At 69.6% G+C, this 115,343-nt stretch carries 94 protein-coding genes, 2 rRNA genes, 3 pseudogenes and 1 riboswitch (2 of these 100 cut by a window edge); of the genes and pseudogenes, 66 read left to right on the top strand and 33 right to left on the bottom strand.

The genetic code is table 11. The features are described from left to right. The 8 genes from MIC98_RS02125 to MIC98_RS02090 form a co-directional block, all read left to right on the top strand. Positions 1-633, top strand: partial view of a phospholipase D family protein gene (locus MIC98_RS02125; protein WP_239735153.1) — the final stretch only. 1,329 nt of this gene lie to the left of the window's left edge; only the last 633 of its 1,962 coding nucleotides appear in the window; its start codon lies off the left edge, out of view; it ends in the stop codon at positions 631-633. 80 nt (positions 634-713) lie between these two features. Next, positions 714-926, top strand: a complete 213-nt coding sequence (locus tag MIC98_RS02120) for a DUF2945 domain-containing protein (RefSeq protein WP_057639526.1) — start codon at positions 714-716, stop codon at positions 924-926. 1 nt (position 927) lies between these two features. Further along, positions 928-1,479 (top strand): DUF488 domain-containing protein, encoded by a 552-nt coding sequence (locus MIC98_RS02115; protein ID WP_239735152.1) that lies wholly within the window; start codon positions 928-930, stop codon positions 1,477-1,479. A gap of 201 nt (positions 1,480-1,680) precedes the next feature. Beyond that, positions 1,681-2,100, top strand: a complete 420-nt coding sequence (locus tag MIC98_RS02110) for a hotdog fold thioesterase (protein WP_057639528.1) — start codon at positions 1,681-1,683, stop codon at positions 2,098-2,100. Positions 2,101-2,174: 74 nt separating this feature from the next. After that, positions 2,175-2,966 (top strand): lysophospholipid acyltransferase family protein, encoded by a 792-nt coding sequence (locus MIC98_RS02105; protein WP_057639529.1) that lies wholly within the window; start codon positions 2,175-2,177, stop codon positions 2,964-2,966. Between the two features lie 57 nt (positions 2,967-3,023). After that, entirely contained in the window at positions 3,024-4,010 is a 987-nt protein-coding gene (locus MIC98_RS02100; protein ID WP_239737998.1) for an alpha/beta fold hydrolase, read from the top strand. A 98-nt stretch (positions 4,011-4,108) separates the two neighbouring features. Next, on the top strand, positions 4,109-6,178 hold the full coding sequence (locus tag MIC98_RS02095) for a tetratricopeptide repeat protein (protein WP_239735151.1): 2,070 nt from the start codon (positions 4,109-4,111) through the stop codon (positions 6,176-6,178). A gap of 16 nt (positions 6,179-6,194) precedes the next feature. After that, positions 6,195-6,827, top strand: a complete 633-nt coding sequence (locus MIC98_RS02090; protein ID WP_239735150.1) for a YbhB/YbcL family Raf kinase inhibitor-like protein — start codon at positions 6,195-6,197, stop codon at positions 6,825-6,827. On the opposite strand, the gene MIC98_RS02085 is transcribed toward MIC98_RS02090, so the two are convergent. Continuing rightward, entirely contained in the window at positions 6,817-8,220 is a 1,404-nt protein-coding gene (locus tag MIC98_RS02085) for a hypothetical protein (protein ID WP_239735149.1), read from the bottom strand. The genes MIC98_RS02090 and MIC98_RS02085 overlap by 11 nt on opposite strands. A gap of 159 nt (positions 8,221-8,379) precedes the next feature. On the opposite strand from MIC98_RS02085, the gene bioF reads away from it, so the two are divergent. The 3 genes from bioF to bioC are packed head-to-tail and all read left to right on the top strand — an operon-like array spanning position 8,380 to position 11,283. Next, the gene (bioF, locus tag MIC98_RS02080) at positions 8,380-9,591 is read left to right on the top strand and encodes an 8-amino-7-oxononanoate synthase (protein WP_057639531.1); all 1,212 of its coding nucleotides are present in this window, start codon (positions 8,380-8,382) and stop codon (positions 9,589-9,591) included. Positions 9,592-9,601: 10 nt separating this feature from the next. Further along, complete coding sequence (gene bioH / locus MIC98_RS02075; protein ID WP_239735148.1) at positions 9,602-10,369, top strand: pimeloyl-ACP methyl ester esterase BioH; 768 nt, start codon at positions 9,602-9,604, stop codon at positions 10,367-10,369. A gap of 26 nt (positions 10,370-10,395) precedes the next feature. After that, positions 10,396-11,283, top strand: coding sequence for a malonyl-ACP O-methyltransferase BioC (gene bioC, locus MIC98_RS02070; protein ID WP_057639533.1), 888 nt, complete (start codon positions 10,396-10,398; stop codon positions 11,281-11,283). 74 nt (positions 11,284-11,357) lie between these two features. Here bioC and MIC98_RS02065 read toward each other — a convergent pair whose 3' ends face one another. Genes MIC98_RS02065 through MIC98_RS02055 form a run of 3 tightly spaced genes read right to left on the bottom strand, consistent with a single transcriptional unit; the run spans position 11,358 to position 13,375 of the window. Next, complete coding sequence (locus MIC98_RS02065; RefSeq protein WP_239735147.1) at positions 11,358-11,786, bottom strand: ketosteroid isomerase-related protein; 429 nt, start codon at positions 11,784-11,786, stop codon at positions 11,358-11,360. Positions 11,787-11,810: 24 nt separating this feature from the next. Continuing rightward, positions 11,811-12,428: a YdcF family protein gene (locus MIC98_RS02060; RefSeq protein WP_239735146.1), complete on the bottom strand. Its 618-nt coding sequence runs from the start codon at positions 12,426-12,428 to the stop codon at positions 11,811-11,813. Then, positions 12,413-13,375, bottom strand: a complete 963-nt coding sequence (locus MIC98_RS02055; RefSeq protein WP_239735145.1) for a pyridoxal-phosphate dependent enzyme — start codon at positions 13,373-13,375, stop codon at positions 12,413-12,415. Before MIC98_RS02055 ends, MIC98_RS02060 begins: the two co-directional genes overlap by 16 nt. 120 nt (positions 13,376-13,495) lie before the next feature. On the opposite strand from MIC98_RS02055, the gene MIC98_RS02050 reads away from it, so the two are divergent. Then, a complete protein-coding gene (locus MIC98_RS02050) occupies positions 13,496-14,035 on the top strand; it encodes a hypothetical protein (RefSeq protein ID WP_239735144.1) in 540 nt (179 codons plus the stop codon). A 500-nt stretch (positions 14,036-14,535) separates the two neighbouring features. Then, positions 14,536-16,425: a tRNA uridine-5-carboxymethylaminomethyl(34) synthesis enzyme MnmG gene (mnmG, locus tag MIC98_RS02045; RefSeq protein ID WP_239735143.1), complete on the top strand. Its 1,890-nt coding sequence runs from the start codon at positions 14,536-14,538 to the stop codon at positions 16,423-16,425. A gap of 117 nt (positions 16,426-16,542) precedes the next feature. On the opposite strand, the gene MIC98_RS02040 is transcribed toward mnmG, so the two are convergent. Then, on the bottom strand, positions 16,543-17,181 hold the full coding sequence (locus MIC98_RS02040) for a tetratricopeptide repeat protein (protein ID WP_239735142.1): 639 nt from the start codon (positions 17,179-17,181) through the stop codon (positions 16,543-16,545). 169 nt (positions 17,182-17,350) lie between these two features. On the opposite strand from MIC98_RS02040, the gene MIC98_RS02035 reads away from it, so the two are divergent. From MIC98_RS02035 to MIC98_RS02025, 3 genes are all read left to right on the top strand, one after another. Further along, on the top strand, positions 17,351-21,076 hold the full coding sequence (locus MIC98_RS02035) for an indolepyruvate ferredoxin oxidoreductase family protein (protein ID WP_239735141.1): 3,726 nt from the start codon (positions 17,351-17,353) through the stop codon (positions 21,074-21,076). 133 nt (positions 21,077-21,209) lie between these two features. Beyond that, the gene (locus MIC98_RS02030) at positions 21,210-21,476 is read left to right on the top strand and encodes a helix-turn-helix domain-containing protein (protein WP_345772169.1); all 267 of its coding nucleotides are present in this window, start codon (positions 21,210-21,212) and stop codon (positions 21,474-21,476) included. Positions 21,477-21,479: 3 nt separating this feature from the next. Then, entirely contained in the window at positions 21,480-22,805 is a 1,326-nt protein-coding gene (locus MIC98_RS02025; RefSeq protein ID WP_239735139.1) for a type II toxin-antitoxin system HipA family toxin, read from the top strand. 93 nt (positions 22,806-22,898) lie between these two features. On the opposite strand, the gene MIC98_RS02020 is transcribed toward MIC98_RS02025, so the two are convergent. After that, positions 22,899-23,540 carry a DUF938 domain-containing protein gene (locus MIC98_RS02020; protein ID WP_239735138.1) on the bottom strand — a complete coding sequence of 214 codons (642 nt, stop codon included), beginning with the start codon at positions 23,538-23,540 and terminating at the stop codon, positions 22,899-22,901. A gap of 148 nt (positions 23,541-23,688) precedes the next feature. Between MIC98_RS02020 and MIC98_RS02015 the strand changes: the two genes are divergently transcribed. Continuing rightward, the gene (locus MIC98_RS02015; RefSeq protein ID WP_239735137.1) at positions 23,689-25,317 is read left to right on the top strand and encodes a TldD/PmbA family protein; all 1,629 of its coding nucleotides are present in this window, start codon (positions 23,689-23,691) and stop codon (positions 25,315-25,317) included. 223 nt (positions 25,318-25,540) lie between these two features. Here the strand turns inward: MIC98_RS02015 and MIC98_RS02010 are convergent, their stop codons facing one another. After that, positions 25,541-26,314, bottom strand: coding sequence for an SDR family oxidoreductase (locus MIC98_RS02010; protein WP_239735136.1), 774 nt, complete (start codon positions 26,312-26,314; stop codon positions 25,541-25,543). A 105-nt stretch (positions 26,315-26,419) separates the two neighbouring features. Between MIC98_RS02010 and MIC98_RS02005 the strand changes: the two genes are divergently transcribed. The 9 genes from MIC98_RS02005 to MIC98_RS01965 all read left to right on the top strand — a co-directional run bounded on the left by MIC98_RS02005 (position 26,420) and on the right by MIC98_RS01965 (position 38,392). Beyond that, entirely contained in the window at positions 26,420-27,322 is a 903-nt protein-coding gene (locus MIC98_RS02005) for a LysR family transcriptional regulator (RefSeq protein ID WP_239735135.1), read from the top strand. Positions 27,323-27,524: 202 nt separating this feature from the next. Further along, positions 27,525-29,159, top strand: coding sequence for a TldD/PmbA family protein (locus MIC98_RS02000; protein WP_239735134.1), 1,635 nt, complete (start codon positions 27,525-27,527; stop codon positions 29,157-29,159). A 21-nt stretch (positions 29,160-29,180) separates the two neighbouring features. Continuing rightward, complete coding sequence (locus MIC98_RS01995; protein ID WP_239735133.1) at positions 29,181-30,515, top strand: TldD/PmbA family protein; 1,335 nt, start codon at positions 29,181-29,183, stop codon at positions 30,513-30,515. 220 nt (positions 30,516-30,735) lie between these two features. After that, positions 30,736-31,452 (top strand): DUF4159 domain-containing protein, encoded by a 717-nt coding sequence (locus tag MIC98_RS01990; protein ID WP_239737996.1) that lies wholly within the window; start codon positions 30,736-30,738, stop codon positions 31,450-31,452. Between the two features lie 15 nt (positions 31,453-31,467). Beyond that, the gene (locus tag MIC98_RS01985; protein WP_239735132.1) at positions 31,468-32,451 is read left to right on the top strand and encodes a MoxR family ATPase; all 984 of its coding nucleotides are present in this window, start codon (positions 31,468-31,470) and stop codon (positions 32,449-32,451) included. Between the two features lie 19 nt (positions 32,452-32,470). Next, entirely contained in the window at positions 32,471-33,373 is a 903-nt protein-coding gene (locus MIC98_RS01980; RefSeq protein WP_239735131.1) for a DUF58 domain-containing protein, read from the top strand. Further along, positions 33,370-34,518, top strand: a complete 1,149-nt coding sequence (locus tag MIC98_RS01975) for a BatA domain-containing protein (protein WP_239735130.1) — start codon at positions 33,370-33,372, stop codon at positions 34,516-34,518. Before MIC98_RS01980 ends, MIC98_RS01975 begins: the two co-directional genes overlap by 4 nt. Then, the gene (locus MIC98_RS01970) at positions 34,494-36,641 is read left to right on the top strand and encodes a DUF4175 domain-containing protein (RefSeq protein ID WP_239735129.1); all 2,148 of its coding nucleotides are present in this window, start codon (positions 34,494-34,496) and stop codon (positions 36,639-36,641) included. Before MIC98_RS01975 ends, MIC98_RS01970 begins: the two co-directional genes overlap by 25 nt. Continuing rightward, on the top strand, positions 36,638-38,392 hold the full coding sequence (locus tag MIC98_RS01965) for a carboxypeptidase regulatory-like domain-containing protein (RefSeq protein ID WP_239735128.1): 1,755 nt from the start codon (positions 36,638-36,640) through the stop codon (positions 38,390-38,392). Before MIC98_RS01970 ends, MIC98_RS01965 begins: the two co-directional genes overlap by 4 nt. On the opposite strand, the gene MIC98_RS01960 is transcribed toward MIC98_RS01965, so the two are convergent. From MIC98_RS01960 to acs, 8 genes and pseudogenes are all read right to left on the bottom strand, one after another. Continuing rightward, on the bottom strand, positions 38,371-39,003 hold the full coding sequence (locus tag MIC98_RS01960) for a PIN domain-containing protein (RefSeq protein ID WP_239735127.1): 633 nt from the start codon (positions 39,001-39,003) through the stop codon (positions 38,371-38,373). The genes MIC98_RS01965 and MIC98_RS01960 overlap by 22 nt on opposite strands. A 104-nt stretch (positions 39,004-39,107) precedes the next feature. Further along, positions 39,108-39,659: a manganese efflux pump MntP family protein gene (locus tag MIC98_RS01955; protein WP_239735126.1), complete on the bottom strand. Its 552-nt coding sequence runs from the start codon at positions 39,657-39,659 to the stop codon at positions 39,108-39,110. Between the two features lie 238 nt (positions 39,660-39,897). Beyond that, on the bottom strand, positions 39,898-41,358 hold the full coding sequence (locus MIC98_RS01950) for an AAA family ATPase (RefSeq protein ID WP_239737994.1): 1,461 nt from the start codon (positions 41,356-41,358) through the stop codon (positions 39,898-39,900). A 171-nt stretch (positions 41,359-41,529) separates the two neighbouring features. Beyond that, positions 41,530-41,769: pseudogene (locus tag MIC98_RS01945) on the bottom strand (biotin/lipoyl-containing protein); the annotation flags it as partial. 369 nt (positions 41,770-42,138) lie between these two features. Then, a pseudogene (locus MIC98_RS01940) lies at positions 42,139-42,588 on the bottom strand (right-handed parallel beta-helix repeat-containing protein); the annotation flags it as partial. Between the two features lie 510 nt (positions 42,589-43,098). Beyond that, positions 43,099-43,686, bottom strand: coding sequence for a manganese efflux pump MntP family protein (locus MIC98_RS01935; protein WP_239735125.1), 588 nt, complete (start codon positions 43,684-43,686; stop codon positions 43,099-43,101). A gap of 12 nt (positions 43,687-43,698) precedes the next feature. Beyond that, positions 43,699-43,861: riboswitch (yybP-ykoY riboswitch) on the bottom strand. Between the two features lie 279 nt (positions 43,862-44,140). Further along, entirely contained in the window at positions 44,141-44,806 is a 666-nt protein-coding gene (locus MIC98_RS01930) for a response regulator transcription factor (RefSeq protein ID WP_239735124.1), read from the bottom strand. 272 nt (positions 44,807-45,078) lie between these two features. Then, positions 45,079-47,022, bottom strand: a complete 1,944-nt coding sequence (gene acs, locus MIC98_RS01925; protein ID WP_239735123.1) for an acetate--CoA ligase — start codon at positions 47,020-47,022, stop codon at positions 45,079-45,081. A gap of 239 nt (positions 47,023-47,261) precedes the next feature. Here acs and MIC98_RS01920 point away from each other — a divergent pair, with 239 nt between their 5' ends. The 3 genes from MIC98_RS01920 to MIC98_RS01910 all read left to right on the top strand — a co-directional run bounded on the left by MIC98_RS01920 (position 47,262) and on the right by MIC98_RS01910 (position 50,837). Continuing rightward, complete coding sequence (locus MIC98_RS01920; RefSeq protein WP_239735122.1) at positions 47,262-48,656, top strand: DcaP family trimeric outer membrane transporter; 1,395 nt, start codon at positions 47,262-47,264, stop codon at positions 48,654-48,656. Positions 48,657-48,798: 142 nt separating this feature from the next. Then, on the top strand, positions 48,799-49,116 hold the full coding sequence (locus tag MIC98_RS01915; RefSeq protein WP_057639546.1) for a DUF485 domain-containing protein: 318 nt from the start codon (positions 48,799-48,801) through the stop codon (positions 49,114-49,116). After that, positions 49,113-50,837 carry a cation acetate symporter gene (locus tag MIC98_RS01910; protein WP_239735121.1) on the top strand — a complete coding sequence of 575 codons (1,725 nt, stop codon included), beginning with the start codon at positions 49,113-49,115 and terminating at the stop codon, positions 50,835-50,837. The genes MIC98_RS01915 and MIC98_RS01910 overlap by 4 nt, the downstream gene beginning before the upstream one ends. Before the next feature lie 53 nt (positions 50,838-50,890). Here the strand turns inward: MIC98_RS01910 and MIC98_RS01905 are convergent, their stop codons facing one another. Continuing rightward, positions 50,891-51,619, bottom strand: a complete 729-nt coding sequence (locus tag MIC98_RS01905; RefSeq protein ID WP_239735120.1) for an AraC family transcriptional regulator — start codon at positions 51,617-51,619, stop codon at positions 50,891-50,893. A gap of 150 nt (positions 51,620-51,769) precedes the next feature. On the opposite strand from MIC98_RS01905, the gene MIC98_RS01900 reads away from it, so the two are divergent. From MIC98_RS01900 to MIC98_RS01860, 9 genes and pseudogenes are all read left to right on the top strand, one after another. Further along, positions 51,770-52,714, top strand: a complete 945-nt coding sequence (locus MIC98_RS01900; protein WP_239735119.1) for a proline racemase family protein — start codon at positions 51,770-51,772, stop codon at positions 52,712-52,714. Then, positions 52,711-53,829: an FAD-dependent oxidoreductase gene (locus tag MIC98_RS01895; protein ID WP_239735118.1), complete on the top strand. Its 1,119-nt coding sequence runs from the start codon at positions 52,711-52,713 to the stop codon at positions 53,827-53,829. The genes MIC98_RS01900 and MIC98_RS01895 overlap by 4 nt, the downstream gene beginning before the upstream one ends. After that, positions 53,826-54,068 carry a (2Fe-2S)-binding protein gene (locus tag MIC98_RS01890; protein ID WP_239735117.1) on the top strand — a complete coding sequence of 81 codons (243 nt, stop codon included), beginning with the start codon at positions 53,826-53,828 and terminating at the stop codon, positions 54,066-54,068. Before MIC98_RS01895 ends, MIC98_RS01890 begins: the two co-directional genes overlap by 4 nt. Further along, positions 54,065-55,369 (top strand): FAD/NAD(P)-binding oxidoreductase, encoded by a 1,305-nt coding sequence (locus MIC98_RS01885; protein WP_239735116.1) that lies wholly within the window; start codon positions 54,065-54,067, stop codon positions 55,367-55,369. Before MIC98_RS01890 ends, MIC98_RS01885 begins: the two co-directional genes overlap by 4 nt. Then, entirely contained in the window at positions 55,366-56,268 is a 903-nt protein-coding gene (locus tag MIC98_RS01880) for a dihydrodipicolinate synthase family protein (RefSeq protein WP_239735115.1), read from the top strand. Before MIC98_RS01885 ends, MIC98_RS01880 begins: the two co-directional genes overlap by 4 nt. Before the next feature lies 1 nt (position 56,269). Beyond that, positions 56,270-57,862, top strand: coding sequence for an aldehyde dehydrogenase family protein (locus MIC98_RS01875; RefSeq protein ID WP_239735114.1), 1,593 nt, complete (start codon positions 56,270-56,272; stop codon positions 57,860-57,862). After that, positions 57,859-59,067 (top strand): Xaa-Pro peptidase family protein, encoded by a 1,209-nt coding sequence (locus MIC98_RS01870; protein ID WP_239735113.1) that lies wholly within the window; start codon positions 57,859-57,861, stop codon positions 59,065-59,067. The genes MIC98_RS01875 and MIC98_RS01870 overlap by 4 nt, the downstream gene beginning before the upstream one ends. 196 nt (positions 59,068-59,263) lie before the next feature. Next, positions 59,264-61,609 (top strand): S9 family peptidase, encoded by a 2,346-nt coding sequence (locus tag MIC98_RS01865; protein ID WP_239735112.1) that lies wholly within the window; start codon positions 59,264-59,266, stop codon positions 61,607-61,609. Positions 61,610-61,716: 107 nt separating this feature from the next. After that, positions 61,717-62,262 (top strand): annotated as a pseudogene (locus MIC98_RS01860) (proline racemase family protein); the annotation flags it as partial. Here the strand turns inward: MIC98_RS01860 and MIC98_RS01855 are convergent. From MIC98_RS01855 to MIC98_RS01825, 7 genes are all read right to left on the bottom strand, one after another. Further along, positions 62,237-65,026, bottom strand: coding sequence for a TonB-dependent receptor (locus tag MIC98_RS01855; protein WP_239735110.1), 2,790 nt, complete (start codon positions 65,024-65,026; stop codon positions 62,237-62,239). The pseudogene MIC98_RS01860 and the gene MIC98_RS01855 sit on opposite strands and share 26 nt — an antisense overlap. A 271-nt stretch (positions 65,027-65,297) precedes the next feature. Then, on the bottom strand, positions 65,298-66,095 hold the full coding sequence (locus tag MIC98_RS01850) for a class I SAM-dependent methyltransferase (RefSeq protein WP_239735109.1): 798 nt from the start codon (positions 66,093-66,095) through the stop codon (positions 65,298-65,300). Then, positions 66,092-66,868 (bottom strand): ABC transporter ATP-binding protein, encoded by a 777-nt coding sequence (locus MIC98_RS01845; RefSeq protein ID WP_239735108.1) that lies wholly within the window; start codon positions 66,866-66,868, stop codon positions 66,092-66,094. The genes MIC98_RS01850 and MIC98_RS01845 overlap by 4 nt, the downstream gene beginning before the upstream one ends. Continuing rightward, entirely contained in the window at positions 66,865-67,884 is a 1,020-nt protein-coding gene (locus MIC98_RS01840; protein ID WP_239735107.1) for an iron ABC transporter permease, read from the bottom strand. Before MIC98_RS01840 ends, MIC98_RS01845 begins: the two co-directional genes overlap by 4 nt. Further along, positions 67,881-68,921, bottom strand: a complete 1,041-nt coding sequence (locus tag MIC98_RS01835) for an ABC transporter substrate-binding protein (protein ID WP_239735106.1) — start codon at positions 68,919-68,921, stop codon at positions 67,881-67,883. Before MIC98_RS01835 ends, MIC98_RS01840 begins: the two co-directional genes overlap by 4 nt. Further along, positions 68,918-69,463, bottom strand: coding sequence for a DUF2478 domain-containing protein (locus tag MIC98_RS01830; RefSeq protein ID WP_239735105.1), 546 nt, complete (start codon positions 69,461-69,463; stop codon positions 68,918-68,920). The genes MIC98_RS01835 and MIC98_RS01830 overlap by 4 nt, the downstream gene beginning before the upstream one ends. 2 nt (positions 69,464-69,465) lie before the next feature. Further along, positions 69,466-71,454, bottom strand: coding sequence for a TonB-dependent receptor (locus tag MIC98_RS01825; protein ID WP_239735104.1), 1,989 nt, complete (start codon positions 71,452-71,454; stop codon positions 69,466-69,468). 188 nt (positions 71,455-71,642) lie between these two features. On the opposite strand from MIC98_RS01825, the gene MIC98_RS01820 reads away from it, so the two are divergent. Next, a complete protein-coding gene (locus tag MIC98_RS01820; RefSeq protein WP_239735103.1) occupies positions 71,643-72,458 on the top strand; it encodes a TOBE domain-containing protein in 816 nt (271 codons plus the stop codon). A 74-nt stretch (positions 72,459-72,532) separates the two neighbouring features. Beyond that, positions 72,533-72,862 (top strand): hypothetical protein, encoded by a 330-nt coding sequence (locus MIC98_RS01815; RefSeq protein ID WP_057639561.1) that lies wholly within the window; start codon positions 72,533-72,535, stop codon positions 72,860-72,862. Here MIC98_RS01815 and MIC98_RS01810 read toward each other — a convergent pair. After that, positions 72,856-73,260, bottom strand: a complete 405-nt coding sequence (locus MIC98_RS01810; RefSeq protein WP_345772144.1) for a ribonucleotide reductase subunit alpha — start codon at positions 73,258-73,260, stop codon at positions 72,856-72,858. The two genes, MIC98_RS01815 and MIC98_RS01810, sit on opposite strands and share 7 nt — an antisense overlap. A 168-nt stretch (positions 73,261-73,428) precedes the next feature. Between MIC98_RS01810 and moaA the strand changes: the two genes are divergently transcribed. The 18 genes from moaA to xth all read left to right on the top strand — a co-directional run bounded on the left by moaA (position 73,429) and on the right by xth (position 91,989). After that, positions 73,429-74,409 carry a GTP 3',8-cyclase MoaA gene (gene moaA, locus MIC98_RS01805; RefSeq protein WP_239735101.1) on the top strand — a complete coding sequence of 327 codons (981 nt, stop codon included), beginning with the start codon at positions 73,429-73,431 and terminating at the stop codon, positions 74,407-74,409. An 8-nt stretch (positions 74,410-74,417) separates the two neighbouring features. Continuing rightward, complete coding sequence (moaCB, locus tag MIC98_RS01800) at positions 74,418-75,425, top strand: bifunctional molybdenum cofactor biosynthesis protein MoaC/MoaB (protein ID WP_239737992.1); 1,008 nt, start codon at positions 74,418-74,420, stop codon at positions 75,423-75,425. After that, the gene (gene glp / locus MIC98_RS01795) at positions 75,422-76,678 is read left to right on the top strand and encodes a gephyrin-like molybdotransferase Glp (protein ID WP_239735100.1); all 1,257 of its coding nucleotides are present in this window, start codon (positions 75,422-75,424) and stop codon (positions 76,676-76,678) included. The genes moaCB and glp overlap by 4 nt, the downstream gene beginning before the upstream one ends. Next, positions 76,675-76,935 carry a MoaD/ThiS family protein gene (locus MIC98_RS01790; protein WP_239735099.1) on the top strand — a complete coding sequence of 87 codons (261 nt, stop codon included), beginning with the start codon at positions 76,675-76,677 and terminating at the stop codon, positions 76,933-76,935. The genes glp and MIC98_RS01790 overlap by 4 nt, the downstream gene beginning before the upstream one ends. Before the next feature lies 1 nt (position 76,936). Then, positions 76,937-77,437 carry a molybdenum cofactor biosynthesis protein MoaE gene (locus MIC98_RS01785; RefSeq protein WP_239735098.1) on the top strand — a complete coding sequence of 167 codons (501 nt, stop codon included), beginning with the start codon at positions 76,937-76,939 and terminating at the stop codon, positions 77,435-77,437. Beyond that, entirely contained in the window at positions 77,415-77,987 is a 573-nt protein-coding gene (locus tag MIC98_RS01780; protein ID WP_239735097.1) for a molybdenum cofactor guanylyltransferase, read from the top strand. The genes MIC98_RS01785 and MIC98_RS01780 overlap by 23 nt, the downstream gene beginning before the upstream one ends. Then, positions 77,984-78,340: a hypothetical protein gene (locus MIC98_RS01775; RefSeq protein WP_239735096.1), complete on the top strand. Its 357-nt coding sequence runs from the start codon at positions 77,984-77,986 to the stop codon at positions 78,338-78,340. Before MIC98_RS01780 ends, MIC98_RS01775 begins: the two co-directional genes overlap by 4 nt. A gap of 144 nt (positions 78,341-78,484) precedes the next feature. Then, positions 78,485-79,903 (top strand): NarK family nitrate/nitrite MFS transporter, encoded by a 1,419-nt coding sequence (locus tag MIC98_RS01770; RefSeq protein ID WP_239735095.1) that lies wholly within the window; start codon positions 78,485-78,487, stop codon positions 79,901-79,903. Positions 79,904-79,973: 70 nt separating this feature from the next. Next, the gene (locus tag MIC98_RS01765; protein ID WP_239735094.1) at positions 79,974-83,717 is read left to right on the top strand and encodes a nitrate reductase subunit alpha; all 3,744 of its coding nucleotides are present in this window, start codon (positions 79,974-79,976) and stop codon (positions 83,715-83,717) included. Beyond that, positions 83,717-85,261 carry a nitrate reductase subunit beta gene (narH, locus tag MIC98_RS01760; RefSeq protein ID WP_057639569.1) on the top strand — a complete coding sequence of 515 codons (1,545 nt, stop codon included), beginning with the start codon at positions 83,717-83,719 and terminating at the stop codon, positions 85,259-85,261. The genes MIC98_RS01765 and narH overlap by 1 nt, the downstream gene beginning before the upstream one ends. Beyond that, positions 85,258-85,938, top strand: a complete 681-nt coding sequence (gene narJ, locus MIC98_RS01755; protein ID WP_239735093.1) for a nitrate reductase molybdenum cofactor assembly chaperone — start codon at positions 85,258-85,260, stop codon at positions 85,936-85,938. Before narH ends, narJ begins: the two co-directional genes overlap by 4 nt. Continuing rightward, on the top strand, positions 85,935-86,642 hold the full coding sequence (gene narI / locus MIC98_RS01750) for a respiratory nitrate reductase subunit gamma (RefSeq protein ID WP_239735092.1): 708 nt from the start codon (positions 85,935-85,937) through the stop codon (positions 86,640-86,642). Before narJ ends, narI begins: the two co-directional genes overlap by 4 nt. A 3-nt stretch (positions 86,643-86,645) precedes the next feature. After that, entirely contained in the window at positions 86,646-87,539 is an 894-nt protein-coding gene (locus tag MIC98_RS01745; protein ID WP_239735091.1) for a peptidylprolyl isomerase, read from the top strand. A 25-nt stretch (positions 87,540-87,564) separates the two neighbouring features. Next, the gene (locus tag MIC98_RS01740; RefSeq protein ID WP_057639573.1) at positions 87,565-88,896 is read left to right on the top strand and encodes a nitrate/nitrite transporter; all 1,332 of its coding nucleotides are present in this window, start codon (positions 87,565-87,567) and stop codon (positions 88,894-88,896) included. A gap of 181 nt (positions 88,897-89,077) precedes the next feature. Beyond that, positions 89,078-89,818, top strand: a complete 741-nt coding sequence (gene modA, locus MIC98_RS01735) for a molybdate ABC transporter substrate-binding protein (protein WP_239735090.1) — start codon at positions 89,078-89,080, stop codon at positions 89,816-89,818. Next, complete coding sequence (gene modB, locus MIC98_RS01730; protein ID WP_239735089.1) at positions 89,818-90,504, top strand: molybdate ABC transporter permease subunit; 687 nt, start codon at positions 89,818-89,820, stop codon at positions 90,502-90,504. The genes modA and modB overlap by 1 nt, the downstream gene beginning before the upstream one ends. Then, a complete protein-coding gene (locus tag MIC98_RS01725; protein ID WP_239735088.1) occupies positions 90,494-91,159 on the top strand; it encodes an ATP-binding cassette domain-containing protein in 666 nt (221 codons plus the stop codon). The genes modB and MIC98_RS01725 overlap by 11 nt, the downstream gene beginning before the upstream one ends. Before the next feature lie 53 nt (positions 91,160-91,212). After that, positions 91,213-91,989 carry an exodeoxyribonuclease III gene (xth, locus tag MIC98_RS01720; protein ID WP_239735087.1) on the top strand — a complete coding sequence of 259 codons (777 nt, stop codon included), beginning with the start codon at positions 91,213-91,215 and terminating at the stop codon, positions 91,987-91,989. Between the two features lie 84 nt (positions 91,990-92,073). On the opposite strand, the gene MIC98_RS01715 is transcribed toward xth, so the two are convergent. Continuing rightward, entirely contained in the window at positions 92,074-92,328 is a 255-nt protein-coding gene (locus MIC98_RS01715; RefSeq protein WP_057639598.1) for a GlsB/YeaQ/YmgE family stress response membrane protein, read from the bottom strand. Positions 92,329-92,436: 108 nt separating this feature from the next. Here MIC98_RS01715 and MIC98_RS01710 point away from each other — a divergent pair, with 108 nt between their 5' ends. Continuing rightward, on the top strand, positions 92,437-93,024 hold the full coding sequence (locus MIC98_RS01710; RefSeq protein ID WP_239737989.1) for a 4'-phosphopantetheinyl transferase superfamily protein: 588 nt from the start codon (positions 92,437-92,439) through the stop codon (positions 93,022-93,024). A 261-nt stretch (positions 93,025-93,285) separates the two neighbouring features. On the opposite strand, the gene MIC98_RS01705 is transcribed toward MIC98_RS01710, so the two are convergent. Together MIC98_RS01705 and tmk are read right to left on the bottom strand one after the other, a co-directional pair. Beyond that, positions 93,286-95,205, bottom strand: coding sequence for a peptidase M61 (locus MIC98_RS01705; RefSeq protein WP_239735086.1), 1,920 nt, complete (start codon positions 95,203-95,205; stop codon positions 93,286-93,288). Between the two features lie 101 nt (positions 95,206-95,306). Further along, on the bottom strand, positions 95,307-95,987 hold the full coding sequence (tmk, locus tag MIC98_RS01700; RefSeq protein ID WP_057639599.1) for a dTMP kinase: 681 nt from the start codon (positions 95,985-95,987) through the stop codon (positions 95,307-95,309). Between the two features lie 222 nt (positions 95,988-96,209). Between tmk and MIC98_RS01695 the strand changes: the two genes are divergently transcribed. After that, entirely contained in the window at positions 96,210-97,385 is a 1,176-nt protein-coding gene (locus MIC98_RS01695; RefSeq protein WP_239735085.1) for a DUF3667 domain-containing protein, read from the top strand. 42 nt (positions 97,386-97,427) lie between these two features. On the opposite strand, the gene MIC98_RS01690 is transcribed toward MIC98_RS01695, so the two are convergent. Continuing rightward, positions 97,428-97,880: a hypothetical protein gene (locus MIC98_RS01690; protein ID WP_239737988.1), complete on the bottom strand. Its 453-nt coding sequence runs from the start codon at positions 97,878-97,880 to the stop codon at positions 97,428-97,430. Between the two features lie 157 nt (positions 97,881-98,037). Between MIC98_RS01690 and MIC98_RS01685 the strand changes: the two genes are divergently transcribed. Together MIC98_RS01685 and MIC98_RS01680 are read left to right on the top strand one after the other, a co-directional pair. Beyond that, positions 98,038-100,524: a DEAD/DEAH box helicase gene (locus tag MIC98_RS01685; protein WP_239735084.1), complete on the top strand. Its 2,487-nt coding sequence runs from the start codon at positions 98,038-98,040 to the stop codon at positions 100,522-100,524. After that, the gene (locus tag MIC98_RS01680) at positions 100,521-101,594 is read left to right on the top strand and encodes a ribonuclease H-like domain-containing protein (RefSeq protein ID WP_239735083.1); all 1,074 of its coding nucleotides are present in this window, start codon (positions 100,521-100,523) and stop codon (positions 101,592-101,594) included. Before MIC98_RS01685 ends, MIC98_RS01680 begins: the two co-directional genes overlap by 4 nt. Before the next feature lie 303 nt (positions 101,595-101,897). Here MIC98_RS01680 and MIC98_RS01675 read toward each other — a convergent pair whose 3' ends face one another. The 3 genes from MIC98_RS01675 to MIC98_RS01665 all read right to left on the bottom strand — a co-directional run bounded on the left by MIC98_RS01675 (position 101,898) and on the right by MIC98_RS01665 (position 105,300). Continuing rightward, the gene (locus MIC98_RS01675; RefSeq protein WP_239735082.1) at positions 101,898-103,697 is read right to left on the bottom strand and encodes a M56 family metallopeptidase; all 1,800 of its coding nucleotides are present in this window, start codon (positions 103,695-103,697) and stop codon (positions 101,898-101,900) included. Positions 103,698-103,700: 3 nt separating this feature from the next. Next, positions 103,701-104,099 (bottom strand): BlaI/MecI/CopY family transcriptional regulator, encoded by a 399-nt coding sequence (locus tag MIC98_RS01670; RefSeq protein WP_211258141.1) that lies wholly within the window; start codon positions 104,097-104,099, stop codon positions 103,701-103,703. A gap of 85 nt (positions 104,100-104,184) precedes the next feature. Further along, positions 104,185-105,300 carry a saccharopine dehydrogenase NADP-binding domain-containing protein gene (locus MIC98_RS01665; RefSeq protein ID WP_057639583.1) on the bottom strand — a complete coding sequence of 372 codons (1,116 nt, stop codon included), beginning with the start codon at positions 105,298-105,300 and terminating at the stop codon, positions 104,185-104,187. A 163-nt stretch (positions 105,301-105,463) separates the two neighbouring features. Here MIC98_RS01665 and MIC98_RS01660 point away from each other — a divergent pair, with 163 nt between their 5' ends. From MIC98_RS01660 to MIC98_RS01645, 4 genes are all read left to right on the top strand, one after another. Beyond that, positions 105,464-105,814 (top strand): I78 family peptidase inhibitor, encoded by a 351-nt coding sequence (locus MIC98_RS01660; protein ID WP_057639603.1) that lies wholly within the window; start codon positions 105,464-105,466, stop codon positions 105,812-105,814. Between the two features lie 226 nt (positions 105,815-106,040). Further along, positions 106,041-110,495 (top strand): glutamate synthase large subunit, encoded by a 4,455-nt coding sequence (gene gltB, locus MIC98_RS01655; RefSeq protein ID WP_239735081.1) that lies wholly within the window; start codon positions 106,041-106,043, stop codon positions 110,493-110,495. 115 nt (positions 110,496-110,610) lie between these two features. Next, complete coding sequence (locus MIC98_RS01650) at positions 110,611-112,056, top strand: FAD-dependent oxidoreductase (protein ID WP_239735080.1); 1,446 nt, start codon at positions 110,611-110,613, stop codon at positions 112,054-112,056. A 213-nt stretch (positions 112,057-112,269) separates the two neighbouring features. After that, the gene (locus MIC98_RS01645) at positions 112,270-113,145 is read left to right on the top strand and encodes a methylglyoxal synthase (RefSeq protein WP_239735079.1); all 876 of its coding nucleotides are present in this window, start codon (positions 112,270-112,272) and stop codon (positions 113,143-113,145) included. Between the two features lie 263 nt (positions 113,146-113,408). Here the strand turns inward: MIC98_RS01645 and rrf are convergent. Further along, positions 113,409-113,523, bottom strand: a 5S ribosomal RNA gene (gene rrf / locus MIC98_RS01640). A gap of 113 nt (positions 113,524-113,636) precedes the next feature. Then, positions 113,637-115,343 (bottom strand): 23S ribosomal RNA (locus MIC98_RS01635); it runs 1,172 nt beyond the window's last position.

Here is a 115,343-nt window from a genome sequence, read left to right as displayed (position 1 = left end):
AACCCGTTGCTGGGCGCCAGCGCCGCCGGCAGCAACGCCCGCGGCAGCGCCCGCCCGCCCGCCGGCAACGAGATCGAGCGCGAGGTGCTGCGTACCGAGACCCGGCCCTCGTTCCTCGGCAGCAAGGCGGTCAACCGCCCGCTGCCGGTGACGCGCGAGGGCGCGCGCATGGGCCTGCACGCCAAGTCGCTGGTGGTGGACCGTCGCATCGGCGTGGTCGGCACCCACAACTTCGACCCGCGCAGCGAGAACTACAACACCGAAGGCGCGGTGATCATCGACGATCCCGCCTTCGCCGAAGCGCTGGCGCAGAGCATCCTGCGCGACACCCGCCCGGAAAACGCCTGGGTGGTGGCACCACGGCAGAAGCCGCCGGTCCTGTCGGGCCTGAACTACAGCCTCGGCAAGGCCTCCGAGGCGCTGCCGGTGCTGGATTTCTGGCCGTGGCGCTACGCCACCAACTACGAGTTCCGCCCCGGCCCCGACTGCCCGGCGCCGCTGCCGCGCCAATCCCCGGACTTCCACCGCTGCTACGTGGCGGTGGGCGATTTCCCGGAAGTGGCGGTCGGCCCGAAATGGCTGCTGGTGCGGATGCTGACCGCCTTCGGCGCCGGGCTGGTACCGATCCTGTAGATGCCGCCGGCGCGGCATGCACGACGCGTGGACGGCGGCCGCGCTGCAATGGCCGCACCGTCCGCAACCGGAGACCCGTCATGCCCCACGCCTTCAAGGTCGGCGACCACGTCCGCTGGAATTCCGAGGCCGGCCACGTCAGCGGCCACATCACCAAGGTCCACACCCGCGACACCGAGTACAAAGGGCACATGCGCCGCTGCAGCCCGGACGACCCGCAGTACGAGATCCGCAGCGACCGCACCGAGCACGTCGCCATGCACCGCGGCGCGGTGCTGGAGAAGATCGGCTGAGATGGGCGACGCCGCCACCCTCTGGACCATCGGCCATTCCACCCGCGGCTGGGAGGAGTTCCTCGCCCTGCTGGCGACGCAGCGCATCGAGGCGATCGCCGACGTGCGCCGCTTTCCCGGCTCGCGCCGCTACCCGTGGTTCACCGGCGAAACGATGGCCGCGAACCTGCCGGCCGCCGGCATCGACTACCTGTGGCTGCCGCAACTGGGCGGCCGCCGCCGCGTGCAGCCGGGCTCGCCGAACGGCGGCTGGCGCAACGCCTCGTTCCAGGGTTATGCCGACCACCTGTACAGCGCCGAGTTCGCCGAAGGCCTGGAGCAGCTGCTGCAGCTGGCCGTCCGCCGCCGCACCGCAGTGATGTGCGCCGAAGCGGTGTGGTGGCGCTGCCACCGCCGCCTGATCGCCGACGTGCTGACCGAACGCAGCATCCCGGTCCTGCACATCCTCGACGCCGGCCACGTGCAGCCGCACGTGCTGACCGGGAACGCGCGGATGGTCGATGGCCAGCTTGTCTACCCGCCCGAACAGCAGGATCTGTTCGGCGCAAAATGATTGCTCTTCCTGCGTTTCCACTCGGGACAAGGTGCCCCAGGAGAGCGGAGCACTCCCGTAGAGCGGGGCTTGCCCCGCTGAAGCCTTTTCGGTGGAGCTCCAGCGGGGCAAGCCCCGCTCTACAAGAGCCGCACACCCTGCAAGGACACCAGATCAGCCCGCAGCTATAAACTGCCGCTTTCTCCAGCATCCATTCCACACATGGCCTTCCGCGCCCCGGTCTCCCTCGAAGCACTCAACCGCCTCAGCCAAGGCACCCTGATCGAACACCTCGGCATCGTCTTCACCGGCGCCGGCGACGACTGGCTGCAGGCCACCATGCCGGTGGACCCGCGCACCCGCCAGCCCTACGGCCTGCTGCACGGCGGCGCCTCGGTGGTGCTGGCCGAAACCCTCGGCAGCAGCGCCGGCAACCTGTGCGTGGACACCACCACCCACATCTGCGTCGGGCTGGAGATCAACGCCAATCACCTGCGCGCGACCCGTACCGGCACCGTCACCGGCACCGCCCGCGCCGTGCACGTCGGCCGCACCACCCAGGTCTGGGACATCCGCATCGAGAACGAGGCCGGCAAGCCGGTCTGCGTCTCGCGGCTGACGCTGGCGGTAGTGCCGGCCTGACACTGCATGGCGCCGTGCGGAAACGCTTCTCATCCAGCTGGCGGAAGCCGGACCGCATCCGGTATCGTGCGCGGATGACTTCCCCCCGTCCCGCCCGCCAGGGCCGCGTGGCGCGTGCCTTCCGCTACCTGTACCGCGTGCCGCTGCTGCTGGTCCACGTCCTCGTGTTCCTGCCGTTGATCCTGCTGCTGATGGCACCGCCGTTCGGCCGCCTCGGCGCGGCGGCCGACCCGCTGGAACACAAGGTCGTGCGCTGGTGGTCGGGCGGGCTGATGTGGATCTTCGGCTTCCGCCTGCAGCGCCGCGGCCAGCCGCTGCCGGGGGCGGTGCTGTTCGTCGCCAACCACGTCGGCTGGGTCGACATCAGCATGATCCACAGCCAGAAGATGGTCGGCTTCGTCGCCAAGCGCGAGATCGCCAGCTGGCCGCTGGTCGGCTGGGTGGCCAGCCGCGGCCACACCATCTACCACCAGCGCGGCAACACCGAGTCGCTGGACGGGGTGATGGGGGAAATGGCCAAGCGCCTGCGCGAAGGCCGGCCGGTGGCGGTGTTCCCGGAAGGCCGCACCCGTGGCGGCCACGAGGTCGGCCCGTTCCACGCGCGCATCTTCCAGGCCGCGGTGGAAACCGGGGTGCCGGTGCAGCCGGTGGCGCTGCGCTACGGCGTGCGCGGCGACGCGCAGACGATGGTGGCGTTCGCGCCGGGCGAAAGCTTCGCCGGCAACTTCCTGCGCCTGCTCGGTGAGCCGGCGCGCCGCGCCGAGGTGCACTTCCTCGCCCCCATCGGCAGCCACGACGGCGAAGGCCGCCGCCACATCGCCGAAACCGCGCGCGCGCGCATCGTGGCGGTGATGGAGGGCGCGTGAGGCGATGGCGGTGGTCCGCGCCATTTCCCGCACGCATCGCCCGGCATGGCCGCCATGCTGAGCGCCGCCCAGTACCGACCGCCGCGCTGGCTGCGCAACCCGCACCTGCAGTCGATGCTGGCCTCCAGCAGCGTGCGCCTGCGCCGCGGCCAGCGGCTGCTGGCCGGCAGCGGCGCAACCACCCGTGAACTGATCCTCGGCGGCGGCGACGACGTGCGCCTGCAGGCCTGGCACAGCCACGTGCCTGGCACCGCCCCGGTCGGGCTGGCGCTGCTGCTGCACGGCTGGGAGGGCAGCGCCGAATCCAGCTACATGCGCATGGCCGCCGCGCGCCTGCTCGGGCAGGGCTTCGACGTGGTGCGGCTGAACTTCCGCGACCACGGCAACACTCACCACCTCAACCCCGGCATCTTCCACTCCTGCCGCATCGGCGAGGTGGTGCATGCCGCCGCCGACGTGGCCAGCCGCTTCCCCGGCCTGCCGATGGTGGCCGCCGGCTACTCGCTGGGCGGCAACTTCGTGCTGCGCCTGGCCCTGCACGCGCCGGACGCCGGCGTGCCGCTGCGGCACGTCGCCTCGGTCTGTCCGGTGCTGGACCCGGCGGTGACGATGGAGAGCATCGAGCGCGGCCCGGCGATGTACGACTGGTATTTCCGCCGCAAATGGACCGGCTCGCTGCGGCGCAAGCGCGCGCTGTTCCCGGAGCTGGCCGACTGCGACGACGACGTGCTGAAGCTGGACATCCGCGCGCTGACCGGCTGGCTGGTGAACCGGCATACCGACTTCGCCAGCCTGCAGGACTATTTCGACGGCTACTCCATCGCCGGCCAGCGGCTGGCCGGGCTGCAGGTGCCGGCCAGCATCCTGATGGCGCAGGACGACCCGGTGATCCCGTTCGCCACCTTCGAGCATTGGCAGCTGCCGGCGCACGCGCAACTGGAAACCGCGCGCTGGGGCGGGCACTGCGGCTTCCTCGAGAACCTGCGCGGCGACGGCTTTTCCGAACGCTGGGTGGCGCAGCGGCTGGCCGCGGCCATCGCGTAGGGGCGGGGCCTGCCCCGCCCGTGCACATCGCCGCCGAGGGCATGCGGAGCAAGCTCCGCATCTACAATGCGTGTTTTGTGCTCTCACGCCGGACCACCATGCAAGACACCCTCATCCAAGCCCTGCGCCGCAACGCCACCGACGAGGCCGTGGCCACCGCCCGGCAGTGGGTCGCCGCTGAACCGCAGCAGCCGCAGGCCCACCGCTGGCTGGCGCTGGCGCTGCAACAGCATGGCGACGTCGACGCCGCACAGGCCAGCCTGGAACAGGCACTGGCGCTGGCGCCGGACGATGCCGCCCTGCACCTGCAGCACGCCGGCCTGCTGCTGGCGCAGCGCCAGCTCGACGCCGCCGGTGCCGCGCTGGACCGCACCACCGCGCTCAACCCCAACGAATTTTCCGCCTACCTGATGCAGGCGCACCTGGCGCTGGCGCGCGAGGACATCGACGAGGCCGAACGCCTCGGCCGCCTCGCCGCGCGGGTGCAGCCGGACAGCCCCGAGCTGGGCGCGGTCGAAGGCATGGTCGCGCTGCGCCGCGGCGACGTGGACCGCGCGCTGGCGGTGCTGTCGGCCGCCAGCCAGCGCCTGCCCGACGACCCGCGCGTGCTCTACGCGCTGGGCTTCGCCTATCTCGGCAAGGGCATGCTGGCCTTCGCCGAGCAGGCGTTCCGCCGCGTCCTCGAACTGAACCCGGCCAACCACGCCCTGCACGGCCTGCTGGTGCAGCTGGCGCTGCGCCAGGGCCATACCGACCGGGCCGCCGAGGCCATGCGCCAGGTGCTGGCCACGCCACAGGGCGACAACCCCGGCATGCACCGGCTGGCCGGCGAACTGGAACTGGCCTCGGGCCAGCCGCTGCAGGCGCTGGAACACCTGCGCCCGCTGCTCGCGCAGCTGCCCGGCGACCGCGCAACCCTGCAACTGCTGCTGCTCGCGTGGCAGCGACTGGGCCGCGACGAGGAAGCGCGCAGCGAGCTGGACGCCGCCCTTGCCAACCATCCGCAACTGCACGACCTGTGGCTGTCGCGGCTGGCGGTAGCCGCGGTCGGCAGCGACGAAGCAGTGGACGTGGTCGAACGCTGGCTGGCGGCGATGCCCGAACACATCCCGGCGCTGGAAGCGCGCATGCGCCTGCACGACATGAAGGACGAAGCCGACGACGCCGAAACCGTGGCCAAGCACATCGTCGCGCTGGAACCGGGCCGCGCCAGCGGCGAGCAGCGCATCGTCGAAGCCCTGCTGGCACGCGACCCGGCCGCCGCCATCGCCCACGTGCAGGCCCTGCTCGACAACGCCCCGGCCGCGGCGAAGCCGGCATTGCGCGGCTGGCTGGGCGCGGTGCAGGACCGTGCCGGCGAACCGGCGGCGGCGCTGGCCACCTGGCTGCAGCAGCATGCCGACCAGGCCCCCGCGCGGCTGCCGCTGCCGCCGCAGGCCAAGGCCCCGGGCGAATGGCCGGCGCTGGGCGAAGTGGCGCAGGACAACCAAGTGCGGCCGATGTTCGTCTGGGGCGCCCCCGGCTCCGGCGTCGAGCGCGTGGTCAGGGCGATGGCCGCGGCCAGCCCGGTGCTGCGCGGCGACCGCTTCGGCCCCACCCCGCCGGACGACGCCTTCCAGAATTTCAACACCCTGCAGCGCCTGTCCGACGGCAGCCTCGATGCCGCCCAGCTCGTGCAACAGTGGCGCGACGGCCTGCCGGCGCGCGGCATCGCCGACGCCAACGTCATCGACTGGCTGCTGTGGTGGGACAACGCCCTGCTGTGGGCGCTGCGCCCGCAGCTGCCGGAAGGCCGGCTGGTGGTGGCGCTGCGCGACCCGCGCGACATGCTGGTGGAATGGCTGGCGCTGGGCGCCCCGGCGCCGCTGGCGCTGGCCTCGGCCGACGAAGCCGCGCGCTGGCTGGCGCGCGCGCTGGAACAGGTGGCCGACCTGCACGAACAGGACCTTTACCCGCTGCTGATCCTGCACACCGACGCCGCGGCCAACGACCCGGCGGCAATGGCCGCGCTGCTGGAACAGGCCTTCGGCCTGCGCTTCCCGGTGGCGCGCAGCCTTGGCCCGACCACCATCGCGGCCGGCCACTGGCGCCGTTTCGCGCAGGTGCTGGCCGCCGAATTCGCCAAGCTGACCCCGGTCGCGGTGCGGCTGGGCTACCCCGAGGCCTGACCCGCAGGAGGACATGATGAAACTGAGCAGCCAGAGTTTCGGCAACGGCCAGCCGATCCCGGCCGAATTCGCCGCCGGCGGCAGCGACGGCTTCGCCGGCAACCGCAACCCGCAGCTGGCGTGGAGCGAGGTGCCCGAAGGCACCCGCTCGTTCGCGCTGGTCTGCGTGGACCCGGACGCACCGACCGTGCCGGAGCTGGTCGGCCGCGACGACGTGAGCATCCCGCTCGACCAGCCGCGCGGCCACTTCATCCACTGGGTGATGGTGGACATCCCCGCGGCACTGCGCGAACTGGCCGCGGGCAGCTGCAGCGACGGCTTCAGCGCGCGCGGCAAGCAGCCGCCACCCGGCCCGGCCGGCGCCCGCCAGGGTTTGAACGACTACACCGGCTGGTTCGCCGCCGACCCGGACCTGTCCGGCAGCTACCGCGGCTACGACGGCCCGTACCCGCCGTTCAACGACGAGCGCGTGCACCGCTACTTCTTCCGCCTGTACGCGCTGGACGTCGAACGGCTGCCGCTGCAAGGCGACTTCACCGCCGCCGACGCCCACCGCGCCATGCACGGCCACGTGCTGGCCGAAGCGGCGATCCACGGCAGTTACACGCTGAACCCCGCGCTGGGCGACGGTTCCTCCGTCACGGCTTGACCGAAGGCGGCCGCCAATGCCAGCGGCCGGTCTCGTCGATCACCAGGCAGTGCCGCGCGCTGGCGGGGCATCGCGTTGCCACCCGGATATCGCCGGGGGCAATGCCAAGGCGCCACGCAAGCCCCGCTTGCCCCAGGGCGTAGAAGCGGTGTTCGTCGCGTATGGCGACGTGCATCGGCGCCGGCACCGGCTGGCGTTCGAGGTCCTGCAGCAACGATTCGGCCCAGCGTGCGCGGCCGATCAGGCCGGGATGGTCCAGCCGGCGGCTGCCCTCCACCGCGATCCACGAAGAAAGTGCGATCAGGGCGGCGACCACGAGCACCTGCGCATCGTCGGCGACGCAACGCGCCAGCGCGATCACCGGGAAGATGGCGGCGATGGCAGCGTAATAGGCGTAACTGTTCCACGAGAACAGGAAGTACGGCCCATAGGCGAGCCCGGCGAACACGGCCACCGCAACCCACTGCCGGCGCAGCAGCCGCGACCGGCCACGCCACGACGCGATGCCCCAGGCAGCCAGCATGGGCAGCGCGGTGGCGGCAATCCAGGCCAGGGCCTGCATCCGGTCGCCGGTGAGCACCATGCGCAGCGCTTCGCGCGGCACGTTCGACATCCAGGCCACGAAGGAAAGCATGTTGCGGACGAGATTGCCGCCCACGGTCAGCTCGTAGGCCGTGTCGGCATCGGTGGTGAAACGTGCGCGCAGGACGAGCCATGCGGCCACCACGCCGACACAGGCCAGCCACGCCACGAGCGCGCCTCGACCAGGCCGGCCCGCACCGACGAACCACGCCACGACAAGCATCAACCCCGGCGTCAGCGCCGCCGATTCCTTGCTCAGCAGGCCCAGTGCCAGCAGGACCGGCGTCGATGCCAGCAACAGGGCGCGGCGTACCGGCGCCGCGTCGCGGGCACTTGCCCAGGCGGCCAGCAGCAAGGTGGTGAACAGCGCCAGCATGGCGTTGTTGGCGGCGGCGGCCCAATGCAGGGGCAGCAGGTGCATTGCCAGTGCGGCGTACACGCTGCCGGCGATGGCCGCGATGCGGCCGGCATGCGGCCAGCGGCAGGCACGCGCCAGGCGGAACCCGAACAGCGCCACGCCCAGGCTGGCGGCCATGTGCAGGACCAGGCTCACCACGTGCGCGGAATGGACGTTGCCGCCCAGTACCGCCTCGACCCAGCGCCAGTAGCCTTCCTGCGACAACGGCCGCCAGAACAGCAGCGGCGAGGTCGGCCAGAAATCCGACCACCACGGCATGCCCGCGGCATTGGTCGCGCGGGCAGCCAGCAGGAAGACGTAGTCGTCGCCCCAGAATGGCGTCTTCAACGCCGGCAGCCACATCGCCAGCGCGGATACGGCCAGCAGGGCCACCGCCCCCCAGGGAAGAAGCATGCTGTTTCTCGCGTGGTGGTTCATGGCTGGCAGGCACGGGTCCGGGAGGCGCGGCATCGTACCAGCCGGGGATGGTCCCTCCACCGGAAACCCCGCCCCGCAAGCGGTTCCGCCTGCAACCGGTTAACCTAACGGGCCGTCCACCCCGCCACCGACGTCATGGCCCGTCCCGACCTCCACGACCGCATCCAGAACCAGCGCCGCCTGCGCGAGGCGCAGGGACGCGTGCGCGTGCGCCGCACCGTGGGCCGCCGCGACGGCGTGCGCGTGGAAGTCGACGGCAAATGGCTGGCCGGGTTCTGCAGCAACGACTACCTGGGCCTGTCGCAGCAGTTCGAGGTGACCGCCGCGCTGCAGGACGCCGCCTCGCGCGAAGGCGCCGGCGGCACCGCCTCGCACCTGGTCTGCGGCCACCATGCGCTGCACGAACAACTGGAGCGGGAAATGGCCGACTGGCTCGGCTACCCGCGCGCGCTGCTGTTCGACAGCGGCTTCATGGCCAACCTCGCCGTGCAGCAGGCGCTGCTGTCCGAGGACAACGACGTCTGCGTGCAGGACCGGCTCAACCACGCCAGCCTGCTCGACGCCACCCGGCTGGCCGGCTGCCGCCTGCGCCGCTACCCGCACCTGGACAGCGAGGGCGCGATGCGCCAGCTGAAGAACGCCGCCGACGGCGCGGCCATGCTCGCCACCGACGGCGTGTTCAGCATGGACGGCGACATCGCCCCGCTGCGCTCGCTGTCGCTGGTGGCGCGCATGCAGCAGGCGCTGTTCTACGTCGACGACGCCCACGGCGTCGGCGTGGTCGGCGAACACGGCCGCGGCAGCGTCGCCGACGCCGGGCTGGGCGTGAACGAAGTACCGCTGCAGCTGGCCACGCTGGGCAAGGCGCTGGGCAGCCACGGCGCGGTGGTGCTGGGCGAGGAAAACCTGATCCGGCACCTGGCCGAGACCGCGCGCCCCTACATCTACACCACCGCGCTGCCGCCGGCACAGGCCGCGGCCTCGCTGGCGGCGGTGAAGCTGGCGCGCCGCGACCACTGGCGCCGCGACAAGCTCACCGAGCTGGTCGCCGTCTTCCGCGAGCGCGCGCGCCACCACGGGCTGGAACTGATGCCCTCGTCCACCCCGATCCAGCCGCTGCTGTGTAGCGACGACGCGACGGCGGTGGCGCTGGCCACCGCGCTGGAGCAATCCGGCTACCTGGTCGGCGCGATCCGCCCGCCCACCGTCCCCGAAGGCAAGTCGCGGCTGCGCATCACCCTGTCGGCGCTGCACGGCGCCGAGCAGGTCCGGGCGCTGGTCGACGCCATCGCCCGTGCGCGCGACCTGCTGGCCTACGAGCAATCGCTCAACACCGCCAACGCCTGAGCGGAACGCCATGCACATCCACGTCACCGGCCGTGGCCCGGCACTGGTCCTGATCCACGGCTGGGCGCTGCACGGCGGCATCTTCGCGCCGCTGGTCGAACGACTGTCGCCGCGGTTCCAACTGCACGTCGTCGACCTGCCCGGCCACGGTTTCAGCCGCGACGACGCCACCCCGCTGCGCCTGCCGTACCTGGTCAACGCCATCGCCGCGGCCACGCCGCCGGCGGTGTGGTGCGGCTGGTCGCTGGGCGGGCTGGTGGCACTGCACGCGGCGGCGACGCTGCCGCAGGTGCGCGGACTGGCGATGCTGGCCGCCACGCCGCGCTTCGTCCGCGACGACAGCTGGCCCGACGCGGTCGAGCGCAGCGTGTTCGAGCAGTTCGGCCACGACCTGGAACAGGACTACCGTGGCACGCTGGAACGCTTCCTCGCGCTCGACGTGATGGGCTCGCAGCACGCGCGCAGCGAACTGCGGGCGCTGCGCGACGCCCTGGTCGAGCGTGGCGAGCCGGCCCCGCGCGCCCTGCACGAAGGCCTGTCCCTGCTGGAGCGCGGCGACCTGCGCGGCGCACTGCCCACCCTGCGCAAGCCGGGCCTGTGGATCGGCGGCCAGCGCGACCGGCTGGTGCCGGCCAGGGCCATGCACACCGCCGCCGCACTGGCACCGGCCGACCTGCACGTCGCGCACACCATCGACGGCGGTGGCCATGCGCCCTTCCTCGGCCATGCCGACCACGTGGCCGAACTGCTGCACGCCTTCGTCGACCGCTGCTCCTGAATCCCGCTCCACGCCGCCAGACCGCCATGCCCTCCCTGTTCGACCGCAAGCACGTCCGCCGCGCGTTCTCGCGCTCCGCCGCCAGCTACCACGCCGCCGCCGCGCTGCAGCAGGAAGTGGCCAGGCGCCTGCTGGAATCGCTGGACTACCTGGACGACAAGCAGCCGCAGGTGGTGCTCGACGTCGGCAGCGGCCCGGCGCATGCCAGCGCGACGATGAAGAAACGCTGGCCGAAGGCGCAGGTGATCGCGCTCGACCTCGCCCTGCCGATGCTGGCCGAAGCCAAGAAGCAGGCCGGCTGGTGGCGGCCGTTCTCACGCCTGTGCGCCGACGCGCGCGCGCTGCCGCTGGCCGACAACAGCGTCGACCTGATCCACAGCAACCTGTGCCTGCAATGGGTGGAAGACCTGCCGGCGGTGTTCGCCGGGTTCCGCCGCGTGCTCAAGCCCGGCGGCCTGCTGCTGTGCTCCACCTTCGGCCCGGACACGCTGATGGAGCTGCGCGAAGCCTTCGCGCAGGCCGACGACCGCGCGCACGTCAGCCACTTCGCGGCCATCGCCCAGTTCGGCGACGCGCTGATGATGGCCGGCTTCCGCGACCCGGTGCTGGACCGCGACCTGTTCACCCTCACCTACGACGACCTGCCGGCGCTGATGCGCGAGCTGAAGGCGCTGGGCGCCACCAACGCGATGAACGAGCGCCGCCGCACCCTCACCGGCCGCGGCCGCCTCGCCGCCGCGAGCCGCGCCTACGACGCCATGCGCCGGCCCGACGGCAAGTTGCCGAGCAGCTGGGAAGTCATCTACGCCCACGCCTGGGCGCCGGAACCGGGCGCCCCGATCCGCGAGCACGGCCACGACGTCGCCGCGGTGCCGGTGTCGGCGATCCCGATCCGCCGCAAGAACCCCTCGTAGGCGCGCACCTTGGTGCGCGAGAGGCTTTCCCAGCAATGCCCCCTCGCGCACCAAGGTGCGCGCCTACGGGCAGCTCAGCCGCCGACCTGCGCGATCCAGTCCTGCAGGTTGTAGTAGTTGCTGACCCGCGCGATCGCGCCGTCGCGGACCTCGAAGAACGCGCCGCCGGGCAGCACGTAGCGCTGGCCATTGGCCGGCGGCAGCCCCTCGTCGGTGTGGTGGTACTGGCCATGCACCACGTATTCGGCGGCCACCCGCGTGCCGTCGTCGCTGGCCATCACCACCACGTCGTGCAATTGCTCGCGGTAGCTGGCCTGCATGCGCCGCAGGAACGCGGCGAACGCCTCGCGGCCGGTTTCGCGCGTGCCTTGGTTCAGGTCGTGCGCGACGTCGTGGGAAAGACAGCGCAGCATCCCGTCCCAATCGCCACGGTTGAAGGCGGTGTAGTAGTCGTCGACGAGGGCGGCGGCCCGTTGTCGGGCGGAGGAAGCGTCGTGGTTCATGCGGTTTTCCAGAGGTGGCGCGGCTCAGCTACCGCGGACGAACAGGTCGCGGTGGAAGAAGTAGATTTCCTGCGCGAGGAAGCGCCAGCTGGTGTGGAAGCTGCGGAAGCGCGTGCTCGGCGTGGAGCTGGCCAGCGCGTCGATGCCCAGCTCGTCGGACAGGCGCAGCGCGCGCGCCATGTGCAGCGGATCGCTGACCAGGATTACCCGGTGCATGCCGTGCGCCTCCATCAGCCGCTTGGCCTCGATCAGGTTCTGGCGGGTGGTGCGCGAGCGGCTTTCGATCAGGATGTCCCGCGCGGGGACGTCCTGCTTCAGCGCATAACGGCGTGCCACCTGCGATTCGGAGAAGCGCGCGCCGGCGCCGCCGAAGCCGCCGGTGAAGATCAGCTTGGGCGCATAACCCTGCCGGTACAGGTCCAGGCCGTGGCGGATGCGCTCCTCGAACACCGGCGACGGCTTGGCGTCGTAGGCGGCGGCGCCGAGCACGATAATCGCGTCGGCCGGCGCGGCCTGGTCGCGGTCGCCCACCCAGATGATCCATGCCGCCACGCCCAGCAGCCACAGCAGCAGCAGCACGAGCAGCCGCCACAGCCAGCCGAATACGCCGCGCGAACGCCTGCGGCTCATGCGCCGGCCCACGGCAGCACGTCCAAATCGACGTTGCCGCCGGACAGGACCACGCCCACGTTGCGCCCGGCGAAGCGCTGCGGCTGTGCGAGGATGGCCGCCAGCACCGTCGCCGACGATGGTTCCACCACCTGCTTGAGCACCTGCCACAGCAGCCGCATCGCCGCCACGGTGGCGGCATCGTCCACGGTGACGACCGTGGCGGCGCCATCGAGCAGCGCGAAGTTGGGCGCGCCCAGCGCCGCGCGCAGGCCGTCGCACACCGTATCCGGCACGAACTCCACCTGCCGCGCGTGCGCGGCCAGCGAGCGCGCGGCGTCGGCCGCACCGGCTGGTTCGGCCAGCACCAGTTCGCACCCCGGCCGTGCCTGCCGCAACGCCAGCAGCGTGCCCGCCGCCAGCCCGCCGCCGCCGACCGGCGCCACCACCACGTCCAGCGGCGCGCCGGCCTGTCGCAGCAGTTCCAGTGTCGCCGTGCCCTGCCCGGCGATCACCGCGGCATCGGCATAGGGGTGGACCAGCGTCGCCCCGGTTTCCGCCTGCACCCGCGCGCACTCGGCCTCGCGCGCGGCCTGGTTCGGCGCGCAGCGCCACAGCGTGGCGCCGTGGCGGGCGATGTTGGCCAGCTTGGCCGCCACCGCGCCCTCGGGCACCACCACGTGGCAGGGAATGCCGCGCGAACGCGCCGCCAGCGCCAGCGCCGCGCCGTGGTTGCCGGAGGAATGGGTGACCACGCCGCGCGCGGCGTGCGCCTCGTCCAGCAGCCACACCGCGTTGCAGGCGCCGCGGAACTTGAAGGCGCCGCCACGCTGCAGGTGTTCGGCCTTGAAATGCAGGCGGGCGCCGGCCAGCGCGTCCAGTTCGCGCGAACGCAGCACCGGGGTGACCGTGGCGTGGGGCGCGATGCGGGCGGCAGCGGCCAGTACGTCGGCCGTGCCTGGCAAGGTGAGTTCAGGCATGGGGAAAGGTTAACGTAGGCCCGCCATGTCGGACCATCGCACCGCGACCGCGGGAAAGTTAAGGGCCGATTCAACGCACGGGCCGGAAGCTGCCCACATACCTTGATTGGGGGGATCTCCATGAAAACACGCCTGATCCTTTCGGCCGGCCTGCTGCTGGGCCTGTCCGGCTGCGCCACCTACGATTACGTCGGCGGCGGCTCCGGCGGTTATTACCACGGTTCCCCGCAGGTGCAGCGCACCTATCCCTACGGCTATCCGTATGGCGCCTATGGTTACGGAGCCTATGGCTATGGCGGCTATTACGGTGGTTATGGCAGCTACGGGTACCCGTACCCGGTCTACCGTCCGCCGCATCGCCCGCCCCACAACGGGCATCGTCCGCCGTCGCAGGGCAACGGCCATGTCCCACCGCGCCCCGGCAACGGGCAACCGCCGCACCCGCCGCCGGCCAACGGCAGCGGCAAGGCGCCGTGGCGCGACCTGGACCGGCTGCAGCGGCCGCAGCCGCGCCCGGGCAAGACCGAGTCGCGGCCGGTACGGCGGCCGGTGCCGCAGGCGGTGGCCCCGGCGCGCCCGGTGGTGCCGCAGCGCGCGGCACCCGAGCGACGGCCGTCACAAACCCGCAGCAGCCGCAACGTGCGCCAAGTGGAGCCTTGAAACACTTGCATTTGCGGAAAATACAGGCATCCTCTGCAGGACCCGGTGACCGATCACGTCATCAACTGACGCGGATCGGCATCACCTGAAACTTTCCATGTCGATGTCCGTCGGGAAATCTGGATCCCCCCTGTTCCGGCCCTGCCGGACATCGGCGCCTACGAAGAACGAAGCCCCGGCCAAGCCGGGGCTTCGTTCTTTCCGCAGTGCGGGCAACACCGCCGGTGGCAATGGCTCCCCGCGGTTTCCGCAAAGAAAAGGCCGACGAGTCCTGCGACCGTCGGCCCATGCTTCCCCGTTGTGCGCGTCGGCCGGCCCCTGTTCCAATTCCAGCCGCATGCGCTCGCAGCGCATTGCCACAACGGGTGCAAGGTAGTTAGCTGCACATGACGTGCCAACTTTAGGGCGCGATTGCCGATGGCGGTAAAATCACCACGCCGTCATCACCGCGCATCGCATGCCCGTGACGACGGATTTCACACTTTCGATTCCCCACGCCCATGAACGACTCCTTCCATCGCCACGACGTCATCGTCATCGGCGGCGGCCACGCCGGTACCGAGGCCGCGCTGGCCGCGGCACGCGCCGGCGCGCGCACCCTGCTGCTGACCCACAACGTCGAGACCATCGGCGCGATGAGCTGCAACCCGGCCATCGGCGGCATCGGCAAGGGCCACCTGGTCAAGGAGATCGACGCGCTGGGCGGGGCGATGGCGCACGCCGCCGACCTGGCCGGCATCCAGTGGCGCACGCTCAACGCCAGCAAGGGCCCGGCGGTGCGCGCCACCCGCTGCCAGGCCGACCGCAACCTGTACCGCATGGCGATCCGCCGCATCGTCGAGGCGCAGCCGAACCTCACCGTGTTCCAGGCAGCGGTCGATGACCTGCTGATCGAGGGCGATGCGGTGCGAGGCGTCGTCACCCAGACCGGGCTGAGCTTCCACGCCCCGGCCGTGGTGCTGACCGCCGGCACCTTCCTCGCCGGCAAGATCCACATCGGCCAGACCCAGTACACCGCAGGGCGCATGGGCGACCCGCCGGCGACCACGCTGGCCGCGCGCCTGCGCGAGCGCCCGTTCGCGATCGACCGGCTCAAGACCGGCACGCCGCCACGCATCGACGGCCGCTCGCTGGACTATTCGATGATGGAGGAACAGCCCGGCGACGATCCGCTGCCGGTGATGTCCTTCATCGGCGACGTGGCCGAGCACCCGCGCCAGGTGAGCTGCTGGATCACCCATACCAGCGAACGTACCCACGAGGTGATCCGCAACGCGCTGCACCGTTCGCCGCTGTATTCCGGGCAGATCGAGGGCATTGGCCCGCGCTACTGCCCGTCGATCGAGGACAAGGTGGTGCGCTTCGCCGAGAAGGCCAGCCACCAGATCTTCGTCGAACCCGAAGGGCTGGACGTGGTGGAGATCTACCCCAACGGCATCTCCACCTCCCTGCCGTTCGACGTGCAGCTGGAGCTGGTGCGCAGCATCCGCGGCTTCGAGCACGCGCACATCACCCGCCCCGGCTATGCCATCGAATACGACTTCTTCGACCCGCGCGGGCTGAAGGCCACGCTGGAAACCCGGCAGGTCGCCGGCCTGTTCTTCGCCGGCCAGATCAACGGCACCACCGGCTACGAGGAAGCCGGCGCACAGGGGCTGCTGGCCGGCCTCAACGCCGCGCGCCTCGTGCAGGGCAGGGACGGCTGGTGCCCGCGCCGCGACGAGGCCTACATCGGCGTGCTGGTCGACGACCTGATCACCCACGGCACCAACGAGCCGTACCGCATGTTCACCAGCCGCGCCGAGTACCGGCTGCAGCTGCGCGAGGACAATGCCGACGCACGCCTGACTCCGATCGGCCGTGAGATGGGGTTGGTCGATGACCGCCGCTGGGACGCGTTCTCGCGCAAGCAGGCCGCCGTGGCCGTCGAAACCGAACGCCTGCGCAGCCTGTGGGCGACGCCGGCCAACGCGCTCGGCCGCGAGGTACAGGAAGCCACCGGCGTGGCCGTAAGCCGCGAAACCAACGTGCTCGACCTGATCAAGCGCCCGGAACTGGATTACGCCAAGCTGATGCAGGTGCCCTCGCTCGGCCCCGGCGTGGACGATGCGAAAGTCGCCGAGCAGGTGGAAATCGGCATCAAATATGCTGGCTACCTCGGCCGCCAGCGTGAGGAAATCGAACGCCAGCAGCGCCACGAAAACACGGCGATCGCCGAAGGCTTCGACTTCGCCGCCGTGCGCGGCCTGTCCGCCGAGGTACTGCAGAAGCTCGAGCGCGCGCGCCCGCAGACCATCGGCCAGGCCCAGCGCATCCCGGGCATGACCCCCGCGGCCATCTCGCTATTGCTGGTGCATCTGGAACGCGCGCGGCGCGGCAAGGTGGCCTGAGCCACGGCCTGCGTTCATTGCGGCGGCAGCCGGTACAGGCGATTTTCCATTCTGGATTGGATTCCCGTGGAACCCCGAATGCCGACGTGTCGCCTCACGCGCGGCACGCCATGCGGATCACGGCCAGGCCGGTGGGTTGGCCGCCCACGCCTGCTGCACTTCCGCCAGCGTGGCGCGCTCTTCGTCCTTCCATTCCGGCAGCAGCTGCGGGAAGCGCGCGGCATCGTTCCATTGCTGCGGCTCGGTACGCGCCGCCGCGGCATACCAGGCGATGGCTTCATCGCGGCGGCCCAGTTTCCACAGCGCCAATGCCAGCGTCGGCGGCACCCAGCCGGCGTTGCCGCGCACGCCCTCGGCGGCGATGCCCCAGTGCGCGAGGGCGGCCTGGGCGTCACCGCTGCGGTACAGGTCCCAGCCCTGGTTCCAGTGGATGCTGCGCGCCTGGATGGAGTTGGCCGATACCGACGACAGTGCCTCGCCGTAGAGCTGGGTGCCCAGTTCGGCGCGGCCTTCCGCATAGGCGATCCCGGCCAGCTGCACGGTGGCATCGGCGCCCTTGCGGCTGCGTTCGCGCAGTTTCATCAGCTGGTCGACCAGCCCGTCCTGCTCCGGTGGCAGGGCCTGGACCGGCTTGGCGGCCATGTCCTCGTCGAAATAGAACTCGGCGATCTTCGGCAGGTTCTGCGCCTGCGCCGACGACAAGAACAGGCTCGCCAGCAGCGCCAGGCCGGCAGCCACGGACTTCGTTGTACCCATACCCCACTTCCCCATCATTGAAGCTGTTGCCAAGCCAGCGATCCTAACGGTTCGGCGCACGGACCGCGACTTTGCCGGAATATCGCCGAAATCCGCACTGTTACAATCGCCAGCCGCGCGCCGCCCCGGTGCGGCTGCGGATGCCAGCCGTTCCTGCTTTGGGCCAGCCATGACCAGTACCGCCGAACTCACCTCGCCCGCCTCCGCCAACGATCCGTTGCTCGGGGTGCGCGACCGCGACTACACGCTGGAGCACAAGTACACCCGCATCGACGGCCGCATCTACCTGAGCGGGGTGCAGGCGCTGGTGCGGCTGCCGCTGATGCAGCAGCAGCGCGACCTCGCCGCGGGGCTGAATACCGCCGGTTTCGTCAGTGGCTACCGCGGCAGCCCGCTGGGCGGTTTCGACCTGGAGCTGTGGCGCGCGCGCAAGCACTTGGACGCGGCGAAGGTGAAGTTCGTGCCCGGCCTCAACGAGGACCTGGGCGCGACGATGGTGTGGGGCACGCAGCAGGCCAACCTGTTCCCCGGCGCGAACGTCGATGGCGTGTTCGGCATGTGGTACGGCAAGGGCCCGGGCGTTGACCGCTGCGGCGACGTGTTCAAGCACGCCAACGCCGCCGGCACCTCGAAGCACGGTGGCGTGCTGGCGCTGGCCGCCGACGACCATGCCTGCCGCAGCTCGACACTGCCGCATGGCAGCGAGGAGGAGTTCGTCAGCGCGATGATGCCGGTGCTGAACCCGGCCGGCGTGCAGGACATCCTCGACATGGGCCTGGTGGGTTGGGCGATGAGCCGCTATACCGGGCGCTGGATCGGCTTCAAGACGATTGCCGAGACGGTGGAATCCTCGGCCTCGGTGGACGTCAACCCGTTCGCCCGCCAGATCATTCTGCCGGAAGATTTCGACATGCCGGCCGCCGGCCTCAACATCCGCTGGCCGGACCCGCCGATGGAGCAGGAAATGCGCCTGCACCGTTACGCGGTGAAGGCGGCGCAGGCCTTCGCCCGCGCCAACGGCATCGACAGGCTGGTGATGGATTCGCCGCGCGCGCGGCTGGGCATCGTCACCACCGGCAAGAGCTACCTGGACGTGTTGCAGGCGCTGGAATACCTCGGCCTCGATGCGCAGGCCTGCGCCGAGATCGGCATCCGCGTCTACAAAGTCGGCATGACCTGGCCGCTGGAGCCGCAGGGCATCGGCGCATTCGCACGCGGGCTGGAAGACATCGTCGTGGTGGAGGAGAAGAAGGCCTTCATCGAGCGGCAGATGAAGGAATACTTCTACAACTGGCCGGCCAACTGGGGCGCGCGCCCGTCCATCGTCGGCAAGTACGACGAGCAGGGCGAGTGGATCCTGCCTTCGACCGGCGAACTGACCCCGGCCACCATCGCCGGCGTGATCGGCCGCCGCGTCCAGCGCCTGCTTCAATCCAGCTCGATCAATACCGAGTCGATCGAACAGCGCCTGCGCTGGATGGACGAGAAGGAAGCGGAAATGGCGCTGCCGCGCGCGCAGTTCCCGCGCGTGCCGCACTACTGCTCCGGCTGCCCGCACAACACCTCGACCAAGGTGCCGGAAGGTTCGCGGGCGATGGCCGGCATCGGTTGCCATTACATGGTGACGTGGATGGACCGCGATACCGACACCTTCACCCACATGGGCGGCGAAGGCGTTACGTGGGCGGGGCAGGCCGCATTCACCGACACCGAGCACGTGTTCCAGAACCTCGGCGACGGCACCTATTTCCACAGCGGTTCGCTGGCGATCCGCCAGGCCATCGCCGCCGGCGTCAACATCACCTACAAGATCCTCTACAACGATGCGGTGGCGATGACCGGCGGCCAACCCGTCGATGGCACGCTGACAGTGCCGCAGATCGCACACCAGATGCGCTCGGAGGGCGTGCACACCATCGTGCTGCTGTCCGACGACGTGACCAAGTGGAAGCGGCGCCGCCACGAATTTCCGGGCGAGGTCGAGTTCCACGACCGCGCCGAACTGGATGCCGTGCAGCAGAAGCTGCGCAAGGTGAAGGGCACCAGCATCCTCATCTACGAACAAACCTGCGCCACCGAAAAGCGCCGCCGCCGCAAGCGCGGCAAGCTGGTCGACCCACCCAAGCGCACGATGATCAACTCGCTGGTCTGCGAAGGTTGCGGCGATTGCGGCGAAAAGAGCTTCTGCGTGTCGGTGCTGCCGAAGGAAACCGAGTTCGGGCGCAAGCGCGAGATCGACCAGTCCAACTGCAACAAGGATTTCACCTGTACCACCGGCTTCTGCCCGAGCTTCGTCACCGTGCATGGCGGCCAGTTGCGCAAGGGCAAGAAGAGCGATGCAGCCAGCCTGCTCGACAACCTGCCCAACCCGGTATTCCGCAGCGATCTGTCGCAGCCGTGGAACATCCTGATCACCGGCGTCGGCGGCACCGGCGTGGTCACCATCGGCGCGCTGCTCGGCATGGCCGGGCACCTGGAAGGCAAGGGCGCGACCGTGCTCGACCAGACCGGGCTCGCGCAGAAGGGCGGCGCGGTCACCACGCATATCCGCATCGCCAATACGCCGGCCGACATCCACGCCGTGCGCATCGCCGCCGGCGAGGCCGACCTGGTGCTGGGCTGCGACATGGTGGTGGTCAACGACTACTGGGCGCTGTCCAAGGTGCGCGGCGAGCGCTCGCAGGTGGTGCTCAACACCTACGAGGCGATGCCCGGCACCTTCACCACCCGCCCGGACATGCAGTTCCCAGCCGCCGACATCATCGCCGGGGTGAAGGTGGCGCTGGGCGGGCGCGATCCGATCCTGCTCGATGCCACCCAGCTCGCCACCGCGCTGCTCGGCGACGCGCTGGCCACCAACCTGTTCATCCTCGGCTTCGCATGGCAGCAGGGCTTGGTGCCGCTGTCGCTGGAAGCGCTGATGCGCGCCATCGAGCTCAACGGCGCGGCCATCGAAATGAACCAGCGCGCGTTCGCGTGGGGCCGGTTGACCGCCATCGACCCGCAGGCCGTGCAGCAGGCCGCCGGGCTGGTGCGCAACGCGTCCACCGAGGCCGAGCGCACGCCCGGTGCGTTGCAGGAACTGCCACCGGGCGACTGGGAAGGCAGCGAGGCCGGCGCGCCGTCGGCACCGCGCAATCCGGGCAACGAGCCGGAAGTGCGCGGCCTGCCTTCCAACGACGCACGGCCGGGCGACGTCACCTTCGCCACGCTGGACGACGCGCGCCTGTCGCGCTCGCTGGACGAACTGATCGCCCGCCGCAGCGCGTTCCTGATCGACTACCAGGACGCCGCCTACGCCACCCGCTACCGCCAACTGGTGGATGCCGTGCGCAAGGCCGAGCAGCGCGTCGCACCAGGCAGCACCGCGCTGACCGAGGCGGTGGCGCGCTACTTCTTCAAGCTGATGGCCTACAAGGACGAGTACGAGGTGGCCCGCCTCTACACCAGCGGCGACTTCCTCAAGCAGGTGCAGCAGAAGTTCGACGGCGACTACAAGGTGCGCTTCCACCTCGCACCGCCGCTGTTTGCCAAGCGCGACGAACACGGGCAGTTGCAGAAGAAGGAATACGGCCCGTGGATGTTCAAGGCCTTCGGCCTGCTGGCGAAGCTGAAGTTCCTGCGCGGCGGCCGCTTCGACGTGTTCGGCTACACCGAGGAACGATGCGGCGAACGCCAGTTGATCGCCGACTACGAGCGGACCATGCACGAGTTGCTGGCCGCGCTCGACGCCAACCGGCTGCCGCTGGCGGTGGAGATCGCCAGCATCCCCGAGCACATCCGCGGCTACGGCCACGTCAAGGAACGGCACCTGCACGAGGCCAAGGTGCGCGAGGCAGCGTTGCTGGCAACGTGGCGCAACCCGAAGGCGCTGCATATCGTGCAGGCGGCTTGAAACGTCAGGCATGGCAACCCATACATTGCATTTCGCAAATGCAATGTATGGGTTGCATATTGGAGTTGAAACCCATCGGTTGCATCTGCCGCCGGCAAGGCATACGTTGCCAAGTCACTGCCGGGGTACCGATATGGAACGCATGACATCCACCGCATTTACCATCCGCACAGCCCGGCAACTGGGTCCACTGATGCGTGCCTTCCGCAAGCAGGCCGGGCTCAGTCAGGCCCAACTGGCCGAGCGCCTCGGTATTTCCCGCCAAGCCATCACCGCCCTGGAGCGCGCGCCGGAGTCCGCCACCTTCGAGCGGTTGATGCGGGTATGGGCCGAACTGGGGCTGGCCGTCTCCCTGCAACCGGACCTGCGCGTCGCCTCTCCGCCAGCGCTGGAGTGGTAAGCCATGCCCGAACTGCGGGTCTGGATGAATGGTGTGGAAGTCGCCATCTGGCAGGACGAACCGCGCGCCGGTTCGCGCTTGACCTACCTCCCCGCATGGCTGGAATCCCCGTTGCCGCGCCCCTTGTCGCTGTCGCTGCCACTGTTGCCGGCCGGCGAAAGCCACCGCGGCCAAGCGGTCGCCGATTACTTCGACAACCTGTTGCCCGACAACGGCGCCATCCGCAACCGCATCCGTGACCGGTTCGGCACGCGCTCCACCGGCGCCTTCGATCTGTTGCAGGCCATCGGCCGCGATTGCGTTGGCGCGGTGCAGTTGCTTCCGCCCGGCTGCGCCCCTGACGATCTCCACGAAATCCGCTGCCGACCGCTGAGCGATGCACAGGTCGGTGGGTTGCTGCGCAACGTCACCACGACCGCACTGCCGGGGGAGCGCACGCGCGACGAGGACGAGTTCCGCATTTCCATCGCCGGCGCGCAGGAAAAAGCCGGCCTGCTGCGGCACCGCGAGCAGTGGTGCATTCCCACCGGCAGCACGCCCAGCACCCACATCTTCAAACTGCCGCTGGGACTGGTCGGCAACATGCGCGCCGACATGCAGTCGTCGGTCGAAAACGAATGGCTGTGCATGCAGCTGCTGGCCGCGTTCGATATTCCCGTCGCCAACACCTCGATCGGCCAATTCGGCGACCAGCGTGCGTTGATCGTGGAACGCTTCGATCGCCGGCTGGCCCGCAACGGCCACTGGTGGCTGCGGCTGCCGCAGGAGGACATGTGCCAGGTCTTCGGCCTGCCCTCGTCACGCAAATACGAAAGCGATGGCGGCCCCGGCATCGTGCAGATCATGGAACTGCTGCGGCAATCGGAGCAGCCGGAAGACCGCGCCACCTTCTTCAAGACCCAGTTGCTGTTCTGGATGCTGGCGGCCACCGACGGACACGCCAAGAACTTCAGCATCCACATCGAAGCGGCCGGCCGCTTCCGGCTGACGCCGATCTACGACGTGCTTTCGGTCCATCCGATCCTCGGCCGCGGCCCGGGCCAGCTTGACCCGCACGATGCAGCACTGGCGATGGCGGTTGCCGGCAAGAAGCGCCATCGCAAGCTCGTGCAGATCCGCCGCCGCCATTGGAACGAAACCGCACGCGCCTGCGGCATCGCCGAAGGCGCCGAACCGTGGATCGCGCAACTGCTGGAACAGGTGGAACCGGCCATTGCCACGGTACGCGCACGCTTGCCGCCCGGCTTCCCCGATGCGGTGGCAACGCCCATTTTCAATGGCCTGCAAACGTCGGCCGAACGATTGGCGGCAATGCCTGCCGACACCTGAACTTCGGTGCCGCGGCGAAAATCCCGCCAAGCGTGGTTCAGCTTCACCTTGAGCTCGGAGAGTGCTGGCCATCCTTGCCCAACTGTTCCGGTATCAGGAATGCATGCGCTGCCACACCAGCGTGCGGTTGTTGGCCGGCATCGCTACGTCCTCGCGCAGCGCCAGCCCCTGCATGCGGGCCAGCGTATCCACCGCCTCGAAATCGCGGATGCCCGAATGCGGGTCGCGCGCCTTCAACCAGCCATCGAACGCGCGGTTGCTGTCGCTGCTGAAATCGCCGCCGTAGTTGAACGGCCCATAGGCAATGAACAGGGCGCCCGGCGCCATCAGCGACGACAGCCCGGCGAACAGCGCCTGCACGCTGTCCCAGCCCATGATGTGCAGGGTATTGGCGGTGAACACCGCATCGAAGCCGGCCACGCCATCGGCCTGCGGCAAGGCCGGCAACGGCTGCAGGCCCGGCACCGTGGCGGGTACGGCCTGCAGCTCCAGCGGCGGCGGCGTGTTCGGCAGCGCGGCTTCGTCCAGCCAGCGGCCGATGCCGGGCAGGTTGTCGCGGTGATCGCTGGCCTGCCAGCGCAGCCACGGCATCGCCGCGGCGAAATGCACCGCATGCTGGCCGGTGCCACTGCCGATCTCCAGCACGTTGCGGGCAGTGCCGAGGTGCCGTTGCAGCACCGCCAGGATCGGCTCGCGGTTGCGGTCGCAGGATTCGGCGTAGGGTTTTCCGGTCATCGCGGCGGCTTTTTCGGGATCGGCCGATTGTGCGCCAGCATCGATTCATGCCACGCATGACGATGGTCACTTGTACCAATGCCGCGCGGCGACCGAGATTCGGAAGCTTCCGTGCGATGCCGGCATCGCCCTGTTCATGGAGCCCCGCATGCAACGCCGCCAGTTCCTCGCACTCTCCGGCCTCGGCCTGGCCGGGATGATGCTGCCCAATGCCCGCCTGATTGCCGCCGAAGAATTGCTGACCCCGGCCGACGTGGCGAAGAAAAAGGCGCTGGCCGATACCGTGCTGGCGCTGGCCAGGCGCGGCGGTGCCAGCTACTGCGACGTGCGCATCGGCCGCTACCTCAACCAGGCCATCATCACCCGCGAAGACAAGGTCCAGAACGTCACCAACAGCGAGTCGGCCGGCGTCGGCATCCGCGTCATCGTCGATGGCGCATGGGGCTTCGCCGCCAGCAACCAGCCCGGCGAACAAGGCGTTGCGGCGGCAGTGGCGCAGGCACTGGCCATCGCCCGTGCGAACGCGAAGGTCCAGACCCGGCCCGTGCAACTGGCCCCCACCCCCGGTGTTGGTGAAGTGCAGTGGCGCACGCCGATCCGCCGCAACGCGATGGCGGTACCGGTCAAGGACAAGGTGGAACTGCTGCTGTCGATCAACGCCGCCGCACTCGGCGCCGGTGCCAGCTTCATCAACTCGCAGCTGTTCCTGGTCAACGAGCAGAAGTACTTCGCCTCCAGCGACGGCTCGTGGATCGACCAGGACGTGCACCGCATCTGGCTGCCGTTCACCGCCACCGCCATCGACACCGCCAGCGGCAGGTTCCGCACCCGCAACGGGCTGTCCGCGCCCGCCGGCATGGGCTGGGAATTCCTCGATGGCGACGCCGCCGGCAAGCATCACCTGCCCGGCGGCGTGGTCGGCTACGGCCACTCCTACGACCCGGTGGAAGATGCCATCGCCGCCGCCAGGCAGGCACGCGAAAAACTGGCCGCGCCATCGGTGAAGCCGGGCAAGTACGACCTGGTGCTCGATCCGTCCAACCTGTTCCTGACCATCCACGAAAGCGTCGGCCACCCGCTGGAACTGGACCGCGTGCTCGGCTACGAGGCCAACTACGCCGGCACCAGCTTCGCCACGCTGGACAAGCGCGACGCCGGTTTCCGCTGGGGCAGCGGCATCGTCAACTTCACCGCCGACAAGACCGAACCGTACAGCCTCGGCGCGGTGGGCTACGACGACGAGGGCGTGAAGTGCCGGCGCTGGGATCTGGTGAAGGACGGCATCCTGGTCAACTACCAGGCCACCCGCGACGAGGTGCACATCCTCGGCGAGAACGCCTCGCACGGCTGCAGCTATGCCGATTCGTGGAGCAACGTGCAGTTCCAGCGCATGGCCAACGTGTCGCTGGCGCCGGGCAGGCAACCGTTGACGCCGGCACAGATGGTCAAGGACGTGGAGAACGGCATCTACATCCACGGCCGCGGTTCGTATTCCATCGACCAGCAACGCTACAACGCGCAGTTCGGCGGGCAGCTTTGCTACCAGATCAAAAATGGCGAAATCACCGGCATGGTCGAGGATGCCGCCTACCAGATCCGCACGCCGGAATTCTGGAATGCGTGCAGTGCGATCTGCGACGAACGCGATTTCCGCCTCGGCGGCTCGTTCTTCGACGGCAAGGGCCAGCCGGGGCAGGTATCGGCGGTATCGCACGGGTCGGCGACGACGCGGTTCGACGGGGTGAACATCATCAACACCGCCCGCAGCCTCGGCTGATGCGTGAAGCCCCTCTCCCTGTGGGAGAGGGGTTGGGGTGAGGGTACGGGGCGAAGCCCTCGCGATGTTTAACTACACGATGCTTCGCCCGAACCCTCATCCGCCCCTTCGGGGCACCTGCATTCGGCGCATCCTTGCGCCTCACCCTTCGGGCGGCTTCGCCGTGCAACCCGGCACTCCTGCCGGGTTGTCTCCCGAAGGAAGAAGGGAAAGAACAGGAACCTCAGCGCGTGGTGTAGCCGCCATTGACCAGGATCGTCTGCCCGGTCATCCACCAGCCTTCGGACACCAGGAAGCGCACCCACGGCACGATGTCCGCGATGTCGGTCAGGCCGGTGCGCGAAAATGGCGACAGCGCCGCAGCGGTCTTGTGGTACGCCACCGCGTCGGCACCTTCGGCCGGGTAGAAGAACGGCGTGTCCATCGGCCCCGGGCCGATCGCGGTGACCGAGATGCCACGCTCGCCGAACTCCTTGGCCGCCGCGCGCGTGTAGTGCTCCACCGCCGCCTTGGTGCCGGCATAGCTGGAATAGAACGGGGTGAACGCACCCAGCAGCGAAGTCACCAGCGTGCAGACCCTGCCGTTGTCGGCCAGGTTGCGCCCGGCCTCCTTGAGGAAGAAGAACGCGGCCTTGTTGTTCACCGCATCCATTTCGTCGAACTCGGCTTCGCTGATCTGCGTCATCGGCTTCTTCAGCACCTTGCCGACGGTGTTGACGGCGATGTCGATGTGGCCCAGCGCCTGTTTGGCATCGGCGAACAACCGCTCCACCGCCGCCGCCGAGGTCAGGTCGGCCTGGAACAGATGGGCGTTCGCGCCAGCGGCGCGCACCGCGACGGCGGTGGCTTCGGCCTCGGTGTGGGTGGCGTCGCTGTTGTAGTGGATGGCGATGCCGGCGGCGCCCTGCGCGGCAAGGTCACGGGCGAGCAGGCCGCCAAGGTTCTTGGCCCCGCCGGCGATGAGGACGGTCTTGCCGTGGATGCGGTGGTCGGTCATGGCGAACTCCTGTGGTCGTGGAAGGTCCACAAAGGCTATCGACTTGAATTTTCGGATAAAGCCGGCGATTTTGACTTCACTTGTCGGAATTACCGGACAATCCTGATGGACCGCATCGAGCTGTGCCGCGTCTTCGTCCGCGTGGTGGACTGCGGCGGCTTCACCCGCGCCGCCGATCAACTGAACCTGCCCCGCTCCACCGTCTCCGAGGCGGTGCGCACGCTGGAGCAGCGGCTGGGCACGCGCCTGCTCCACCGCACCACCCGGCAGGTCAGCCCGACCCAGGACGGCTTGCTGTTCCACGCCCGCTGCCAGCAGTTGATCGCCGACATGGACGAGGCCGAGCAGTTGTTCCGGCAATCACCCCGCGCCCTGAGCGGCCGCTTGAAGGTGGACGTGCCCGGCCGCATCGGCCGCTTGATCGTGGCCCCGGCGCTGCCAGCCTTCCTCGACGCCCATCCGCAGATCGACGTCGAACTGGGCATGACCGACCGCAGCATCGACCTGGTCGAGGACGGCGTGGACTGCGCGCTGCGGGTGGGCCCGTTGCAGGATTCGCGGCTGGTGGCGCGCGGCGTCGGCCAGCTGCCGCTGCTCAACGTGGCCAGCCCGGCTTACCTGCAACGCCACGGCCTGCCAACGCACCCGTCGCAGTTGGCCGCGCATTGGGGCGTGCTGTACGCCTCGCCCGGCAGCGGCCGGGTGGAAGCATGGGAATGGCGCGAGAACGGCGTGCTGCGCGGCCAGACTCTGCGCGGGCGCGTCACCGTCAACAATGCCGAAGCCTATATCGCCTGCTGCCTGGCCGGACTGGGACTGATCCAGATCCCGGCCTACGACGTGCGCCGCGAACTGGCCGATGGCAACTTGCTGGAGGCGATGCCAGCCCACCGCGCCGACCCGCTGCCGATGAACCTGCTGTTCCCGCACCGGCGGCATCCCTCGCAACGACTGCGGGTGTTCGTGGATTGGTTGCAGGGCGTGCTGGAAGCGGCGGTCCGTGCGTAGGTGCCGGGCTTGCCCGGCACGCGGCTTTGCCGGGAAAACCCTATGCGGGCAAGCCCCGCATCTACGTGAGGAGCCTGAAAAGCCACCCGCCCATGCCTAAAGTCACTACCGCTGCAAACGCGCCGCCGCAAAAATCGAATGGTTCGCAAAGCATCGCGAAGACATCGTCGTTCGTTGCCGTACCCGCAACCGGAGAGCAGCCTTGCAAAGACGTGACTTCCTTGCCCTGACCGGGCTCACCGCCGGCGGCCTGCTGGTGCCGTCGTTCTTCGGCAAGGCCATCGCCGCCGAGCAACTGCTGACCGTGATCGACCCGGCGTTGAAGAAGCGCCTGGCCGACGATGCGATGAACGCGGCCCGCGCGGCCGGTGCCAGCTACTGCGACGTGCGCATCGGCCGCTACCTGCGCCAGTTCGTCATCACCCGCGAAGACCGGGTGCAGAACGTGGTCAATACCGAATCCACCGGTACCGGCATCCGCGTCATCGTCAATGGCGCCTGGGGCTTCGCCGCCACCAACGACCTCAGCCCGGCCGGCGTGGTCAAGGCCGCGCAGCAGGCCGCCGCCATCGCCAAGGCCAACGCGAAGATCCAGACCGCGCCGGTGCAGCTGGCCAAGGCACCGGGCTACGGCGAGGTGAGCTGGCGCACGCCGATCAGGAAGAACGCGATGGAGGTGCCGATCAAGGACAAGGCCGACCTGCTGCTGGGCGTGAACGCCGCCGCGTTGGCCGCCGGCGCCAGCTTCGTCAACTCGATGCTGTTCCTGGTCAACGAGCAGAAGTATTTCGCCTCCACCGACGGCTCCTACATCGACCAGGATGTGCACCGCATCTGGGCGCCGATGACGGTGACCGCCATCGACAAGGCCAGCGGCAAGTTCCGCACCCGCGGCGGGTTGTCGGCGCCGATGGGCATGGGCTTCGAGTACCTGGATGGCGACGCTTCCGGCAAGACCGTGCTGCCCAACGGCGTGACCGTCTACGGCATGTCCTACGACATGCGCGAGGATGCCGTCGCCGCCGCGAAACATGCGCAGGAGAAGCTCACCGCCGCCTCGGTCAAGCCGGGCAAGTACGACCTGGTGCTGGACCCCTCGCACACCTGGCTGACCATCCACGAATCGGTCGGCCATCCGCTGGAGCTGGACCGCGTGCTCGGCTACGAGGCCAACTACGCCGGCACCAGCTTCGCCACGCTGGACAAGCGCGAGCAGCATTTCCAGTACGGCAGCGACAAGGTCAACATCTTCGCCGACAAGCTGCAGCCCGGTTCGCTGGGTGCGGTCGGTTACGACGACGAGGGCGTGAAGACCAAGCAGTGGCCGTTGATCGCCGACGGCAAGCTGGTCGATTACCAGGCCATCCGCGACCAGGCCCATATCCTCGGCAAGGCCGAATCGGACGGTTGCTGCTACGCCGACTCGTGGTCCAGCGTGCAGTTCCAGCGCATGGCCAACGTGTCGATGGCGCCGGGCAAGGCGCCGTTGAGCGTGGCCGAGCTGGTCAAGGACGTGGAGAACGGCATCTACATCATCGGCGACGGCTCGTTCTCGATCGACCAGCAGCGCTACAACGCGCAGTTCGGCGGCCAGCTGTTCTACGAGATCAAGGACGGCCAGATCACCCGCATGCTCGAGGACGTGGCCTACCAGATCCGCACGCCGGAATTCTGGAACGCGTGCAGCGCCGTGGCCGACGAACGCGATTACCGCATGGGCGGTTCGTTCTTCGACGGCAAGGGCCAGCCGGGCCAGGTCTCGGCGGTGTCGCACGGCTCGTCCACCGCCCGTTTCGACGGCATCAACGTCATCAATACCGCGCGCAGCCTCGGCTGACCGTCCAAGGAGTTCCGAGCAATGAGCATCTTCACCGAACAGGAAGCCAAGGCCATCCTGGACAAGGTCATCGCACTGTCCACCGCCGACGAGTGCAGCGCCACGCTGGCCGGCTCCATCGACGGCAACATCCGCTTCGCGCTGAACAACGTCTCCACCAGCGGCATGGTCGACAACACCGAACTGGCCGTGCAGGTCGCCTTCGGCAAACGCGTGGGCACCGCCTCGATCAACGAGTTCGACGACGCCTCGCTGGAGCGCGTGGTGCGCCGCGCCGAGGACCTGGCCAGGCTGGCACCGGAAAACCCGGAGTTCATGCCCATCATCGGCAAGCAGGCGTACAAGCCCAGCCCGACCTTCAGCGAATCCACCGCCGCCATCGACCCGGATTTCCGCGCGCAGGTCGCCGCCGATTCCATCACCCCGTGCCGCGGCAACGGGTTGGTCGCCGCCGGCTTCCTCGAGGACAGCCGCGGCTTCGTCGCCATCGCCAACAGCAACGGCAACTTCGCCTACCAGCGCACCACCTCGTTCGACTACACCTGCACCGTGCGCACCGAAGACGGGCGCGGCTCGGGCTGGGTGGGCCGCAACCTGAAGGACGCGGCCGACTTCAAGGCCGGGCAGGAAATCGAGATCGCCAAGCGCAAGGCCATCGAATCGGCCGAGGCCAAGGCGCTGGAGCCGGGCAAGTACACGGTGATCCTGGAGCCGGCCGCGGCCGCCGGCCTGATCAGCTTCATGATGAACTTCTTCGACGCGCGCAGCGCCGATGAAGGCCGCAGCTTTTTGTCGAAGAAGGGCGGCGGCAACAAGCTCGGCGAGCAGGTCTATGACCCGCAGGTCAACCTGTACGCCGACCCGTGGCACGCCGAAGCGCCGGTGCTGCCGTGGGACGGCGAAGGCCAGCCGCGCGAGCGTATGGCCATCATCGAGAACGGCAAGGTGGTGAACCTGAACTACTCGCGCTACTGGGCGCAGAAGCAGGGCAAGACCGCCAACGCGCGGCCGGGCAACCTGCTGATGAGCGGCGGCAGCAAGTCCATCGCCGAGTTGGTGCGCGGCACGCAGAAGGGCATCCTGCTCACCCGCACCTGGTACATCCGCATGGTCGACCCGCAGACCGTGCTGCTGACCGGCCTGACCCGCGACGGCACCTTCTACATCGAGAACGGCCAGATCAAGCACCCGGTGAAGAACTTCCGCTTCAACGAATCACCGGTGATCATGCTCAACAACATCGACGAGCTCGGCAAGCCGGTGCGCGTGGCCGGCGACGAATCCAGCTACGTGATGATGATCCCGCCGATGCGGTTGCGGGATTTCACCTTCACTTCGTTGTCGGACGCGGTGTAACTTGCCTTTCCCTTCTCCCATCGGGAGACAGCCCGGCAGGATTGCCGGGCTGCACGGCGCAGCCGCCCGAAGGGTGAGGCACAGGATGTGCCGAATGCAGGTGCCCCGAAGGGCGGATGAGGGGCGAACGGAGTCCATGATGCTTGAACCTTCATGACTCCATCGCCCCTCACCCCAACCCCTCTCCCGTTGGGAGAGGGGCTTTCAGAGACTCTTGGCTTTGCTCCACTCCCGGCTAACGCGCGCGCAATTCCTGCACCTGCTGCTGGGCGGCACGGCAGCCGCCCTGTTGCCTTCGCCCGCACGCGCGCAAGCCAGCCGCTACGACTTCTGGTTCACGCGGCTGAAGTACGACTCCGGCGACTGGGACGTGGACGCGCGCATGCCGTCCAACCTGATCACCTCGCTGATCGACTACACCACGCTGCGCGTCGACCCCACCGAACACGTCATCGCCCTGTCCGACCCGAAGATGCTGCACGCGCCGTTCTGCTACCTGGCCGGGCACAAGCTGGTCGATTTCAACCCGGACGAGCGCCGCAACTTCGAGCGCTACGTGCGCAACGGCGGCTTCGTGTTCGTCGATGACTGCAACCACGACATCGACGGCCTGTTCGCCACTTCGTTCGAGGCGCAGATGCGCAGCATCTTCGGCGCCAACGCACTGAAGAAACTGCCGAACAACCACGCCCTCTACAACAGTTTCTTCAAGTTCCCAGAAGGCCCGCCGGCCACCACGTTCGAGTTGAACGGCTGGGGCGACGACCTCGTGCACGACTACCTCAAGGGCATCGAGATCGATGGCCGCCTCGGCCTGCTCTACAGCAACAAGGACTACGGCTGCGAATGGGACTACGACTGGCGCAACAAACGCTTCCTCGCCGAGGACAACACCAAGCTCGGCGTGAACATCGTGATCTACGCACTGACGCATTGACCCACTGGTGAGCGCATGAACATCCCCAACCCCGATTCGCTGCTACCCCGCCTCGATGAACTGCGCGCCGCGCTGGCGCAGGCGGTGGTCGGCCAGCAGCAGGTGGTCGAACAACTGCTGATCGGCCTGCTCGCCGGCGGCCACTGCCTGCTCGAAGGCGCGCCCGGCCTCGGCAAGACCTTGCTGGTGCGCTCGCTCGGGCAGGCGCTGGAACTGCAATTCCGCCGCGTGCAGTTCACGCCCGACCTGATGCCCAGCGACATCCTCGGCACCGAACTGCTGGAGGAGGACCACGGCACCGGCAAGCGCGCGTTCCGCTTCCAGCAGGGGCCGATCTTCACCAACCTGCTGCTGGCCGACGAACTCAACCGCACGCCACCGAAGACGCAGGCCGCGCTGCTGGAAGCGATGCAGGAGCGCACCGTCAGCTATGCCGGCACCACCTACGCGCTGCCCTCGCCGTTCTTCGTACTCGCCACGCAGAACCCGATCGAACAGGCCGGCACCTACCCGCTGCCGGAGGCGCAGCTCGACCGTTTCCTGCTGCATGTGCGCGTCGATTACCCCAGCGAGGCCGAGGAGCGCGACATCCTCGCGCAGACCACCGGCAGCGCGAACGGCAGCGTGCCCAAGGTGATGGACGCCGACGTGGTGCTGGCCCTGCAAACCCTGGTGCGCGACGTGCATGTAGGCGCGGATCTGCTGACATGGATCACGCGGCTTGTACGCGCCAGCCGCCCCGGCGATGGCGCGCCAAGCGAAGTGAACCACTGGGTCAAATTGGGAGCAGGCCCGCGCGCCGGGCAATCGCTGGTGCTGGCATCGAAGGCGCGTGCCCTGCTGCACGGCCGCTTCGCCGCCACCCGCGAGGACGTGCAGGCGCTGGCCGCGCCGGTGATGCGCCACCGCCTGCTGCTGTCCTTCGCCGCCGAAGCCGAGCAGAAGAACGCCGACGACGTGATCGCCGCGCTGCTGCGCGCGGTGCCGTATCCAGCCTGATCCACACCCTGCGCTCGCCTTGGCCGCTACCGCGCCACCGCTGATTCCACCCGACGTGCGCAGCCGCCTGCGCGGCCTGCGACTGTTGCCGCAACGGGCCAGCGGCAACCACGGCATCGGCATGCACGCCAGCCGCAGCCGCGGCGCCGGGCTGGAGTTCGCGCAATACCGCGCCTACGAGCCCGGCGACGAACTGCGCCAGATCGACTGGAAGCTCTACGCGCGCTCGGACCGTTTCTTCGTGCGCGAATCCGAACGCGAAAGCCCGCTGACGGTATGGCTGCTGCTCGACGCCACCGCGTCGATGCAGCAAGCCGACCGGGCGCGCCGCGACTGGACGCGCCTGCATGCCGCCAAGGCGCTGGCCGCCTGCATCGCCGAGCTGGCACTGCAACAGGGCGACGCCTTCGGCCTGATCGCGCTCAACGGCGACGGCGTGCAGTTGGTTCCCGCCGGTAACGGCCCACGCCAGCGTGACCGCCTGCACCTGCAACTGCAGGCCTTGCAGGCGCACGGCCAATGGCCCGCGCAGGAACGCCTTGCGCCAATATGGGAACGCATCACCGGCAACGACATGGTGGTGATGATCGGCGATGGCTTCGACGAGGCCGGCATCGCACTGGCCGAACGACTAGCGAAAGCCGGGCGCGACGTCGTGCACCTGCAACTGCTCACCGTCGAAGAACGCGACTTCCCGTTCCGCGACGGCCACCGCTTCCGCGACCCAGAAACCGGCGACGAACTGCTGGGCGACGGCGCGGCGATACGCGCCGACTACCTCGCCCGCTTCAATGATGCCCAGCGCAGGCTGGATGCACGCCTGCAAGCCGCCGGCATCCGCCACGACACCACCTGCCTCGACGAACCCATCGACGCGCCCTTGCAGCGGCTGTTCGCACGCCGGGGAGGCGGCGGCGCATGAGCCTCGTATGGTTGTTTCCAGCGGGCCTTGCCGCATTGGCGGCCTTGCTGCTGCCGCTGCTGCTCCACCTTGCACGCCGCGACGAACAGCAACGCATCGACTTCGCCGCGCTGCGCTGGCTGTCGGCCAAGCCACGCCCGCGCCGCCGCATCCGTTTCGACGAATGGCCGCTGCTGCTGGTGCGCCTGCTGCTGCTCGCCTTGCTGGCGGCGCTGCTGGCGCGACCGGCCTTGCATGGCATCGAAGACAACACGCCGCGCGTGGCCGTCGCGCCGGGCATGGACGCAGCCACCGCACGCGGCGCGATCACTTCCGGCGAAGCGCAATGGCTGTGGCTGGCCCCCGGCTTCCCTGCACTGGATGCGCCACCGCCTTCGCCATCGCAACCCATCGCCAGCCTGTTGCGCGAACTGGACGCGACGCTGCCGCCGCAAGCGCCGCTCACCGTGGTCGTGCCGTCGCTGCTGGACGGACTGGACGCACAGCGCCCGCAGTTGTCGCGTGCGGTGCGCTGGCAGGTGGTCGAAACCAAGCCACTGGCAACCACCGCCACCGCAGCCGCACCGCCGCACCTGCACATCCGCCATGACGACGCCGGCAGCGCCGCCCTGCCGTGGCTGCGCGCCGTGGCCCTTGCATGGAACCCGGCCGCGCCGGCGGACATCGCCGACGACGGCCAGCCCTTCGGTAACGATGGCGACGTGCATCTCTGGCTCTCGGCCAAGCCCGTGCCGCAGGCCGCGCAGGCATGGGCGCGCAACGGCGGCCAGCTGCTGGTGGATGCGCGCACGCCGGCAAGCGAGAGCGCGCAGCGCTTGCCGCTGTGGCGGGACGACGCCGGCAACGCCGTCATCGAACAGGTGGGCGACGACAACGGCCAATGGCTGCGCTGGGCCGCACCGCTGCAACCGGCCACGATGCCGGCGCTGCTCGATGCCGGTTTCCCGCAACGCCTGCGCGACCTGCTGCAACCGCCGCCGGCTCCTGTACGCGCAGCGGCCACCGCCATGCAGCCGACTACCGGCGCTGCCGCATGGCCGCAACCGCTGCGCGAACTCGCGCCGTGGCTGGTCGTCGCCATCGCCCTGCTGTTCCTGCTGGAACGCTGGCTGGCCAGCGCATGCCGACGCAGGAGGCCGGCGTGAGCACCGGGGCACTGCTGCGCAGCGCGCGCCGCCGGACATGGCTGATCGCCGTGACCGGCGGCATGCCGGTCGCCGCCGCGCTCGGCCTGCTCGCCATGCGCGTGGCCGGTTTCGATGCCGGCAGCGTGGCGCTCACCCTCGCCCTGCTGGCCGTGGCCGGTGTCGCCACCTGGCGTGCGCGACGCCTCGGCACGCGTTGGCTGATCGCGCGGTTGAACGCGCACCCGCACCTGGAAGACAGCGCCGACCTGCTGTTTGCCAAACCGGCAATGCTCAACCCGTTGCAGCAGCGCCAGCGCGCGCGCGTCGAACAACGCCTGCGCGAATCACCGCCCGACCTGCGCCCGCGCTGGCCGTGGCCATGCCTGCTGGCCTGCTTCGGCCTTGCCTTGCTGATCGCCGCCGCGGCGCTGCTCTGGCCGCGCACCGCGGCCACGCCATCGACACGTGGCGGCGACACCGCAACGCCGGCCGCCGCCAAAGCACCGGCAGTACGTGGCACGCACCTGCAGATAACGCCGCCGGCCTACACCGGCCAGCCCACGAGCAGCGGCGACGCGCTCGACGCACGCGCCCTGCAAGGCAGCCACCTGCACTGGCAACTGCACTTCTCGCCGCAGCCACGGCGCGCATGGCTGCAATTCCACGATGGCCGGCAACTGCCGCTGCAACGCGAGGGCGAGCACTGGCAAGCCAGCGAAACCCTGCAACGCCCGGGGCTGTATCGCATCGCCAGCGAACCGGCATTGGCCGATGCCGGCCGCGCCTACCGGCTGGACGTGGTGGCCGACAAACCGCCGCAGGTGAAAGTGCTCGAACCGGCGCAGACCTTGACGCAAGCCGCGCCGCGGCAACGGCAATGGCAGCTGCGCTTCGAGGCCAGCGACGATTTCGGCGTGAGCGCCACCGCCACGCTCGACCTCACCACCGCCAAGGGCAGCGGCGAGAACATCGACTTCCAGCAACGCCAGTTGACCCTGGCCGGCAGCGGCCCGGCCACCGCGCGGCGCTTCGCCCATGCCGCCGACCTGGCCGCGCTGGGCATCGACCCGGGCGATGAAGTGGTCGCCCGCCTCACGGTGCGCGACAACCGCGCGCCGCAACCGCAGGAAGCGCGCAGCCCCGGCCTGATCCTGCGCCTGCCCAGCGAGCAGGAGATACAGACCAGCGACCTCGAAGGCGCGATCAAGAAGGTGATGCCGGCCTATTTCCGCAGCCAGCGGCAGATCATCATCGATGCCGAGGCCCTGCTGAAACAGCGCAACGCGCTCGACGCCGACACCTTCGCCAAGCGCTCGGACGCCATCGGCGTGGACCAGCGCATCCTGCGCCTGCGCTACGGCCAGTTCCTCGGCGAGGAAGCCGAAGGCGGGGCGAAACCGCCGCCGACCAGCGATGCGCATGACAGCAAGGACGAGGACGACGGCGACCACGCGCATGACGACGGCCACGACCACGGCGGCACGGCCGGAGGCGAGACGGTGTTCGGCAGCGCCACCGACGTGCTGGCCGAATACGGCCACACCCACGACCACGCCGAAGCCGCCACCCTGCTCGACCCGCAGACCCGCGCCATCCTCAAGGCCGCGCTCGACCAGATGTGGCAGTCCGAAGGCGAACTGCGCCAGGCTCACCCCGACAAGGCACTGCCGTTTGCGTACAAGGCGCTCGGCTTCATCAAGCAGGTGCAGCAGGCCGAACGCATCTACCTGGCGCGGCTGGGCCCGCAACTGCCGCCCATCGACATGGCCCGGCGCATGACTGGCAAGCGCGACGGCCTGGGCAACCGCGGCCTGCGCCTGCCGCCACGCGACGCCGGCGACGCCACGCCCGCGCGCGCATGGCAGGCGCTGGCGACGAGGGACGCGCCGGTCGACCTGGACATCCTGTCGCGCTGGCTCGACGCGCACCCGCAGGCCGTGCCCGATCCGCTCGACGTCGCCGCCGCCATCGACGAACTGCGCCGGCAACCCGATTGCCAGGCCTGCCGGCAACGCCTGCGCGAACAGCTGTGGCCGGCGCTGCAACGCCCCCTCGCCCCCCCGGCCCGCCGTGACGCCGCCGATGCGCTGGGCCGCCGTTACCTGGACGCACTGGCCGCGCCACGGGAGAACCCGCGATGACCTGGCTGCCCGCCGCCCTCATCGCGCTGGCCGTGCTGCTGGCGAGCCTGCGCTTCTGCCAGCCGCCGCGCCCACCGGCCATGCGCCTGTCGGCGTTGCTGGCGTTGCAGGCCATCGCCGCCGCCCTGCTCTGGTTGGCGCTGTCCCCGCCGCCGCAGCCCATGCCGGCGGCCACGCTGGTCATCGCCACTGCCGACGCCACGGCGGCGGAGCTGTCGGCGCTTCCGGCCGCCACCCGCTTGCGATTGCCGGAAGCGCCGGCGCTGGCTGACGCGGCCCCGGTGCCCGACCTGGCCACCGCGTTGCGCCGGCACCCGGGCACGCGCGAACTCGTCATCGTCGGCCAGGGCCTGCCGGCGCGCGACCGCGGCGTCGCCCTGCCCGCGCTGCGCTTCCAGCCCGCCGCCGCGCCCCGCGGACTGGTCGAACTGCAAGCGCCGCCCGTGCTCGCCCCCGGCGCGCGCTTTGCAGTCGGCACGCGCGTGCAGGGCCTGCCGCAGGCGCGGGTGGAACTGCTCGACCCGGCCGGCCACCGCGTCGCCCTCGCCACGCCCGGCGACGATGGCCGCGTGCGCCTGGGCGCCAGCGCGCGCGACGCTGGCGACGTCGCCTTCACCCTGCGCGCGCTCGACGCCGACGGCAAGGTGCTCGACCGGTTGCCGGTACCGGTGCGCGTGCAGGCCGTTCCCTCTCCCGCGCTGCGCCTGCTCGCCGGCGCGCCGGGGCCGGAACTGAAATACCTGCAACGCTGGGCCGCCGACACCGGCGCGCGCCTGCAGACCGGCATCAGCCTCGGTGGTGGCGTGCAGTTGGGCGATGCACCACCAGCGCTGGATGCGGCCAGCCTCGCCAAGCTCGACCTGCTGCTGCTCGACGAACGCCGCCTGTCCGCCTTGTCGTCCGCGCAACGCACGGCCATTGCCGCCGCGATGCGCGACGGCTTGGGCGTGTTGCTGCGCATGACCGGCCCGCTCGACGGCAACGCGCGCCGCGCCCTGCGCGAATGGGGGCTGGAAACGCGCGGCGGCGAACGCAGCGCCACGGTGCAACTGCGCGACGCCGCGCCCGCGGTGGAGGACGGTGCGACGCCGACGGCGCCGAGCGTCGAGCGTTTCGACCTGGCCTTCGCCGGCAACGACGTGGCGCCGCTGCTGCATGCCGCCAACGGCAGCGCCATCGGCGGCTGGCGCGCTATCGGCCAGGGCCGCCTCGGCGTACTGCCCATCGCCGACAGCTACACGATGGTGTTGGCCGGCCACACCGACGCGCACGCCGAACTGTGGAACGCGGTGCTGTCGACAGTGGCGCGGCCACTGCCGGTGTCACCGCTGCGGCAGCTGCCCGCCTGGGCATGGGCCGGCGAACGCAGCGCATTGTGCGGCCTGCCCACCGGCAGCGAAGCGATCGCGCCGGACGGTACCCGCAGCACCTTGCTGCCAGACCCGCATGCCAACCAATGCAGCGGCTGGTGGCCACAGGCAGCCGGCTGGCACCGCATCGTCGCCGGCGACGACAGCGCCGGCGTGCTGGTCATCGACCCGGCCGACGCGCGCGCCCTGCACGCCCAAGCCACCCGCGATGCCACGCTGGCACTGCATGCTTCCGGCGATGCTGGTCATCGAGCCACACGGCCCTTACCCGGCCCACGCTGGCCGTGGCTGCTGGCCTTCGTGCTGATGGCGTCCCTGCTGTGGTGGCTGGAGCGGCGTCCAATGCCCTCAGGCATCCCTCACGCCTTGGGAAAGGCATAGGAAACCGAGGTTCCCGATATTTTCACGCACCCGGTTTGGACCAATGCCTTGATCAACTGCGCGAGGTCAGCACTATCCAATTTCTTCTGGAACATGGAATCCAACGTCGTTTCCAGCGTTTTCACCTTGACTGGACGGGTCATCTTCGCAAGCCGCTCCATTGCCAACTGCAGCCGTCCATCTTCTTCTGGAGGTTTAGCGGGAGCAAAACAGGGCATCCGTGCTATCGAGCTGGAACGGCAGGAAAAAATCTTGCTTGCCTTCAGATGCTTGACCAGTGGATCAAAACCGGTGTCCTTGGAAATGACATGGAAAAAGCCGCGTGGGTCGGCTTCTGCCAGTCTTCCTATGTAGTAGGCGATATGGAAATCCGCCGCATTCGGCCCATTTCCGGAAATCTTCACGTACTCGGCGTGCCGCCCCATACGCTGTAACGAAGCTGCCACCTCAAACGGAATCCTGGTCTGGTTGGCGCCAACGAACACGATCACCCGAAACTCCGGGCGCTCCAGCTGGGCCAGCGATTCAGGCTGCACGTTCTCATAGTCGATAAGCACGTAATTGATACGTGCAACAACCTCCGCAACCTCGTTTTCAGCCTGCAACTTCATTCCCGAGCATTTCCCCATTACAGCTGGAGCGAGATTACCCACAAACCAAGCGGGCTTGCCAGTCAAGCACAAGGCCGCTCGACCAAGGCGGACAAAGCTGTCCTTCAAGCCGCGCCTTGCAGGTGCTCGTAAAGGATGCCCGCGCCGACCAGGATCAGGATCACCCCGCCGGCGATCTCCGCGCGCTTGCCGACCAATGCGCCCAGCGCGCGGCCGAGCATGATGCCCAGCGTCACCATCACCAGCGTGCACAGGTCGATGACCAGCGCCACCACGCCGATGTGCACGTCGAGGAAGGCCAGGCTCACGCCAATGGCGGCCGCGTCGATGCTGGTGGCCAGGCCGGTGGCGGCCAAGGTCCAGAAGCGGTGGTGTTTCCGGCCATCTTCCGGCGCCTGTTCGGCGGCGCCCTCCGGCTCCGGGCGCAGGCCGGCCACGATCATGTGCACGCCCAGCGCGCCGAGCAGGGTGAAGGCGATCCAGTGGTCGAACGCCTCCACGTAGCGGGCGGCGGCGCGGCCCAGCAGCCAGCCCAGCAATGGGGTGAACGCCTCGATGGCGCCGAAGATCAGCCCGGCGCGCAGGGCGTCGGGCAGGCGCGGGCGGCGCATCGCCGCACCCTTGCCGATGGCCGCGGCAAAGGCATCGGTGGACATGGCCAAGCCGACGCGGCTATCGCGTGCTGACCAAGCCGGTGAGCCGGCCTCGCAGCGCGCGTTCCTCACTGCACTGCGGTAGCCGCCGCGAGTGGGTTCAGGTCGAGGTTACATAGGTATCGGCGGTGAGCGTCATGCATGCAGCGGCAGGTCGGGGATTTGCATTCATCCATGCCTGTTCCATGTGCGATCTGGCTGAAGGCGTAGCTCCATCTGCGGGACTCAACGGACAGCCAGCTCAACGCAGGTCGTCGGCTTCGATCAGGCTGGCCTGTGCCGACTCGTTTGCGGCGAGGCGCTCGGCTTGGCGCTCGATCGCGCGCTCGAACACCTGGCGAACCGCACGCGCGTTACCAAAGTACCCGTCGCGGTTGTGGTGCAGCATCGCCATCAGTTTGGCGGCGGCGTCCCGTGCCGCGTCGGTCAGCACGAAGCCGGCGTCCTCGAAGAACCTGAGCAGGATTCCCGCCAATTCTTCGGGGCTGTAGTCGTCGAACTCCACCATGCGGGTGAAGCGCGAGGCCAGCCCGGGGTTGGAGGCGATGAAACCCTGCATTTGCGTGGTGTAGCCGGCGACCACTACGCACAGTCGCTCGCGATGATCCTCCATCGCCTTGAGCAAAGTATCAATGGCCTCCTGGCCGAAATCCTGCCCGCCGCCCTGCGACAGCGCATAGGCCTCATCGACGAACAGCACGCCGTCGAGTGCCTCGCGCACTACCTCCTGTGTCTTGAGCGCGGTCTGGCCGACGTAACCGGCAACCAGGCCACTGCGATCCACTTCCACCACATGCCCCTTGCGCAGCAATCCCAGAGCGGTGTAGATCTCGCCGATCAGCCGGGCCACGGTGGTCTTGCCGGTACCCGGGTTACCGCTGAATACCAGGTGCAGCGACACCGACTGCGCCCTGCCGCCCTCGCTGAGGCGTCGCTGGTTGGCCCTGACCAAGCTGACCAACTTGCGCACTTCGGACTTCACCCCTTCCAGTCCGATCATCTGCTCCAGCCGGCGCATCGGCCCGTCGAGGTCGTTGGCCGTCGCCGCGGATGCGCCGCCGGGGATGTCTTCCTCCAGCAGTTCGGTAGCGTCGGCATCGGCCTGCCCGGCCAGGCGCTCAGCTTGTTTCTCCAGGATCTCCTCGAACAGCCGCCGGATTACGCGTGCATTGCCGAAGTTGCGGTCGCGGGTGCGGTGCATCTCGTTCACCACCCGCGTGATCTTCTCGCGCGCGCTGGGGGACGCCCTGAAGTGGTGCGTCTGCAATTGCCGATCGAGGATCGCCAGCAGGGCGGCAGGATCGTAGTCGCCGAATTCCACGTAGCGGGTGAAGCGTGATTCCAGGCCCGGGTTGGATGCCACGAAGCGGCGCATCTGCGCGGTGTATCCGGCCACGATCACCGCGAAGCGGTCGCGCCGATCTTCCATTGCCTTGAGCAGGGTGTCGATGGCCTCCTGACCGAAGCTGTCCTCGCCTTCGGACAGGGTGTAGGCCTCGTCGATGAACAGGATTCCGCCCTCCGCGCGTTCCACCGCCTCTTGGGTTTGCGGCGCGGTCTGGCCGACATAGCCGGCAACTAGCTGGCCGCGGTCAACCTCGACCACGTGGCCCTTGTCGAGCAGGCCGAGTTGGTGGTAGATCCGGCCGACCAGCCGCGCCACGGTGGTCTTGCCGGTGCCAGGGTTGCCGGTGAACACCATGTGCAACGACACCGGCGGCACCGGCAGCCCCTGTGCGCGGCGTCGTTCCTGCACCTTCACCAGATTCACCAGCTTGCGGATCTCGGCCTTGACCCCGTCCAAGCCGATCAGGGCATCGAGCTCGGCCAGTGCGTCGCCGTCGTTAGCCGGTGACGGTACCGCCGGCACGGCGGCGCCCACCTGAATCCGTGCCAGTACCTGGCCGCTGGCCACGCTGTCGCCTTCCTCGAACGCCAGCGATTCCAGCACGCCATCGGCCGGGGAAGGCACCTCCAGCACGACTTTGTCGGTTTCCAGATCGACCAGCACCTCGCCCGAGCGAACCGCGTCGCCGGCACGCCTGTGCCAGGTGGCGATCTCGCACTGATCAACGCCGTCCGGCAGGGCTGGAACCTGTACCTCGTGTAGCATTGAGCGTTGTCTGCCGGCCGCCTGAACCACCCGGCCGGTGTTCCCTGCCTCCACCTGCACTTCGCCGAACACCTTGATCGCGCCGTCCGGGCGGCAGTCGATCAGCTTGGCCGACGCATCGGAGTCGCACAGCACGTCGTTGGGACGGTTGTCCCGGAAGGTGCATCCGGTGAGCACGACCGCGCCGCCGTCCTGGGTCTCGACCGCGTTGTCGTCACAACCGGCGAAGCCGCAGTCGCCGGCCTCGACGCGCGACCCGTTCACCACGTACAGGCCCGACGACGGCGTGCCCTCGACATTGCAGCGGTGCAGTTCGCCGCGCGCCTGCTCGCCGAAGTGCATGGCCGGGCAACTGTCCCCGCCACAGGCGGAGAACCGGCAATCCTCGGCCTGCAAGGTGGCACCGGCATCGACCACGAACGCATTGCCCGTGGTCTCCTGGATCGTGGTCGCGCGCATCGACAGGCGGCTGCCAACTCCCGACACCTGCACCGCGGGATCGGTACAGGCGCTGATGTCGCTGTCGGCCAAGGTGCACTTGACACCCTTGTCGATCAGCACCGCACCCTTGACCGCTTTGAACCGGCACTTGCCGATGCCCACCGTGGCCCTTTCCGAGGCCGCCACCGCCGGCAGCCGGACTTGCTCGAACACACAGTTGTCCACCGCCAGCGGCGTCTCGCGTGCGAGGATGCCGTTGCCGTTGAGTTGCCAGAACCGGCAGGCGCGGATCGCCAGCCCACTTGCCTGCTTGGCGTACACCCCGGTGCCATCGCCCGTCAGCACGCACTGCTCCAAATTCAGCCCGGCATGCGGCATCACATTGATGATCGCACCGTCCGCCCCGGGCGGCATGGTCACGGTGAGATTGCGCAAGATTGCCGGAGCGGCGATGATCAGCCGGCTGATGATGAAGGTGTCGTTGGAGGCCGATGCGGCGCGCAGAACCACCGCCTTGTCGATCCGGCTGGCGGGATGGGCGTGCCGGCCTGGGGGCAACACGATCTCGTCCCCCGGTTGGGCTTTTACCAGCGCGCTGGACAGGCTGAGTCCGCCGAAAAATCCCGTCTTGACCTCGATCACCGCCATACGCGAGAGCCTCCCCCTGAGCATGGATCGCCCGTCGCCGTGGACGACGGGAAAGGCCCTGACGTTATCACAATGGTTGCGGTGCAAATCCCGTGAGGCTGGTTATATCTCCGGCCATTTAATGATGATGGCGGACGCCAGCGGAGCTGGCTCCGCTATCGTGGGAGCTGACAGGGGGTGTCATGTCGGTTGGGGTAGATCGGAGTCATATCCACGGCACTTGCTTCGGGCCGTGAGGCGCTATGTCGCAGCTTGCAGGTGTTCGTAGAGGATGCCGCTGCCGACCAGGATCAGGATCACCCCGCCGGCGATCTCCGCGCGCTTGCCGACCAATGCGCCCAGCGCGCGGCCGAGCATGATGCCCAGCGTCACCATCACCAGCGTGCACAGGCCGATGACCAGCGCCACCACGCCGATGTGCACGTCGAGGAAGGCCAGGCTCACGCCAATGGCGGCCGCGTCGATGCTGGTGGCCAGGCCGGTGGCGGCCAAGGTCCAGAAGCGGTGGTGTTTCCGGCCATCTTCCGGCGCCTGTTCGGCGGCGCCCTCCGGCTCCGGACGCAGGCCGGCCACGATCATGTGCACGCCCAGCGCGCCGAGCAGGGTGAAGGCGATCCAGTGGTCGAACGCCTCCACGTAGCGGGCGGCGGCGCGGCCCAGCAGCCAGCCCAGCAATGGGGTGAACGCCTCGATGGCGCCGAAGATCAGCCCGGCGCGCAGGGCGTCGGGCAGGCGCGGGCGGCGCATCGCCGCACCCTTGCCGATGGCCGCGGCAAAGGCATCGGTGGACATGGCCAGGCCGATCAGGAGGATGGAGAGCGGGGACATTCGCAGGACTCGCAGGCCGGGCGGACGACGCATACGGCATGCGCACACGCCCAACCTGTCGTTGCGCGCGCATGCCGCTGGTCTCGCCAACCGGGTCTGGCTGCCCGCGCCACGGCGCAATGGCCGAGTGTGTTGACGCGGGCGCTTCCGATACCGGAAGCAGGCTACTCCCCAAGGGAGCGCGGATTCTAGCAGCCTTCGCCATCGTCCGTAGGAGCGCACCTTGGTGCGCGATGAAGCTTTCCCGGTGAAGCCCCATCGCGCACCAAGGTGCGCTCCTACGGGGGGGATGGGTTGAGCACAGCGAAGCCCAACGTCACGCGGGACCCGCATGGTGGTGGCGGATGCCGGTCGTTGGTCGGCACCGCCGTTCTGCCGCATGAAGCCCGGCGGCGCTGCGCGCCGTCACCCGGCCAACGGTCGGGCGCCACCAAAGCAGGTGGGTTGGCGAGGATCAGTCCTCTTCCGGCGGCAGGACGATGCCGTCGTCGTCGATCGCCAGCTTGCCGGCCATCAGCACCGCCTGGGTGCGGTTGGTGACGCCGAGCTTGCGCAGGATGGCGGTGACGTGGGCCTTGATGGTGGCCTCGGATACGCCCAGGTCGTAGGCGATCTGCTTGTTCAGGCGGCCCGCGCCCAGCATCTGCAGGACGCGGAACTGCTGCGGGGTGAGTTCGCGCAGGCGCTGGCCGACTTCGCGTTCTTCATGGTCGGTCGGCGGCACGTTGTGCGCTTCGGCCGGGGCCCAACGTTCGCCGTCGAGGATGGTGCCCAGCGCCTGGCCGATGGTGTCCGAGTCGGCCGACTTGGGGATGAAGCCGAACGCGCCGTGGTCGAGCGCACGGCGCATCACCGTGGCCTCCTCGCGTGCGGACACCACCACGATCGGCAGCTGCGGATGCAGCGAACGCAGGTGTACCAGCGCATTGAAACCCTGCGCGCCGGGCATGTTCAGGTCCATCAGCACCAGGTCGGCGTCGGGGTGCTGCTCGGCCAGCGCGTACAGCGCTTCCACGCTGTCCGCCTCCAGCAGGGTCACGCCGGGAATCACCCGCTGCACCGCACCGCGCAGCGCTTCGCGGAACAGCGGGTGGTCGTCGGCGATCAGCAGGGTGGGCATGGAATCGAGAGTCGGAAATGTCGAAGTACTGCCGAAGCCCCTCTCCCTCCGGGGTGAGAGGGGCAGTTTGCGAACCACCGGTTCGCTGCCCCATGAACGCCCTTGCGCCAGCGCAAGGGCCGGGGCGCGGAGCGGGGGTTGGGGTGAGGGTACGGGGCGAAGCCCTCGCAGTGTTCACTCCACGAGGCTTCGCCCGTACCCTCATCCGCCCCTTCGGGGCACCTTCTCCCGAAGGGAGAAGGAAAAGCAGCGCGGCCGCAGCGTTCCCCGCCTCACCGCACCTTGCGTTCGTCCACCAGCGAAGCCACCACCGACGGGTCGGCCAGAGTCGAGGTATCGCCGAGCTGGTCCGGGGCGTTCTCGGCGATCTTGCGCAGGATGCGGCGCATGATCTTGCCCGAGCGGGTCTTAGGCAGGCCCGGCGCCCACTGCAGGTGGTCGGGGGTGGCGGTGGGGCCGATGACCTTGCGCACCCAGGCGATCAGTTCCTTCTGCAGTTCATCGCTGGGCGTTTCCTCGGCCACCAGGGTGACATAGGCATAGATGCCCTGGCCCTTGATGTCGTGCGGGAAGCCGACCACCGCGGCCTCGGCCACCTTCGGGTGCAGCACCAGCGCGCTTTCCACCTCGGCGGTGCCGATGCGGTGGCCGGAGACGTTGATGACGTCGTCGACGCGGCCGGTGATCCAGTAATAGCCGTCTTCATCGCGGCGGCAGCCGTCGCCGCTGAAGTAGTAGCCGGGGTAGGTGCGGAAATAGGTGTCGATGAAGCGCTGGTGGTCGCCGTAGACGGTGCGCATCTGCCCCGGCCACGAGTCGCACAGCACCAGGTTGCCCTCGGCCGCGCCTTCCAGGATCTCGCCCTCGGCGCTGACCAGCGCCGGCTGCACGCCGAAGAACGGCAGCGTCGCCGAGCCGGGCTTGAGGTCGATGGCGCCCGGCAGCGGCGAGATCAGGATGCCGCCGGTCTCGGTCTGCCACCAGGTATCGACCACCGGGCAGCGCGCGTCGCCGACCACGTCGTAGTACCAGCGCCACGCCTCCGGGTTGATCGGCTCGCCGACGCTGCCGAGCAGGCGCAGGCTCTTGCGCGAGGTGCGCTTGACCGGCTCCTCGCCCTCGCGCATCAACGCGCGGATCGCGGTGGGCGCGGTGTAGAAGATGGTGACCTGGTGCTTGTCGATCACTTCCCAGAAGCGCGAGACGTTCGGGTAGTTCGGCACGCCCTCGAACATCACCGAGGTGGCGCCGTTGGCCAGCGGGCCGTAGACGATGTAGCTGTGGCCGGTGACCCAGCCGACGTCGGCGGTGCACCAGTAGATGTCGTCCTCGCGCAGGTCGAACACCGCCTCGTGGGTGTAGGCCGAGAACAGCAGGTAGCCGGCGCTGGTGTGCAGCACGCCCTTGGGCTTGCCGGTGGAGCCGGAGGTGTAGAGGATGAACAGCGGGTCCTCGGCGTTCATGCGTTCGGGCTCGCACTGCGCCGGCTGGCCGTCGACCACGTCGTGGAACCAGCGGTCGCGCGGGGCCTGCATGTCCACCGACGAGCCGGTGTGGCGCACCACCAGCACGGTTTCGACGGTATTGGTGCCGGGCAGCTTCAGCGCGGCATCGACGTTGGCCTTCAGCGGCACCTTCTTGCCGCCGCGCAGGCCCTCGTCGGCGGTGATGATCAGCTTGCTGCCGCAGTCGGCGACGCGGTCGGCGATGGAGTTGGCGGCGAAACCGCCGAACACCACCGAGTGGATCGCGCCGATGCGCGCGCAGGCCAGCATCGCCACCGCGGCATCGACGATCATCGGCAGGTAGATGGTGACGCGGTCGCCCTTGGCCACGCCGAGGTTGCGCAGCGCGTTGCCGAGCTTGCACACGCGCTCGTGCAGTTCGCGGTAGGTCACCTTCTGCGCCGGCGCGTCGGGGCTGTCCGGCTCGAACAGGATCGCGGTCTTGTCGCCGCGGGTGGCCAGCTGGCGGTCCAGGCAGTTGACGCTGACGTTGAGCTCGCCGTCCTCGAACCACTTGATGCGGAAGTCGTCCAGCTTGTAGCTGACGTTCCTCACTCGGGTCGGCTTGACGTACCAGTCCAGGCGCTCGGCGGCCTTGCCCCAGAAGGCGTCGGGGTTCTCCACCGACTCGCGGTACAGCTTCTGGTAGGTGGACGTGTCGATCCGCGACGTGGCGGCGAACTGCGGGTCGACGGGATAGAGATCAGCCATGACAACACCCTCACCTTTGCACTTGTAACCAATGGGGGAGCCGCATCGCGCGATGCGGCCGGTACTTCCCAAGTGTGCCGCATCCACCCCCGGTCGCGCTGCCCGCGGCGTTAGACGATGGTCGAATGCGGCCATTCCTTCGACTAATGGCGAATAGCCGCCCGCCACGCAGGCCGCGCACCCTGCCGGGAGCCGTGCACCGACGCGGCCATCGACGCCAGCCGGAGAGAGGCAGAGCAATGAACAGACACACCACCCAGATGGTCCGTCGCCCACTTGCCGCCGCGTTGTTCGTGGCGTTGCTTGCGCCGGGCATGGCCTTGGCCGACACGGCGAAGGAAAAGGCGCTGGAGGCCCGCGTGGCCGAACTGGAGCGGCAGGTACAACTGCTGCTGACCACCCAGCAGCAGCAACAGGGCAGCATCGCGCAGACGCAGAGCGAAGTGCAGCAGGCACGCGCCGAGCAGGCAGCCATCGCCGCGGCCGCACCGGCGCTGCCGGCCGGCAAGCAGCCGATCCAGGCCACCAGCATCACCCCCGGCGCGGCGCCGGGCACCACCTTCAAGTTCGGCGGCTTCATCAAGGCCGACTTCCTCGCCACCCGCACCGGCGACGGCCAGTTGGCCGACGACGCCACCGGCCGCGCCCTGTACCTGCCCGGGCAGACCCCGGTGCACGGCGCCGGTGGCTCAGGCCAGGCCTCGGACGTGGACTACAACGCGCACGCCAAGTTCTCGCGCTTCAACCTCGGCGTGGACCACGTCACCGAGGGCGGCGACAAGGCCGGCGCGATGGTGGAGATGGACTTCTTCGGCAACGCGCTGGGCAACCAGAGCGCCACCAACACCTACGGCGTCACCCTGCGCCATGCCTACATGTACTGGAACAACTGGCTGGCCGGCCAGACCTGGTCCAACTTCATGGACGTGGCCGCGCTGCCCGAGGCGGTGGATTTCGTCGGCCCCACCGACGGCGTGATCTTCGTGCGCCAGACGCAGGTGCGCTACACCAACGGCGGCTTCAGCGTGGCGCTGGAAAACCCGGAAACCACGCTGGTCGGCGCGGCCAATTCCGACCGCGGCGCGCTGCCCGACCTGACCGCGCGCTACGGCTGGAAGGGCGACTGGGGCACGTTCGGCGTGGCCGGCCTGCTGCGCCAGCTGAAGGTGGACAACCAGGCCACCGGCGCCGACGCCAGCAAGATGGCCGGCGGCCTGACCCTGGGCGGCAAGTGGGTGATAGGCGGCAGCGACAGCCTGCACTACCAGCTCACCGGCGGCGAGGGCATTTCCCGCTACATCGGCCTGGGCATCACCGGCGACAGCGCCTACGACGCCATCCGCGACGAACTGGACCCGACCGGGGTGGTCGCCGCCTACGTCGGCTGGCGCCATGCGTTCACGCCGAAGCTGCGCACCAACCTGATCTACGCGCGCAGCGACTACGACAACAACGCCGCGCTGACCGGCAACCTGGTGACCAAGAGCGTGCAGTCGATCCGCGGCAACGTGTTCTACACGCCGATGCCCAAGGTCGATATCGGCGCCGAGCTGATGTACGGCGTGCGCGAGATCGAGGACGGCCGCAAGGGCGACATCAGCCGCCTGCAGTTCACCACCAAGTACAGCTTCTGACGCATCCGCCGCCGGCGCCCCCGCGGCGCCGGCGTTGCAGCACCTCCCTACCCCCACGGGGAGCACTTCATGCCGCCGCCCGCGCACGCGTTGCGCCGTGACGGCCCGTTTCCAACGACTGTTCCTGTTCGGAGGACCCCGAATGAATGCTTCCACCGACCCCCGCGTCGAGCGGATCGCCAACCACCCGGCCTACCAGCGCCTGCGCCGCAGCCGCAACCGCCTGGGCTGGGTGCTGACCGTGCTGATGCTGCTGGCCTACTACGGCTACATCGGCCTGATCGCCTTCGACAAGGCGTTCCTGGCCACCCCGCTCTCCGCCGGCAGCATGACCACCATCGGCATCCCGATCGCGATCGGGTTGATGGTGTTCACCATCGCCATCACCGGCATCTACGTGCGCCGCGCCAACAAGGAGTTCGACCAGTTGACCCACCAGATCGTGGAGGACGTGCAATGAGCCGCTCCCCCCTGCTCCGCTCCGGCGCACTGCTGGCCCTGCTCGCCGCCAGCGGCGCCGCGCTGGCGGCCGGCGGCGACATCGGCCAGACCGTGCGCCAGCCGACCAACTGGACCGCGATCATCATGTTCGCCGCGTTCGTGTTGGCCACCCTGGGCATCACCAAGTGGGCCGCCACGCGCACCAAGTCGGCGTCGGACTTCTACACCGCCGGCGGCGGCATCACCGGCTTCCAGAACGGCCTGGCGATCGCCGGCGACTACATGTCGGCAGCCTCGTTCCTGGGCATCACCGCGGCGGTGATGACCAACGGCTACGACGGCCTGATCTACGCCATCGGCTTCCTCGTCGGCTGGCCGATCCTGACCTTCCTGATGGCCGAGCGGCTGCGCAACCTCGGCCGCTTCACCTTCGCCGACGTCGCCGGCTACCGCTTCCAGCCCAAGCCCATCCGCCTGTTCGCCGCCTCCGGCACGCTGGTGGTGGTGCTGTTCTACCTGATCGCGCAGATGGTCGGCGCCGGTGCGCTGATCAAGCTGCTGTTCGGCCTGGACTACTGGATCGCGGTGGTGCTGGTCGGCGTGCTGATGATGGTCTACGTGCTGTTCGGCGGCATGACCGCGACCACCTGGGTGCAGATCATCAAGGCCTGCCTGCTGCTGTTCGGCGTGACCTTCATGGCGCTGATGGTGATGTGGAAGTTCGGCTTCAGCTTCGAGAAGCTGTTCGCCACCGCGGTGCAGGTCAAGACCCAGATCGCGGCCAACGCCGGCAAGGAGGCGGGCGAGGCGGCCAGCGCCGGCCTGTCGATCATGGGCCCGGGCGGCTTCGTCAAGGACCCGATCTCGGCGATCTCCTTCGGCATGGCGCTGATGTTCGGCACCGCCGGCCTGCCGCACATCCTGATGCGCTTCTTCACCGTCCCCGATGCCAAGCAGGCGCGCAAGTCGGTGTTCTGGGCCACCACCTGGATCGGCTACTTCTACATCCTGATCTTCATCATCGGCTTCGGCGCCATCGCCCTGGTGCTGAGCAATCCGGCCTACGCCGACCCGGCCACCGGCGCCATCCAGGGCGGGCCGAACATGGCCGCGGTGCTGGTCGGCAAGGCGGTGGGCGGCAACATCTTCATGGGCTTCATCTCCGCGGTGGCCTTCGCCACCATCCTGGCGGTGGTCGCCGGCCTGACCCTGTCCGGCGCCTCGGCGGTGTCGCACGACCTGTACGCGACGATGATCATGAAGGGCAAGCCGCCGGCAGGCTCGGAGCTGCGCGTGTCGCGCATCACCACCGTGGCGCTGGGCGTGATCGCGGTGCTGCTGGGCATCGCCTTCGAGAAGCAGAACGTGGCCTTCATGGTGTCGCTGGCCTTCGCCATCGCCGCCTCGGCCAACTTCCCGGTGCTGTTCCTGTCGCTGCTGTGGAAGGACTGCACCACCCGCGGCGCGGTGATCGGCGGCTTCCTCGGCCTGGCCTCGTCGCTGGTGCTGACCCTGCTGTCGCCGTCGGTATGGGAAGCCACGCTGGGCAACCCGGCCGGCAGCGCGCCGTTCCCGTACACCAGCCCGGCGCTGTTCTCGATGACCTTGGCCTTCGTCGCCATCTGGCTGTTCTCGATCACCGACAAGAGCCGCAACGCGCAGGCCGAACGCGCCGCCTACCCGGCGCAGCAGGTGCGCGCCGAAACCGGCATCGGTGCCAGCAAGGCGTCCGGGCACTGAACCCGGCCACCGCATGACGACGGGAAACGCCGGCCATTGGCCGGCGTTTCCTTTCATGGCGCCGGGTCGACGCCGTCGAACACGCCGTCCAGGCCACGGTATTCGCTGGGAGTCATGCCCACGGTGGCCTTGAACTGGCGCGCGAACGCGCTCTGGTCGCTGAAACCGCAGCGCTGGCCGATGCCGGCGATGCTGCCGTCGCCGCGCAGCAGGCGCATCGCCATCTCGATGCGCAGCTTGATCAGGTATTGCTGCGGGGTGACCTGGAACACGTGGCGGAAGTGGCGTTCCAGCTGTGCCAGCGAGATGCCGGCCAGCTCGGCCAGCTGCGGGGTGCGCGGGTTCTCGCCGGAATGCTCCTGCATGTAGTTCACCACCCGTTCGAGCTGGGCATAGGCGGAGTGCCGGCTGTTGGGCCGGCCGAGGTCGCGCGACACACCGATCAGGCCGCTGATGCGGCCATCGTCGAACAACGGCCGCTTCAGCGTCAGGCACCAGCCGGGGCGGCGGTTCGGGTACAGGTGCACTTCCAGCCGGTCGGCGATGGGCGTGCCGGCCAGCACCTGCCGGTCCTGCTGCAGGTAGCGGTTGCCCAGCGGCGGCGGGAACACCTCCAGCGGCGAACGGCCGATCACCTCGCCACGCCGCTTCCTGCCCAGCCGCTGCACCAGGGTGACATTGCAGTGCGTGTAGCGGCCCTCGCGGTCCTTGACGAAGAACACGGTGTCCGGCAACGCGTCGAACAGGTGCTGCACTTCGCTGGAAGAATGCTGTGCGTCCATTGGCGTCGTCCTCGCGCTGGCGGCCGTCGGCGTGGCTGCGGCCGATGCTAGCGCATGCCTCCGGGCGCAGACGGCGTTGTGCCGACTTCCGCATCGGTACGGCGGCGCGGCCGCTATTCGGCCCCGCGGCGGCGGTGGGAGCATGGCCGCATGCACCGGATAGACGTCATCGATTCGCATACCGCAGGCGAACCCACGCGGGTCGTACTCGGCGGGTTCCCCGACCTCGGCGGCGGCAGCCTGCGCCAGCGCCGCGAGCGGCTGCTGCGCGATTTCGACCCGTGGCGCGCGGCACTGGCCTGCGAGCCGCGCGGCTCAGACACGATGGTCGGCGCGCTGCTGCTGCCCGCCGACGACCCCGCGGCCTGCACCGGGGTGATCTTCTTCAACAACGTCGGCTGCCTGGGCATGTGCGGCCACGGCACCATCGGCGTGGTGCGCACGCTGGCCGAGCTGGGCCGCATCGCGCCCGGTGCGCACCGCATCGAGACGCCGGTGGGCACGGTCGGCGTGGAGCTGTTCGACGATGGCCGGGTGGCGGTGGACAACGTCGAGAGCTGGCGCCACCGGCACGACGTCGCGGTCGAAGTGCCCGGCCACGGCACGGTGCGCGGCGACGTGGCCTGGGGCGGCAACTGGTTCTTCATCACCGGCGCCGCGCCGTGCGCGCTCACCCTGGACAACCAGCGCCCGCTCACCGCCTATGCCGAAGCGATACGGCAGGCATTGGAGCGCGATGGCATCGCCGGTGCCGACGGCGCCATCGACCATGTGGAGATCAACGCGATCGCGCCGGACGGCAGCGGCCAGGCGCGCAACTTCGTGTTGTGCCCGGGCCTGGCCTACGACCGCTCGCCCTGCGGCACCGGCACCAGCGCGAAGCTGGCCTGCCTGGCCGCCGACGGCACGCTGGCCGAAGGCGCGCCGTGGGTGCAACAGGGCATCCTCGGCAGCCGTTTCGAGGCGTCGTACCGGCGCAGCGGGCGCGGCATCCTGCCGCGCATCGTCGGCCAGGCTTGGATCACCGCGCGCGCGACCCTGCTGATCGACCCGGCCGATCCCTTCGCCTGGGGCATCGGCGGCAGCCGGCCGTGATCCACCGCAGCCGCCACGACCTGATCGTCATCGGCGCCGGCATCGTCGGCGCCGCCTGCGTCGAGGCCGCGGTCGCGGCCGGGCTGCGGGTGGCGCTGGTCGAGGCCGGCGCCATCGGCGGTGGCGCCAGCGCCGCGGCGATGGGGCACCTGGTGGCGATGGACGGCGACCCGCACGAACTGGCGCTGTGCGCGCATTCGCTGCGGCTGTGGCAGCGCTGGGCGGGCTGGCCGGAAAGCGAGTACCGGCGCTGCGGCACCTTGTGGATTGCGCGCGAGGAAGGCGAACTGCAAGGCATCGGCGCGCGTATCGACGTGCTGGCGGCGGCCGGCGTGCAGGCCGAGGCCGTGGATGCGGCTGGCCTGTACGCGCTGGAACCGCAGCTCGCCCCCGGCATGCGCGGCGGCATGCACGTGCCCGGCGACGCCGTGGCATACCCGCCGCGCGTGGCATGGCGACTGGTCCGCGAGGCGCAGCAGGCCGGGGCCAAGGTGTTCGCCGGCAGCCGCGCCGAAACGCTGGTCGATGGCGGCGTGCGCTTGGCCGACGGCCGCGTGTTGTCCGGGCCGGTGCTGGTCGCCACCGGCGCGGCCCTGCCGCAGCTGCTGCCGGAACTGCCGATGCGCGCGCGCAAGGGCCAGCTGCTCGTCACCGAGCGCCACGCGCCGCTGCTGCGCCACCAGCTGATCGAGATGGGCTACGCCGCGGCCGCGCACGGCAGCGACGCGGCCAGCGTGTCGTTCAACGTGCAGCCGCGTCCCAACGGCCAGTTGCTGATCGGTTCCTCGCGCGAGTACGGCGCCACCGGCACGGACATCTCCCTGCCGCTGCTGCAACGCATGCTGCAACGGGCCATCGCCTTCGTGCCGGCGCTGCGCGAAGTCCGCGCGCTGCGCAGCTGGTGCGGTTTCCGCCCGGCCACCGCCGACGGCCTGCCCTACCTGGGCGCGGTACCCGGCCGCCGCGACGTATGGGTGGCCGCCGGCCACGAGGGCCTTGGCATCACCGCCGCGCCGGGCAGTGCGCAGTTGGTGATCGATGCCTTCCTCGGCCGCGCACCGGCACTGCCGTTGGCACCCTACCTGCCACAGCGGGCGATGCGGGGCGGCGCATGAACACCATCGCGCTGCTGGTCGACGGCCTGCGCGTGGATGTGCCCGAAGGCGCCACCGTGGCCGCCGCGGTTGCCCGCAGCGGCCACGCTTTCCGCCGTTCCAGCGGCGGCGAGCCGCGCGCACCGCTGTGCGGCATGGGCGCGTGCTTCGAATGCCGGGTCAGCATCGACCACGTGGCACACCTGCGCGCCTGCATGGTGCTGGCGCGGCCGGGCATGCGGGTGGAGACGCAGCAATGAAGCAAAAGCGTTTCGACCTGCTGGTGGTGGGTGCGGGGCCGGCCGGGCTGGCCGCCGCGCATGCCGCGGCCCGGCGCGGGGCGAAGGTCGGGCTGGTGGACGCGCAACCGCGCGCCGGCGGCCAGGTATGGCGGCACGACCTGCGCTTCGGCGTACCGGCGATGGCGCGGGCGCAGATCGACGGCCTGCACGGCGCCGGCATCGAATGGCTGGCCGGGCACGAAATGGTGCTGGCCGACGACCACGTGGTGGTCGCCGCGCATGCCGACGGCGCGGTGGCGCTGCACTGGCGCACGCTGGTGCTCGCCACCGGCGCGCGCGAACTGCTGCTGCCGTTCCCCGGCTGGACCCTGCCCGGCGTGACCGGCGCCGGCGGCCTGCAGGCGCTGGCCAAGCAGGGCTGGCCGGTGGCCGGCAAGCGCGTGGTGGTGGCCGGCAGCGGCCCGCTGCTGCTGGCGGCGGCGGCCACGCTCCGGCGCCACGGCGCGCACGTACTGGGCATCCACGAACAGGTGCAGGTCCGCACGCTGCACGCCTTCGCACGCAGGCTGTGGCGCTGGCCGGCGCGGCTGGCGCAGGCGGCGGCGCTGCGTGCGCGTCTGCTCGGCGTGCCCTGGCATACCGGCAGCATGGTGCTGGCGGCGCACGGCGACACCATGCTGCGCGCCATCGAGCTGGACCGCGGCGATGGCCGCGAACGCATCGCCTGCGACCTGCTCGCGGTGGGCTGGGGGCTGGTGCCGAACGTCGAACCGGCACGCCTGCTCGGCTGCGAACTGGATACATCGCCGACCCATCCGGTAGTGCGCGCGGACCGACGCCTGTGCAGCAGCCGGCCCGGCATCCACGCCGCCGGCGAGGCCCTCGGCATCGGCGGGCGCGATTGCGCGCGCATCGAGGGCGCGATGGCGGCCTGCTTCGCGCTGGGCGACGAGCGTGGTGGCGAGGCGCTGCGCGCGCGCCGTGATCACGAGCGCGCCTATGCCGCATTGCTGCACGAATGCTTTGCCACTAGCGCGCGCGCCCGCGCGCTGGCGGCGCCCGACACACTGGTCTGCCGCTGCGAGGACGTGCCGTTGTCGGCGGTGCAGGCGCACGCCGACCCGCGCCAGCTGCGGCTGGTCACGCGCTGCGGCATGGGCGCCTGCCAGGGCCGGATCTGCGGCGCCGCGCTGCGCGAACTGCAGCTGGCTTCGCCGTCCCTCTCCCCCACCGCGGTACGGCCGCCGCTGGCCCCGGTCACGCTGGCGGCACTGGCCGATGATCCCTCCGACGAACCCGAACAAGGTACAGACAGATGAGCAATGCAGGTTTCTGGCGCGGCGTGCTGCCGGCCATCACCACGCCCTTCACCGCCGACGGTGCAGTTGACCATGCGTTCCTGGCCGAGCACGCCAGGCGGCTGGTCGATGCCGGCTGCAGCGGCATCGTGCCGCTGGGCTCGCTCGGCGAAAGCGCCACGCTGGCCTTCGACGAGAAGATCGCCATCGTGCGCACGCTGGTCGCGGCGGTGGGCGGGCGCGTGCCGGTGGTGGCCGGCATCGCCGCACTGTCCACCGCCGAGGGCATTGCACTGGCGCAGGCGGTCAAGGATGCCGGCGCCGGCGGGGTGATGGTGCTGCCGCCGTACGTGTACTCCAGCGACCGCCACGAGATGGACGCCTACATCCGCGCCATCCTCGCCGCCACCGACCTGCCGGCGCTGCTCTACAACAATCCCATCGCCTACAAGACCGACTTCACCCCCGCGCAGATCGCGCGGTTCGCCGCCGAGTTCCCGCACGTGCAGGCGGTCAAGGAATCCTCCGGCGACGTGCGCCGCTTTGCCGCCATCCGCGAGCTGATCGGCGACCGCCTGGTGCTGATGGTGGGTATCGACGACGCCATCGTCGAAGGCATCGCGATGGGCGCCGAGGGCTGGATCGCCGGCACCGTCAACGCTTTCCCGGAAGAAGCCGTGCAGTTGTTCGAGCAGGCACGCAGCGGTGGCTACGCGGCCGCGCGCGAACTGTACGAGTGGTCGCTGCCGCTGCTGCGGATGGATACGGTTCCCAAGTTCGTGCAACTGATAAAGCTGATGCAGGAGCGCGTCGGGCTGGGCAGCGAGCGCGTACGCGCCCCGCGGCTGGTGGTGGAAGGTGCCGAGCGCGAACAGGCGCTGGCAGTAATCGACCACGCCATCGCTGCCCGGAAGCGCTGAGGTGAATACGGTCGCGCCGTTGCTCATCGCCGGCCAGTGGCAGGCCGCAAAGGACAGCACGGGCAGTTTCCGTGCGTTCGACCCGGCCAGCGCTGAGGCCATCGGGCCGGTGTTCCCGCGCAGCGGCGTGGCCGACGTGGAACAGGCGCTGGCGGCCGCCAGCGCCGCTGCACCCCAACTGGCCGCCACCGACCCGGAATGCATCGCCGCCTTCCTCGACGCCTATGCGGCGGCTCTGGAAGCCGACGCCGAGACGCTGGTGCAGCTGGCACATGCGGAAACCGGCCTGCCGGCAACGCCGCGCCTGCGCGGCAACGAACTGCCACGCACCTGCAACCAGCTGCGCCAGGCCGCCGCCGCCGCGCGCAACCGCAGCTGGACCCAACCGGTGATCGACACCGCCGCCGGCCTGCGCACGCACCACGCGCCGCTGGGCAAGCCGGTGCTGGTGTTCGGGCCGAACAACTTCCCGTTCGCCTTCAATGCCGTGTCCGGTGGCGACTTCGCCGCGGCCATCGCCGCGCGCAACCCGGTCATCGCCAAGGCGCACCCGGCGCACCCGGCCACCAGCCGACGCCTGGCCGAACATGCGCGGCGCGCCGCCGACACCGCCGGCCTGCCAGCGGCCACGGTGCAGTTGCTGTACGACGTCGAACCGGCACTGGGCCTGCGTCTGGCCGGTGACGCGCGGCTGGGCGCAATCGCCTTCACTGGCAGCCGCGCGGGCGGCCTGGCCTTGAAACAGGCCGCCGATGCCGCCGGCATTCCCTTCTTCGGCGAGCTGTCCAGCCTCAACCCGGTGTTCCTGCTGCCCGGTGCGCTGGCCGAGCGCGGGCCGGCGTTGGCCGAGGAGTTCAGCGGCTCGTGCCTGCTCGGCAGCGGCCAGTTCTGCACCAATCCCGGGCTGGTGATCGTGCCGGAAGGCGCGGCCGGCGATGCCTTCGTCGCCGACGTGCAGGCGCGCTTCGCCGCGACCGCGCCGCTGCCGCTGTTGTCGCAGGGCGTGCTGGCATCGCTGCGTAAGGCCATTACGGCGCTGCGTGAGGCCGGTGCGCAGCTGCTGTGCGGTGGCGAAGCGGGCGACACCGGCTTCCGCCATGCACCCACGTTGTTGACGGTTGCCGCGCAGGATTTCCTCGCCAACCCGCAGGGCTTCCAGCACGAGGCCTTCGGCCCGTGCAGCCTGTTGGTGCGCGTGGCCGATGTCGCGCGGATGCAGGCGCTGGCCGCCACCCTGGAAGGCCAGCTCACCGGCACGCTGTATCGCGCCGCCGATGGCAGCGACGACGATGCTTGGCAGGCGCTGGCCGCCACGCTGCGCCCGCGCGTGGGCCGGCTGATCGCCAACCGCATGCCCACCGGCGTGCTGGTCAGCCCGGCGCAGCAGCATGGCGGCCCATTCCCGGCCTCGACCCAGCCCGGCTTCACCGCCGTCGGCCTGCCGGCGGCGATCCTGCGCTTCACCGCGTTGCAGGCCTACGACAACGTGCCCGACGCACTGCTGCCGCCCGAACTGCGTGACCGCAACCCCGGTGGCCTGCTGCGCTGCATCGACCGGCAATGGACCACCGCCGACATCGGAGCCGGCGCATGACCACGCAGATCGGACACCTCACCCTGGAACAGGCCCGCGCGCAGCCTGCCGCGACATTGCCGAACCGCCCCGCCCCGATATCCGCGGACGAATACGCCGCGCGCCTGGCACATGCGCGCCGCCTGATGCGCGACGCCGGCGCGGATGCGCTGCTGGTCACCGCCGGCATGTCGTTGCGTTGGTTCACCGGCATCGGCTGGGGCGCAAGCGAGCGTCTGGTGGGGCTGCTGCTGACGCAGCACGGCGAGCCGCTGCTGATCGCGCCGAACTTCGAGGAAGGTTCGCTGGACGCGGTGCTGCGCATTGCCGCCGGCAAGCGCCTGTGGGAGGAACACGAAGACCCGCATGCGCTGGTGGCCGGTGCCATGCGCGAACGTGGCGCGAAGACGCTGGCGCTCGACCCCGAGGCCGCCTTCCGCATCCACACCGGGCTGGCCGCGCATCTGGGCGCGGGCGCGATCAGCAATGCCACGTCGATCATCGATGGCTGCCGCATGTGCAAGAGCGCCGCCGAACTGGCGCTGATGCAGCATGCCTGCGACATCACCTTGCAGGTGCAAAAGCTGGCCGCCGGCATCGCCCGCGAAGGCATCGGTACCGACGAACTGGTGCGTTTCATCGACGAGGCGCATCGCGCGCTCGGCGCGGACGGTGGTTCGACGTTCTGCATCGTGCAGTTCGGCCATGCCACCGCATTCCCGCACGGCATCCCCGGCGTGCAGCACCTGCGCAAGGGCGAACTGGTGTTGATCGACACCGGTTGCAGCGTGGACGGCTACAACTCCGACGTGACCCGCACCTGGATCTTCGGCGAGGCGAACGCGGAGCAGTTGCACATCTGGAACCTGGAGCGCGCCGCGCAGCAAGCCGCGTTCGATGCGGTGCGCCCCGGCGTTGCCTGCGAAGCCGTCGATCAGGCCGCGCGCGATGTATTGGAAGCCGCCGGCCTCGGCCCCGATTACCGCCTGCCCGGCCTGCCGCACCGCACCGGCCACGGCTGCGGGTTGGCGATCCACGAGGCGCCCTACCTGGTGCGCGGCAACCGCCTGCCGCTGGCGCCGGGCATGTGCTGCAGCAACGAACCGATGATCGTGGTGCCGGGCCGGTTCGGCGTGCGCCTGGAGGACCACTTCCATGTCACCGCCGCCGGCGCCCGGTGGTTCACGCCACCGTCCGTCGCCATCGACCAGCCATTCGCCGATTGACGTGCACCTGCGCGCGAACAGCCACGGAGCCCCTCTCCCTCCAGCCGAAACCGCACGGTTTGCATGCCATTGGGGAGCGGGCAAGGCGAAGCATCCGCACGCCGGCTCCACAGCGCATTGCCGCACCCTCATCCGCCCTCCGGGCACCTTCTCCCGAAGGGAGAAGGACAGAGCAGGACACCAGGGGAAACGACGCATGTTCCATTTCGCAGCTATCCGCCGCCATGCCTTCGCCTGCCTGTTGGCGCTTTCCTGCGCCGCCATGCCGGCAGCGGCGCAATCCTCCCCGCCCCCCGCACCGGACGAGGCCGCCTACCGGCGTTCGCTGCAGTTGCGCGAGCAGTGGATGTACCTGACCACGGGACTGGCCGGCCCCGTCACCTGGACCGACGGCGAGCGCTACCGCTACCGGCGCACCGCGCCGGGCGGCTTCGAGTTCGTGATGCGCCGGGTGGGACAGGCGCAGGCCGAGGCCGCGTTCGACCAGGCGCGGCTGGCCACGGCACTGTCGCCGCTGCTCGGCCGCGACGTGGAGGGGCGGCGCCTGCCATTTTCCGACTACGAGATCGACAAGGACGGCAGGGCGCTGCGTGCCTGGGTGGACGACGGCTGGGTACGCTGCGAGCTGGCTGGCGAGTACCGCTGCGCGCGCTGGAGCGCGTCGGGCCCGTCGCCGCGGCCACGCGGCTGGGGCGTGGTGCGCGATCTCTCGGTGGCGGCCGACGCCACGCCGCAGCGTTCACCGGACGGGCGCATGGAAGCCTTCGTGCGCGACGGCAGCGTGCTGCTGCGCACGCTGGCCGACGGCAGCAGCAGGGTGCTGGCGCGCGATGGCGCCGACAACGATTTCTACGACCCCGAAAGCATCGTCTGGTCGCCCGATTCCAGCCGCTTCGTGGTGCTGCGGGTAAAGCCGGGCGATGCGCGCCGGGTAACGCGGGTGGAGACCTCGCCGCGCGACCAGCTGCAACCACGCGTGCGCACCCAGCTCTATCCCAAGCCGGGCGATGCGGTGGACATCGACCGCCCGGTGATCTTCGAGGTCGCCACTGGCCGCCGTATCGACGTGCCGACCACACTGTTCGCCAACCCCTACGAGATCAGCCCGCCGCAGTTCCGTGCCGATGGCCGCACGCTGGCGTTCCGCTACACCGAACGCGGCTTCCAGCGGGTGCGCCTGATCGAGGTGGACGCGCACACCGGCGCGGCACGCAGCGTGGTGGAGGAGCACAGCGACACCTTCGTCAACAGCTGGTGGCACCGCGCCGATTTCCACGACGTGGACAAGCGCGGCGAGCAGATCGTCTGGCAGTCCGAGCGCGATGGCTGGAACCACCTGTACATGGTCGATGGCCGCAGTGGCCGCCTGCGCCAGCTCACCCGTGGCCCGTGGGTGGTACGGCAGATCGTCCAGGTGGATGAAAAGAACCGGCAGGTCTGGTTCTCCGCCAATGGCCGCGAGCCGGGCGACCCCTACATACAGCATTTCTACCGGGTGAACTTCGACGGCAGCGACCTGCGCCACATGACGCCGGGCGATGGCTGGCACGAACTGAGCCTGTCGCCGGACATGAACCATTACGTCGACACGTACTCGCGCCTGGACCAACCGAACATCACCGAGCTGCGCGACGCGCGCGATGGCCGCCTGCTGCAGACGCTGGAACGCGGCGACGCCAGTGCGTTGTTCGCCGCCGGCTACCGCGCGCCGGAAACCTTCACCGCCCCGGGCCGCGACGGCAAAACCCCCATCGTCGGCCTGATCGTGCGGCCTTCCGATTACGACGCAGCGCGCAGGTACCCGGTGATCGAAAGCATCTACGCCGGCCCGCACGATGCGCACGTGCAGAAGAAGTTCTGGCCGTTCGACAACCAGTCCAGCAACGAGCGCCTGATCGGCGCGCAGGCGCTGGCCGACCTTGGCTTCATCGTCGTGCAGATCGACGGCATGGGCACGATGAACCGCTCCAAGGCCTTCCACGACGTGGCCTGGAAGAACCTCGGCGACGCCGGCTTCCCCGACCGCATCGCCTGGCACAAGGCGTTGGCCGCGCGCGATGCCTCGTATGACATCAGCGGCGGCGTGGGCATTTATGGCGCATCGGCGGGCGGGCAGAACGCGCTCAACGCGCTGCAGTTCCACCCGGAGTTCTACACCGTGGCGGTGGCCTACAACGGCTGCTACGACAACCGCATGGACAAGCTGAGCTGGAACGAGCAGTGGATGGGCTGGCCGGTGGATGAGAGCTATGCGCACGCCTCCGGGGTGGACAACGCGGACAAGCTGCGCGGCCACCTGCTGCTGATCGTCGGCGAGCAGGACGAGAACGTCGACCCTACCTCCACGTATCAGGTAGCCGATGCGCTGATCCGCGCCGGCAAGGACTTCGACCTGCTCGCCGTACCCGGCACCGGCCACGGCGTCGGCCGCTCGCAGGAGCCGATCGACTACATCCAGCGCCGCAAGTTCGATTTCTTCGTGCGCCACCTGATGAAGCAGCAGACGCCGGACTGGAACGCGCGCGGCGCAGGCAAGCCATGACCGGCTACAGCCGCCAGCCGCGCACCGTCGATTGCATGCCGGCGGTGAGCCGCTGCGCGTGCTGCTGACCGGGCTGCCGCCCTCGCCGGCGGGCATGGTGCCAAAAGCGCGCGTGGCTGCGCGCGCAGCATGACGACATCCGCCGCTTCCTGATGCTGGAGCCGCGCGGGCATGCCGGCATGTACGGCGCCTGCCTGTTTCCGCCGGGCACGCCGGGCACGGATTCCGGCGTGATCTTCCTGCACGACGAAGGCTACGAGGTGATCGCCGCCGGCCAGCGCGAGGCCTGCCAGTCGCATGGCACCTACCGCATGCTGTCCTGCGCGCAGACGGTGCGCGCAGGCAAGGTGGACGTGCATGCCGAGCCCGTGGTCGAAGCCGATGGCAGCGCGGTGGTACGGGTGGATGCGCGCTTCGCGCGCCTGCCGTCGCGGCGCCGCTTCATCGCCCGCGAGCGCAGCCTGCGCGAGGGCGCCAGCGTGCCGGCGGGGCTGTACGGGGAAGTGCCGGCAACGGCTGGAACCCTGCGTTCACGGCATCTCGCAGCAGCGTTTCCGCGCAATGGCATGACGGAGAGACAGCCCCGGTTTCCCGGGGCCGCCTCTCGCCCAGATGCACTTGCGTTGCTTACTTCAGCTTGTACTCCAGCGTGAGGAAGTACTCCCTGCCCGCCGGGTTGTACTTGCTGATGTCGGCATACGGCCACCACTTCTCCGAATCCACCATGTTCGGCTTGCGGTCGAGCAGGTTGGCCACGCTGAGGCCGGCCCACAGCGCGTCGCCGAAGCGCCAGCCCAGCGACAGGTTGGCGGTGGTCCAGGCCGGCATGCGCTTGTAGGTATCGGCCCAGCGTTCCGGCGAGCTGCCCAGGCGGTTGATGTGCAGGTTGGCGTTGAACCTGTCCAGCGCCCAGCTGATGGTGCCGTAGCTGCGGGTGCGGAACTCGTTGTTCCACTGCGCATCGCGGATGTCGGTGACCTCGTCTTCCGGCAGGTAGCGTTCCAGCGTCTTCAGGATGTGGGTGTAACCGAAGCGGAAGGCGAAGTCGCCGTAGGGCGTGCCCTCGTACCTGCTGTTCCAGGTGAAATCGAAGCCGTCCTGCTGGCGCATGCCGGTGTTGAACGGGCTGGTGATCGCCGAAGTCACGCGGTCCTTGTTGTTGCGGGTCACGCGCGACAGCATTTCCCGGCACTTGGGTGAATTGATGTCCACGGTTTCGCCGGCGGCATTGAAGCCGAGCTGGCACTCCGCGGCGTACTGCACCACGGTGTAGGCACCGATCACGCCCACCTGGTCCTCCAGGTAAATGCGGAAGCCGTCCAGCGTGAACGAATGGTGCTTGCCGAGCTGCGCCACCATGCCGATGCTGTTGGTGTAGCCGGTTTCCTCGCGCAGGTCCGGGTCGCCTTCCGAATACTGGCGGATCGAGCCGGTGCCGTATTTCTCGCCGCAACCCTGCCAGCTTTCACCCGCCTTGATGCCCTCGGTCTGCACGCAGGTCAGGAAGTCGGTGGCGCTGGTGTAGGACGAGCTGCGCTCGGCGAACATCACGTGCATGTCCGGCGCGCGGAACGAGGTGGCACGCGAGACGCGGAACATCAGCGCGTCGATCGGCTTCCATGTCAGGCCCACCTGGTAGGTGCTGGCGCCACCGACGCTGGAGGCGTCGTCGTAGAAGTCGTAGCGTGCGGCGACCTTTGCATCCACCTGGCCGATGGCCGAATCGGCGCTGGCCAGCGGAATCGCCAATTCGCCGCCGCCGGCGTAGCGGTTGCGCCTGCCTTGGCCGCGAATGCCGCTCCAGCCGTAGATTTCGCCATCCACCGTGGCCTGGTCGGTGAGGAAGCTGTAGGTGTCATGGCTGACTTCCAGCACGGCGGCAAAGTTCAGCGGGCCGGCCGGTAGTTGCAGCATCTCGCCGCTGATGTCGGCGCTCAGCGATTGCGAGGTGGAGCGTCCCTTGCCAACCGACGTGCGCGCGGCGCTGGCCAGCATTTCCGGCGTGATTGCACCGAAATAATCCAGACCCCCGGGCAACAGATTGGCATCCAGCGAGTCACGGCTCACGGTCAGCCAGCGGTCCGGGGCCCACGGCTGCGCCCAATCGGTGCCCTTCTCGCCGAACAGCAGGCCCATCATGGTCTGGTCGTCGAAGCGCACCACCGAATCGGTGTAGCGGTAGGTGCCGTAGGTGTAGCCGATGTTGTAGTCCAACCTGCCCAGCGGGCCGCTCAGGCTGGTGCTGAAGACATGGCTGGTTTCGTTGAAGTGCTGGTTGCTGGTGGGCGTTTCGAAATCGCGGAACGAGCGCCAGACCTGGCGCGAGCCGTACCACTCGGAATCAAGGTCGTTGGCATCCTCCAGCACGTCGTAGTCCACGCCGTAGCTGTAGCGGTACAGGCCGGCATCGGCCTTGGAGCGCGAGGACATCAGGTTGGCCTGGAGGCGATGCGCGCCGAAGTCGTGGGTCAGGTTGGCGAAGCCGAAGAGGCGCTCGCGCCCATTGCGCACGGTGTAGGTGTCGAAGATGTTGTCGCCGCAGTATTTCTCGCTGCCGGGGCCGGCCCAGCCCGGGCGCACCGCTTCATAGCCCAGCGCGTCACAGCGGCTGCCGAGGTCCAGCAGGCCCCAGCCACCCGGCGCGCCACGGTCCCAGAACGACATCACCTGCTCGGCGCCGCGGTAGTCGGGGTCGGGCGACTTCGACGGATCGGAGAACCATTCGCGCTGGTTGCCGCGGATCGGCTCGCGCTTGTCCCATTCCAGCCCGTAGCTGAGGTGGGTGTCGCCGTGCGAGAACCCGGAGGACACGGTGAAGTTGTCGGAGCGGCCACCGCCGTGGACGGTGTCGCCATAACGATACTTGAAGGTGGTTTCGTCGATGTCGTCCTTCAGGATCACGTTGACCACGCCGGCCACCGCATCGGAACCGTAGATGGCCGAGGCACCGCCGGTCAGCACTTCCACGCGCTCCACGGCGGAGGAGGGGATCATCGCCAGGTTGATGATGTTGCCGGAGATGTTGCCGGCCGGCTTGGGCATCAACGGCATGCGCTTGCCGTTGAGCAGCACCAGCGTGTAACCCGGGCCGAAACCACGCAGGTTCAGCGCCTGCGCATTGGCATTGAAGTTGTTGGTGTTCTCCTCACCGATGAATATGCCGGTATTCACGCTGAGGTTGGACAGCGCGTCGTACAGCGTGGCGTAGCCCTGTTTGCTCAGGTCTTCCGCCGTGAACAGCTGGATCGGATCGACGGTTTCAACGTCGGTGCGCTTGATGCGCGAGCCGGTGACTTCCACCTTGTCCAGCGAAGTGGTGGTGCCGCCGGCCGCGGTTTCCTGCGCCATCGCCAGCGATGGCAGCAGCGCCGCGGCAATGGCGGCGGCGATGATGCTGCGTGTGCGTGAACCCCTCATGCTTCCTCCCCGAAGTATGCCGGCCGCGCGCGCGGCGGAGGCCGCACCGCGGGTGATGGCGCAATGACGCCACCGACATGGTGTTGGGCATGCGCGGGCGCAGATAGCACGAAACGCCGGCGACCGATGCGGAACTCCGCACAGCGCGGGCAGCGCCCGCGCGGGGAGCTGCGGCAACGGATTTCCCGCCGCTGGCAACGGCAATGCATCGATCGTTTGCAGCGATGCGGCGGTGGGCGTCAACCACGCCGCGCGTGGCGGGTGCCCGCGCTCAGCCCGTGGTTTCCCACCAGATGAAGGCCCAGCGTCGGGTGGGGGCCAGCCCGAGCCGGTTGTCGGGCGAGGCCGCATGCCAGGTGCGTACCGACTGCTGTTCCGCCGGCGTGAGTCCGCCGAACAGCGACTCGACCTGCTGCAGCAGTTCCTCCGCATCCCTTTCGCGGTCGGGCAGCGACAGCGGCAGGTAATCGACGCGTGGTTCGCGGCCCATGTCCAGCAGCAGGTTGATCGGGTAGCGGTGGTCCGGCATCAGTATCCACGCGCGGCCCAGCAGCGCGGCCAGTTCGGTGACGCCGGCGCGCGGGCCGGTGGCGAAGGCGATGCAGGCGCGCCGGCGGGCGTGCGCGTCCAGCTTCGCCAGCGCCTGCGCCAGGTCCGGCACCATCAGCGAGCGCGAGGCGATGGCCACGTCGCAGCGCGGCACCGCGCTCCAGTCGTCGTCCCAGGCCAGCTGCCACGGCTGGATGTTGTCGATGCCGTCGCGGGCGATCGCTGCGCGCAGGCCATCGAGCATGCCGGGGCTGTAGTCCAGCGCATGCACCTGCCGCACCCGCGCGGCGATGGGCAGGCTGAGCAGGCCGGGGCCGCAGCCGACGTCGAGCACGCTGTCCACGCCGCGCAGGTCCAGCCGCGCGAGGAAGGCGTCGCTGTAGTCGTCGTGGCGGCGCTTCCAGCCCGATTGCGCCGCGCGCGCGTCCCACGCGCTGGCCGGCTTGGGCGTGTAGCCACAGGCCTGCAGGTGCTGGCGGTAACGGGCGGCGTGGTCGATCGGCGGGGGCAAGGCGGTCATCGGAGGGTTCCGGCAACGGGAAGGGCGGCGGCGATGCGCGCGGCATCCACGCTGTACAAGGCTGCCAGCCGTTCGGGCGTGGCGACGTCATGCGCGGGCCCCAGCGCCTGCAGGCTGCCGCCCGCCATCAGCGCGATGCGGTCGGCCACCTGCAGGGCGTGCTGCGGCTGGTGGGTGGACAGCAGCACGCCGATACCGCGCCCGGCCAGCGCGCGCACGGTGTCGAGGATGCGCAACTGGTTGCCGAAGTCGAGGCTGGCGGTGGGTTCGTCCATCACCAGCACCCGCGCCTGCTGGGCCAGCGCCCGCGCGACCAGCACCAGTTGCCGTTCGCCGCCGCTGAGGGTATCGACCGTGCGTGCGGACAACGCAGCGATGCCTAATTCGTGCAGGCAGGCGTCGGCGATCTCCTCGTCGGCGCGGCCGGGCATGGCCAGCAGGCCCAGGTGCGCGGCGCGGCCCATCGCCACCAGCTCGCGCACGCGCCAGGCGAACGGCAACGGCGCGGCCTGCGGCACGTAGCCGAGCAGGCGCGCGCGCTGCGCGCGGTCGTGGACGCGCAACGGCCGGCCATGCAGCCGCACCTCGCCGGCCACCGCCGGCAGCAGGCCGAGCAGGGTGCGGAACAGCGTGGTCTTGCCGCAGCCATTGGGGCCGAGCAGGCACACCACTTCGCCGGCCTGCACCGACAGCGCCAAGGGCGCGCCCAGCGCGACGCCGGCATGGCCGATGGCCAGCCCGTGCGCTTCCAGCAAAGGGACCGCGGCGTTCATGCGCGGCCCCCGCTGCGGGCCAGTACCAGCAGGAAGCACGGCACGCCGACGAAGGCGGTGAGGATGCCCAGCGGCAGTTCGATCGGCGCCAACGTGCGCGCCAGCGTGTCGGCGGCCAGCAGGAAGCTGGCGCCGAGCAGCAGGCTGGCCGGCAGCAACCGGCGGAAGTCGGCGCCGACCAGCAGGCGCGCGATGTGCGGCACCACCAGCCCGACCCAGCCGATGATGCCGGCCAGCGACACCGCCGCCGCCGTGCACAGCGTGGCCGCGGCGATCAGCGTCCAGCGCAGCGGCACGACCGCCACGCCGAGCGCGGCGGCCTCCTCGTCGCCGAGGGCCAGCAGGTTCACCCGCCAGCGCAGCAGCACCAGCGGCAGCAGCCCGGCCAGCAGCAGCGGCGCGGTGATGTGCAGGTCGTCGGCCACCACCGCGTTGAGGCCGCCGAGCAGCCAGAAGGTGATCGACGGCAGCTGCGTATACGGATCGGCCAGCAGCTTGAGCAGCGAGATGCCGGCGCCAAGCAGGGCCGACACCGCCACGCCGGCCAGCACCAGCACCAATACCGGCTCGTGCCGGCGCACCAGCGCGGCGACCAGGCACACCAGCCCCACCGCCGCCAGCCCGCCGGCGAAGGCGAAACCCTGCACCAGCAGCATCGGCAGGCCGAGGAACAGCGCCAGCGAGGCGCCCAGCCCGGCGCCGGCGGAGACGCCGAGGATGTCCGGCGACACCAGCGGGTTGCGGAACATCGCCTGGTAGGCGGCGCCGGCCACCGACAGCACCGCGCCGATCAGCACCGCCGCCAGCACCCGCGGCAGGCGGATGTGCCACAGCGCCGCATGCACCGTCGGCGGGACCGGTTCGCCGATGCCGAACAGCTGGGATCCCAACGCCTGCAACAGCATCGCCGGCCGCACCGGGAACTGGCCGACCGCGAAAGCCAGCAGCAGCATCGCCAGCAGCAGGCCCCAGCCACCGGCGTGCCAGAGCCAGCGCGGCACCGCGCCGGCTCTCACCGCCCGCGCTCCAGTGCAGCTACGGTGCGGGCCGGCAAACGCGAGCCCCACAGCAGGCGGTGCAGCGCTTCGATGCGGGCATGCAGCGCGCCCGGCGCCAGCGCCGGCACCGCGCCCGGGTGCAGCCGCGCCAGCAGCCACGCCAGCCCCGGCAGGCGGTTGATGCCCGGCGGGCCGTCGAGCCAGCCGAACGGCAGGGTCGGCGCGCAGTGCAGGCGTCCGCTGCGCACCGCCCGCAGGCTGCGCCAGCGCGGGTCCTGCGGTGCGCTGGCGGCGAAGGCCGCGTCCTGGGTCAGGATCACGTCCGGGTCCCATGCCAGCAGCTGTTCCAGCGACACCCGCGCCAGGCCGCCGTTGCCGGCGGCGGCGGCGACGTTGCGGCCGCCGCAGAATTCGATGACCTCGGTGTTGATCGAACCGGCCAGGCCGCTTTCCAGGCCATCGCCGCCACGGCCGTAATAGACCGTCGGCCGGGCATCGGCCGGGCGCGCGGCCAGCACTTCGCGGACCAGCGCCAGCTGGGCCTCGGCGGCCTGCGCCAGCGCTTCGCCGCGCGCGGCCACGCCGAGCAGCCGGCCGACGTGGCGCAGCTGGGCCGGGTGGTCGGGCAGGCGCCCGGCCACCAGTTCGATGGGAATGCCGGTCTGTCGCCAGACCCGTTCGGCGGAGGAGCGGTAGTTGGCGTCGAAATCGCCGGCGTCCAGCACCAGGTCCGGCTGCATCGCCAGCAGCCGTTCCAGGCTCACCGTGCTGCCCCGCCCCGCCAGCCGGCCGACCACCGGCAACGCGCGCAACGGCGCGGGCAGCAGCGCCAGTGCCTCGGGCGAAACCCGCATCGGCCAGCCCAGCAGGCGTTCGGGCGCCAGCGCGGCGATCAGCACCGCGGCCGGGGCACCGGCGGCGAATACCCGCTTGGGCGTGTCCGCGGGCGCGCCCAGGCGCAGCACGCGCTGCGCCGGCATCGCGCGCACCAGGCCACTGCCCGCCGCCAGCAACGGGGCCAGCGCCAGCGCCTGCAACAGCGCGCGGCGCTTCATGCCGCCGCTCCCGGCGTGGCGCGGCAGGCGTCCCACCACTGTTGCAGGGCTGCGTCGCGGGGCGGCAGTTCCAGTGCCTGCCCGCCGGTGAAATCGCGCCACGCGGCCAAGTAGCGCGTGTTCACCACGGTGAGCAGCGGGATGCCGGCCAGCATCAGCGCCAGCAGTTCGTCGGCCATGCCCTGCCCGGTCGATTCCAGCGTGCCGAAACGGTTGGCGATGGCCAGTTCGGCCGGCTCCCGCAATGCCCGCCGCAGCACCCCGCTGGCATCGGCGATGCCGCGCGGGTCCAGGTTGCAGCCGCAGGCGGCCGGCCCCAGCGCCTGGCTGATCGGGTAGCGCGAGGCGGGGTCGGCCACGTCCACCAGCACCATGCGCTTGCCGTTGGGCGCGGGCTCGTGCGGCAGCGCCACCAGCCCGCGCACGCGGTGGCCGGCGGCCAGCTGCCGCGCGGCGAAGGCGGCCAGCACCGCGTCCGGATCCGGTTCCTCGCCGGCTTCGTGGACCAGCGCGGCGATGCGCGCGGGGACGGGCTCGGCCATGCTCAGAACCTCCAGTTGGCGTTGACGAACCAGGTGCGGCCCGGCATCGGGTAGCCGTCGGCCAGTTCATACCACTTGTCGCCGACGTTGCGGACGCCCAGGTCCAGGCCCAGCCCGTCGCGCGGCATCCAGCTCGCCTTCACGCCCACCGCGCCGAAGCCGGGCAGGTCGCGCACCGGGGTGGCGGCGTTGGCGTAGCTGGCCTTGCGGCCCTGCTCGGCCTCCAGCGTGGCCTGCAGGCGCAGCTGCGGCAGCGCGGCCCAGCCCAGCGCCAGGAACAGGCGCTGGCGCGGGCTGTCCAGCAGGGCCACGTCGCGGTTTTCCAGGTTGGTGCGGCGCAGCCAGGCGTAGCTGCCCTGCAGGTCCCAGCCTTCGCCCAGTTGCTGTTGCAGGCCCAGTTCGACGCCGACATGGCGGGCACGGCCGATGTTCTGCGCGCGGTTGCAGGTGCTGCCGCCGCAGGCGTCGGAGGCGACCACCTCGTTCTGGATCAGGTCGTCGATCAGGCTGTGGAACACCACCGCCTGCACCTGCGCGCCTTCCCACCAGCGGCCGCGCAGGCCGAGTTCGAGGTGGGTGGCGTGCTCCGGCGCAAGATCCGGGTTGGGCAGCGCCGCGCCCATGCGCGCCGAATAGCGGTCCTTGATGGTCGGGAAGCGGGTGCGGCGCGCGGCGCTGGCGTACCACTGCCGGTCCGGCGCCAGCTGCTGCACGTATTCGAGCACGGCGTTGGTGGCGTCGGCGCTGCCGGTGGGCCAGTAGTAGACCCGCCTGGCCTCGCGGCGGTCGTGGCCGAGGCCGAAGCGCAGGTGCGAGGCGGCGGTCAGCGCGAAGCGGTCCTCCACCGCCACCGAGGTGGTGACGTCGCGGTAGTCCTTGGTCGGCGCGTTCGGGTTGCGGTCGCTGTGGCGGTCGTCCTTGTAGTGGAGGGCCAGTTGCAGCGCGTGGCGCTCCAGCGCGGTGCTGGCCAAGGTCACCGAGCCGCCGACGGTGCGGTCGTCGTAGACGCTGGGGAAGCTGGTGTTGTTCAGCTCGGTGGCGTAGCTGCCGTCGGTGTAGGCCTCCAGGCCGTTGCCGTAGGTGTCGCGATAGACGCGGGTGCGCAGCGTGGCGTGCGCGCCCAGCCGGGTGTTGCCGATGAAGTACAGGCTGTCCTTGTCCCACCACGGCCAGCGCCAGTAGCGGATGCCGCTGCCTGCGGTGCCGGTATAGACCGGGTTGCCCTTCTCCCCGTCCTGGCGGGCGTAGCCGATGGCGTACTCGTCGCCCTCGCGCGGGGTGTAGCCGAGCTTGAACGACAGGCGGCGGTCGTCGCGGTCGGCGTTGCGGCGCGCGTCGCCGGTGTCGGTGGGCGTGGCCTTGTGGTCGCGGAAACCGTCGGGCAGCGGGAACTCGTCGGCCTTCAGCTGCGACCAGCCGAGCTGGTAGTACCAGTCGCCCCGGCGGCCGCCGAGGTTCGCCGCGGCCTTGCGCTCGCCGCCATCGGCGATGCCCAGCCGCAGGTTGCCCTCGAACGGGCGCTCGGGGCGGCGGCTGACCAGGTTGATCGCGCCACCGAGGATGTTCGGCCCGTACAGCAGCGAGGCGCCGCCGCTGGCGACCTGGACCTGCGCCAGGTCGAAGGTGGTGAAGCGGCCGAAGTCCACGTAGCCGTCGTAGGGGACGTACAGCGGGACGCCGTCGAGGAACACCGGCACCTGCCGCGGGTCGAAGCCGCGCAGGTAGAGCATGTCCTCGTTGCGCGAATTGCGCGCCAGGCTCGCGCCGGGCAGCACGACGACCGCCTCGCCGACGGTGTCGAGGTCCAGCTGCCGGATGCGCGCGGCGTCCAGCGCGCGCTCGGCGACGGTGGTCGAGCTGCCGCGCTCGGCATGGACGTCGACGCTGCCCAGGGTGAACACCGGCGTGGTGGAAGGCGGGGCGTCGGCGGCGAGGGCCGGCAGCGGCAGGAACAGCGCGGACAGGGGCAGAACGAAACGGCGGGTACGCATCATGGCGGTCCTCGGGTTCGTTATATCCGGAATGATATAGCGGTGGGCATGGCCGGCAGTCGCACCGGCCCGGCTGCGGATTCTTGGGCCGCCCGCGCCCGGCGTCCTTGATGGAAATCAAACGTGGCCTGCGGGGGTGCCGCCGTACACTGCCTGCCCTTGCAGCGTGACGGACGAGCAACCGCGACATGGCCGATTCCCCCGCACCCGCCCCCATCGAGCCCCACGGCCACCTGTGGCTGAGCGTGGCCGGGCAGAGCCTGGGCGGCCGCGGCCGCTTCGCGCTGCTGGGCCTGATCGACGCCTGCGGCTCGATCAGCCAGGCCGCCAAGCGCATGGGCATGACCTACAAGAACGCGTGGGACGCGGTGGACGCGATGAACACCGCCGCCGGCGAACCGCTGGTCGCGCGCACCGTGGGCGGGCGTGGCGGCGGCGGTGCGCAACTCACCGAGCGCGGCCGCCAGCTGATCCGCCATTTCGAGCAGCTCGAACGCGAGCACCGGCTGTTCCTGCACACCCTCCAGTCCCGGCCGGGGCTGGGGGACGACTTGGCCCTGATACGGAGGATCGGCATGGTCACCAGCGCGCGCAACCAGTTCCACGGGCACGTCCGCGGCATCGTGGCGGGCGCGGTCAACGACGAGGTTCTGCTGGAAGTGGCACCGGGGTTGCAGGTCGTGGCCACCATCACCCACGACAGCGTGCGCAGCCTCGGGCTGGAGGTGGGGACGCCGGCCTTTGCGCTGGTCAAGGCGTCGTCGGTGATCGTCGCCAGCGACGTGGAGGGCGCGCGTTACTCCGCGCGCAACCGCTTCGCCGGCACGGTCGCCCGCATCAGCCAGGGCGCGGTCAACGACGAAATCGTCGTGGACGTGGGCAATGCCTGCAGCATGGTGGCGATCATCACCCGGGAGAGCACGCGGGCGCTGGGGCTGGAACCGGGGGCCGCGGCCACGGTCCTGTTCAAGGCCTCCAGCGTCATCGTCGGCGTACCCCACTGAGCCGCGCGGCGCGGTTTGACCAGCCTGTCCATTCGGCGCAAGCTCTTCCAAGGCACACCCCGAGAGCGAGAACCATGAACGCCGCGACTTCGATGAGCGCACCGGACGGCAAGTCCCCGCCCTCGCACCTGTGGCGCGTGTTCTGGCTGCAGGGCGTGATCCCCAGCAACCTGCTGTGGGCGGCGGCGTTGTGGGCGCTGGCGCAGGGCCGGACCGAGCTGCTGCTGGGCCTGTTCGCGGCGCTGCTGCTCTACACCGGCTGGATCATCCCGGCCGTGTGGCGCGCCGCGCCCGGCGCGCGCAACCCCAACTACGGCGTGGCCGCGCGCGGCCTGACCGTGGCCTGGGGCCTGAACACCGTGCTGGTGGTGTTCTTCCTGACCCTGCAACTGGTCGCTCAGTAGAACTGCACCGGGTCGCCGGCACGGTCGAAGGCGGCGAAACGGCTGACCTGCCCGTCGTTGATCGCATTGACCATCAGCCGCAGCGGCTGGGCCGCCTCGTCGGCGGACGGGGCGACGCCGGCGCGGCCTTCCAGCGCGGCGACGAACACCAGGTCCCACGACTGGCCGGTACCGGCTGATTCGGCCGCCAGCGCGGTGAACGAGGCGACCTCGTCCGGCGCCTTGTCCACGCACAACACCGGCGCCAGCGTGCCGCCCTCGCCCGCGGCATGGCGCGCGTGCTGGTCGCTGCTGGGGGACTCGGGAAGCTCGGCGCGCACGAACACGAACAGCAGGCGCTGCGGCTCCGGCTGTTGCCCGGCCGCGCGCAGCAGCCCATCGAAATCGCTCAGCATCATGGCATCGTCACGGAACGGGAATACGGGGTTGGCATGCTGCCACACCTGCCCGGCGGGTGATTGATCCAGGTCATGTCGGCGCCGATGCGCGGCGGGTAGGCTGGCAACCCATTGACGCAAGTGGGAGTATCCCGGCGTACCGGGCCAGTGGAAGACGGTGGAACAGCCATGAGCCAACTCACCGATGGCTTCGGTCGCAGCTTCCCTTACCTGCGGCTGTCGCTCACCGAGGCATGCAACTTCCGTTGCAGCTACTGCCTGCCCGACGGTTACCACGCCGACGGGCGGCCGCGCTTCCTTGCCGTGGATGAAATCGCCCGGCTGGTGCGCGCCTTCGCCACCCTGGGCATGCACAAGATCCGCCTGACCGGCGGCGAGCCGAGCCTGCGCAAGGACTTGACGCAGATCATCGCCACGGTCGCGCGGGTGCCGGGGATCCGCAAGGTCGCCATCACCACCAACGGCACCCTGTTGCCGCGCCACCTGCCGGACTGGCACCGGGCCGGGCTGACCGCGCTCAACGTCAGCGTGGACAGCCTGCAACGCGAGCGCTTCCACGCCATCACCGGCCACGACCGGCTGCCGGAAATACTCGAAGGCATCGGCATGGCGCAGACCCTGGGCCTGCAATCGGTCAAGCTCAACGCGGTGCTGCTGCGCGGCCGCAACGACGACGAGCTGCCGGCATGGATGGAATTCCTGCGCGAGCGCGCGCTGAGCGTGCGTTTCATCGAACTGATGCGCACCGGCGACAACGGCGACTATTTCCAGCGCCACCACCTGCGCGCCGACGTGCTGGTGGAGCAGTTGCAGGCCGCCGGCTGGAGCCTGCGCCCGCGCGCGGCCGACGCCGGGCCGGCGCGCGAATACACCCACCCCGGCTACCGCGGCAGCATCGGCATCATCGCGCCGTATTCGCGCGACTTCTGCGCCGGCTGCAACCGCCTGCGGGTCACCGCCCGCGGCGACCTGCGGTTGTGCCTGTTCGGCGATTTCGGGGTGGCGCTGCGGCCATTGCTGCAATCCGACGCCGACCACGACGCGCTGCTGGCGCGCATCACCACCCAGCTCGGCCTGAAGGCGGCCGGGCACGGATTGCACCAGGGCCGGACCGGGTTGACCCCGCACCTGGCCTCGATCGGAGGATGAAGAACACGATGAGTGGTCAGATGAACGCGGCCTTCCACATGGCCGACGTCCGCGACAAGCGCATCACCCGCCGCCGCGCGGTGGCGGTGGGCGAGCTGCATGCCGGGCCGGTGGCCTACCCGCTGATCGTCGAGCGCCGCCTGCCCAAGGGCGACGCGCTGGTGATGGCCGAGATCGCCGGCCTGCAGGGGGCGAAGATGGCCTCGGCGCTGATGCCGCTGTGCCACCCGCTGCCGCTGGAACTGGTGCACGTGTACTGCGCGCCGGTGCCGGAGCGGCAGGCGATCCGGGTGTGGTGCGAATGCGCCAGCGAGGCGCGCACCGGCGTGGAGATGGAGGCGCTGGCCGGGGTCAACGCGGCCCTGCTGACCCTGTACGACCTGAGCAAGCCGGTGGAACCGGCGCTGCGCATCGAGGGCATCCGCCTGCTGTTCAAGGAGGGCGGCAAGAAGGGCCTGTGGCTGCACCCGGACGGCATGGACGAAGCCGAGCGCGAGCGCTTCAAGCCGCGCCCGCCGCACGGCCTGCACGGTGCCGCATGCGCGGTGCTGACCTTGAGCGACCGCGCCAGCCAGGGCACCTACGCGGACGAATCCGGTCCGAAGCTGGCCGCCGGCCTGCGCGCGCTGGGCGGCGAGGTGGTCGTGTCCGACGTGCTGCCCGATGGCATCGAACCGCTGGCCGGGCGCCTGCGCGCGCTGGCCGCCGACGGCGTGCGCCTGTGCCTGTGCAGCGGCGGCACCGGGCTGGGGCCGCGCGACCTCGCGCCGGAAGCCCTGCAATCGCTGGGCGCGCGCCGCGTGGACGGGCTGGCGCAGATGCTGCGCGCGCTCAGCGCGCAGCACACGCCGATGGCCTGGCTCAGCCGCGCCGAGGTGGTGCAGCTGGACGGCATGCTGGTGTTCGCGCTGCCGGGCAGCCCGCGCGCGGCGGCGCAGTGCCTGGACATCCTCGCCCCGGTCCTCGGCCACGCGCTGGCGATGGTCGACGGCGGCGGCCACGGGGGCGCGGCATGATCGCCTACGACGAAGCACTGCGGCTCCTGCTGGACGCCGCCGCGCCGCTGCCAGCCGAGCGCGTGCCGCTGGAGCGGGCCGAAGGGCGCATCCTCGCCAGCGACATAGTCAGCGCGCAGTCGCTGCCGCCGTTCGACAACTCGGCGATGGACGGCTTCGCCCTGCATGCCGGCGGCAAGGCGCTCGACGCCGGCCTGGAACTTGCGGTCCAGGGCTGGCAGGCAGCCGGCGATCCCGGCACGCACGGTGCCCAGGGCGCGTGGGAAATCATGACCGGCGCGCGCATGCCCGCCGGCCTGGACAGCGTGGTGCCGGTCGAACAGGTGGAGATCCTCGACAGCCACGACGGGAAACCCACGCGCATCGCCCTGCGCGCGCCGGTCAGGCCCGGCCAGCACGTGCGCCTGCGCGGGCAGGACGTGAACGAAGGCGAGCGCGTGCTGCGCGCCGGCCAGGCGCTGGACCTCAACGCCCGCACCCTGCTGCACGCCATCGGCGTAGGCGAGGTGGCGGTCGCCGCGCGGCCGAAGGTGGCGGTGATCGCCACCGGCAAGGAGCTGGTCACCGAAGCGGCGCAGGCGCTGGAATCCGGGCAGATCCGCGACAGCAACCGGCCCTACCTGGTCGGCCGCCTGCGCGCCGCCGGCGCCGAGGTGACGTGGCAGGGCACGGTCGGCGACGACGTGGCCGCCTTCGACGCGGTGCTGGAGCAGGCGCTGGCCGCCGGCGCGCGGGTGCTGGTCAGTACCGGCGCGGTGTCGCAGGGCCGCTACGACTTCATCCCCGACGCGCTGCGCGCCCGTGGCGCGCGCATCGTCTTCCACAAGGTCGCCATCCGTCCCGGCAAGCCGCTGCTGTTCGCGGTGCTGGCCGACGGCGCGCTGTATTTCGGGCTGCCCGGCAACCCGGTGTCGGCGGCGGTGGGCCAGCGCTTCTTCGTCGAGCCGGTGCTGCGGCGCATGCTCGGCATGGACCCGGAGCCCGCGCTGTACCTGCCGCTGCTGGCCGATGCGCGCAAGCCGCCGGGCCTGCGCTTCCACGCCCGCGCGCGGGTCGAAGCGGACGAACGCGGGCAACTGGGCGTGCGGCTGCTGGCCGGGCAGGAATCCTTCCGCCTGATGTCGATGCTGCAGGCCAATGCCTGGGCGGTGCTGGAAGGCGACGCCGACCTCGCCGCGGCCGGCAGCCACGTGCGCGTGCAGGGCCTCGGGCACCACGATCCGGTGCGGCTGGTGGGCGGGGAGCGGTCATGAAACAGGTGAACCTGCAATTGTTCGGCGCCTTCTCCGAGCTGGACGCCTCGCGCGAGATCGTGGTGGAGGTGCCCGGCGACCGCGTGGCCGATCTGCGGCAGGTACTGCGCGAACTGCTGCCGCAGCGCTGGCCGCAGTTCCGCGCCGGCCTGCTGGACTACTCGGTCTTCGCCGACCAGCAGTGCGTGCTGCGCGACCACGAGCGCCTGCCCGAGGATGGCCGCGTGGCGATCCTGCCGCCGGTGAGTGGAGGTTGAGATGGGCAACGACGTCTTCATCGGCAAGGTGCTGGACCGTGCCAGCGCCGCCATCGACCCGGCCGAGGCCATCGCCGCGGTGTCCGACCCCGGCTTCGGCGGCATCGACGTGTTCATCGGCAAGGTGCGCGACCTCAACCAGGGGCGCGCGGTGCGCGGCATCACCTACGACCTGTTCGAGCCGCTGGTGCTGAACGAGTTCCGGCGCTTGGCCGCGGAGGTGGAGGCCGCCTTCGGCCCGCGCGTGAAGCTGTACGTGGCCCACGCCAAAGGGCGGCTGGCGGTGGGCGAGGTGGCGGTGGTGGTCGCCGCCGGCAGCCCGCACCGCGACGAGGCGTTCCGCGCCTGCCGGCAGCTGATCGAGGCGGTGAAGCACCGCTGCCCGATCTGGAAGCAGGAGCATTACGAGGACGGCGACAGCCAGTGGAGCGAAGGCTGCGCGCTGTGCCATGCCGACCCTGCCGAAGGCGACGCGGCGCATGGCCACGATCACGCCCATTAGCCGCCCCGCCCCGCCGGCCGGCATCGTGCTGGCCGGCGGCCTGTCCAGCCGCATGGGCCGCGACAAGGCGCTGCTGCCGTGGCACGGGCGCACCCTGCTGGAACACATGCGCGGGCTGCTGCGCCAGGCCGGCGCGCAGCAGGTCTGGATCAGCGGCGCCTACCCGGCCTTCGCCGGCATCCCCGACCGGGTCGCGCGCTGCGGCCCGCTCGGCGGGCTGTACAGCGTGGCGATGGCCATTCCCGACGGGCCGGCCTGGGTGGTGGCGGTGGACATGCCGCGCCTGGCCCCGGCCCTGCTGCGGCGGCTGCACGCCGCCCACCACGGCGGCTGCACGATACTGGCCGGGCACCCGCTGCCGATGCTGCTGGACATCGACCCGGCCTGCCGCGCGCTGCTCGAAGCGATGCTCGCCGACCCGGACGGCCCGCGCTCGCTGCAGGCCCTGCAGCAGCGCCTCGGCGCGCGGCGGCTGCCGCTGGCGCCCGGTGACGAGGCCTGCCTGTTCAACTGCAACACCCCCGGGCAATGGCAGGAGGTTGCTTCATGAAGACCCAGTTCCGGCAGCAGTCGCTGCGCCTGCGCGTGGACGAAGACGAACTGGCGCGCCTGCTGGCCGGTGAAACGGTGGTGAACGCGCTGCAGTTCGGCGACGGCGCGGGCTGGTCGCTGGCGTTGCGCCTGCACGCGGACGTTGCCCGTGTTTCGGCCACGGCCGGCGATTGCCACGTGGCGCTGCCGCTTGATGCGGTGCGGGAATTGCAGGCCCGCCTGCCCAGCCGCGAGGGCCTGTGCTTCGAACTGCCCGCAGGCAGCGGTGGCGTGCAGTTGCGGCTCGACGTGGACGTGCGCGACAGCGTGCGCCGGCGCGGCCCGGTGCGCCAAGTCAAGCCCGTGGCTTGACATTTGTCAGGGAGAGATCGAAAACCAGCCCTGTTTGATCGAAATCAACACCTGCAAGACCGCCTGCTGGCCTAATCCCGGTCCAGACTAGGTACTGCCTGAATCCGTACCTACACGTCGTCATCTGCAGCCTCGGAGCCACGCATGACCGCCGGTAGCGAAGTGGTACAACGCAGCAACGCGGGCCCCGGTCGGACCATCGGCGACTGGCAGCCGGAGGACGCCGGCTACTGGGAGCGCACCGGCCGGCGGGTCGCCGCGCGCAACCTGGCGATCTCGATCCCGGCGCTGCTGCTGGCCTTCTCGGTGTGGGTGCTGTTCTCGGCGGTGTCGATCAGCCTGCCGCGCATCGGCTTCGGCTTCAGCACCGACCAGCTGTTCTGGCTGGTGGCGCTGCCCAGCCTGTCCGGCGCCACCCTGCGCGTGGTCTATTCGTTCGTGATCCCGATCTTCGGCGGGCGCCGCTGGACCGCGCTGTCCACCGCCTCGCTGCTGCTGCCGACGCTGTGGCTCGGCTTCGCGGTGCAGGACCCGGCCACGCCGTACTGGGTATTCGTGGTGATCGCGATCCTGTGCGGCTTCGGCGGCGCCAACTTCTCCTCGTCGATGTCCAACATCTCCTTCTTCTACCCCAAGCAGAAGCAGGGGCTGGCGCTGGGCCTGAACGCCGGGCTGGGCAACGTCGGCGTGTCGGTGGCGCAGCTGGTGGTGCCGCTGGTCATCACCGTCGGCGCGCTGGGCACGCTGGCCGGGCCGCCGCAGGTGCTGGCCGACGGCAGCGGCCGGCTGTTCCTGCAGAACGCCGGCTTCGTCTGGGTGCCGGCCATCGCGCTGGTCGCGGTGGCCGCCTGGTTCGGCATGAACGACCTGACCAGCGTGCGCTCCTCGTTCACCGAGCAGGCGGTGATCTTCCGGCGCAAGCACAACTGGCTGATGTGCTGGCTGTACATCGGCACGTTCGGCTCGTACATCGGCTTCTCGGCCGGCTTCCCGATGCTGGTCAAGAGCCAGTTCCCGGACGTGAACCCGATGACCTACGCCTTCATCGGCCCGCTGCTCGGCGCGCTGATGCGTTCGGTCGGCGGCAGCCTGGCCGACCGCTGGGGCGGGGCGCGGTTGACGTTCTGGGTGTTCGCGCTGATGGTCGCGGCCGTGTTCGGAGTGCTGCACTTCCTGCCCGACCACGGGCAGGGCGGGCACTTCTTCGGCTTTTTGGCCTCGTTCATGGCCTTGTTCGTACTCAGCGGCATCGGCAACGGCACCACCTTCCGCATGATCCCGGTGATCTTCCGCACCCTGCACGAGCGCCTGTCGGCCGGGGCCGACGCGCAGGGAAAGGCCGCCGCCAGCCGCCAGGCCGGCATCGAGTCGGCCGCCGTGGTCGGTTTTTCCGGGGCCATCGGCGCCTACGGCGGCTTCTTCATCCCCAAGAGCTACGGCTCGTCCATCACCTTGACCGGCAGCCCGGACCTGGCGCTGTACGGCTTCATCGCCTTCTACATCACCTGCCTGGCCGTGACCTGGTGGTGGTACTACCGGCGCGGCGCCGAAGCGCCCTGCTGACAACCCGAGCCCGCACCGCAGCCATGAACGCCACAGCCACGATGCAGATGTCCGCAAAGGGAGATCCACGATGAGTTATTTCCTCGACCGCTTGCAGTTCTTCAAGCGCGACCCGCAACCCTTTGCCGACGGGCACGGGTTCAGCAAGAGCGAGGGCCGCGACTGGGAGAACGGCTACCGCGCGCGCTGGCAGTACGACAAGATCGTGCGCTCCACCCACGGCGTGAACTGCACCGGCTCGTGCAGCTGGAAGATCTACGTCAAGAACGGCCTGGTGACCTGGGAAACCCAGCAGACCGACTACCCGCGCACGCGCCCGGACCTGCCCAACCACGAGCCGCGCGGCTGCCCGCGCGGGGCCAGCTATTCCTGGTACCTGTACAGCGCCAACCGCCTGAAGTACCCGCTGGTGCGCGGCACCCTGCTGCGCCTGTGGCGGCAGGCGCGCAGGACGCTGTCGCCGGTGGAGGCGTGGGCCAGCATCGTCGAGGACAAGGAGAAGGCGCGCTCCTACAAGAGCCGCCGCGGCATGGGCGGCTTCGTGCGTCTGCGCTGGGAGGAGGCCAACGAGATCATCGCCGCCTCCAACCTGTACACGGTCAAGCAGTATGGCCCGGACCGGGTGGTCGGCTTCTCGCCGATCCCGGCGATGTCGATGGTGTCCTACGCCGCCGGCGCGCGTTACCTATCGCTGCTCGGCGGCGCCTGCCTGTCCTTCTACGACTGGTACTGCGACCTGCCACCGGCCTCGCCGCAGGTGTGGGGCGAGCAGACCGACGTGCCCGAATCGGCCGACTGGTACAACAGCCGCTACATCATCGCCTGGGGCTCGAACGTGCCGCAGACGCGCACCCCGGACGCGCACTTCTTCACCGAGGCGCGCTACAACGGCACCAAGACCGTGGCGATCTGCCCGGACTACTCGGAGCTGGCCAAGCTCACCGACCACTGGCTGCACCCCAAGCAGGGCACCGACGCGGCGCTGGCGTTCGCCTTCGGCCACGTGATCCTGCGCGAGTTCCACGTCGATTCGCCGTCGCAGTATTTCCAGGACTACTGCCGCCAGTATTCGGACATGCCGATGCTGGTGCGGCTGGAGCGCCGCGCCGACGGCCGGCTGGTGCCGGGCCACTTCCTGCGCGCAAGCGAACTGGGCGGGCTGGGCGAGAGCAACAACCCGGAATGGAAGACGCTGGCGTTCGACGAGAACAGCGGCGGCATCACCGTGCCCAACGGTTCGATCGGTTTCCGCTGGGGCGAGCAGGGCAAGTGGAACATCGAGGAGAAGGCCAGCAACGGCGCCGACACCCGCCTGCGCCTGAGCCTGGCCGACGGCAACGACGGCATCGAGGCGGTCAGCTTCCCCTACTTCGGCGGCATCGAGACCGACGGCTGGACCGCCGCCCCGGCCGAGGAAGTGCTGGAGCGCAACATCCCGGTGCGGCGGCTGGCGCTGGCCGCGGGCGGCGAGGCGCTGGTGGCCACGGTCTACGACCTGCTGCTGGCGCAGTACGGCGTGGACCGCGGCTTCGGCGGCGGCAACGTGGCGGCCAGCTTCGACGACGACGTGCCTGGCACCCCGGCGTGGCAGGAGCGCATCACCGGCGTGCCGCGCGCGGAGGTGGTCGAGATCGCCCGCGAGTTCGCCCGCACCGCCGACAAGACCCGCGGCCGCAGCATGATCATCGTCGGCGCCGGCATGAACCACTGGTTCCACAACGACATGAACTACCGCGGCCTGATCAACATGCTGGTCATGTGCGGCTGCGTGGGCCAGACCGGCGGCGGCTGGGCGCACTACGTGGGCCAGGAGAAGCTGCGCCCGCAGACCGGCTGGCAGCCGCTGGCCTTCGGCCTGGACTGGAGCCGGCCGCCGCGGCACATGAACGGTACCTCGTTCTTCTATTTCAACACCGGGCAGTGGCGCTACGAGAAGCTGCAGGTGGACGAGCTGTTGTCGCCGCTGGCCGATGCCTCCAAGTACGGCGGCAGCCTGGCCGACCTGAACCTGCGCGCGGTGCGCATGGGCTGGCTGCCGTGCGCGCCGCAGCTGGATCGCAACCCGCTGCAGCTGGTGCGCGAGGCCGAGGCGGCCGGGGTGGCGCCGGCCGAGTACGCGCTGGGCAAGCTCAAGGACGGCTCGCTGGACTTCGCCTTCGCCGACCCAGACGCCAGCCAGAACCACCCGCGGATGATGTTCATCTGGCGCTCGAACCTGCTCGGTTCCTCCGGCAAGGGCCACGAGTACATGCTGCGGCACCTGCTGGGCACCCGCCACGGCTTGCAGGGCAAGGACCTGGGCGAGATGGGCGCGGTCAAGCCGGAAGAGGTGAAGTGGCGCGACGAGGCGCCGGAGGGCAAGCTCGACCTGCTGGTCACGCTCGACTTCCGCATGTGCACCACCGCGCTGTACAGCGACATCGTGCTGCCGACGGCGACCTGGTACGAGAAGGACGACCTCAACACCTCGGACATGCACCCGTTCATCCACCCGCTGTCCAAGGCGGTGGACCCGGCGTGGGAGTCGCGCAGCGACTGGGAGATCTTCAAGGGCGTGGCGCACGCGGTCAGCGACATGGCGCCGGGCGTGCTGGGCGTGGAGAAGGACCTGGTGCTGGTGCCGACCCTGCACGACACGCCCAACGAACTGGGCATGCCGTTCGGCGTGGCCGACTGGAAGAAGGGCCAGTGCGAGGCCATCCCCGGCCAGACCATGCCGAGCATGGCCGTGGTCGAGCGCGACTACCCGAACCTGTATCGCAAGTTCACCTCGCTGGGTCCGCTGCTGGACAAGCTCGGCAACGGCGGCAAGGGCATGAACTGGGACACGAAGCACGAGGTGGAATTCCTCGGCAGGCTCAACCACACCGTGCGCGAGGACGGCGTCAGCCACGGCCGCCCGGCGATCGACAGCGCCATCGACGCGGCCGAGGTGATCCTGCACCTGGCGCCGGAAACCAACGGCCACGTCGCGGTGAAGGCGTGGGAGTCGCTGGGCACCTTCACCGGCCGCGAGCACACCCACCTGGCGGTGGGCAAGGAACACGAGGCGATCCGCTTCCGCGACATCCAGGCGCAGCCGCGCAAGATCATCTCCTCGCCGATCTGGTCGGGGCTGGAGGACGAGAACGTCAGCTACAACGCCGGCTACACCAACGTCCACGAGCTGATCCCGTGGCGCACCGTCACCGGCCGCCAGCAGTTCTACCAGGACCACGAGTGGATGATCGACTTCGGCGAGGCCTTCATGGGCTACCGGCCGCCGGTCAACACGCGCACGGTGGAACCGCTGCTCAACCAGCGCCCGAACGGCAACAAGGAGATCGTGCTGAACTGGATCACCCCGCACCAGAAGTGGGGCATCCACAGCACCTACAGCGACAACCTGATCATGCAGACGCTCTCGCGCGGCGGCCCGATCGTGTGGCTCAGCGAGGACGACGCGCGCAGCGCCGGCATCGAGGACAACGACTGGATCGAGCTGTTCAACGTCAACGGCGCGATCGCCGCGCGCGCGGTGGTCAGCCAGCGGGTGATGCCGGGCATGGCGATGATGTACCACGCCCAGGAACGCATCATCAACGTGCCGGGCTCGGAGATCTCCGGCACCCGCGGCGGCATCCACAACTCGGTCACCCGCGTGGTGCTCAAGCCCACCCACATGATCGGCGGCTACGCGCAGCTGGCCTACGGCTTCAACTACTACGGCACCTGCGGCACCAACCGCGACGAGTTCGTGATCGTGCGCAAGATGGACAAGGTCGATTGGCTCGACGGCGAAGATGCCGTGGTTGCTGCACGGGAGGTGGTGTGATGAAAGTGCGCGCACAGATCGCGATGGTGCTGAACCTGGACAAGTGCATCGGCTGCCATACCTGCTCGATCACCTGCAAGAACGTGTGGACCTCGCGCGAGGGCGTGGAGTACGCCTGGTTCAACAACGTGGAGACCAAGCCGGGCATCGGCTACCCGAAGGAATGGGAGAACCAGGACAAGTGGAACGGCGGCTGGGTGCGCACCCGCGCCGGCAAGCTGGTGCCGCGCGCCGGCGGCCGCTGGCGCATGCTCGCCAAGATCTTCGCCAACCCGGACCTGCCGCAGATCGACGACTACTACGAGCCGTTCGACTTCGACTACCAGCACCTGCACGACGCGCCGGAGGTCAAGCACCAGCCGACCGCGAGGCCGCGCTCGCTGATCAGCGGCCAGCGCATGCAGAAGATCGAGTGGGGCCCGAACTGGGAGGAGATCCTCGGCACCGAGTTCTCCAAGCGCGCCCGCGACTACAACTTCGACCAGGTGCAGAAGGAGATCTACGGCGCCTTCGAGAAGACCTTCATGATGTACCTGCCGCGCCTGTGCGAGCACTGCCTGAACCCGGCGTGCGTGTCGGCGTGCCCGTCCGGGGCGATCTACAAGCGCGAGGAGGACGGCATCGTGCTGATCGACCAGGACAAGTGCCGCGGCTGGCGCATGTGCGTGTCGGCGTGCCCGTACAAGAAGATCTACTACAACTGGAAGAGCGGCAAATCCGAGAAGTGCATCTTCTGCTACCCGCGCATCGAGATGGGCGAGCCGACCATCTGCTCGGAAACCTGCGTGGGCCGCATCCGCTACCTGGGGGTGATGCTGTACGACGCCGACCGCATCGCCGAGGCCGCCTCGGTGCCGGCCGAGAAGGACCTGTACCAGGCGCACCTGGACATCTTCCTCGACCCGGAGGACCCGGCGGTGATCGAGGCCGCGCGCGCCGAAGGCATCCCGGACAGCTGGCTGGCGGCGGCACGGCAGTCGCCGGTGTACAAGCTGGCGATCGACTGGAAGCTGGCGCTGCCGCTGCACCCGGAATACCGCACCCTGCCGATGGTCTGGTACGTGCCGCCGCTGTCGCCGATCCAGAACGCGGCCGAGCGCGGCCGCATCGGCATGAGCGGCGAGCTGCCAGACGTGGCCTCGCTGCGCATCCCGGTGCGCTACCTGGCCAACCTGCTCTCGGCCGGCGACGAAGCACCGGTAGTGCGCGCGCTGGAACGGCTGATGGCGATGCGCGCCTGGCGCCGGGCGAAGAACGTGGACGGCATCGAGGACACCCGCGTGCTGGAGCAGGTGGGGCTGAGCGTGGCCCAGGCCGAGGACATGTACCGCTACCTGGCCATCGCCAACTACGAGGACCGCTTCGTGATCCCCACCGGCCACCGCGAGTACGCCAACGACGCCTTCGGCGAGCGCGGCGGCTGCGGCTTCACCTTCGGCAACGGCTGCAACGGCGACAGCCCGGCCGACCTGTTCGGGCAGCGCAAGACCACCACCTACGCGGTGCACCCGAACCGGCAGCGGCGCCACGAGGTGGTCGAATGAGCCTGCTCAAGCTGATCGGGGTGTTGCTGGACTACCCGCGCGACGAGCTGTGGCAGCACGGGCCGGAGCTGCTGGCCGCCTGCGACGACCCGGCGCTGGCCCCGCCGCGCCGGCAGCAACTGCAGCGCTTCGTGCAGGAGCTGCTGGACAGCGACCCGCTGGACGCGCAGGCGCGCTGGCTGGGCAGCTTCGACCGCGGCCGCTCGATGAGCCTGCTGCTGTTCGAGCACATCCACGGCGAATCGCGCGACCGCGGCCAGGCGATGGTCGACCTGGTGGAAACCTACCGCCGCAACGGCTTCGCGCTGGACGCGCGCGAACTGCCGGACTACCTGCCGCTGCTGCTGGAATTCCTCGCCCACCGGCCCGAGGCCGAGGCCCGCGACTGGCTGCACCACATCGGCCACATCGCCGGCATGCTGGCCGCGCGCGCCGCCGAGCGCGAGCTGCCGCACGCGGTGCTGCTGGAGATCCTGGTCGAGGCCGGCGACGGCAAGGTCAACCTGGCGCTGCTGCGCCAGCGCGCCAGCGAGGAAGCGCGCGACGACACCACCGAGGCCATGGACCGGCTGTGGGAGGAGGAAGCGGTCCGCTTCGGCAGCGATGCCCCCGCGCAGGACTGCGCGCCGCCCCGGCGTTCCCCGGCCCGTCCTTCGCATCCAGAGGTGCAGCCATGAACCACTACCTCCACCAGTTCGCCTTCCAGTTCTACCCGTACATCGCCGTGGCGGTGCTGCTGATCGGCAGCTGGGCGCGCTACGACAAGGCCATGTACAGCTGGCGCACCGGCTCCAGCCAGCTGCTTTCGGACAAGGGCATGCGGATCGGCAGCAACTGCTTCCACATCGGCGTGCTGGCGATCCTCGGCGGCCACCTGGTCGGCCTGCTCACCCCGCACGCGGTGTACGAGCATTTCATCACCACCCCGCAGAAACAGCTGCTGGCGATGGTGGTCGGCGGCCTGTTCGGCGCGCTGTGCTTCATCGGCATCGCCATCCTGCTGGTGCGCCGGCTGACCAACCCGCGGGTGCGCGCCACCGGCAGCTTCGGCGACACGCTGGTGCTGGTGCTGCTGTTCGCGCAGCTGTGCCTGGGCCTGTACAGCATCAAGGTGTCGGCCGGCCACCTCGACGGCGGGGTGATGGTGCTGCTGGCCGAATGGGCGCAGCACATCGTCACCTTCCGCGCCGGCGCGGCCGACTTCATCGAGGGCGTGCACTGGGTCTACAAGCTGCACATCTTCCTCGGCCTGACCCTGTTCCTGATCGCGCCGTTCACCCGGCTGGTGCACGTGTGGAGCATCCCGGTCAGCTACCTGTGGCGGCCCTACCAGGTGGTGCGCCGGCGCCAGGCCACGTTGCGCTACGGGCCGCGGGAGTAAGCGATGAACGTGCAGACGCGGATCCTGCCGATCACCGTGATCGACTCGGCGCAGCCGGTGCCGGCCGAGGCCGGCCACCACCACCACGACGCGGGCGGCGAAGGCCCGCGCTCGCTGGGGCAGCCGGCGCCGTGCCGGCTGTTCGTGGACGACACCGCGATCAGCGAGGCCGACATCGCCCGCGAGATGCAGCACCACCGCGCGATGCGCCCGGAGCAGTCGCGCGCCGACGCGGCGCGCGCGCTGGTGGTGCGCGAACTGCTGCGCCGCGAAGCGCAGCGGCTGGGCCTGCAGGCGCCGGCCGGCAGCCCGGTCAGCGACGAGGAGGCGCTGATCCAGCAGCTGCTGGAGCAAGCCGTGGAAGACCGCGTGCCGGACGAGGACGACTGCCGGCGCTACTTCGCGCAGAACCCCGAACGCTTCCGCGCGCCCGACCGGGTCCGCGTGCGCCACATCCTGCTGGCGGCGCCGGCGGACGACGTGGCCGGGCGCCTGGCCGCGCGCAGCGAAGCCGAGCGCCTGCTCGGCCAGCTCAAGGAACAACCGCACCTGTTCGCCGATTTCGCCCTGCGCCACTCGCGCTGCCCCTCGGCCAGCGACGGCGGCGACCTGGGCTGGCTGCAACGCGGCCAGACCACACCGGAGTTCGACCGCCAGGTGTTCCGCCTGCGCGAAGGCCTGGCCGGCTTCCCGGTGGAGTCGCGCTGGGGCTACCACGTGGTCCGCGTGGATGCCTGCGAGCCGGGGCAGGCGCAGGCGTTCGAGGCGGTGCACGCGCAGATCCGCGACTACCTGGAGCTGCAGGTGCGCCAGCGCGAAATACAGGCCTACCTGTTGCAGTTGCAGGAACGCTACCCGGTCCGCGGCCTGGAAGAGATAGAAGCCGAGGCCGGCTGATCCCCCCTTTCTCCGGAGTATTCCCATGAACCAGGCCCTTGCCCCCGTCAGCGCCGGGCAGCAGCAGCGCGCGCTGTGGCTGAGTACCTTCGCCTTCACCGTGTGCTTCGCGGTATGGATGATCTTCGCGATCATCGGCATCCAGATCAGCAGGCAGCTGGGCCTGAACGACACCCAGTTCGGCCTGCTGATCGCCACCCCGGTGCTGACCGGTTCGGTGATCCGCGTGTTCCTCGGCATCTGGTCCGACCAGTTCGGCGGGCGCAAGGTGATGACGCTGGTGATGCTGTGCGGCGCGGCGGCGACATGGCTGCTGACCTATGCGCAGACCTACCCGCAGTTCCTGCTGGCGGCGCTGTTCGTGGGCATCGCCGGCGGCAACTTCTCGGTCGGCGTGACCTACGTGTCCAAGTGGTTCCCGCCGGAGAAGCAGGGCACGGCGCTGGGCATCTTCGGCGCCGGCAACATCGGCTCGGCGGTGACCAAGCTGCTGGCGCCGCTGGTGATGGTGGCCTCGGGCTGGATGATGGTGGCCAAGCTATGGGCGGTGGGGCTGGCGGTCACCGCCATCCTGTTCTATCTGTTCAGCAAGGAAGACCCCTCGCTGGAGGAGCGCCGCCGCAGCGGGGTCAAGCCGATGCCGTTCGCCGAGCAGATGGCGCCGCTGAAGAACCTGCAGGTGTGGCGCTTCTCGCTGTACTACTTCTTCGTGTTCGGCGGCTTCGTCGCGCTGGCACTGTGGCTGCCGCACTACCTGGTCGGCGCCTACGGCATGGACGTGGGCACCGCCGGCGTGCTGGCGGCCTGCTATTCGATCCCGGCCAGCCTGTTCCGGGTGGTCGGCGGCTGGCTATCCGACCGCATCGGCGCGCGCCGGGTGATGTACTGGACGCTGGGCGTATCGGCCATCTGCACCTTCCTGCTCGCCTACCCCGACACCCGCTACGTGGTGCAGGGCGTGCACGGCGAACTCAGCTTCCACCTGGCCATCGGCGTGACCCTGTTCACCGTGCTGGTGTTCGTGCTGGGCTTCTTCATGTCGCTGGGCAAGGCGGCGGTGTACAAGCACATCCCCGTCTATTACCCGCAGCACGTCGGCGCGGTGGGCGGCGTGGTCGGCATGATCGGCGGCCTCGGTGGCTTCATCCTGCCGATCGTGTTCGGTGCCCTGAACGACGTGGTCGGCATCTGGAGCAGCTGCTTCATGCTGCTGTTCGTGCTGGTGACCGGCGCGCTGGCGTGGATGCACTTCGCGATCCGCCGCATGGAGCGCCGCCGCTTCCCGCAGATCGACCGCGAAACCGACCTGCCGGAAGCCATCGAAGCGGCCGCAGCTGATGGCCGCCGGCGCGGTTGAGGCGGATACCCCGGCAGCGCGCGATGCAGGGTCGGGAGCCGCCGGCAGTACCATGACCACGCACCGGTGCCGCCGGGCCATCGCCTGACCTTACGGCGGCTGGGCGCCGCCCTGCGGGGGCGTGCGCCCGCGTCGCCGCAGCCCTACCCTCCCACGCGGGCCATGTCCCCGGAACCACGCCATGAAAAAGCCCTGGATACTGCTGTTGCTGCTCCACGTCCTCCCGGCCACGGCCGCGGAGTTGACGGTTTCGGCGGCGTCCAGCCTGACCGAGGGCTTCCGCGAGATCGCCGGCGCCTACGGCGCGCGCTACCCGGATGCCCGGGTCGATTTGAACTTCGCCGCGTCCGGCGTGCTGCTGCAGCAGGTCGCGCGCGGCGCGCCGGTGGACGTGCTCGCCTTCGCCGACCAGGCGACGATGGACCAGGCCGCCCAGCGCGGCCTGGTCGACCCCTCGACGCGCCAGGTGTTCGCGACCAACACCCTCTGGGTGGTGGTGCCGCCCCGTACATCGTCCGCGCCGACCTCGCTGGCGGCACTGGCCGGGCCGGCGGTCGGCCGGGTGACCATCGGCAACCCCGACAGCGTGCCGGCCGGGCGCTACGCGCGGCAGGCCCTGCAGCAGGCCGGGCTATGGCCATCGCTGCAGGCCAAATTGATCCTCGCGCAGAACGTGCGCCAGTCGCTGGACTACGTGGCGCGCGGCGAGGTGGATGCCGGCTTCGTCTACGCCACCGACGCGCAGGCCATGCCCGACCGCGTGCGGCGCGCGTTCCAGGTGCCGCTGTCCACCGGCATCAGCTACCCGTTGGCGATGGTCAAGGGCAGCGGCAACGCCGACGAGGCGCGGCGCTTCATCGCCTTCGTGCGCTCGCCCGCCGGCCAGGCCATCCTGCAACGGCACGGTTTCGGAAGCCCTTGATGCTCGACCTGGACTGGAGCGCGCTGTGGCTGTCGCTGAAGGTGGCCGGCTGCGCGACCGCGATCAACCTGGTGCTGGGCATCGCGCTGGGCGGGCTGCTGGCGCGGCGGCGCTTCCCCGGCCGCGAGCTGCTGGACACGCTGCTGACCCTGCCGATGATCCTGCCGCCCACGGTGCTGGGCTATTACCTGCTGGTGCTGATCGGCAGCAACGGGCCGCTGGGCGCGTGGCTGCAACGCAGCTTCGGCATCAACCTGGTGTTCACCTGGCAGGCGGCGGTGATCGCCGCGGCGGTGGCCTCGCTGCCGCTGGTGTTCAAGCCGGCGCGGGCCGCGTTCGAGGGCGTGGACGGGCAACTGGAGCAGGCCGCGCGGACCCTGGGCATATCCGAGCCGGCGCTGTTCTTCCGGGTCACCCTGCCGCTGGCGTGGCGCGGCATCCTCGCCGGCCTGCTGCTGGCGTTCGCACGGGCGATGGGCGAGTTCGGCGCCACCATCATGGTCGCCGGCAGCATCCCCGGCCGCACCCAGACCCTGTCCATCGCCATCTACGAAGCGGTGCAGGCCGGCAACGACGGCCGCGCCAACCTGCTGGTGCTGGTGTCCTCGGCGGTGTGCATCGGCGTACTGCTGGTCGCCGCCCGGCTGGTCGGCCGCCCCCCCGGCGATGCGCGCCATGTGGCTTGAACTGGACATCCACTGCCAGCTGCAGGCGGCCGGGCAACGCTTCCAGCTGCAAGCCGCGCTGCGTTGCCGGCAACCGCGGGTGGTGCTGTTCGGCCCATCCGGCGCGGGCAAGAGCCTGACCCTGAAGGCGGTGGCCGGCCTGCTGCGGCCGGACGCCGGCAGCATCCGCATGCACGGGCAGCCGCTGTTCGACGCCGCCGCCGGCCTCCACCTGTCCCCGCAGCAGCGCCGGATCGGCTACGTGTTCCAGGACTACGCGCTGTTCCCGCACCTGAGCGTCCGCCAGAACGTCGCCTTCGGCCTGCGCCGGGGCTGGCGCAACCCGGCCCGCGGCTGCCGCATCGCCGCGGTGGAGCACTGGTTGCAGGTGTTCGGCATCGACCACGTCGGCGACCTGCTGCCCGCGCAGATCTCCGGAGGCCAGCGCCAGCGCACCGCGCTGGCCCGCGCGCTGGTCACCCGGCCGCAGGCCCTGCTGCTCGACGAGCCCTTCGCCGCCCTCGACCACGCCCTGCGCACGCACCTGCGGCGCGAGCTGGAAAGCGTGCTCGATGAAACCGGCATCCCGCTGCTGCTGATAAGCCACGACCCGGAGGACGTGACGCTGTTCGGCCAGCAGGTCGTGCACATGGCCGACGGCCGCACGCAGGGCTGAGGCCGGCCGCGCGCTTCATCGGCTCCATGACCGGGGCGGATAGAATGCCCCCTATGAAAATCGCCAGCTGGAACGTCAATTCGCTCAATGTCCGCCTGCCGCACCTGGAACAGTGGCTGGCCGCTTTCGCCCCGGACGTGGTCGGCATCCAGGAAACCAAGCTGGAGGACCACAAGTTCCCCGACACGCGCCTGCTGGAACTCGGCTACCGCAACGTGTTCGCCGGGCAGAAGACCTACAACGGCGTGGCGCTGCTGGCGCGCGACCCGATCGAGGACGTGCAGGTCGGCATTCCCGGTTTCGAGGACGAGCAGAAGCGGGCGATCGCCGGCACCGTCAACGGCGTGCGCATCATCAACCTCTACGTGGTCAACGGCCAGGACGTGGGCACCGACAAGTACGCCTACAAGCTGCGCTGGCTCGATGCCGTGCATGACTGGATCGCCGCCGAACTGGCGCGCAACCCGAAGCTGGTGGTGCTGGGCGACTTCAACATCGCCCCGGACGCGCGCGACGTGCACGACCCGGCGGTGTGGAACGACAACCACATCCTCACCTCCACCGCCGAGCGCGGCGCGCTGGACAAGCTGCTGCAACTGGGCCTGCACGACGGCTTCCGCCTGCACAACGACGCGGCCGGCGTGTTCAGCTGGTGGGATTACCGCGCCGCCGGCTTCCGCCGCGACCTCGGCCTGCGCATCGACCTGACCCTGGTGTCCGACGCGCTGAAACCGCATGCGCTGGCGGCCGGTATCGACCGCGAGCCGCGCACCTGGGAACGGCCCAGCGACCATGCACCGGCGTGGGTGCAGTTGGACAGGAACGAGTGAAAAGGAACGAGGAACGAGAGAAAGCCGAAGCGTTCCGGCTCCTTGCCTCTACTCGTTCCTCGTTCCTCCCCACTCGTTCCTGCTTCAGCGGACGCGCTTGCGCGTGAACAGGTTGACGATGGCCAACAGGATCACCGCGCCGAGCAGCGAGAGCAGGAACGAGCGCAGCGTGATCGCGCCGTTGATGCTGCCGCCGCCGAACAGGAAGCCGGCTACCATCGCGCCGATGATGCCGACCACGATGTTCAGGACGATGCCCTGCTGCGCGTCGCGGCGCATGATGATGCTGGCCAGCCAGCCGACGATGCCGCCCACGATCAACCAGATGATGAAACCGATCATGCGAGTATCTCCCTGCGTCAATGCACCCGGGCGGGTGCGGCCTCCCCAGTCAAGCCGATCGGGCGTGAAGCGGCCGTGGACCCGCGGCAGGCGGGGCCGTTGGCGATGACGCCGGCGCGCGCGTGGCAATTCGGGCAGGTACGGGTGTGGCAGCTGCCGCACGTGCCCGGCACCCGCGGCGAGCCGCAGGCGCGCGAGCTGCTGGCGGCCGAGCTGGGCAGCACCCCGCAGGCGCTGCCGCTGACCCGTGACGAGCGCAACCGGCCGTGGCTGATCGGCGAGCTGGCGCATTACGGCACCGGCTGGAGCCACAGCGGCGGGCACCTGCTGGTGGCGCTGGGCGAGCACGTGCGGCTGGGCGTGGACCTGGAGCAGCAGCGCCCGCGCCGGCAGATGCGCGAGGTGATCCGCCGCTTCTTCCATCCCGACGAGGTCGCGTGGCTGGACGCGCTGGACGAGGCCGGCTGCGAACGCTGGTTCTTCCGCGTCTGGTGCGCCAAGGAGGCGCTGCTGAAGGCGCACGGCCACGGCATTTCCTTCGGCCTGCACAAGCTGCGCTTCGCACCCGGCGACGATGGCGCGCTGCGCCTGGCGTGGTGCGACCCGGGCCTGGGCGAAGCGGCGCGCTGGCACCTGCACGAGTGGCAGGCGGCGGAGGATTTCCGCGCGGCGCTGGCGTGGTATCCGGTTTAGGGACTGCGGGCGACGGCGACGCTGCCTTTTCCTTCTCCCTCCGGGAGACAACTCGGGAGGATTGCCGAGTTGCACGGCGAAGCCGCCCGAAGGGTGAGGCACAGGGATGTGCCGAATGCAGGTGCCCGAAGGGCGGATGAGGGGCAAACGGAGTCCATGATGGTTGAACATCCGGGCTCCGTTCGCCCCTCACCCCAACCCCTCTCCCGTGGGGAGAGGGGCTTTACTCTGTACCCTCCAAAATGAAAGGCACTTCAAGCCTCACTTCCTCGCGCTGAAGATCGGCGTCAGGTAATCGGTCGTGCCCTCGATGCGCTGCAACGACGGATAACGCAGGCCACCGTGGTAGTCGATGCTCAGGGTGCGATAGACGTCCATCTCCTTGACCAGCAGGCGGATCGGCTGCTTGCCGGCCTGCGCCGCGCGCACCGCTTCCTCCAGTTCGTCGGCGCTGTATTGCAGGTCGTTGACCGCCAGTACCTGCATGCCGCTGCCGAGGCCGGCGTTGAACGCCGGGCTATCCCAGCGCACCTCGCCGACGCGGCCGCTGCCGTCCAGCGCCATGCCCAGCGAGTAGATGAAGTTTGCGCCGCGGCCCTTCATCAGCGCGCGGTAATAGGCGCTGGGCTTGTCGTTGTAGACCAGCTTCCAGCCCGCGGCCTCGATGCCGCCGGTCAGGCCGGCCCTGCGCTCCAGCCGGTCGCGCAGGAACTGCGTCCAGTCGCCGGTGGGCTGCACCTGTTCCAGCGTCGCGGCGACGTCCTCGAAGGTGTAGGTGTCCGGGCGCTCCCACTGGCCATCGTTCTTTCCGAAGAAGGCGCGGGCGAAATCGTCGAGGCTGCGCCGGCCCTTGCTGAGGCTGCGGATGCGCACGTCGGCCTCCAGCCACAGCATCTGCCCGCCCTGGTAGTAGTCCTCGCTCATCTGGTAGCCGCGGTAGGGCTTGGGCTTGCGGCGGGCGATCACCGGGTCGTTGGTGGTGTCGCCGAGCGAGCGCCATTCCAGGCCGGGGCGGTTGTCGGCGTAGGTGGCCGCGACCAGCGCCAGCGCATCGCGCGAGGCGTCCAGCGGGCGGATGCCGGCGCGCGCGGTCAGCACGTTGCCCCAGTACTGGGCCTGGCCTTCGTAGACCCACAGCAGGCTGCCCTGCATCGGCACGTTGTAGTGCGGCGTGGCCATGTCGGCCGGGCGCCGGTACTTGCCGTCCCACGAGTGGGTGTATTCGTGGCCGAGCAGGTCGCTGCTGCCGACCTTGGCGTCCCAGCCGCTGAAATAGTCGCGGTCCTCGCTGTTCTCGCTGGAACGCTGGTGTTCCAGGCCGATGCCACCCAGCTGGCTGGTCACCGCGAACAGGAAGTCGTAGTGGTCGTAGTGCTCGGCGCCGAACAGCCTGCGTGCCTGCGTGACCAGCGCGCGGTGCTGCTCGATGTGCTCGGGCTTGGCTTCCAGGTCCTTGGCGCGGTCGGCGAACACGTTCAAGCGCACCGGGCGGGTGCCGGCCGGGGCAAGGTCGAAGCTGCGGTGGTAGCGGCCGGCGAACACCGGCGAATCGACCAGGATCTCCAGGTTGGTCGGCGCGTAGTGCACGGTGTCGCCGTCGCGGCGCTCCACTTCCAGCGCGCTGGCTGCTTCCCAGCCCTGCGGGTAGCGGACGCTGGCGCGGTAGGTGATGGCATGCGCGGCATGGCCGGCCGGGTACAGCACCATCGCGTTCCATTGCAGGTTGAGCATGTTCGGCGTCATCACCGTGCGGCCCTGCGATGCGTCGGTGGGGCTGAGGAACTGGTAGTCCATGCGCAGCTCGCCCACGCCCTCGGGCACCTGCACGTTGAAGGTGTAGACGTCGAGCGGGTCGCGAACCCAGTCCAGGCGCTGGCCGTTGCCGGTGACGACCAGCCCGGCCAGTTTCTCGATCGCACCGGTGGGCGAATGGTTGCCCGGCAGCCATGCCGGGTAGTGGAAGCGCTGCAACCCGGCCCGCACCGGCACGGTCTGGCGCAGCTTGAACACGCGCTGGCCGAGGTCGGTGGCGTCCACGTCCAGCACGATCGTGCCCGGGTACGCGGCCTCGCTGATCGCCGTGCCGCGCGCATCCACGGCCACCGGTCCGGGCGTGGCATGCGCCAGTCCCGTGGACGCCAGCAGGGCCACACTCAACGCCGCCACTCGAAATACCCGCATCACGCAGACCTCGTCAGGGAAATGAATGCCCTATCGTGTCCGCGCGCCCCGGCCCACGCATGGGCCGAAGGGCATGGCTGCGGCTCCCGGCGGGTGCCGCCTCAACCGAGGTCGGCGGCGCTCAGGCGTTCGAGCCTGCGCGCGTTTTCCGGCGACTTGCCGTCGCTCCCGAGGCGCCGGGCCAGCGCCGCGGCGATGGCTGCATGCGCCTCGCGCAGCACCTGTGCTTCGTCGTGGCTGGCGTCGATCACCTGTTTGCCGGCGATGTCCAGCTGCCGGAAGATCGCGCGGCAGCGCTCCAGGTTCTGCGCCGTCTCGAAGTGGTTGGGCACGTCGCCGCGGGCACGGATGCGCGCCAGCCCGGTTTCCGGCGGCAGGTCGAGCAGCAGCAGCAGATGCGGGCGCGGCGCGAAGTCGTTCAGGCGTAGCAGCTCGTCCACCGGCAACCCGGCCGCGCCCTGATAGGCCACCATCGACGGGAAATAGCGGTCGAGGATCACCACCGCGCCGCGCTGCAGCGCCGGGAGGACCAGTTCCTCCACATGCTGGCGGCGGTCGCGCAGCAGCAGCTCCACCTCCTGTTCCGGGCTCAGCCGGCCCGTGGCGGCCGAGGCCCGCAACTGCGTGCCCCACGGCCCGTTGGTCGGCTCCTTGCTCAGCACCACCTCGGCGCCGGCCTGCTCCAGGATGTCGGCCAGCCGGCGCGCCAGCGTGGACTTGCCGGCACCATCGATGCCCTCGATGGCGATCAGCAGGCCGCCGGGAATGTGCTCTTTCGTCATCGCGCTACTGTAGCCGAAGCCGCCCAACGCACCCACCGTTTCCACGCCGCCGCAATCGGCATGCGCCAGCAGCCATGAAGGAATCTCCGCGGAGCGCTCCTGCGGTCCGGCTTCCATTTCTTCACATATGGACGCAGGGGCGTGGTGCGCCGCAACCCACGCAGCTGACCCGGCCGGCAATCGCCGTTATCGTGTGGCGCTTCGCCATCCGCCGTGTCCTCCATGAACCCGACCCGCGACAATCCGCCCGCCGTTGCCGCCGCGCCCGAGCACGGCAGCTGCGAGAACTGCCATGCCGCGCTGAACGGCCATTACTGCCACCACTGCGGGCAATCCGCGCACAACCCGCTCAAGCACTTCGGGCACGCGGTGGAGGAGGTGTTCGAGTCGTTCTGGCACCTGGACGGGCGCATCTTCCGCACCCTGCGCGACCTGCTGGTACCCGGCCGGGTGGCGGTGAATTTCCTCAGGGGCCACCGGGTAGGCTACGTGCAGCCACTGCGGCTGTTCGTCATCCTCACCCTGTTCACGTTCTTCGTTGGCAAGCTGATGCTGCATGCCGAGGGGGCGGTCGTGTTCGACCGGCAGGCCGGGCTGTTCGCACCGGCGCAAACCGCGGACGAGGTAGAACGGCTGCGCGCGGCGCAGGTGGCGGAGATGGAGCGCGCACTGGGGGGCTCGCCCGGTGACACCGCGAGCCTCGCCTTGGCCATGACCGCAATCAACACCGCCGCCGCACGGCGCCTGGCCGAACTGGAAGACACCCGGAGCACCAGCGGCTCGGCCGTGGCGCGCGCCGGCGAGGCGGCGGCGCGCGCCAGCGATGGCCGCACCGGGCAGTTGTTCAGCCACGACGTCAACGGCAAGCCGTGGGACCCGCAGACCAACCCGGTGGTGCTGGCCGGCTGGCCGGGGTTCGCCGATCGCTGGCTCAACCAGCGCATGGCGAACACCCGCGCCAACCTGGAGCGCATGGACGGCAACCCCGTTCTGTTCCTGCAGGCGGTCCTGACCGCCCTGCCCGGCGCGCTGTTCCTGCTGATGCCGGTGTTCGCGCTGGTGCTGCGCGTGGCCTACCTGCGACGGCCGACCGGCTACCTCGAACACCTGGTGGTCGCCTTGTACAGCCACAGCTGGCTGATGCTGGTGCTGCTGGCGACCTTCGCGGTGGCCGGCATCAGTGGCGCCATCGGCAACTCCGTGGTCAGTACCCTCGGCGGCTGGCTGTACGTGCTGTTGTGGCTGGCGGTGCCGGTCTACCTGTTCTGGATGCAGCAGCGCGTCTACGGCGGCAACCCGGTGCTGACGATGCTGCGCTACCTCTTCATCGGCGGCGTCTACCTGTTCCTGGTGATCGCCGTGGTGATGTACGCGGTGCTGGCCGGCGTTTCCGCCTGAGGACAAACCCGCGGCGGTGCGGCGCGCTGGGCGGGCACCGGGTCAATCGCCCCCTGTGCAGCCTTCCTGCTGCCGGCAGAAGCGCAGCGCGCGAAGGCGCTGCTGCTCGCTCAGCTCCGGTGGCGGGCGGGCGACGGCGGACTGGATCTGGTCGCGGCCGTTGCTGAGCTTGTGCAGGCCCTTTGCGGCAGCCATCAGGCCGTAGTTGATGCCCATCATCAGGTAGCCGCCGCTCAGGCTGACCTGCTCCGGCGTGGGCGGCTCGCTCCATGAACGGCTGAAGCGGTTGTCCTCCACCTGCACCGGGTTCCTGAAGCGGTACAGGTCCAGTGGCTGATCGTCCTCGGGCTTGAGCGCGCGCACCTCGCCCAGGGTGGTGACGTCGCCTTCGGCCGGCGTGGGCCGGAATGCATCCCCGGCGACCGCCGCAGGCTGTTCCGGCAGCGCCTGCTGCGCCTGTGCCACGCCGATCAGCATCGTGCCGGCCAGCGCCATCGACCGCCATCCACCCGCCTTCACCGTTGCCGTCTCCATCCTGCATGCCGGGCCGGCAGTTTACGGACGGCGGATTCGGATTTCGTTGGCAACCGGCCGTCTCACGGGATGAGACGCCGGTGTGCTTCCATGCCGTCCTTTGATCGGCAGTACCGGCATGGCGTTTTCCCTCGCTCCCCGCACCGAAGCCAGCGAACGGGCGCTGGCGACCACCGACGGCCTGCCCTCGCGCGACGGTGCCTTGCTCGGCAAGCGACTGGCGAAGCGCTACGGCGACCGGGTGACGGGCAGCTTCACGATTCCCGGCCGCGAGGGCCGTTACGCGCCGATTCCCGATGACGTGCCCGATGCACTTAAAGCGGCGTTGCAGGCGCGCGGCATCGGGCAGCTGTATTCGCACCAGGCCGAAGCGTGGGCGGCGACGCAGCGTGGCGAACACGTCGCCATCGTCACCCCCACCGCGTCAGGCAAGTCGCTGTGCTACACGCTGCCGGTGGTGAGCGCAGCGATGGCCGGCAATGCGAAAGCCCTGTACCTGTTCCCGACCAAGGCGCTGGCGCAGGACCAGGTGGCCGAGCTGCTGGAACTGAACCGCGCCGGCGAGCTGGGCGTGCGCGCCTTCACCTTCGACGGCGACACCCCGGGCGATGCGCGGCAGGCGATCCGCCTGCACGGCGACATCGTGGTCAGCAACCCGGACATGCTGCACCAGGCGATCCTGCCGCACCACACCAAGTGGGCGCAGTTCTTCGAGAACCTGCGTTACGTGGTGATCGACGAGATCCATACCTATCGCGGCGTGTTCGGCAGCCACGTCACCAACGTGATCCGCCGGCTCAAGCGCATCTGCGCGTTCTACGGCGTGCAACCGCAGTTCATCCTGTGCTCGGCCACCATCGGCAACCCGCACGCGCACGCCGAGGCACTGGTCGAGGAGCGGGTGCACGCGATCACCGAATCCGGCGCGCCCAGCGGGCCCAAGCACGTGCTGTTGTGGAACCCACCGGTCATCAACCCCGACCTCGGCCTGCGCGCCTCGGCGCGCTCGCAGGCCAACCGCATCGCCCGCATCGCGATCAAGAGCGGGCTGAAGACGCTGGTGTTCGCGCAGACGCGGTTGATGGTGGAGGTGCTGACCAAGTACCTGAAGGATATCTTCGACAACGACCCGCGCAAGCCGGCGCGCATCCGCGCCTATCGCGGTGGTTACCTGCCCACCGAGCGCCGCGAGGTGGAGCGGGCGATGCGGGCCGGCGACATCGATGGCATCGTCAGTACCTCGGCGCTGGAGCTGGGCGTGGACATCGGCGCGCTCGACGTGGTGGTGCTCAACGGCTACCCCGGCAGCGTGGCGGCGACGTGGCAGCGCTTCGGTCGCGCCGGCCGCCGCCAGCAGGCCGCGCTCGGGGTGATGGTCGCCAGCAGCCAGCCGCTGGACCAGTACGTCGTGCGCCACCCGGATTTCTTCGCCAGCGCCACGCCCGAGCATGCGCGCACCGCGCCGGACCAGCCGCTGATCCTGTTCGACCACATCCGCTGCGCCGCGTTCGAGCTGCCGTTCATGAGCGGCGAACCGTTCGGGCCGATCGACCCGCTGGTGTTCCTGCAGGCGCTGGCCGAGAGCGAGGTGGTGCACCAGGAGGGCGAGCGCTGGGAGTGGATCGCCGACAGCTACCCGGCCAACGCGGTGAGCCTGCGCGCGGTGGCCGACGGCAACTTCGTGGTGGTGGACCGCAGCGACGGCAAGCAGCAGATCATCGCCGAGGTGGACTACTCCACCGCCGCGCTTACCTTGTACGAAGGCGCGATCCATATGGTGCAGAGCACGCCCTACCAGGTGGAGCGGCTGGACTGGGACGGGCGCAAGGCCTACGTCACCCGCACGCACGTGGATTACTACACCGACAGCATCGACTTCACCAAGCTCAAGGTGCTGGACCGCTTCGACGGCGATGGCGCCGGGCGCGGCGACTCGCACCACGGCGAGGTGCACGTGGTGCGACGCGTGGCCGGCTACAAGAAGATCCGCTACTACACGCACGAGAACATCGGCTACGGCCCGGTCAACCTGCCCGACCAGGAACTGCACACCACCGCGGTGTGGTGGCAGTTGCCGCAGGCCACGCTGCTGCGCGCGTTCGCGCAGAAGCAGGATGCGCTGGACGGCTTCCTCGGCGCGGCCTATGCGCTGCACATCGTCGCCACCGTGGCGGTGATGGCCGATGCGCGCGATTTGCAGAAGGCGGTGGGCAACGGCGATGGCGCATGGTTCGCGGTGGCCGACCAGAGCGGCCGCGGCCAGTTGCGCGGCAACGAGGGTGGCGACGGCGCGGTGGAGCTGATGCAGAGCTTCGTGCCCACGGTGTATCTGTACGACAACTTCCCCGGTGGCGTGGGCCTGAGCGAGCCGCTGTGGCAGCGTCAAGGCGAGTTGGTGCAGCGCGCATTGGAACTGGTGGAGCGCTGCGACTGCAACGCCGGCTGCCCGGCCTGCGTCGGCCCGGTGCTGGCTGCGCAGGAGGAAGGTGGTGGCGAGACGCCACGTTCGCTGGCGTTGAATGTGTTGTCGCTGCTTTCCGACGAGCGCTGCGGGCAGGTGCCGGCCGCCATACCCGCCGACGAGGCGCTCGACCTGTTGCCATGAGCATCAGCCTGGACAAGCTGAAGGCGCTGCGGAAGCAGGCGGGGCATACGGATGCACCCGCTGCCGCTGCACCTGCCGTTGTAGGAGCGCCGCCAGTCGCGAAGCCGATACAGCCGGAATCCGAGGTAATGCCCGTTTCTCCGGATACATCCGGCAATTCGCCGGCCTCGGCAGATTCATCGGCTTCGCGACTGGCCGGAGCCGGCATGCCGGCCCCACTCCTACAACAGCCGAGGCAATCCACGCGCGAGGCATCGGTGTTCGGCTGGGTGGAAAACATCCAGCACAAGCCACGTCGCGCACCGGACGGCAACGCCCTGCGCCGCCTGCTGGCCACCCGCAACCGCGCCATCGCGCCCGTGCCACGTACCGAACGCGGCCCCCTCGACCGCGACCTGCCCGGCACCGAGATCGCGCCCGGCCTGCACCTGATCGAAGCCTTCCTGCCGCAGCCCATCCCCGCGCAGCCGCTGTCGCTGGCCTTCAGCAAGCGCCCGGACGAAAGCGTGCAGCCGCGCGACATGCTGTTCTTCGACACCGAAACCACGGGGCTGGCCGGCGGCACCGGCACCCGCGCCTTCATGATCGGCGCGGCCGACTGGCAGCGCGACGCCACGCACGGCGAAGGCCTGCGCGTGCGCCAGCTGCTGATGGCCACGCTGGGTGCGGAACGCGCGATGCTGGAGACGTTCGCCGGCTGGCTGGCGCCGACCACGGTGCTGTCCAGCTACAACGGCCGCTGCTACGACGCACCGCTGCTCAAGACCCGCTACCGGCTGGCGCGGCGTGGCGACCCGCTCTCCGCGCTGGACCACGTGGACCTGCTGTTCCCCACCCGCCGCCGCTACCGCGGCACCTGGGAGAACTGCCGGCTGGCGACCATCGAACGCCAGCTGCTGCGCATCCAGCGCGAGGACGACCTGCCCGGCTCGGAGGCGCCGGCCGCGTGGCTGGATTACCTGCGCGGCGGCAGCGCGCGCAACCTGCGCCGCGTCGGCGAACACAACCACCAGGACGTGGTGACGCTGGCGCAGTTGTTCCTGCAGTTGGTGCGGGCCGAGGCGGAGTAATGGCTTTTCCTTCTCCCGTCGGGAGACAGCTTGGCAGGATTGCCAAGCTGCACGGCGAAGCCGCCCGAAGGGTGAGGCACAGGGATGTGCCGAATGCAGGTGCCCGAAGGGCGGATGAGGGGCGAGCGAAGTCCATGATGTTTGAACCCTCTGTACTCCGTTCGCCCCTCACCCCAACCCCCACTCCGTGCCCCGGCCCACGCCAGCGGCGTGGGCGCTCAACCGCACACGCGCCAGTGGCGCGTAAGCCGTGCGGCATCGCCCCGGAGGGAGAGGGGCTTTATTCCACCCCGCGCCTTGATTTCAACCGCTGACCGGCTCGGCAACGCCCTCGCGAATCGCCTTCCGGATCATCGCCTCCACCTCGCGCCGTGCGCGCGCACTGGCCTCCGCCTGCTGCTTGCCCAGCCGGGCCTGCTGCTTGCCGAGTTCGGCCTGCTGGCGCGCCAGCGTTTCCATTTCGGCACGCATGGCCGGGCTGTCCATTTCCGCGCGCGCCTTTTCCGCTTCGCGGCGCGCGTCCTCGGCCGCCTTGCGCAGGACCGCGCCGTCGTCGCGGGACAGTGCCAGTTGCGCCTGCCGGGCGGCGATGGCCCCGATGCGGGCGCCGATTTCGCCCATCTGCGCACCGATCTCGCCCTGGCGCTCGCCCAACCGGCCCTGCTGCTCGCCAAGCCGGCCCTGTGCCTCGCCCAGCCGCGAGGTTTCGGCGAACGCCTGCTGGAAGTGCGACAGCGTATCGGCATCGCGCACGACATACGCCTGCCCGTCGCGGCGCAGCAGCAGCACGCCGTTGCCGTCGTCCAGCTGCCGTGCCTGCTGCAGGTCGGCGCTGGAGCCGTTCATGATGCTGTGGTTGTCCTTCAGCAGCACGTAGCCGTTGCGGCTCGCATCGCTGGAGAGGTGGATCACGCCCTGCGCATCGAGCGGCGGGGCCGGCGGCGCAGGGGGAGCTGGTGGCGGCGGCGGGACGGCCGGCGGCGGCGGTGCGGGAACCGCGGCGGGCGCGGCGCCGGCCGATATCACGGTGTTCAGTACCGACGTGCCGGCGACCGGGGCCGCGGGAGCGGCCGGGGCGATGGGTGCCGCGGGCGGTGCCGGCGGGGCGGGCGGCACCGGCATGGCGACCAGCCGCATCGGCAGTACGCCGGCCAAAGCCACCGCGGCGACGATCAGGCCCGCGCCCACGCGCGGGAAGGAGGATGTGTTCTGCAACATGAGCAGTCTCCGCTTGAGGCTGAGGAAGGTCGGCGAGGCGCTGGCAAGGCCGGCACCGGGCCGCGGGGCGACGCCCAGCTGCAGCAGCAGGCGTCCGTAGTGCTGGCGGCAATGGCGGTCGCCGGCGACCACCGCCGCATCCACCGCCGCTTCGCGGGCAATCGCGTATTCGCGCGCGGCCAGGTGCACCAGCGGATGGAAGAAGAACAAGTGCTGGGCCAGCGCCGGCAGCAACCCCCACCACAGGTCGCGGCGCTGCAGGTGCACCAGCTCGTGGGTCAGGGCCATGTCCAGGTCGTCGTCGCCCATGCGCTGCAGGCCGCGCGCCGGCAGCAGCAGCACCGGCTGCCACGGGCCGACCAGCTGCGGCGAATCGATGGCCGCGCTGAGCATCAGCCGCGGCGCGCGGCGCAGGCCGTGCGCCTCGGCCGCCAGCTGCAACGCGGCATCCAGGCGGCGGTCGTCGCAGGGTCGCGCCATGCGCAACAGGGCACGACTGGCGCGCCATGCCGAAGCGGTCCGCAGCGCCATCACCGCCACCCCGGCCAGCCACAGCGCCATTGCCACGTGCAGCCACGACCAGCCGCTTTCCAGTGGCAGCGGCGTCATCACCACCAACGGTGCCGCGGCGTCAGCCGGCGCCGGCGCGGCCTGCTGCACCAACTGCGCGGCTTCCACGGCCGGCAGCACCGGCAGTTCCAGCGGCGCGGCCCACAGCAGGCCCAGCACCGCCTGCAACGCCACCAGCCACCACAGGCCGCACTGGGTGGCGGCCGGCAGGCGCCGCACGCAGCGGCACAGCAGCCATACCACGGCGGCCAGCGCCACGGTCTGCACGCTGGTGGCCAGCAGGCGGTTGCCAAGCAGTTCGAGCAGGGTGTCCATGGTTCAGTCCTCGCGGCGCTGCGATTGCAGCCGGCTGACCAGTGCCTGCAGTTCGGCCAGCTCGTCGTCGCTGACCTCGGCCTTTTCCGACATCCATGCCACGAACGGCGAGATCGAGCCCTGCAGGGTCTTCTCGACGAAGCTGCCGACCGCGCTGTTCACCACTTCCTGCTGCCCGGCGGTGGCCTCGTAGCGGTAGACGCCGGCGTGCTGCGCGCGCCGCAGGTAACCCTTTGCCCGCAGGCGCTCCATCATGGTCAGCACGGTGGAGCGGGCCAGCCCGCGCGACTCGCCGAAACCGGCGGCCACTTCGCCGACGCTGGCCGGCTGGTTCTCCCCGAGGTAGTGCAGCAGGGCCAGTTCCTGGTCCCCGATGGTCTTGCGGCGCATGCCCGGCTCCATGACTACATTTGTCGTCACGGTAGCGGTGACGACAAATGTAGTCAATAGCCCGGAGGGCGGGGCGACCTTCGTCGGGCCGGCGGCGTCAGGAAACGGTGCTGTCGATCCGCCAGCGGGCGAACTCTTCCTCGAACTCGGCCAGCGTCAGCAGGCCCATGCAGGCATGTGCACCCACCGGCAGCGGCTCGCCGGCGGCCAGCCGGCGCGCCAGCAGCACTGCGGCGAAGGTGGGGATTTCCGGACCGTGCAGCATCGGCGCGGTGAGGTCCCAATGCAGGGTGTGCTCGACGCCGTCGCGCAATCCGCGCAGGGTCACGCGCATGCCGCCCAGGTCGCTGCCGAAGCGGTCGAAGCAGCGCCCGGCGCGGGCGAACACGCCGGCCAGCGCTGCCATCGGCAATGGCAGGCCGTGGCGGCGCAGCCAGGCGATGCCGGCCAGGCACCGCGACAGCAGCGGCAGCTCCAATGCGGCGCGAAAGCGCACCGTCTGCACGCCGGGGTGGCGCTGCACCAGCAGGTCGTGGTCGGGCACGTCGCAGGGCGAGGCCAGGCGCGGGGCGATGCGCGCGAACGTCACCGGCTGCGGGCCGGCCCAGCCGGTCACTCGCTGCCAGCGCCCGTCGACCCAGCATTGGAACGGCTTGCCGCAGTAAGACAGCACCGCGCGCACCGTGGCCATGCCCAGCGGCGTGGCCTGCGCCGGGGCGATCACGATGTCGATGGCCTGCAACACGTCGAAGCGCCCGCGCAGCGCATCGACCACCGCGCTGGACAGCGCCGGCAGCGTGCTGGCGCCGCTGATCGCGCAGCGCCCGGCCTGCCGCGCCACCGCGTCCAGCTGCGCGGGGAAGTCACGCACGAAGGCACGGCCATCGGCCAGGTCGATGTAGTGCATGCCGGCCTGCAGACACGCCTGCGCGACGTCGTAGCCCTGCCCCTGGAACGGCCCGGCGGTGTGGATCACCAGCGCGGCACCGGTGGCGGCCAGTTGCGCCGGGAAATCGGCGGCGGCGACGTCCAGCCGGCACAGCTCGATGCGCGACAGGTCGACGCCGGGCAGGTGGCGCGCGGCCGCCTCGGGATGGCGCCCGGCCGCGATCACCCGCAGCCACGGCGACGACGCCAGCGCACGCACGATGCGCGCGCCGAAATGCCCGTATCCCCCCAGTACCAGCACACGACAAGCGTCCGGCTGCGGCATCACCCCTCCAATGCGACGAATCCAGCGCGATTATCGGCCTGCGCCGCGCGTTCGCGCACCGCTCCGCGCTCCTGTCCTATCCTTGGGCCATCCCCATTCCGCTGTGGAGCCCTTGATGCATTTCCCATCGACCATCCGCGGCCCGCGCCGCGCCCTCGCCCTGATGGCGGCCACCGCGCTGGCCCTGCTCCTGGCCGCCTGCAACGGCCCGGTCCCGGAAGAGCAGGACCGGGCGCTGGACCAGGCCCAGCAGGCCGCGGCCGAAGCCGCCACGCCCGATCCCGACGCCGCCGCCACGCCGCCGCCGGTGGGCAGCTGCGACGCCAGCCAAGTGCAGGGGCTGGTCGGCCAGGCATATACGGACGAACTGGCCGAGCAGGCCCGGCAGGACGCCGGTGCCGGCCAAGTACGCCAGCTCAAGCCCGACCAGATGATCACCCTGGAGTACCTGGGCGAGCGCCTGAACATCGAGGTGGACGAGAAGAACCTGGTCAGCGGGGTTCGCTGCGGTTGATCGCCGCAGCGGCCAAAGCCTTGCAGGGCAAGGCTTTGGTTGCCGCCGCAACGATGTATTGCGGCGTCGCAGCATCCATGATCTAGTCGAGCGCATCCGGTGGCCTCAACGCTGCGCTCCAGTGACGGGCATGCCGTGCACGTGCAAGCAACACCGCCGTGCATGGCATGGCGCGATGGACGAGGGAGAGGTGTCGCCGCTCACCTGACATCGCACTGAGGCACAGATGACCCTCCGCAACCGCCAGGGGCTCTACGACCCACGGGACGAACGCGACGCCTGCGGCTTCGGCATGGTCGCGCAGCTGGACGACCAGCCTTCCCGCCTTCTCGTCGACACCGCCATCGCCGCGCTCTCGCGCATGACCCACCGCGGCGGCGTCGCCGCCGACGGCCTCACCGGCGACGGCTGCGGCCTGCTGCTGCGCAAGCCCACCGCCTTCCTGCGGCGGCTGGCCGAGGAAGCCGGCCTGCAAGTTGGCCCCAACTTCGCCGCCGGCGTGGTGTTCCTGCCGCACGACGCGGGCGAGGCGCAACGCTGCCGCGACGAGCTGGACACGCAGCTGCGCAACGCCGGTTGCCAGCCGCGCGGCTGGCGCGTGGTGCCCACCGACGACAGCGTCTGCGGCGAACTGGCGCGCGCCACGCTGCCGCGGGTCGAGCAGGTGTTCGTCGATGCCGGCGCCGGCCAAGGCGCCGAGCCGTTCGCGCTGGCGCTGTTCCTCGCCCGCCGCCGCAGCGAGCAGAACCTGCGCGACGTGGCCGACTACTACGTCACCACGCTCAGCGCCGAGGCCATCAGCTACAAGGGCATGGTGCTGCCGGACAAGCTTTCGACCTTCTACCCGGACCTGCAGCGCCACGAACTGGCCTCGTCGGTGGTGGTGTTCCACCAGCGCTTTTCCACCAACACGATGCCGCGTTGGCCGCTGGCGCACCCGTTCCGGCTGCTCGCCCACAACGGCGAGATCAACACCATCGAGGGCAACCGCCACTGGGCGCAGGCGCGCAGCAAGGTGTGGAAGACGCCGAAGTTCGACATCGCCGAGTTCGACCCGGTGATCTCGATGCACGGCTCGGACTCGCAGAGCATGGACAACATGCTGGAGCTGATGGTGGCCGGCGGCATGGAGCTGATCCAGGCGCTGCGCATCCTGGTGCCGCCGGCGACGCAATCGCTGGAATTCAAGGACGCCGACCTGGCCGCGTTCTACGAATTCCACGGCCTGAACACCGAGCCGTGGGACGGCCCGGCCGGCATCGTCGCCTGCGACGGCCGCTACGCCGCCTGCACCCTGGACCGCAACGGCCTGCGCCCGGCACGCTGGCTGCTCACCTCCGACCGCCACTTCCTCGTCGCCTCCGAGGCAGGGGTGTGGGAAGTGCCGACCGAGCGCGTGGTGCGCAAGGGCAAGCTCGGGCCGGGCGAAATGATGGCCATCGACCTCAAGCGCGGCGACCTGCTCGACTCGGACGCCATCGACCGCATCAACCGCGCGCGCGCGCCGTACAAGCAGTGGCTGCACCAGGGCGTGACCTGGCTGCAGACCGAACTGATCGACCCGTCGCTGGCCGAGGAGCCGTTCGACGAGGCCACGCTGCGCAGCTACCACAAGCTGTACCAGCTCACCGCCGAGGAAGTGGACCAGGTGTTGCGGCCGCTGGCCGAGATCGGCCAGGAAGCCACCGGCTCGATGGGCGACGACACCCCCATCGCCGTGCTCAGCCGCAGCACGCGGCCGCTGTACGACTACTTCCGGCAGGCGTTCGCGCAGGTCACCAACCCGCCGATCGACCCGCTGCGCGAAGAGTGCGCGATGTCGCTGACCACCCAGCTCGGCCGCGAGACCAACATCTTCCACGCCGGCCCGGAGACGGTGAACCACGTCATCCTCAACTCGCCGGTGCTCAGCCAGCGCAAGCTGCGGCAGCTGCTGAAGATGGAGCAGTACGTCGAGAAGAACCGGCTGATCGACCTGTCCTACGGCGTCGAGGAAGGGCTGAAGGCCGGCATCGAGCGCATCTGCGCGCAGTGCGAGCAGGCCGCGCGCGAGGGCGTGGTGATGCTGCTGCTGTCCGACCGCTACCCGGTGCCGGAGCGACCGATGGCGCACGCGCTGCTGGCCACCAGCGCGGTGCACCACCACCTGTCGAAGGTGGGCCTGCGCTGCGACGTCAACCTGATCATCGAGACCGGCACCGCGCGCGACGCGCACCACATGGCCTGCCTGCTCGGTTTTGGTGCCACCGCGGTGTACCCGTATCTGGCCTACCAGACCCTGTTCGACCTCGGCCGCCGCGGCATCCTGCAATTGAAGAAGGGCGGCGAGGTCTCGCAGATCGGCCGCAGCTACCGCAAGGGCATCTACAAGGGCCTGTCCAAGATCATCTCCAAGATGGGCATCTGCACCGTCGCCAGCTACCGCGGCGCGCAGCTGTTCGAGATCATCGGCCTGGACCCGGACGTGATCGACCTGTGCTTCCCCGACGCCACCGCGCGCATCGGCGGCGTCGGCCTGGCGCGGCTGGACACCGAGGCGCGCGAGCTCACCGTGCGCGCCTGGAACGAGCAGGTGCCCACCGAGGTCGGCGGCCTGCTCAAGTACGTGCACGGCGGCGAGTACCACATGTACAACCCGGACGTGGTGATGACCCTGCAGCGCGCAGCGCGCAGCGGCGACGCCGCCGACTGGCAACGCTACTGCGAGGCGGTGCACGCGCGCCCGGCCTCGGCGCTGCGCGACCTGCTGCAGCTCAAGCCGGCCGCCGTGCCGGTGCCGCTGGACGAGGTGGAACCGGTCGAATCGCTGTTCAAGCGTTTCGACACCGCCGCGATCTCGCTGGGCGCGTTGTCGCCGGAGGCGCACGAGGCGCTGGCGATCGCGATGAACCGCCTCGGCGGCCGCTCCAACTCCGGCGAAGGCGGCGAAGACCCGGTGCGCTACGGCACCGACAAGCGCAGCAAGATCAAGCAGGTGGCGTCGGGCCGCTTCGGCGTCACCGCCGAATACCTGGTCAATGCCGAAGTGCTGCAGATCAAGGTCGCCCAGGGCGCCAAGCCCGGCGAAGGCGGCCAGCTGCCCGGGCACAAGGTCAACGAGCTGATCGCGCGGCTGCGCTACGCCAGGCCCGGCATCGGCCTGATCTCGCCGCCGCCGCACCACGACATCTATTCGATCGAGGACCTCGCGCAGCTGATCTACGACCTCAAGCAGGTCAACCCGGAAGCGCTGGTGTCGGTGAAGCTGGTCTCGCATGCCGGCGTCGGCACCATTGCCGCCGGCGTGGTCAAGGCCGGCGCGGACCTGATCACCGTGTCCGGCCACGACGGCGGCACCGGCGCCTCGCCGATCAGCTCGATCCGCTATGCCGGCGTGCCGTGGGAACTGGGTGTGGCCGAGTCGCACCAGGCGCTGGTCGGCAACGACCTGCGCGGGCGGACCATCCTGCAGACCGACGGCGGCCTGAAGACCGGGCTGGACGTGGTCAAGGCCGCGCTGCTGGGCGCGGACAGCTTCGGCTTCGGCACCGCGCCGATGATCGTGCTGGGCTGCAAGTACCTGCGCATCTGCCACCTCAACAACTGCGCCACCGGCCTGGCCACGCAGGACGAGCGCCTGCGCGAGCACCACTACACCGGCCAGCCCGAGCGGGTGGAGAACTTCTTCCGGCTGCTGGCCGGGGAGGTGCGGCAGTGGCTGGCCTATCTTGGCGCGCGTTCGCTGGACGAGATCGTCGGCCGCACCGACCTGTTGCAGCAGCTGGAGGTGGAGCCGCGCGAAGGCGTCAGGCTCGACCTCTCACGCCTGCTGGCCCCGGCCCATTACGACGGCGCGCACTGCGCGGCGCAGCGCCTGTACCAGTCGCCGGACAGCCTGGCCACGCAGATGGACAACCTGCTCGGCGACGCCATCGCCCGCAAGCGTGGCGGCGAGCACCGCTTCCTGATCCACAACACCGACCGCTCCATCGGCACCCGCCTGGCCGGCGCGGTGGCCCGCGCGCACGGCAACCACGGCATGGCCGACGCCCCGCTGCACCTGCGCTTCCGCGGCACCGCCGGGCAGAGCCTGGGCGCGTTCAACGTCGATGGCCTGAACCTGGAAGTGGAAGGCGAGGCCAACGACTACGTCGGCAAGGGCATGGCCGGCGGCCGGCTGGTGGTGCGCCCGCCGCGCGGCGCCCGCTTCGAGGCGCGCAACACCGCCATCGTCGGCAACACCTGCCTGTACGGCGCCACCGGCGGCGAGCTGTTCGCCGCGGGCCGCGCCGGCGAGCGCTTCGGCGTGCGCAATTCCGGCGCGCTGGCGGTGATCGAAGGCGCCGGCGACCACTGCTGCGAATACATGACCGACGGCATCGTCGCCGTGCTCGGCAAGGTCGGGCAGAACTTCGGCGCCGGCTTCACCGGCGGCCTGGCCTACGTGCTGGACATCGACCGCGACTTCGTCGACCGCTACAACCACGAGCTGATCGACATCCACCGCATTTCCAGCGAGGGCTTCGAGAACTACCGCCAGCACCTGCACACCCTGGTCGGCCGCCACCGCGAGCTGACCGGCAGCATCTGGGCGCAGCAGATCCTCGACGAGTTCCGCGACTACGTCGGCAAGTTCTGGCTGGTCAAACCGAAGGCCGCCAGCATCGAATCGCTGGCCGAGTCGCTGCGCAGGGCCGCCTGACGGCGGCGGGAACAGGGAACGGGGAATGAAACGTCTCCTTTCCCTCCCGCTTCCCTCCCCGCCCGCATGACGCTTCATTCCCTGTTCCCCGTTCCCCCATTCCCGGCCTTTCCCCATGTCCCGAAAGCACGCCTTCCAATACCTCGACCTGCCCCGCACCATGCCGCAGCGCATCCCGGTGGAACTGCGCACGTCCGGCGACTGGGGCGAGCTGTACGGCAAGTTCGACAAGGCCGACGCGCAGTACCAGGCCGGCCGCTGCCTCGACTGCGGCAACCCGTACTGCAGCTGGAAGTGCCCGGTGCACAACGCCATCCCGCAGTGGCTGCAACTGGTGCAGGAAGACCGCATCCACGAGGCGGCGACGCTGTGCCATTCGACCAATCCGCTGCCGGAAGTCTGCGGCCGGGTCTGCCCGCAGGACCGCCTGTGCGAAGGCAGTTGCACGCTGGAGGAGTTCGGCGCGGTGACCATCGGCGCGGTCGAGAAGTACATCGTCGACACCGCGCTGGCCACCGGCTGGAAGCCGGACCTGCACGCCGTGCAGGCCACCGGCAAACGCGTGGCCGTGGTCGGTGCGGGCCCGGCCGGCCTGGCCTGCGCCGACCGGCTGGCGCGTGCCGGCGTGCAGGCGGTGGTGTTCGACCGCTACGAGCAGATCGGTGGCCTGCTGCAGTTCGGCATCCCCAGCTTCAAGCTCGACAAGAGCGTGATCGCCAAGCGCCGCGAAGTGCTCGAAGGCATGGGCGTGCAATTCCGCCTCGGCGTGGAGATCGGCCGCGATATCGGCATCGAACAGCTGGAAACCGAGTTCGACGCCGTGTTCCTCGGCACCGGTGCCTACCGCTACACCGACGGCGGCCTGCCCGGGCAGGACCTGAAGGGCGTGCTGCCGGCGCTGCCGTTCCTCGTGCAGAACGGCCGCATCGTCGGCGGCACCGACCCGCAGGGCCGGCCCATCGCCGGCTGGGAAGACCAGATCGCCCTGCCTGACCTGACCGGCAAGCGCGTGGTGGTCCTTGGCGGTGGCGACACTGGCATGGACTGCGTGCGCAGCGCCATCCGCCTCGGCGCGGCACGCGTGACCTGCGCCTATCGCCGTGACGAAGCCAACATGCCCGGCTCGGCGCGCGAAGTCGCCAACGCCCGCGAGGAAGGCGTGCGCTTCCTGTTCAACCGCCAGCCGCTGTCGATCGAGGCCGGCGCCGACGACGAGGTGATTGGCGTCACCGTGGTCGAAACCCGGCTCGGCGAACCCGACGCCAACGGCCGCCGCAACGCCGAGCCGATCATCGGTTCCGAATCGCTGCTGGAAGCGGACGTGGTCATCATCGCCTTCGGCTTCTCGCCGACCCTGCCGGAATGGCTGGGCTCGCACGGCGTGGAAGCCACCGGCAACGGCCGCATCGTCGCCGGCGGCAGCACCCGCCTGCCCTACCAGACCCACAACCCCAGGCTGTTCGCCGGCGGCGACGCGGTTCGCGGCGCCGACCTGGTGGTCACCGCGGTCGCCGAAGGCCGCGACGCGGCTGCCAGCATCATCAAGCTGCTGCTGCACTGACAGGGTCAAACCCCGGGAAGCAAAAGCCCCTCTCCCACCGGGAGAGGGGTTGGGGTGAGGGGCGAACGGAGTCCAGATAGTTAACCATTATGGACAGCGTTCACTCCTCACCCACCCTTCGGGCACCTGCATTCCTGCCGGGCTATCTCCTCAAGGGAGAAGGAAAACTCCCCCAGGATTTACACTCAAACCCCCAACCCCAGCGAGAACCCCATGCGCATCGGCCTGGCCGCCAACCGCCTCCACCACGAACGCGCCGACGCCGCCCTGTTCCGCTGGCTGCGCGCCAGCGCCACCGGCATCCGCGAACTCGGCGTGGCGTTGCACGCCGTCGGTCGCACCCATGACGCCATCCTCGCCGCGCTGCCGGCCGGTGGCCTGCCCGGCCTGACGCGCTATCCCAACGGCCGCGAAGGCGGCTTGATGAAGCTGGTCGCCGAGATCGTCGGCATGGGCGCGCCGGAGCGCACGCTGGATGGCGCGATCTACCTGATCGACCCGGTGGACCCGTCCTCGGTCTTCCCCGAAGCCATCGCCCTGAAGCGCCAGTGCGTCATCCACGGCAAGCCCTTCATCTCGACCGTGGCCAGCGCCCGCGATTGGGTCGAGATGGAGCGCATCCACGCCGGCCTGCCCGCCGACCCCGGTGCCGACGGCCTGCACGACTTCGGCAACCAGACCCTGGCGCTGATCGCCCACGACGCCCGCAAGCCGCAGATGCTGGCCTTTGCCGCCGAGCATTTCGACGTGCTTTCGCGGTTCGCCCAACGCATCGGCACCGGCACCACCGGGCAACATCTGAACGAACTGGCGTGGAGCCGCGGTTGGCCGCGCGAGCAGGAGTGGATCCAGCGCTTCCAGAGCGGCCCGCTCGGCGGCGACGCGCAGATCGCCGACCGCGTGCTGGAAGGCCGTTGCCAGCGGGCGATCTTCTTCGAGGACCCGCACGTGGCCCGCCAGCACGAAGCCGACATCCAACTGCTGGAACGCGCGGTGACCACGGTGACCGACGAAGCGGTCTGCATCACGGCCCCCAACCTCGCCGCCCGTTGGGCCATCGCGGCCCGGCGACGCCCGCAGCAGCGTTGAGCTTCACAGCGAGGTAAACAGCAACGGCGCCGAAAGGCGCCGTTGTTGATTGAGCTTTCGATTTCACCTTATCTGGACGATGGCATCGGCTTCATCGGTAGAGTGGGGCTCGCCCCGCTGGGCTTTGTCGAGCCAGCTTCAGCGGGGCAAGCCCGGCTCTACAGGCGGTGGCGGTAGTTTCCCCGCGGGAGCTTGGCCTGCGTGTGCTTGGCGCCCAAAAGCAAACCCCCGCTGCTTGAGCAGCGGGGGTTTGGAGGAAAAGCCCCTGGCGATGACCTACTCTCGCATGGCTTGAGCCACACTACCATCGGCGCAGCTGCGTTTCACTTCCGAGTTCGGGATGGGATCGGGTGGTTCCACAGCGCTGATTTCACCAGGGAGAGGGTTGGAGGGTCGCCGTTTCCAGCGCCAGCCTCTCGTAGGGACTTGTGACGTAGCGTGCACTTGGGTTCTATCGACATGTCATGTCGGCCAAGGCAACTTGAGGTTATATGGTCAAGCCACACGGATCATTAGTATCAGTTAGCTCAATGCATTGCTGCACTTACACACCTGACCTATCAACCACGTAGTCTACATGGTTCCTTCAGGGGGCTAGAGCCCCGGGAAGTCTCATCTTGAGGCGCGCTTCCCGCTTAGATGCTTTCAGCGGTTATCGCTTCCGAACATAGCTACCCGGCAATGCCACTGGCGTGACAACCGGAACACCAGAGGTTCGTCCACTCCGGTCCTCTCGTACTAGGAGCAGCCCCTCTCAAACTTCCAACGCCCATGGCAGATAGGGACCGAACTGTCTCACGACGTTCTGAACCCAGCTCGCGTACCACTTTAAATGGCGAACAGCCATACCCTTGGGACCGACTACAGCCCCAGGATGTGATGAGCCGACATCGAGGTGCCAAACACCGCCGTCGATATGAACTCTTGGGCGGTATCAGCCTGTTATCCCCGGAGTACCTTTTATCCGTTGAGCGATGGCCCTTCCATACAGAACCACCGGATCACTAAGTCCTACTTTCGTACCTGCTTGATCCGTCGATCTTGCAGTCAAGCACGCTTATGCCTTTGCACACAGTGCGCGATGTCCGACCGCGCTGAGCGTACCTTCGAGCTCCTCCGTTACTCTTTAGGAGGAGACCGCCCCAGTCAAACTACCCACCATACACGGTCCCCGACCCGGATTACGGGCCCAGGTTAGAACGTCAAGCACGACAGGGTGGTATTTCAAGGATGGCTCCACCACAACTGGCGTCATGGTTTCATAGCCTCCCACCTATCCTACACAGACGAACTCAACGTTCAGTGTAAAGCTATAGTAAAGGTTCACGGGGTCTTTCCGTCTTGCCACGGGAACGCTGCATCTTCACAGCGATTTCAATTTCACTGAGTCTCGGGTGGAGACAGCGCCGCTGTCGTTACGCCATTCGTGCAGGTCGGAACTTACCCGACAAGGAATTTCGCTACCTTAGGACCGTTATAGTTACGGCCGCCGTTTACTGGGGCTTCGATCAAGAGCTTCGCCTTGCGGCTGACCCCATCAATTAACCTTCCAGCACCGGGCAGGCGTCACACCCTATACGTCCACTTTCGTGTTTGCAGAGTGCTGTGTTTTTGATAAACAGTCGCAGCGGCCTGGTTACTGCGACCCTCCTCAGCTTTGACCCGCATGGGCCACCAAAGAGGGTGCACCTTCTCCCGAAGTTACGGTGCCATGTTGCCTAGTTCCTTCACCCGAGTTCTCTCAAGCGCCTGAGAATTCTCATCCTACCCACCTGTGTCGGTTTACGGTACGGTCTGCGTAAGCTGAAGCTTAGGAGCTTTTCCTGGAAGCGTGGTATCAGTGACTTCGCCTAAAAGGCTCGTCTCGGTGCTCGGTCTTGAAGGAACCCGGATTTGCCAAAGTTCCAAACCTACCGCCTTTCCCCGGGACAACCAACGCCCGGTACACCTAACCTTCTCCGTCCCTCCATCGCACTTACGCGAGGTGCAGGAATATTAACCTGCTTCCCATCGACTACGCATTTCTGCCTCGCCTTAGGGGCCGACTCACCCTGCGCCGATTAACGTTGCGCAAGGAAACCTTGGGCTTTCGGCGTGCGGGTTTTTCACCCGCATTATCGTTACTCATGTCAGCATTCGCACTTCCGATACCTCCAGCAGACTTCTCAATCCACCTTCACCGGCTTACGGAACGCTCC

The sequence above is a fragment of the Stenotrophomonas sp. NLF4-10 genome (genome assembly GCF_022359915.1).
GTDB lineage: Bacteria > Pseudomonadota > Gammaproteobacteria > Xanthomonadales > Xanthomonadaceae > Stenotrophomonas > Stenotrophomonas daejeonensis.
Note: the sequence above shows the minus strand (reverse complement) of the source record. Positions and strands in the feature narration are given on the sequence as shown.

Bases quoted from the DNA above. Each gene is read 5' to 3' on its own strand.
- bioC (WP_057639533.1), top strand. From the start codon at position 10,396: ATGCCCTCCCTGTTCGACCGCAAGCACGTCCGCCGCGCGTTCTCGCGC.
- MIC98_RS02115 (WP_239735152.1), top strand. From the start codon at position 928: ATGGGCGACGCCGCCACCCTCTGGACCATCGGCCATTCCACCCGCGGC.
- MIC98_RS01900 (WP_239735119.1), top strand. From the start codon at position 51,770: ATGCACCGGATAGACGTCATCGATTCGCATACCGCAGGCGAACCCACG.
- MIC98_RS01765 (WP_239735094.1), top strand. From the start codon at position 79,974: ATGAGTTATTTCCTCGACCGCTTGCAGTTCTTCAAGCGCGACCCGCAA.
- MIC98_RS01810 (WP_345772144.1), bottom strand. From the start codon at position 73,260: ATGATGCTGAGCGATTTCGATGGGCTGCTGCGCGCGGCCGGGCAACAG.
- MIC98_RS02010 (WP_239735136.1), bottom strand. From the start codon at position 26,314: ATGACCGACCACCGCATCCACGGCAAGACCGTCCTCATCGCCGGCGGG.
- xth (WP_239735087.1), top strand. From the start codon at position 91,213: ATGAAAATCGCCAGCTGGAACGTCAATTCGCTCAATGTCCGCCTGCCG.
- narI (WP_239735092.1), top strand. From the start codon at position 85,935: ATGAACCACTACCTCCACCAGTTCGCCTTCCAGTTCTACCCGTACATC.
- MIC98_RS01695 (WP_239735085.1), top strand. From the start codon at position 96,210: ATGAACCCGACCCGCGACAATCCGCCCGCCGTTGCCGCCGCGCCCGAG.
- gltB (WP_239735081.1), top strand. From the start codon at position 106,041: ATGACCCTCCGCAACCGCCAGGGGCTCTACGACCCACGGGACGAACGC.
- MIC98_RS01870 (WP_239735113.1), top strand. From the start codon at position 57,859: ATGACCACGCAGATCGGACACCTCACCCTGGAACAGGCCCGCGCGCAG.
- MIC98_RS01885 (WP_239735116.1), top strand. From the start codon at position 54,065: ATGAAGCAAAAGCGTTTCGACCTGCTGGTGGTGGGTGCGGGGCCGGCC.
- MIC98_RS01950 (WP_239737994.1), bottom strand. From the start codon at position 41,358: ATGGTGTTCACCGGCAACCCTGGCACCGGCAAGACCACCGTGGCGCGG.
- MIC98_RS01905 (WP_239735120.1), bottom strand. From the start codon at position 51,619: ATGGACGCACAGCATTCTTCCAGCGAAGTGCAGCACCTGTTCGACGCG.
- MIC98_RS01675 (WP_239735082.1), bottom strand. From the start codon at position 103,697: ATGGACACCCTGCTCGAACTGCTTGGCAACCGCCTGCTGGCCACCAGC.
- MIC98_RS01780 (WP_239735097.1), top strand. From the start codon at position 77,415: ATGGCCACGATCACGCCCATTAGCCGCCCCGCCCCGCCGGCCGGCATC.
- MIC98_RS01690 (WP_239737988.1), bottom strand. From the start codon at position 97,880: ATGGCGCTGGCCGGCACGATGCTGATCGGCGTGGCACAGGCGCAGCAG.
- MIC98_RS02110 (WP_057639528.1), top strand. From the start codon at position 1,681: ATGGCCTTCCGCGCCCCGGTCTCCCTCGAAGCACTCAACCGCCTCAGC.
- MIC98_RS01705 (WP_239735086.1), bottom strand. From the start codon at position 95,205: ATGCGGGTATTTCGAGTGGCGGCGTTGAGTGTGGCCCTGCTGGCGTCC.
- MIC98_RS01770 (WP_239735095.1), top strand. From the start codon at position 78,485: ATGACCGCCGGTAGCGAAGTGGTACAACGCAGCAACGCGGGCCCCGGT.
- MIC98_RS02095 (WP_239735151.1), top strand. From the start codon at position 4,109: ATGCAAGACACCCTCATCCAAGCCCTGCGCCGCAACGCCACCGACGAG.
- MIC98_RS02120 (WP_057639526.1), top strand. From the start codon at position 714: ATGCCCCACGCCTTCAAGGTCGGCGACCACGTCCGCTGGAATTCCGAG.
- MIC98_RS01985 (WP_239735132.1), top strand. From the start codon at position 31,468: ATGAACATCCCCAACCCCGATTCGCTGCTACCCCGCCTCGATGAACTG.
- MIC98_RS02050 (WP_239735144.1), top strand. From the start codon at position 13,496: ATGAAAACACGCCTGATCCTTTCGGCCGGCCTGCTGCTGGGCCTGTCC.
- mnmG (WP_239735143.1), top strand. From the start codon at position 14,536: ATGAACGACTCCTTCCATCGCCACGACGTCATCGTCATCGGCGGCGGC.
- MIC98_RS01645 (WP_239735079.1), top strand. From the start codon at position 112,270: ATGCGCATCGGCCTGGCCGCCAACCGCCTCCACCACGAACGCGCCGAC.
- MIC98_RS01930 (WP_239735124.1), bottom strand. From the start codon at position 44,806: ATGCCCACCCTGCTGATCGCCGACGACCACCCGCTGTTCCGCGAAGCG.
- MIC98_RS01725 (WP_239735088.1), top strand. From the start codon at position 90,494: ATGTGGCTTGAACTGGACATCCACTGCCAGCTGCAGGCGGCCGGGCAA.
- MIC98_RS01685 (WP_239735084.1), top strand. From the start codon at position 98,038: ATGGCGTTTTCCCTCGCTCCCCGCACCGAAGCCAGCGAACGGGCGCTG.
- MIC98_RS01935 (WP_239735125.1), bottom strand. From the start codon at position 43,686: ATGTCCCCGCTCTCCATCCTCCTGATCGGCCTGGCCATGTCCACCGAT.
- MIC98_RS01670 (WP_211258141.1), bottom strand. From the start codon at position 104,099: ATGGAGCCGGGCATGCGCCGCAAGACCATCGGGGACCAGGAACTGGCC.
- MIC98_RS02090 (WP_239735150.1), top strand. From the start codon at position 6,195: ATGAAACTGAGCAGCCAGAGTTTCGGCAACGGCCAGCCGATCCCGGCC.
- MIC98_RS01745 (WP_239735091.1), top strand. From the start codon at position 86,646: ATGAACGTGCAGACGCGGATCCTGCCGATCACCGTGATCGACTCGGCG.
- MIC98_RS02035 (WP_239735141.1), top strand. From the start codon at position 17,351: ATGACCAGTACCGCCGAACTCACCTCGCCCGCCTCCGCCAACGATCCG.
- MIC98_RS01850 (WP_239735109.1), bottom strand. From the start codon at position 66,095: ATGACCGCCTTGCCCCCGCCGATCGACCACGCCGCCCGTTACCGCCAG.
- bioF (WP_057639531.1), top strand. From the start codon at position 8,380: ATGGCCCGTCCCGACCTCCACGACCGCATCCAGAACCAGCGCCGCCTG.
- MIC98_RS01710 (WP_239737989.1), top strand. From the start codon at position 92,437: ATGACGCCGGCGCGCGCGTGGCAATTCGGGCAGGTACGGGTGTGGCAG.
- tmk (WP_057639599.1), bottom strand. From the start codon at position 95,987: ATGACGAAAGAGCACATTCCCGGCGGCCTGCTGATCGCCATCGAGGGC.
- MIC98_RS01965 (WP_239735128.1), top strand. From the start codon at position 36,638: ATGACCTGGCTGCCCGCCGCCCTCATCGCGCTGGCCGTGCTGCTGGCG.
- MIC98_RS01825 (WP_239735104.1), bottom strand. From the start codon at position 71,454: ATGCGTACCCGCCGTTTCGTTCTGCCCCTGTCCGCGCTGTTCCTGCCG.
- acs (WP_239735123.1), bottom strand. From the start codon at position 47,022: ATGGCTGATCTCTATCCCGTCGACCCGCAGTTCGCCGCCACGTCGCGG.
- MIC98_RS02040 (WP_239735142.1), bottom strand. From the start codon at position 17,181: ATGGGTACAACGAAGTCCGTGGCTGCCGGCCTGGCGCTGCTGGCGAGC.
- moaA (WP_239735101.1), top strand. From the start codon at position 73,429: ATGAGCCAACTCACCGATGGCTTCGGTCGCAGCTTCCCTTACCTGCGG.
- MIC98_RS01915 (WP_057639546.1), top strand. From the start codon at position 48,799: ATGAATGCTTCCACCGACCCCCGCGTCGAGCGGATCGCCAACCACCCG.
- MIC98_RS01920 (WP_239735122.1), top strand. From the start codon at position 47,262: ATGAACAGACACACCACCCAGATGGTCCGTCGCCCACTTGCCGCCGCG.
- MIC98_RS02015 (WP_239735137.1), top strand. From the start codon at position 23,689: ATGCAACGCCGCCAGTTCCTCGCACTCTCCGGCCTCGGCCTGGCCGGG.
- MIC98_RS01835 (WP_239735106.1), bottom strand. From the start codon at position 68,921: ATGAAGCGCCGCGCGCTGTTGCAGGCGCTGGCGCTGGCCCCGTTGCTG.
- MIC98_RS01970 (WP_239735129.1), top strand. From the start codon at position 34,494: ATGCCGACGCAGGAGGCCGGCGTGAGCACCGGGGCACTGCTGCGCAGC.
- MIC98_RS02085 (WP_239735149.1), bottom strand. From the start codon at position 8,220: ATGCTTCTTCCCTGGGGGGCGGTGGCCCTGCTGGCCGTATCCGCGCTG.
- MIC98_RS01855 (WP_239735110.1), bottom strand. From the start codon at position 65,026: ATGAGGGGTTCACGCACACGCAGCATCATCGCCGCCGCCATTGCCGCG.
- MIC98_RS02025 (WP_239735139.1), top strand. From the start codon at position 21,480: ATGCCCGAACTGCGGGTCTGGATGAATGGTGTGGAAGTCGCCATCTGG.
- MIC98_RS01955 (WP_239735126.1), bottom strand. From the start codon at position 39,659: ATGTCCACCGATGCCTTTGCCGCGGCCATCGGCAAGGGTGCGGCGATG.
- moaCB (WP_239737992.1), top strand. From the start codon at position 74,418: ATGAGTGGTCAGATGAACGCGGCCTTCCACATGGCCGACGTCCGCGAC.
- MIC98_RS01660 (WP_057639603.1), top strand. From the start codon at position 105,464: ATGGCGGCCACCGCGCTGGCCCTGCTCCTGGCCGCCTGCAACGGCCCG.
- MIC98_RS01975 (WP_239735130.1), top strand. From the start codon at position 33,370: ATGAGCCTCGTATGGTTGTTTCCAGCGGGCCTTGCCGCATTGGCGGCC.
- MIC98_RS02065 (WP_239735147.1), bottom strand. From the start codon at position 11,786: ATGAACCACGACGCTTCCTCCGCCCGACAACGGGCCGCCGCCCTCGTC.
- narJ (WP_239735093.1), top strand. From the start codon at position 85,258: ATGAGCCTGCTCAAGCTGATCGGGGTGTTGCTGGACTACCCGCGCGAC.
- MIC98_RS01740 (WP_057639573.1), top strand. From the start codon at position 87,565: ATGAACCAGGCCCTTGCCCCCGTCAGCGCCGGGCAGCAGCAGCGCGCG.
- MIC98_RS01665 (WP_057639583.1), bottom strand. From the start codon at position 105,300: ATGCCGCAGCCGGACGCTTGTCGTGTGCTGGTACTGGGGGGATACGGG.
- MIC98_RS02055 (WP_239735145.1), bottom strand. From the start codon at position 13,375: ATGCCTGAACTCACCTTGCCAGGCACGGCCGACGTACTGGCCGCTGCC.
- narH (WP_057639569.1), top strand. From the start codon at position 83,717: ATGAAAGTGCGCGCACAGATCGCGATGGTGCTGAACCTGGACAAGTGC.
- MIC98_RS01790 (WP_239735099.1), top strand. From the start codon at position 76,675: ATGAAACAGGTGAACCTGCAATTGTTCGGCGCCTTCTCCGAGCTGGAC.
- MIC98_RS01815 (WP_057639561.1), top strand. From the start codon at position 72,533: ATGAACGCCGCGACTTCGATGAGCGCACCGGACGGCAAGTCCCCGCCC.
- MIC98_RS01830 (WP_239735105.1), bottom strand. From the start codon at position 69,463: ATGGCCGAGCCCGTCCCCGCGCGCATCGCCGCGCTGGTCCACGAAGCC.
- bioH (WP_239735148.1), top strand. From the start codon at position 9,602: ATGCACATCCACGTCACCGGCCGTGGCCCGGCACTGGTCCTGATCCAC.
- MIC98_RS02020 (WP_239735138.1), bottom strand. From the start codon at position 23,540: ATGACCGGAAAACCCTACGCCGAATCCTGCGACCGCAACCGCGAGCCG.
- MIC98_RS02030 (WP_345772169.1), top strand. From the start codon at position 21,210: ATGGAACGCATGACATCCACCGCATTTACCATCCGCACAGCCCGGCAA.
- MIC98_RS01650 (WP_239735080.1), top strand. From the start codon at position 110,611: ATGTCCCGAAAGCACGCCTTCCAATACCTCGACCTGCCCCGCACCATG.
- MIC98_RS02105 (WP_057639529.1), top strand. From the start codon at position 2,175: ATGACTTCCCCCCGTCCCGCCCGCCAGGGCCGCGTGGCGCGTGCCTTC.
- MIC98_RS01820 (WP_239735103.1), top strand. From the start codon at position 71,643: ATGGCCGATTCCCCCGCACCCGCCCCCATCGAGCCCCACGGCCACCTG.
- MIC98_RS01785 (WP_239735098.1), top strand. From the start codon at position 76,937: ATGGGCAACGACGTCTTCATCGGCAAGGTGCTGGACCGTGCCAGCGCC.
- MIC98_RS02005 (WP_239735135.1), top strand. From the start codon at position 26,420: ATGGACCGCATCGAGCTGTGCCGCGTCTTCGTCCGCGTGGTGGACTGC.
- MIC98_RS01845 (WP_239735108.1), bottom strand. From the start codon at position 66,868: ATGAACGCCGCGGTCCCTTTGCTGGAAGCGCACGGGCTGGCCATCGGC.
- modB (WP_239735089.1), top strand. From the start codon at position 89,818: ATGCTCGACCTGGACTGGAGCGCGCTGTGGCTGTCGCTGAAGGTGGCC.
- MIC98_RS01880 (WP_239735115.1), top strand. From the start codon at position 55,366: ATGAGCAATGCAGGTTTCTGGCGCGGCGTGCTGCCGGCCATCACCACG.
- MIC98_RS01865 (WP_239735112.1), top strand. From the start codon at position 59,264: ATGTTCCATTTCGCAGCTATCCGCCGCCATGCCTTCGCCTGCCTGTTG.
- MIC98_RS01960 (WP_239735127.1), bottom strand. From the start codon at position 39,003: ATGAAGTTGCAGGCTGAAAACGAGGTTGCGGAGGTTGTTGCACGTATC.
- MIC98_RS01890 (WP_239735117.1), top strand. From the start codon at position 53,826: ATGAACACCATCGCGCTGCTGGTCGACGGCCTGCGCGTGGATGTGCCC.
- MIC98_RS01910 (WP_239735121.1), top strand. From the start codon at position 49,113: ATGAGCCGCTCCCCCCTGCTCCGCTCCGGCGCACTGCTGGCCCTGCTC.
- MIC98_RS01995 (WP_239735133.1), top strand. From the start codon at position 29,181: ATGAGCATCTTCACCGAACAGGAAGCCAAGGCCATCCTGGACAAGGTC.
- modA (WP_239735090.1), top strand. From the start codon at position 89,078: ATGAAAAAGCCCTGGATACTGCTGTTGCTGCTCCACGTCCTCCCGGCC.
- MIC98_RS01775 (WP_239735096.1), top strand. From the start codon at position 77,984: ATGAAGACCCAGTTCCGGCAGCAGTCGCTGCGCCTGCGCGTGGACGAA.
- glp (WP_239735100.1), top strand. From the start codon at position 75,422: ATGATCGCCTACGACGAAGCACTGCGGCTCCTGCTGGACGCCGCCGCG.
- MIC98_RS01680 (WP_239735083.1), top strand. From the start codon at position 100,521: ATGAGCATCAGCCTGGACAAGCTGAAGGCGCTGCGGAAGCAGGCGGGG.